The following is a 105909-nucleotide window of genomic DNA, read 5'->3' on the forward strand; positions in this document are numbered from 1 at the left end:
GACGCGGTGGACGACGGCATCCGCGGCAAGGACTACCTGGTGGTCACCGGCGGCACGATCGACGTCACCGCGGGCGGTGACGGCCTGAAGTCCGACGAGGACACCGACACCACCGCCGGCTTCGTGCACCTGGCCGGCGGGGACGTGACGATCGTCGCGGACGGCGACGGCGTGCAGGCCGAGACCGACGCCGTGGTCACCGGCGGCACCCTGGACGTCACCGCCGGCGGCGGGTCCGGCGCCACGCTCGCCGACGACACCTCCACCAAGGGCGTCAAGGGGAACGCCGCCGTGGTGGTGGACGACGGCGCGGTCACGATCGACGCCGCCGACGACGCGATCCACTCCAACGGGATCGTCACGCTCACCGACGGCACGATCGACCTCGCCAGCGGGGACGACGGCGTGCACGCGGACGTGGCCCTCGACGTCACCGGCGGCACGATCACGGTCAGCACCTCCTACGAGGGGCTGGAGGCCGAGGCGATCACCCTGGCCGGCGGCACGATCGACGTCACCGCCTCCGACGACGGCGTGAACGCCGCGAGCAGCGCCACCGGATCGACGGAGGATGCGCAGGGTGACTGGGGCGGCCCGCAGGGCGAGACCTCCGGCACCGCCAGCCTGACGATCACCGGCGGCACGATCCACGTGGACGCCGGCGGCGACGGCCTGGACGCCAACGGCACGCTGACCATGAGCGGCGGCGACGTGGTAGTGGACGGGCCGACCGACGACGGGAACGGCGCGCTCGACGTGGACGGGACCTTCGAGGTCACCGGCGGCACCCTGGTCGCGGCCGGCTCCTCCGGCATGGCGATCGCCCCGGGCACCGACGGGCAGGGCTGGGTGTCGGCGACGTTCAGCAGCACGCAGACCGCGGGCACCGTGATCGAGGTGGTCGCGAGCGACGGCACCGTGGTCGCCTCGTACACGGCCGCCAAGCAGATCACCTCGCTGGTGGTCTCCGACGCGGCGATCGTGGCGGGGGACACCTACACGATCACCGCCGACGGCGCCGAGGTGATGACCGTGACCGCCGGCGAGCACACCGGCGGCACCATGGGCGGCGCCGCGGGCGGCGGTCAGCCCGGCGGCGGCCAGGGCGGCCAGCGCCCCTGACGTCCTCCTGCCGCGCGTCGAGGTCACGGCGTCCGCCCCGACTAGGGTGGACGCCGTGACCGTGCGCCGCGTGATGGGGATCGAGACCGAGTACGGGGTGCTCCAGCCGGACCGCCCCAACGCCAACCCGATGCTGCTGTCCAGCCACGTCGTCGCGGTGCACGCGGCCGCGCGGCAGGGGGCCCGGGCCAAGGCGCGCTGGGACTACGACGACGAGGACCCGTTGCAGGACGCCCGCGGGTTCCACCTGCAACGTGCCTCCGCGCACCCCTCGCTGCTCACCGACGACCCGGCCCGCCCGGCGCCCTCCGGCGACGGCCCGCAGGACGTCGCGCGCTCGCTGGTCGAGGAGTACGAGGACCCGGGCGCCGCCAACGTGATCCTCACCAACGGTGCCCGCCTCTACGTGGACCACGCGCACCCGGAGTACTCCTCGCCGGAGGTCACCAACCCGCTGGACGCGGTGCGCTGGGACCGCGCGGGGGAGCTGGTGATGCTGGCCTCGGTGCGGGCGCTGGCCTCGACGAGCGCGCTGCCGGACGTCGCCCTCTACAAGAACAACGTGGACGGCAAGGGCGCCACCTACGGCACCCACGAGAACTTCCTGGTCGACCGCGCGGTGCCGTTCACCGACCTGGCCTCCCGGATCACCCCGTTCCTGGTCACCCGGCAGGTGTTCACCGGTGCGGGGCGGGTGGGGATCGGCCAGCGCGGCGAGACCGCCGGATTCCAGCTGTCCCAGCGCGCCGACTACATGGAGGCGGAGGTCGGCCTGGAGACGACGCTGCGCCGCCCGATCGTCAACACCCGCGACGAGCCGCACGCCGACCCGGACCGCTGGCGACGGCTGCACGTGATCATCGGCGACGCCAACCAGCTCGAGGTCGCCACCTACCTCAAGCTCGGCACGACCTCGCTGGTGCTCTGGCTGATCGAGCGGGCCGCCGCCGGGGAGATCGGCGACCTGGCCGCCGCCGTGGACCGCCTGGCGCTGGCCGATCCCGTCGCCTGCGTGCACACCGTCAGCCACGACCTCGCGCTGACCGCCCGGCTGCCGCTGGCCGACGGCCGCTGGCTCACCGCGCTGGAGATCCAGCGCGAGTACCTGTCCGCCGTGCAGTCCGCCCTGCTGCGGGTGGGGGAGACGGACGCCCAGACGGCCGACGTGATCGCGCGCTGGGGGTCGCTGCTGGACCGGCTGGCGACCGATCCCGCGTCCTGCGCCCGCGAGGTGGAGTGGCTGGCCAAGCTGCGCCTGCTGGAGGGCATGCGCCGCCGCGACCACCTGGACTGGGACCACCCGCGCCTGGCGGCGGTCGACCTCCAGTGGTCCGACGTGCGCCCCGAGCGCGGGCTCTACCACCGGCTCGTCGCCGCCGGCGCCGTCGAGCGCCTGGTGACCGACGAGCAGGTCGCCGCGGCCGTCGGCACGCCGCCGGAGGACACCCGGGCGTACTTCCGCGGGCAGGCGATCGCGCGGTTCGGCGGGCACGTCTCGGCGGCGTCCTGGGACTCGGTGGTCTTCGACGTGCCCGGCGCGCCGAGCCTGCAGCGGGTGCCGATGCGCGACCCGCTGCGCGGCACCCGCGCGCACGTGGCTGAGCTGTTCGAGCGCTCGCCGGACGTCGGCTCGCTGCTGGCCGCGCTGCGCGGCTGAGGACTTGCTGAGACCCGACCCGACAGCGCGCCCACCAGGGCCTAGGGTGGTGGCACGGTCGCACGCAGGTGCGACGGGGCACGAGCCGTGGAGGGTGCACGATGGCTGATCACGCCGGTCAGGAGCGCGCGCGGGAGCGTCGCGAGGACGACGAGCCCACCGACGGACCCGACGTCGAGCAGGTCGCCGCGGCGACCCAGCAGCGCGACGCCGAGGTGGACGCCCTCCTGGAGGAGATCGACGACGTCCTGGAGACGAACGCCGAGCAGTTCGTGCGCGGCTTCGTGCAGAAGGGCGGTCAGTGATCCCCGGCGACGCCGCGACCGGGCGGTTGCCGGCCGCGTTCACCACACCGGGCTCGTCGTCCTTCGTCGACTTCCTCGCCGGCCACGCCCCGGAGCTGCTGCCCGGGCGTCGCCCGCTGCCCGCCGGTGAGGTGCCGGTGGCCCCGCACGCCACCACGATCGTCGCGCTGACCTTCGAGGGCGGCGTGGTGATGGCCGGTGACCGCCGCGCCACCATGGGTTCGCAGATCGCCTCGCGGGACATCGAGAAGGTGTTCCCCGCCGACGACCACTCCGCGGTCGGCATCGCCGGCACCGCCGGGCTGGCCGTCGAGCTGGTGCGGCTGTTCCAGCTCGAGCTCGAGCACTACGAGAAGATCGAGGGCACGCTGCTCTCGCTGGACGGCAAGGCCAACCGGCTCGCCACGATGATCCGCGGGAACCTCGGGCTGGCCATGCAGGGCCTGGCCGTCGTGCCGCTGTTCGCCGGCTTCGACCTGGACCGGGGCACCGGGCGGATCTTCTCCTACGACGTCACCGGCGGCCGCTACGAGGAGCACGAGCACCACAGCGTCGGCTCCGGCTCCGTGTTCGCCCGTGGCTCGCTGAAGAAGCTCTGGCGGCCCGGTCTCGACGTGGACGACGCCGTGCGGGTGGCCGTCGAGGCCCTGGTGGACGCCGCCGACGACGACTCCGCCACCGGCGGTCCCGACGAGTCCCGGCGGATCTGGCCGGTGGTCGCCGTCGTGACCGGCGCCGGCTACCAGCGCGTCGGGCAGGAGGCCCTGGGCGAGGTCGTCGCGCAGGTGGTCGCCGGTCGCCGCGAGCAGCACGCCCGCTCCCGTCGCGAGGAGATCTGACGATGCCCTCACCCCACGACATCGCTCGCTGCGCTCCCGATCCTGCGGGGGCCCCGAGATGAGCATGCCGTTCTACGTCTCGCCCGAGCAGCTGATGAAGGACCGGGCGGACTACGCACGCAAGGGCATCGCCCGCGGGCGCTCGGTGGTCGTGCTGGCCTACGCCGACGGGATCGCCTTCGCCACCGAGAACCCCTCGCGCGCGCTGCACAAGGTCTCCGAGATCTACGACCGGATCGCGTTCGCCGCCGTCGGCAAGTACAACGAGTTCGAGAACCTGCGCGTCGCGGGCGTGCGCTACGCCGACCTGCGCGGGTACTCCTACGACCGGCGCGACGTGAACGCCCGCGGCCTGGCCAACGCCTACGCGCAGACCCTCGGCACCGTGTTCACCACCGAGTCGAAGCCGCTGGAGGTGGAGCTGGTGGTGGCCGAGGTCGGCGAGACCGCCGCCGCCGACCAGATCTACCGGCTGTCCTACGACGGCTCGGTGGCCGACGAGCGCGGCTTCGTGGTGATGGGCGGGCAGTCCGAGCGCCTCCGCGAGGAGATCGCCGGTGCGTGGGTGCCCGACATGCCGCTGGCCGACGTGCTCGGGCTCGCGGTGCGGGTGCTCGGCACCCCGCCGGACGGCGGCGACGAGGACGACCGACGGGTGATCCCGGCCGCACAGCTCGAGGTCGCGGTGCTGGACCGCACCCGGCCCCGGCGCGCGTTCCGGCGGCTGTCCGGGGTCGTGCTGGAGGACCTGCTCGGCCAGGGCGCCCAGGCCTGACGGGCCCGGCGGTCGGCCGGGCGAAGGGCGACGGAGAGCAGAGCGGAGCGGGACCGAGACGGGCCCGAGGACGAACGAGGAGGCACCCGTGGACCGACGCATCTTCGGCCTGGAGACCGAGTACGGCGTGACCTGCGCCGCCCCCGACGGGCGCGGCCTGTCCGCCGACGAGGTCGCGCGCTACCTGTTCCGCAAGGTGGTCGCGTGGGGCCGCTCCTCGAACGTCTTCCTGCGCAACGGCTCGCGGCTGTACCTCGACGTCGGCTCGCACCCGGAGTACGCCACCGCCGAGTGCGACGACTGGCGCCAGCTGGTCACCCACGACCGCGCCGGCGAGCGGATCCTCGAGGGCCTGGTCGCCGACGCCCAGCAGCGCCTCGAGCACGAGGGGCTGTCCGGGCGGATCCACCTGTTCAAGAACAACACCGACTCCGCCGGCAACTCCTACGGCTGCCACGAGAACTACCTGGTACGCCGGCAGGGCGACTTCTCCCGGCTGTCGGACATCCTCGTGCCGTTCCTGATCACCCGGCAGGTGCTCACCGGCGCCGGCAAGGTGCTGACCACCCCGCGCGGCGCCGTGTTCTGCCTCTCGCAGCGCGCCGACCACATCTGGGAGGCGGTCTCCTCGGCCACCACCCGCTCGCGACCGATCATCAACACCCGCGACGAGCCGCACGCCGACGCCGAGCACTACCGCCGGCTGCACGTGATCGTCGGCGACTCCTCGATGTCCGAGACCACCACCATGCTCAAGGTCGGCTCGACGGACCTGGTGCTCCGGCTGATCGAGGCCGGCCTGCCGATGCGTGACCTCACGCTGGAGAACCCGATCCGGGCGATCCGGGAGATCTCGCACGACGTCACCGGCCTGCACCCGGTCACCCTGGCGACCGGCCGCACGGTCACCGCCGTGGACCTCCAGGAGGAGTACCTGGCCCGCGTGCAGGACTTCGTCACGGCGGAGGCCGACGTCACCCCCGAGGTCAAGCAGGTGCTCGACCTGTGGGAGCGCGGGCTGCGCGCCCTGCGCACCGGGGACCTGTCGCTGGTGGAGCGCGAGCTGGACTGGGTGATCAAGTACCGGCTGATCGAGCGCTACCGCGCCAAGCACGGCCTCGACCTCGGGGACGTGCGGATCGCACGGATGGACCTGGCGTACCACGACATCTCCCGCACCGAGGGCCTGTACAACCTGCTGGCCCAGCGCGGTCTGGTCGAGCGGGTCACCAGAGACGTCGAGGTGTTCGAGGCGACGTCGGTGCCGCCGCAGACCACCCGCGCCCGGCTGCGCGGCGAGTTCGTGCGCGCCGCCCAGGAGGCCCGCCGCGACTACACGGTCGACTGGGTGCACCTCAAGCTCAACGACCAGGCGCAGCGGACCGTGCTGTGCAAGGACCCGTTCCGCAGCGTGGACGAGCGCGTCGAGCGGCTGATCGAGTCCATGTGACCGGTGGCCGGAGCACCCGGCCAGGGCCCGTACAGTGGGCGCCGGACCTGCTGACCGGCTCGGAAGGAACGACGTGCGACGTCTTGTGGCCCTGTGCGCCGCTGCCGCCCTCGCGCTGGGGGTGACCGCCTGCACCGGCGCCGACCCCGCGCCGCCCGAGGTCGTGGTGACCGGGGATGCCGGCACCGCCCCGACGATCACCTACCGGACGCCGCTGAACGTCGCCGAGACGATCCACCAGAACATCTGGGAGGGCACCGGCCCCGAGCTCGTCGACGGACGCCCGGTGCTGCTCGACTTCTGGCTGGAGGACGCCTCCGACGCCACCCTGGTCAAGGAGAGCTACAGCACGTCGCCGACGCCGCGCCTGCTCACCGAGGAGGACCTGGGCAAGGACCTCTACGCCACGCTCTCCGGCCAGCGGGTCGGCGCGCGCCTGCTCCAGATCAGCCCGGCCGCCAGCGGCAGCGCCTCCGCCTACCCGACGGTCACCGTGCTCGACGTGCTGCCCACCCGCGCCGACGGCGAGCCCGTCACCCCGCGCGAGGGCCTGCCCGCGGTGAGCCTGGACGCCGACGGCGTGCCCTCGCTCACCCCGACCGGCACCGAGCCGCCGTCCGACCTCGTCGTGCAGCCGCTGCTGCGCAGCCCCTCGACCACGCAGGTGGCCGCGAACGACGTGATCACCGTGCAGTACACCGGCTTCGTCTGGGCCACCGGCGAGGCCTTCGACTCGACCTGGACCACCGGCAGCCCTGCGACGTTCAGCCTGGACGACGTGCCTGCCTGGTCCGAGGCGCTGGTCGAGCAGACCGTCGGCAGCCAGGTGATGGTGGTCGTCCCGCCGTCCTACGCGCTGGGCGCCACCCAGAGCGAGGAGCTCGCCGGGCAGACGATCGTCTTCGTGATCGACATCCTCGCCACCCGCACGCCGGCCTCCACCGACGCCGCCACCGAGCCCGCGGGGGAGTGACATGTCCGTCGCGCTGCGCGTGATCCCGTGCCTGGACGTCGACGCCGGACGCGTCGTCAAGGGCGTGAACTTCGAGAACCTGCGCGACGCCGGCGACCCGGTCGAGCTCGCCCGCCGCTACGACGCCGAGGGCGCCGACGAGGTCACCTTCCTCGACGTCTCCGCCTCCTCCGGCGACCGCGAGACCACCTACGACGTGGTGCGCCGCACCGCCGAGCAGGTGTTCGTGCCGCTGACGGTCGGCGGTGGCGTGCGCTCCGCCGACGACGTGGACCGGCTGCTGCGGGCCGGCGCGGACAAGGTCGGCGTGAACACCGCCGCCATCGCCCGGCCCGAGCTGATCGCAGAGATCGCCCAGCGCTTCGGCTCGCAGGTGCTCGTGCTGTCCGTCGACGCCCGGCGGGTCACCGGCGACACCCGGACCGGCTCCGGCTACGAGGTGACCACCCACGGCGGGCGGCAGGGCACCGGCATCGACGCCGTCGAGTGGGCGGCGCGCGCCGCCGGGCTCGGCGCCGGGGAGATCCTGCTCAACTCGATGGACGCCGACGGCACCACCAGCGGCTTCGACCTGGAGATGCTGCGCGACGTCCGCCGCGAGGTGCGGGTGCCGCTGATCGCCTCCGGCGGCGCCGGGACCGTCGAGCACTTCGCCGAGGCCGCGGCCGCCGGGGCGGACGCGGTGCTGGCCGCGAGCGTGTTCCACTTCGGCGCGCTCACCGTCGGGCAGGTCAAGGACCACCTGCGTACGCGGGGCTTCGTCGTCCGCTGAGCGTCGCCCGTCGGACGCGGGCGCGCAGGTGTCGGGCGCGGGCGCGGCGTCGGGCGGGCCGTGCGATGCCCGCGGCGGCCCGCGCACGTGACGTGGGCGAGCGGGCGGGGCAGGATGGACCGATGCAGCGCATCGGACTGACAGGCGGGATCGCGGCAGGCAAGTCGGTGGCGGCGGACCGCCTCGAGGAACGCGGAGCCGTGCTGATCGACCACGACGTGCTGGCCCGCGAGGCCGTCGCCGTGGGGTCGCCCGGCCTCGCCGCGATCGTGGAGGACTTCGGCCCGGCGGTGCTCGCCGCCGACGGCAGCCTGGACCGGCCCGCGCTGGGCACCGTCGTCTTCGGCGACCCCGACGCCCGCGCGCGGCTGAACGCGATCGTGCACCCGGTGATCCACCGGCTGGCCGCCGAGCGGGAGGCCGCCGCCGCGGCGGTCGACCCGGACGTCGTGGTGGTGCATGACATCCCGCTGCTGGTGGAGACCGGCGGGCGCGACCGGTTCCACCTGGTCGTCCTCGTGCACACCCCCGCGGTGCTGCGCGTCGAGCGGCTGGTCCGCACCCGCGGCATGTCCCGGCGCGACGCCGAGGCCCGGATCGCCGCGCAGGCCACCGACGAGGAGCGCCTGGCCGCCGCCGACATCGTGCTCGACGGCGCCGGCGACCCCGATGGGCTGCGCGAGCAGGTCGACACCCTGTGGGAGCGCCTGGCCGCCGAGCGCACCGCCGAGAGCGAGGTCGACGTCCCGTGACCACCATCCTGATCACCGGGTTCGAGCCCTTCGAGCAGCAGGAGATCAACGCCTCCTGGGCCGCCGTCCGCCTGGTCGAGGACGGCTGGGCCGAGCCGGGCACCACCCTGGTCGCGCGGCTGCTGCCGGTGTCCTTCGCGCGGGCGCCCGAGGCGCTGGCCGCGCTGGTCGCCGAGGTGCAGCCCGACCTGGTGCTGTGCGTGGGCGAGGCCGGCGGGCGGTCCGCGGTGGGCGTCGAGCGGGTCGCGGTGAACGTGCAGGACGCGCGGATCCCGGACGAGGACGGCGCGCAGCCGGTCGACGTGCCGGTGCGCGCGGGCGGTCCGGCGGCGTACTTCTCCGGGCTGCCGGTCAAGGCGTGCCTGACCGCGATGCTCGACGCGGGCGTGCCCGGGGAGGTGTCGAACACCGCCGGCACGTACGTGTGCAACACGATCGCCTACGCCCTGGCGGACCTGCTGGCGCCGGGCGGCGCGGTGGGTGTCGCCGCGGGTGCTCGCGAGGGGAGCGCGGGGGTGCGCGGCGGGTTCGTGCACGTGCCCCGGCTGCCGGAGCAGGTGGCGCCCGGTGGCGCCTCGCTGCCGGCGGAGCGGTCGGCGGCGGGGTTGACCGCGGTGCTGCGGGCGGCGCTGGCGACGACGGTGGACCTGCGGGTGGCGGCAGGCACGCTCGCCTGAGCCGCCGCGGCTGCGGCGTGCGCGGCGCGCCACCGGGTGGCCCTGTGAGCCGGAGTCCGGCGCGCTCCGACGAGGAGCAGACGACGGGGTGGCCGACCGGCGCGTCCGCGCCGGTCACCGTGTCGGTGGTCGGCGCTACGGTCGTGCCGGAAGCCGAGCCCAGGGCGAGGGCGCGGGACGACGCGCTGCGCTCAGGAGGCGATGTAGACGAGGAGTACACCCGGTCGACCGTCGAGGTGGTCACGGCGATCCCGCCCGGCCGCGTGATGACCTACGGGTCGGTCGCCGCCGAGGTGGCCGACCGGCTCGAGGCTGAGGGCAGCACGCGGCGCGGAGGACCCCGGCAGACCGCCCGGGTGCTCAGCCTGCTCGGCCCCACGCTGCCGTGGTGGCGGGTGGTCGCCGTGGACGGCCGGGTGGCGTGCCGCGACCCCGAGGAGGCACGCCGGCTGCTGGTCGCCGAGGGCGTCCCGTTGCGGCCGGACGGCGAGCGGGTGGCGGTGGACGCGGCGCGGTGGGCGCCGGACGGCGAGCAAGCATCCGCGGCGGGCGTGGGGCGGACGGCCGAGGGCGTGCCGGGGCCGGTCGACACGTCGGACGGCAGCACGACCAGCGCGGCGACGCCCACCCCCGCCGTCGCCGGGCGGGGCTGATCCCGATGCATCTGGCGGAGGTCCAGGCGCGGGTCGAGCGGGTGTCGGCGCTGTACGCGCGCACTGCCGGGATCGAGCGCGACCCCGACTGGTACGTGATGAAGATGCAGGAGGAGGTCGGCGAGCTCGTCGCGGCGCACCTGGCGGCGAGCGGCCGCTCGCGGGACCGCGGTCGTGGCCCCGAGGCCCTGCGCGCCGACCTGGAACGCGAGTGCGCCGACGTCATCGCGCACGCGCTGCTGCTCGCCGGGGCGCTCGGTGTGGACGTGGAACGGGCGCTGGCCGAGAAGTGGTGGCCCTGGCTCGCGGGAGCAGGAGGCCTGCTCCGGACGGGTGGATCCGTCGGACGCCGACGGCGCGCGTCCCCCGGTCGGCGGGGCCGGTCCGGTAGTTGGTTGAGATGGAACCCCTGATCACCCCCAGTCCGTCCGCTCTGCTCTCCGCCGCGGCCCGTGCCGCACACCTGCACGTCGACCCGGCACCGCACGTCCTGGTGGACGAGCAGGCCGAGGCGCTGTGCCGCACCGACCCCGCCGCCGGGCCGTCCCCGCTCGGCTACCAGACCGGCGCTCCGGAGGAACCCGTGCTCGCGGCGGCCCGGGTGGCGACGCTCGCCCGCAGCCGGTTCGCCGAGGACGTGCTGCACGCGGCGGACGTCGACCAGCACGTCGTGCTCGGGGCCGGCCTCGACACCTCCGCGCACCGCGCGCCCGCCGGGGTGCGGACCTGGCTGGTGGACCTGCCCGGCGTGCTGGCCTGGCGGGCCGAGCGCTTCGCCGCCGCCGGTCTGGCGGATGTCGGCACGCCGGTGCCGGTCGACCTGACCGGCGGTGCCGCGCCCGGCGGTGAGCTGCCTGGCGGTGAGCTGCCTGGCGGTGATCTGCTCGGCGCGCTGGTGGACACCGGGCTCGATCCGGACCGACCGGTGGTCGTGGTCTGGCTCGGCACCACCATGTACCTGGCGCCGTCCGAGGTCGAGGCCGTGCTGCGCGCGCTGGCGGACCTGTCGGCGGGGTCGTGGCTGGTGCTCGACCACGTGCTGCCGCAGGAGCACCGCGACGACGCCGGGCGCGCCTATGCCCACGCGGTCGCCGCGATGGTCGGCGCCACCGGGGAGCCGTGGCGGTCGGCATTCGCACCGGAGCAGGTCGACGGGCTTCTGGGTGCGGCGGGCTGGCAGGTGCGGCGCGCGGTGGAGGAGCACGCCGCCCTCCCTCCGGGGACGGGTTGCCGGGGCGCGCGGCCGCAGCGTCTGGTCCGGCTGGTGGCGGCGCAGCGATGACCGACGACCCGCACCGGGCACAGACCCGGTCCGGCTACGACCGGGTGGCGGCGGACTACGCGTGACTGCTGCCCGGCCTGGGTGCGGAGACCGTGCTCGACGTCGCGATGATCAGGCGCCCGGCACCACCAGGCCCGCCTCGTAGGCGACCACGACGAGCTGGCTCCGTGCGGTGCACCCGAGCTTGGTGAGCAGGTCGTGCACGTAGGCCTTGATCGTGGCCGGGCTGAGCCCGAGCTCGGCGGCGGCGTCGGCGTTGCTGGCGCCCCGGGCCACGACGCGCAGCACCTCGCGCTCGCGCGGGGTGAGGCCGGACAGCGCGTCGCCGATGCCCGCCGCACCACCGCCGCCGCCGATCGGGGACGCGGGCCGTCCGGCGCCCCACGCGCGCCACTGGTCCAGCACCAGCGCCGTGATCATCGGGTCGATCAGGCTGCCGCCGCCGTGCACCCGCCGGACCGCGCTGACCAGCGTGCCGGGGTCGGTGTCCTTGAGCAGGAAGGCGTCGGCCCCGGCGCGCAGGGCACCGGTGACGTACTCCTCGTCGTCGAAGGTGGTGAGCACCACCACCCGCAGCGCGGCGAGGGCGGGATCGGAGCGGACGTGCCGGGTGGCCTCGATCCCGTCGGTGCCGGGCATGCGGATGTCCAGCAGCAGCACGTCGGCGGCGGTCCGGCGCGCCACCGCGACCGCCTCGGCGCCGTCGCCCGCCTCGCCGACGTTCACCAGGTCCGGCTCCTCGTCCAGGATCATCCGCAGGCCGAGCCGGATCATCGGCTGGTCGTCGGCGATCACCACCCGGATCGGGGCGTCGTGCTCGTCGGTCATGGGAGCGGCACCTCCATCCGGACCAGCCAGCGGCCGTCGGCGGTCGGCCCGGCGGCGAGGGTGCCCCCGCAGGAGGCAGCCCGCTCGCGCATGTGGATCAGCCCGTTGCCGCCGCGATCGGCCGGAACGCTGCGATCGGCCGGATCGACGGGGTCGGGGGACCGGCGGGGAGGGCCGGGATCGCTGACCTCGAGCACCAGGACGTCCCCGGTGCGGCGGAGCGCCAGGTCGGCGCGGGTGGCGAGGGAGTGGGTGAGCGCGTTGGTCAGCGCCTCCTGGGCGATCCGGACGACGGCGAGGCCGATCGCGGGCGAGGTCACGTCCACGGTGGAGGGCAGGGTGGTCGTGACGTCGAGCCCGGCACCGCGCACCCGGTCGACCACCGGTCCGAGCGCGTCCAGGCCGGGCAGCGGGGCGCGCGGGGCCGCACCGGTGTCCCGCAGCACCCGCACCACGGCGCGCATCGATCCCAGCGCCTCCTTGCCCTCGGGCACGATCCACCGGATCGCCTCCCGGTACGCCTCGGGATCACGGGCTCCCACCCGGTCGGCGGCCTGGGCGCGGACCACGATCGCGCTGACGTGGTGCGCGAGCACGTCGTGCAGCTCGCGGGCGATCCGGGTGCGTTCGGCGCGCACCGCCTGCTGGGCGCGGACCTCCTGGAGCGCACGCAGCGCGGCGTTGCTGCTCTCCAGCGACCGCGCGGTCGCGTCGAGCCGGTGGAAGGCCGCGCCGAGCACCCCGGCGCCGGCCGTCAGCGCGACGACGAGCGCGGCCGAGGACAGGTCGGGGACCCCGGAGCCCTCGACCAGCATCTGCACGCCGAGGATGCCCTGGTCGAGCAGCAGCGCCGCGAGCACCGAGGTCGCGACGGTGGGCACCGGCCCGAGGCGCCCGGCGCGGGCGACCGCGAACGCCGCGACGAGCAGCGGCAGCACGTGGAAGTCGGACTGCATGCCCTCGTGGCCGACCGCGAGGGTGTAACCGACCGGGTACGCGGTGCAGGCGAGCACCAGCGCCGTGCGCGGCGCGATCCGGCGCAGCACGAGCACCCCCGCCAGCCACAGCCCCGCCCAGGTGTAGGACACCGGCCAGCGCGGGTACCAGGCGGTGCCCGCCTCGACGGCCCGGCCGATCGCCCACCACAGGAGCAGCGCGATCCCGGCCACGATCACGTCGGTACGGGCGAGGTCGCCGAGGCGGGCGCGGGTGGACGGCTCGGGCACATCGTCACGCTAGGTCGCCGCCGCCACCCGCCGGGACCGCCCGGGGGATGACGCCCGCCGTGCCGGGATCCCCCTGGAGGATGCCCCGCGCACGGTCGGACGGCCGGGTGACGACGCGCGGAGACCCGGCCCTCGCCGGACGCGGCACCCAGCCGCCCACCGGGACCGTGGACGGCATGACCTCACTCCGCATCACCGAGCCCGCCGATCGACGGCAGCCCGCAGGCCCCCGTCCGGACCAGCGGCGTCCCGACCGGCCACGCCCCGACCGATCGCCGTGCGGCAACGGCCGCCGCACCGTCCTGCTGGTGCTCGTCGTGCTCCTCACCCTCGGGGTGGCGGCGGCGGTGCTCCGACCGGGCGGTCTCGGTCGGACGTCGGGCACGGGCTCCGCCCTCGACCCGACAGCCGGCCCCGCAGCCCCCGACGCGGCCGACCCCGCAGCGGGCTCGGCCGCCGCCGCGACAGGCCTGGACCCCGAGCTCGCCGCACGCTTCGCCGCCGCGCAGGAGGCCGCCGCCGACGACGGCGTGACGCTGACCCTGACCTCGGGCTGGCGCACGCCGGAGCAGCAGCAGGACCTGGTGGACGACGCGCTGGCCCGGTACGGCGACCCGGCCGAGGCGCACCGGCGGGTGCTGCCGCCGGAGACCTCCGCGCACGTGCAGGGTCTCGCGATCGACGTCGGGCCCACCGAGGGCGCGTACTGGTTGCAGGAGCACGGCCTGGAGCACGGCCTGTGCCCGACCTACGCGAACGAGGTGTGGCACTTCGAGATGCTGCCGGCGGGCGCGGCAGAATGTCCTGCGCCGCACCGGGACTCATCCTGGGGGTGGTGAGTGTTGTACCGGGCGACTGACCGATCGATCGGAGGAACTGCCGTGGTGGACCTGGACGACCCGCGCACGATGATCGAGGTGGGCGTGCTGCTCGCCAACGGACGGCTGGCGGGGCGGACGTTCACCGACCGCGCCGCCGCGGAGGCCTGGGCTCGCCCCGAGGAGGGCGAGCAGGTGGTCGAGTACAACCTCGTCTGCGAGTGCGCGGTCTGATGCCCGTGCCGCCGGGGGAAGAGCGGGCGGTCGAGCCGGTGGCCCTCGTCGCCGACCCCGTGGCCGTCGCGGACCTGCGGTCGCGGCTGCGCGCCACCCGGTGGCCGGACGCGCCGGAGGGGTCCGGCTGGTCGCTGGGCACCGACGTCGGCTACCTCCGCGATCTGGTGCGGACCTGGGCGGAGGACTTCGACTGGGAAGCGCAGGTGGCCGCGCTGGCCCGGCACCCGCGCTTCCGCGCCGAGGTCGGGCCCGACCGGCTCGGCGTCCACCTGGTGCACGTGCGCGCCACGCCCGCGCCGGACGGCACCCCGGCGCTGCCGCTGCTGCTGTGCCACGGCTGGCCGGACTCGTCCTGGCGGTACACGAAGGTGATCGACCTGCTCACCGATCCCGGCGCGCACGGCGCGGACCCGGCGGACGCCTTCGACGTGGTGGTGCCGGAGATGCCGGGCTTCGGCTGGTCCGACGCCCCGCGCGGGGCCCCGCTGGACTCGATCGCGGTGGCCGGGCTGTGGGCGGAGCTGATGACGACGCTCGGCTACCCGCGCTTCGGCGCGGCCGGCGGTGACGTCGGCAGCCACGTCAGCCGGTACCTGGCGCTCGACCACCCGGAGCGGCTGGTCGGCGTGCACCGCACCGACGCCGGGCTGCCCTCGCCGAGCACCGACCTGAGCACGCTGACCCCCGAGGAGCGGGACTGGTTCGCCGAGGTGGCGCGCTGGGGCGCGGTCGAGGGCGCCTATGCGGCGATCCACCGCACCCGCCCGCAGACCGCCGCCGTCGGCCTGACCGACTCCCCGGCGGGACTGGCGGCGTGGATCGTGGAGAAGCTGCGCGCGTGGAGCGACTGCGGCCCGGACGGCGACCTGGACGCGGCCTACACCCGGGACGAGATCCTCACCCTGATCAGCCAGTACTGGTTCACCGGCACGATCGGGTCGTCCATGCGGATGTACGCGGCGAACGCGGCGATCGACCCGGCTCAGCTCGGCCGCCGGGTGGAGGTGCCGTCCGGCTTCGCGATCTTCGGCGGCGACGTGGTGCGCCCGCCGCGCGCGTGGCTGGAGCGGATGGCGAACACGGTGCGGATCACCGAGCCGGAGCACGGCGGGCACTTCGCGGCGTTCGAGCAGCCGGAGGTCTACGCCGCCGAGCTGCGCGCGTTCTTCCGACCGCTGCGGGCGGCGACGAGCGCCGCGCCCACCAGCCCGACCACGCACACCAGCACGAGCCAGCGGTAGTCGACCAGGTCCACCACCGCGGCGGCGGCCACGGCGAGGCCGAGCTGCGGCACGTTGAGCACCATCGCCCCGGCGGACTGCACCCGGCCCTGCATGGTCGCGGGCGTGCGCACCTGCCTCTCGGTGACGAAGCCGACCACCGCCCAGGTGATCCCGGCGCCGAGCAGCCCCATGCCGACCACCACGCCGACCAGGCTGCCGCCGAGCAGCGGGACGACACCGGCCCCGGCCAGCAGCATGGCCACGGCGACCAGACGCGGGGCGCCCCAGCGTGCGATCAGCCGCGCGGAGGTCAGCCCGGCGACGACGGCGGTCACCGCCTGCGCGCTGGTGATCGGGCCGAGCATCTGCGCCGGCAGGCCGAGCCCGCGGTCGATGATCGCGAAGGAGACCCCGTTGATCAGGCCGGTGACGCCGAAGCCGAGCCCGAGGGCCAGCGTGAGCGCGCCGAGCGGCGGCGTGCGGCGCAGGTGGCGGAAACCGGCGAGCACCGAGCGGCGGAACGGCTCGGGGTGCTCCTCGGGCGGGGTCTCCTGGACGTCGAGACGGGCGGCGAGCAGCGCGGCCACCGCGAAGGCGAGCGCGGCGGCGATCACCAGCGGCAGCGGTCCGACCAGCGCGTACACCCCGGCGCCGACGATCGGCATGGCCAGCCGGAACGCCTGGTCGATCGTGGTCAGCCGGCCGTTGGCGGCGGCCAGCGCCTCGTCCGGCAGCATGTCCCGCAGCAGGCCGGACTGCGCCGAGCCGGTGGTGAAGCCGACCGTCGCGTAGACCACCGTCACGGCGAGCACCAGCCACGCCCCGCCGGGCCCGCGCACGGCGAGCAGGCTGAGCAGCGCGGCCGCGCCGATCGCGTACGCCCAGACGATCACCAGCCGGCGGGAGACCCGGTCGACCAGGTGGCCGATCAGCGGGGTCGCCAGCGCGGGCAGCCCGAGCGCGGCGAGCGTCAGACCGGCGGCGGCGTCCGACCCGGTGAGGTCCTTGACCCACACCGCCAGGATCAGTGCGAGCAGCGAGTCGGCGACGTTCGTGGCCAGCCAGACGGCGGTCAGCCGCCGGAACGGACGGCTGCGGAGGGCGGCGCGCGGATCGGGGGAGGTGGCGGTCGCGGCGGGGTCGACGGCGGTCATGCGTCGCCGTCCGCGGTGACCGCGCCGAACAGCCGGGCGTGCCGGGCCCCGGCGGGTCGCAGCGTCGGGTCCTCGGACCGGCCGGCGAACCGGTCGGTCAGCCGCTGCACCTGCTGCGAGAGCTCCAGCAGCTCCTCGGCGGTGGCCCAGAACGTCGACACGGTGAGGTTGGAGGCGAGCAGCCACTCGTCGGGCTGGTCCTGCGCGGTGTCGATCCACCGGTGCAGCCGGTCGGCCTCGCGATCGACGGTCAGCCGGGCCATCTCGGAGACCGCGCGCAGCGATCCGGGGACGGCGGGGTCGTAGCGGCTGTCCCGGGTGCGCACCGATCGCCAGGGCTTCTCCCGGCCCCGGCGCGGGGCGGCCTCGACGTAGCCGTACTTCGCCAGCGTGTGCAGATGGAAGGAGCAGCCGGCCACCGACTCGCCGGTGCGGGCGGCGCACTCGGTGGCGGTGAGGTCGCCCTCGGCATCGAGCAGGTCGAGCAGCCGCAGCCGCAGCGGGTGGGCCAGCGCGCGGATCCGCTCCGGGTCGCTGTCGGCGTGGCGCGCGGGGAGGTCGCTCGGGCTCATGCCGCCGAGCGTACGACTATCAAGATGTCTTGATCAAGAGTTCTTGATGATCACGTTCGCGGGGTGCGGACGGGGGAGCCCAGCACCAGCCGGGTCTGGGTCGCCGCCACGCCGCCGTCCCGCTTGAGCCCGCGCAGCACCGCGTCCAGGTGGGCGACCGTCGGTACCCGCAGCCGCACCTGGTAGTCCCAGTCGCCGGTCACGTGCAGCACCTCGGTCACCGCGGGGAGTGCGGCGAGGTGCCGCTCGACCACTCCGGGATCGGCCTCCGGGCGCACGCGCGCGTCGATCAGCAGGTCCAGACGGGCGTCCGGGTCGGCTGCCTCGTCCACCAGGGCGACGAAGCCGGTGATCACGCCCGTCGCGCGCAGCCGTCGCACCCGGTCGGCGGCGGCGTTGGCCGACAGCCCGACCTCCGCGCCGATCTGCCGGTAGGCCATCCGCGCATCCGCACGCAGCAGACCGAGGATCTCGCTGTCGATGGCGTCCATGCCGCGATCATCGCAGCGTCAGCCGGTCGGTGGGCTGGATCACGCGGTCCGACCCGGCACGCTCGCCCGCATGGAGACCACCTCAGCGTTCCTCACCGGGATCGTCGCCGGCCTCGGCGTCGCTGTCCCGCCCGGCGCCGTCGCCGTGCTGCTGCTCCGCGAGGCGCTGACCCGCGGGCGCCGTGCCGGGCTGGCCGCCGGCCTCGGGATCGCGAGCACCGACACCGGCTACGCCCTGCTCGCGGTGCTCGGCGGGGCAGCGGTCGCCGGGCCGATCGCCGCGCACGCCGGGACGGTCCGGGTGGTGGCCGGTGCGGTGCTGGCCGCGATCGCGGTGCTCGGCCTGGTGCGAGCGTGGCGCGGGCGATCGGCCGGCGCGGCGTCGTCCCTGGGCGCGGCTGCGGCCCCGACGTGGACGCCCGCGCACCGCACCTGGGGACGGTTCGCCGCGATCACCCTGGTCAACCCGACGACCGCGCTGGCGTTCGCGGTGGTGGTGGCCGCCCTCGGCGGGCGCTGGGACGGTGCGGCGCCGCGGGCGGTGTTCGTGCTCGGCGTCGCGCTCGCCTCGGCCGGGTGGCACGTGCTGCTGGCGTTGGCCGCCGCGCGGGCGGGCAGGCTGATCGGGGACCGGGGGCGCGCCCGGGTCGGGATCGCCGGGCACCTGCTGGTGCTCGCGCTGGCCGCGTGGCTGATGCACGGGTGGCGCTGAACGGGCGCTAGAGGCGTGGCACGATCGCCCCATGACCGCACCCGCCACCACCGCCGAGCGCCTGGAGGACCTGGCGCGGCTGCGGCGCGTGCGCGACCGGATCGACCGCGAGTACGCGCTGCCGCTGGACGTGGAGGCGCTGGCGCGCGGGGTGCACTGGTCGGCGGGGCACCTGAGCCGGCAGTTCCGCGCCGCGTACGGGGAGTCGCCCTACGCGTACCTGATGACCCGGCGGATCGAGCGGGCGATGGCGCTGCTGCGGCGGGGCGACCTCAGCGTGACCGAGGTGTGCTTCGCGGTCGGCTTCGGCTCGCTCGGCACGTTCAGCACGCGGTTCACCGAGCTGGTCGGGGAGCCGCCGAGCGCCTACCGGGCACGGGCGGCGACGGGGGAGCAGGGGCTGCCCGCCTGCGTGGCGAAGCAGGTGACGCGACCGGTCAGGAATCGAGAAGCGACCGGCACGGGCCCGCGCCTAGCGTCGTCGTCATGAGCATCAGCATCCACTCCAGCTTCCTGCCGCACGAGGACCCCGAGACCTCGCTGGCGTTCTACCGCGACGTGCTCGGCTTCGAGGTGCGCCTCGACGTCGGTTACCAGGGCCTGCGGTGGATCACCGTCGGGCCGCAGGGCCAGCCGGACACCTCGATCGTGCTGTACCCGCCGTCGGCCACCCCCGGCATCACCGAGGAGGAGTCGCGCACCGTCGCCGAGATGATGGCCAAGGGCACCTTCGCGAGCCTGCTGCTGGCCACGGACGACGTCGACGCGGACTTCGACCGGATCCAGGCGCAGGAGGTCGAGGTCGTGCAGGAGCCGACCGACCAGCCCTACGGCGTGCGGGACTGCGCGTTCCGCGACCCGGCGGGCAACCTGGTGCGGATCCAGCAGCGCGGCTGAGCGGCGTCCGGCCTGGGGCACCACGCAGATCGTGCGCGACGTGCCCGCGGATGAGGGACCATCGTCATCCCGTCACGCGTCGACCCACCGCAGGAGCAGCCCCCGATGACCCAGGCCCCGGCCGACCGCCCCGCCGACTCCCACGACCAGATCCGGGTGCGCGGCGCCCGTGAGAACAACCTCAAGGACGTCGACGTCGACCTGCCCAAGCGCCGGCTGACCGTGTTCACCGGGGTCTCCGGCTCCGGCAAGAGCTCGCTGGTGTTCGGCACGATCGCCGCCGAGTCGCAGCGGATGATCAACGAGACCTACAGCGCCTTCGTGCAGGGCTTCATGCCGAACCTGGCCCGCCCGGACGTGGACGTGCTCAGCGGTCTGACCACCGCGATCATCGTGGACCAGGAGCGGATGGGTGCGAACTCGCGCTCGACCGTCGGCACCGCCACCGACGCCAACGCGGTGCTGCGGATCGTGTTCAGCCGGCTCGCGCAGCCCTACCTCGGCTCCCCGCAGGCGTACTCCTTCAACGTGCCCTCGGTGTCCGGCGCCGGGGCGGTGACGCTGGAGAAGGGCGGGCAGAAGGTCAAGGAGCGGCGGTCGTTCAACATCACCGGTGGCATGTGCCCGCGCTGCGAGGGCATGGGCACGGTCAACGACATCGACCTGGCGCAGCTCTTCGACGACAGCAAGTCCCTCAACGAGGGCGCGCTGACCATCCCCGGGTACACCGCCGACGGCTGGGGCGTGAAGATCTACACCGGGTCCGGGTTCCTCGACGGGGACAAGCCGATCCGCGACTACACCACGCGCGAGCGGCACGACTTCCTCTACAAGGAGCCGACCAAGGTCAAGGTCGGCGACATCAACATGACCTACGAGGGCCTGGTGCCCAAGCTGCAGAAGGCGATGTTCGCCAAGGACCGCGAGGCGATGCAGCCGCACATCCGCGCGTTCGTCGAGCGCGCCGCGACCTTCACCACCTGCCCGGAGTGCGACGGGACCCGGCTCAGCGCGGGCGCCCGCTCCTCGACCATCGACGGGGTGAGCATCGCCGACGCGTGCGCGATGCAGATCAGCGACCTGGCGCAGTGGGTCGCCGGCCTGGACGAGCCCTCGCTGGCCCCGCTGCTCGGCACCCTGAAGGACCTGCTGGACTCCTTCGTCGCGATCGGGCTCGGGTACCTGTCGCTGGACCGCCCGGCGGGCACGCTCTCCGGCGGCGAGGCGCAGCGGACCAAGATGATCCGGCACCTCGGCTCCTCGCTGACCGACGTCACCTACGTCTTCGACGAGCCCACCGTGGGCCTGCACCCGCACGACATCCAGAAGATGAACGAGCTGCTGCTCCAGCTCCGCGACAAGGGCAACACCGTCCTGGTGGTCGAGCACAAGCCCGAGGCCATCGTGATCGCGGACCACGTCGTCGACCTCGGACCCCGCGCCGGCACCGGCGGCGGCGAGATCGTCTTCGAGGGCACCGTCGACGAGCTGCGCGCCTCCGGCACGCTCACCGGTCGGCACCTGGACGACCGCGCGCGGCTCAAGCCGGAGGTCCGCACCCCCAGCGGGGCGATCGAGGTGCGCGGCGCCGACTCGCACAACCTGCGCGGGGTCGACGTGGACGTGCCGCTCGGCGTGCTCACCGTCGTCACCGGCGTGGCCGGATCCGGCAAGTCCTCGCTGATCCACGGGTCGGTGGCCGGGCGCGAGGGCGTGGTCGTGGTCGACCAGTCCGCGATCCGCGGGTCCCGCCGGTCGAACCCCGCCACCTACACCGGCCTGCTCGAACCGATCCGCAAGGCCTTCGCCAAGGCCAACGGGGTCAAGCCGGCGCTGTTCTCCGCGAACTCCGAGGGCGCCTGCCCGGCGTGCAACGGCGCGGGCGTGATCTTCACCGATCTCGGCTTCATGGCGACGGTGTCCACGGTCTGCGAGGTGTGCGAGGGCCGGCGCTTCGACGCCTCGGTGCTCGACTACCACCTGGGCGGCAAGGACATCGCCGAGGTGCTGGCGATGTCGGTCGCGGAGGCCGAGGAGTTCTTCGGCTCCGGCGACGCCCGCACCCCCGCCGCGCACGCCGTGCTCGCGCGGATGGTGGACGTCGGCCTCGGGTATATCAGCCTGGGTCAGCCGCTGACCACGCTGTCCGGCGGGGAGCGCCAGCGGCTCAAGCTCGCCGTGCACATGGGGGAGAAGGGCGGCGTCTTCGTGCTGGACGAGCCCACCACCGGCCTGCACCTGGCGGATGTCGAGCAGCTGCTCGGCCTGCTGGACCGGATGGTCGACGCCGGGCGGTCCGTGATCGTGATCGAGCACCACCAGGCCGTGATGGCGCACGCCGACTGGATCATCGATCTCGGCCCCGGCGCTGGGCACGACGGCGGCACGATCGTGTTCGAGGGCACCCCGGCGGCGCTGGTCGCGGACCGCTCGACGCTGACCGGGGAGCACCTGGCGCAGTACGTCGGCGCCTGAGCGCGCGGGCGGCGCACGGGCGGGTGACGTCGCGCGGGCGGCGCGGGCGGGTCGATCAGGCCTGCGCGCGCCGCACCCGCTCGCGCCGTTCCCCGCCGCCCCGCTCCCGCCACTCCCGGTCGAGGACCGCGTACTGGTACGTGTCGTGCCACACCGGCGCGCCGTCGGCGTCCACGGTGAAGGACGCCCCCTCGAGCACGTGCGCCTCCCGCCGCATGCCGACCCGCTCCAGCAGGCGCCAGGATCGCTCGTTGCGCGGGTCGCACCGGGCCAGCACGCGGTGCGCGCCCCGGTCGGTCATCAGGTGGTCGATCAGCCGGATCACCGCCTCGGTCGCGTACCCGTGGCCCCAGCGGTCCGGGTGCTGCACGTAGCCGACCATCCAGGCGCGCCAGTGCGGCGGCCCTTCCGGGGCGAGGTACAGGTTGCCGATCAGCGGACTACCGGCGTCGCCCAGGCAGATCGCGAGGAAGCGGTCGTCCTGCGCGCGCTCGGCGGCCAGCCGCACGCAGTCCTGCGCGCTCTGCACCCCGTAGGGCTCGAAGCGCACCGCCTCCGGGCGGCTCAGGTACCCGTGCAGGGCGTCGGCGTCGGCCGGGGTGAACGGGCGCAGGACGAGGCGATCAGCGGTGAGCTCCACGGATCGTGACCGTACGCGCAGGTCGCAGGCGTGGGCGACGGGATTTCCACGCCTCGACGCCGGGCGTGGGGGCACCACGCAGATCGCATCTCGTGCACGCTACGTATAGGTAGCGTGGACTCGTCGGGCCGTCCGAGCCCGCGAGGAGGCGAGCATGGGCGACGACGGCCCGGCCCCGGTGTTCCTGACGGCCGACACCGAGGACCTGCGTGCGACCGGGAACGACTGGCTGCGCTCCGCCGACCGGGTCGAGCTCGCCCGGCACCACGTGCTGATGGCCTCGGCGTCGCGGTACGGCGGCACCGGGGCGCTCGCCGGTGCGGCACGCCGGTTCGAGGAGCGCACGTCGTACGCGGTGGAGGCGCTGGCGACTGAGGTCGAGCAGGTCGGTCACCACCTGCGCGGCACCGCGGAGTCCTACGAGTTCATGGACACCAGTGCCGCCGACGACCTGACCCGCCTCGGCACCCGCCTGGACGGTGCGTCGTGAGCGTGGCGGTGCTGTCGGCGGGGGCTGATCCGGTCGATCTGATCCCGGGTGATGTGGAGGCGGTGCGTCGGGACGCGGAGGACCTGATCGCCCAGGCGGGGGATCTGGAGGACGTGGGGGCGTGCGCGGCGCGTCGGACGATCCCGTCCTGGCAGGGGACTGCCGCTGACGGGTATGCGGCGCGGCGGGTGGTCGAGGTCGAGCGCCTGGGTGCGGTGGGGCAGGTCTACCGGTGGGCGGCCGAGACCCTGCACGCCTACGCCGACGTGCTGGCCTGGGCCCAGCGTCGGGCCGCCGCCGCGATCACCCTGTATGCCACGGCGAGCGCCACCCCCGCGGGGCGTCGACCGAATCTCGTCGGGCAGATCGACGTCGCCCCGCCCAAGCAGCTCGACCCCTTCGGGCGCCCGATCGGTGGTCCGCTGCGTCCCGGTGGGGTCGAGGCAGCGAAGGTGCGGGCGCAGGCGACCGCGGATCTCGAGGCCGCCCGGGCGGTGGTGGCGCAGGCCGAGCGGGCCGCCGCCGAGGCGATCGATCGTCTGGTCGAGGGGATGCCGGACGGGCGCTGGCACTGGGACTCCTTCGCCGCGGGTGCGTGGGACTGGCTGACCGACACGGTGCGGTTCGTCGCCTGGGACACCAACCTGATCCGCGGGGTCATCGACCCGGACGGGTTCGCCCGGGACGCGGTCGCGATCTGGGACTCCGCGACGGGGACGTACCGGTTGCTGACCACCGATCCGCTGGGTGCGCCGGACGTGCTGCTGAACGGCCAGCAGCGTCGTGACGACCCCGGGCGGTGGTGGGGCGGGCTCGCGCCGGACATCGCCCTGAGCGTCGTCGCAGGTGCGGGGACGCTGTCGCGTGCGGTGTCGGCGGCGCGGGCCGGGTCACGTGCGGCCGAGGTGGCGGCGGCCGGGGCGCGGGTCGGCGAGCGCGTGACGATCGGACCGACACCCTGGACCGCGGAGGAACTCATGGCACCCACCCCGGGGGACGGGCCGGTGACGTTCCGGTTTCGCGCCGACTGGGACGACGACCGGGTGCTGAACGCGGTCGAGCACCTCGATCTGGCGAACGCGACTCGGCTCGAAGGCGGCCTGTCAGGGACGGGTCGCGTCGCGACCGACGGAGCCCTGCGCACGGCGTCGGATCTGGCGGCCAAGGCCGAGAGGGCGCGCGCGGAGGCCGCGGGGGACACCCGCTATCGAGGAATGGAGGTGGGGCACGGTCCAGACGGAACCTGGACGGACAGTTCAGAGGCGCTCTACTGGCAGGCTCAGTACAAGACCGTGAACGCATCGTTCGGGCGGCAGTCGCTCGACTACCCGATCGGATTCCGGCCGACCGTGTTCCAGGGACGGCTGGCGGACGGTTCGATCGTGCGAGGGAGTTTTGATTGGAGTCCCGAATGAACGCGACAGAGTCGTGGGGCGCCCTGGTCGGCGAGATGCTGCGCCGCCGCATCGCCCTGGAGCAGGCAGCGCCCGCCCTGTACCCGATGGCACCGTTCGGTCTGCGCGGCACCGACGCGGACATCGCCGCCGCCGAAGCGCGCCTGGGTCACCCGCTCGACGCCCAGCACGCCGCCGTCCTACGCGAGGTGGACGGCTGGCCCGATGCCTTCGCGCACGGTGATCTGCTCGGCACCGGCGATCTCGGCGCGGGCGCACGGTGGGACGACGCGATGGACACGCTGTCGATCTACTACGAGGACGGCCCGATCTCCGGCTGGCCGCCGCGAAGCGCGATCTACCCGATCCACCTCGGCGGGACCTCGATGTTCGTGATCGACCTGTCTGGCCCGGTGACCGACGGCGGGCACCCGGTCTACTGGCTCTCGAACGACCTGCTGGACCGGTGGCCGAACGTCCGCGAGTACTGGTCGGCCGGGTTCACGATCCTGGCGCAGACCCAGCGGCTCGCTGAGGAGCGGGCGCGTGAACAGAACGGGCTCTGAGGGGCCGAGCACCCCGTGGGAGGCGCTGGCCGGCGAGATGCTGCGACGCCGCATCATCCTGGAAGAGGTCGCCCCCACTGTTCACCCGCTCCAGCCCTTCGGATACCGGGCCTCCGCGGCTGACATCGCCGCCGCCGAGGCCCGCCTGGAACACCCGCTCGATGCGCAACAGGTCGAGCTGCTGAAGCGGGTCAACGGCTGGCCCGACCTGTTCGCGGGCGGCGACCTGCTCGGCACGAGCGACCTGGGCCAGGGCGCCCGGTGGAGCCAGGCGCAGCAGGCGCTGACCATCTTCTACGAGGAGGGAAACACCGCGGGCTTCCCTCCGCGAGAGTCGATCTACCCGATCCACGTCGTCGAGGACAGCGTGTTCGTCATCGACCGTTCGGGGCCATTGACCGACGGCGGGCATCCGGTGTTCTGGTTGGCCGGTGACCTGGTGGACCGGTGGCCGAACGTGCGCGAGTTCTGGCTCGCGGGGCTGACGCTCTTGGAACAGTCGCGGGTATTCCTGATCTCCTACCTGCGCGAGCGCGCGGAGCGCGGCCGGTCGTCGTGATGGTGACCGAGGACGTGCCGTGGGACGCGATGGCCGGCGAGATGCTGCGCCGCCGGATCATCCTGGAGCAGGCCGCGCTGCCCCGCGAGTACCCCGTTCGGCCCGTCGGCGTGCGCGGGACTGACAGCGACATCGCGGCCGCCGAGGCCCGGCTGGGTCACCCGCTCGACGCCCAGCATGCCGCGATCCTCCGCGAGTTCAACGGGTGGGAGGACGCCTTCGCCCACGCCGACCTGCTCAGCACGGACGAGCTCGGCCAGGGGCCGCTTTGGCAGCGAGCCCTGACGATGCTGCGCGGGTACTACGAGGACGGGCCCGCGATCGGGTTCCCCCGCGGGAGTCGATCTACCCGTTCCATGTCGGGGACACTGCGCTCTTCGTCGTCGACCTGGCCGGGCCGGTCACGGATGGTGGGCACCCGATCCACTGGCTCGACGGCTCGTTGCTCGACACGTGGCCGAATGCTCACCACTTCTGGCTGGCCGGGTTCACCATGCTCGACCGGACGACCGAGCGCGCCGCGAAGCGACGGGCCGAGCGCGATCGGGCCGGGCGCGCCTGACCCGCCTCGCCCCGCTCACCACCCCGCCACCGCCGCCCGCTCCCGCGCCGCCGCACCGACCACCTCCACCAGCCGCGCCACCGGCTCGACGCCCCGGTGATCCACCGCCGGGTCGGTCACCTGCACCGCGCCCGCCTCCTGCTCCCGCGGACCGACCACGGCGATCACCGCGTCGCGCCGGCGGCGGCTCGCACGGATGCGCAGGCCGAGCGAGCCCTCGCGGTCCACCCGGTGCCGCAGGCCGGCCGCGCCCAGGGCCTCGGCGACGGCGGAGGCGGCCTCGTCCTGCCCGGGGCCCACCGGCAGCACGCACACCTGCACCGGCGCGAGCCAGATCGGCAGTCGGCCCTGGTAGCGCTCCAGCAGGGCGGCGACCACGCGTTCCATGGATCCGACGGTGCCGCGGTGGACCATGACGGGGCGGTGGCGGGCGTTGTCGGCACCGGTGTAGCCGAGGTCGAAGCGCTCGGGCTGGTTGAAGTCGAGCTGCACGGTGGCGATGGTCTCCTCGTGACCGCGTCCGTCGCGCACCTGGAGGTCGAGCTTGGGGCCGTAGAACGCCGCCTCGCCGGGCGCCTCGACGACCGGCAGGCCGAACCCGGGGGCGATCTCGTGCGCGGCCGCCCGCAGCGCAGCCTCCCCGCGCTCCCAGGACGCGTCGTCGCCGAGGTAGCGAGCGTCGCCGGGCACCCGGCGGGACAGCCGGACGGCGTCGACCCGCATCCCGAGGATCTGCTGGGCGTCGAGCGCGGAGCGCAGCGCGCGGGCCACCTCGGCGGCGACCTGGTCCGGCCGGCAGAACACGTGGGTGTCGTCCAGGCTGATCTGCCGCACCCGGCTCAGCCCGGACAGCACGCCGGAGCGCTCGGCGCGGAACATCGGCGCGAGCTCGTGCAGGCGGACGGGCAGGTCGCGGTAGGAGCGGGGCTGCGCGGCGTAGATCGCGGCGTGGTGCGGGCAGTTCGCCGGGCGGAGCACCAGCTCGTCGCCGCCGACCTTCATCGGCGGGAACATGTCGGCGCTGAACTTCGCCCAGTGGCCGGAGCGCTCGAACAGGGCGCGCCGCGCGAGCACGGGGGAGTAGACCGGCTGGCAGCCGTCACGCAGGGCGATCTCCTCGGCGAGCCGTTCCAGCTCGCGGCGGATCACGGCGCCCGCGGGCAGCCAGAGCGGCAGGCCGGAGCCGACCAGCGGGTCGGTGGCGAAGACGTCGAGGTCCGCGTTGAGGTCGCGGTGGTCCAGGCGCGGGGCGGGGCTGTCGATCATCGGTGGGTCCTTCGGTCGGTCCGGGAGACCGCCTGCCGGAGACCGGCCGAGAACGAGTCGACCTCCGGGGCGGGATGCTCCGGAGGTCGGGTGTGCGTCGTGCTGCGCGCTACCGCCGGAACGGGTCCGGCGTGGTCGTGACGAGGCGCAGCGATGACATGGGCGGCAGAGTACGCCTCCTGGCGGCCGTTGGACAGGGCCGGGTTGCGGCAGGACCGCGGCGATGCGGAGATCTCGTGCACGCCTGGCCGATCCCGGTACCTGCGCGGCGCGGGTGTGATCGGCTGGCTGGCATGCCCGTCGATCTGCGCCATGTCCGATGCCTCGGCGGTCTGCCCGCCACGCTGCCCGACGGCACCCGGGCAACCACGGTGCCCGATCGGGTGCTGCGGACCTCGGCGTTCGCGCTGCGCGCCCCCGACGCCACGGCGGTCCTGGCGCCGGTGCGCACCGTGGTCGACCTGCGCAACCCCGGCGAGGGGGAGGTCTGCCCGCTGCCGGAGCGCGCGGTGCGGCACCTCCGACCGGTCGAGGACCCGACGGACGCGGAGTTCCGGGCCGCGTGGGGGCGGCGGCTCGGCAGCCCGGCGTACTACCCGGAGATCCTGCGGCGCTGGCCCGATCTGCTGGTGGCGGCGGTGCGGACGATCGCGGAGGCGCCCGCGGGCCCGGTGCTGGTGCACTGCGCGGCGGGCCGGGACCGCACCGGGCAGGTGACCGCGCTGCTGCTCACGCTGGCCGGGGTCGCGCCCGAGGTGGTGGCCGACGCCGACGAGGTGGCACGCCGGGACGCCGACGAGCAGCTGCGGGACGCCCCGCGCGGAGCCGAGCGCGCGCTGGACCCGCACGCCCTCGACGCCTACCTCGCGAGCAGCCGGGCCGAGCTGCTGGCGTTCCTCACCGATCCCGGGCTGATCGACGCGCTGCGGGTCGCCGGGCTGACCCGGGCCGACGTGACGGGTGTGCGGCGGCGGCTGCTGGTGGCCTGACTCAGGCCGGTGCGGCGTCGGCCCGCCGGACCAGGGCGACCAGCCGGGGCAGGTGCACGACTCCGGTGGCGAGCTGGGTGAGCAGCACCGCGGTCGACCAGACCAGGCTGAACGCGAGTGCGTCGGCGGCCGGCAGCAGCCCCCACGTGTCGGCGAGCAGGGCGACCGCGATGCCCTGCGGTCCGCCGTACCCGCCGAGGGAGATCGGCAGGGTGCCGCTGACCAGGAACAGCGGGCCGAAGGTGAGCACCTGCGCCAGCGTCGGGGTCGCGCCCCAGCCGTGCAGCAGCACCGTGACGCAGACCAGCGCGACCACCTGGTGCACCAGCCGCAGGCCGATCTGCGCCAGCAGGTCGCGGGTGCGGGCGGTGCGCAACGCGTGCAGCAGACCCGGGCCCTGCTCGGCCCCGCCCGGTCGGGATCGACGGACCCACAGCGCGCCGCCGACCAGCAGCACCCAGAGCGCCAGCAGCACCGCGGTCAGCACCGGGTCGAGGTCCACCGGTCCGAGCAGCGCGGTCAGCGAGGCGATCCCGAGCACCACGACCAGCTCGGCGGCGCTGACCAGCTCGGACGCGCCGATCACCCGGGCCAGCGGCAGCCCGCGCCGCCGCCAGAAGTACGCCGGCGGGACGGTCTTGGTCAGCAGGGGGACCGTGGTGAACAGCAGCTGCTTGCCGAGCACCAGCGCCTGCACGTCGCGCCACGGCACGGTCGGGTCCAGGTGCGCCCGCCACACCCGGCCGAAGGCCAGGACGTCGACGGTGCCGAAGGACGCCGCGAACACCAGCACGCACGCCGCCGTGAGCGGCAGGTCGGCGCCGCGCAGGCTGCGTCCGACCTCGGACCAGTCGACCCCGCGCACCGACCAGGCGATGATCGCGGCGGCGAGCGTCGCGGTGACCAGGGTGCGGAGCAGCACCCGCCGGGCCGACGGCGACCCCTGCTCGCGCGTCATCGCGCGCTCCCTCCGATCCGTGAAACCGACCACCTGGTCGTCATCGTGACCGTAGCAGCAGGTGACGGCGTCGCGCGGATGCTTGCACCTTCCCCTGGGGCAGGCCCTAGCGTCGCCGGCATGACGACGACAGGGGAGGTCGCGCGAGCGGCCGGCATCAGCGACAAGGCAGTCAGGCTGTACGCGGCGCGCGGGCTGCTGGACGTGCGGCAGGACGCGACCGGGGACCGGCGGGAGTTCGGGCCGGAGGCGGGGCGCCAGGCGCGGACGATCGCGCTGCTGCGCGGCCTGGACCTCTCGCTGGAGCAGATCGGCGCGGTGCTGGCCGCCGAGGACCGTGCGGAGGCGTTCGACACGGTGTGGGACGAGCGGCGTGGCCGGCTGGGTGCGATCCCCGCCGCCGCGGTCTACGCGCGCTCCGTGCTGGCGGGCTCGCCGCGGATCGACCAGGAGGTGCGGGTGCGCGAGGTCCCGGAGCGGATGACCCTCGACCTGCCGCTGCGGGCCACCCTGCCCGAGATGGCGGCGGTCATCACCGCGGGGACGGCCCGGGTGTTCGACCTGCTCGGCGCCGCGGGCGTGGACCTGGCGGGCAGCCCCTTCGTGGAGCACCACGAGCGCGCCACCGAGGGCTGGCCGGCACGGCTGACCCTGCGCGTGCCGATCGCGGCACCGGTGCGTCCGGCGGTCGGCACGGCGGTGACGATCGACCCGGCGCGCACCGAGGCGTGGGTGGCGCTCGACCAGGACGCCGCCGCGGACCAGGGCCGGGTCGTGGCGGTGCACGACCATCTCGCCTCCGGCGCGTTCTCCACCGACCTCGTCCCCGCCGGCGACGACCGCGAGGTGTACCTGCCGTCCTGGGGCACCGGGGAGCCCGGACCGGTGATGGAGATCGCCGTGCCGGTGGCTCCGGCCCGCTGACCGAGCGCCCGGGACGCCGAGACTGCACGACATGCCGTGCGTCCGGGCCGTGGCGTCAGGTGGGTCGTGCAGTCTCGGCGGGGAGCGCGGTCAGGTGCGCGTGCTCACTCGTACCGGAGCGAGGGGATCGGGTCCTGCCGGGCAGCGCGCAGCGCGGGCAAGGTCCGGCCAGGAACGCCACCGTCTTCACGCCCATCACGACGACCGCGTGCCCGGCGCGATCTGCACCAGCGACATCGGGAACCGGGCTGGTCGGGCGCGGGCCCGCGCGGAGCGCGCGGGTGCGGGCGGGACCGAAGGTCCTGGTCGCGCGTCTGCGGCGGGCCTAGGTTGCCGAGCACCGGGGGCGATCGGACGTGCCCCGCGACGCAGGAGGCGGCGTGGCCGAGCAGACGATCCCGACCGAGCAGACGATCCCCGCCGACGAGCTGACCGGCGTGCCCGGTCTGGAGGACTGGTCCGTGCTCGTGGACGCCGCGTACGCGCGCTACCGCACGACCTCGCTGACCCAGGCGCTCACGCTGGCCGCCGCCGCAGGGGAGCGGGCGGTCGCCGCCGACGTGCCCCTGCGGCTCGACCTGCGCCCGGACGGCGTGACCTGCGCGATCCCGGTGACCGGCCTGGCCGAGTTCCTGCCGCGCGACCGCGTGCTCGCCCGGGAGATCGGGGAGATCGCGCGCAGCCTCGGCACCGAGCCGGACCCGCACGGGCCGCAGCAGATCGAGATCGCGGTCGACGCCCTGGACGGGCCTGCGGTGCAGGCGTTCTGGCGGGCTCTGCTCGGGCACGAGCCGCTGGACCTCGGCTGGGGCGACCGTGAGCGCTTCGAGGGCGGCCCGGCCGCCGACCCGCTGCGCGACCCGCACCGGCGCCTGCCGGCGGTGTGGTTCCAGCAGACGACGGAGGTCCGCCCGCAGCGCAACCGGCTGCATGTCGACGTGCACCTGCCGCTGGCGGTGGCGGCCGAGCGGGTCGCCACGGCGGTGGCCGCAGGAGGGCGGGTGCTGCACGACGAGGACGCCCCGATGTTCTGGGTGCTCGCCGATCCGGAGGGCAACGAGGCGTGCGTCTGCGGTGCGCCGGGGGCGCTGCCGGCGGCCTGACCGGACCTCAGCCGGGCAGCCCGACGAGCCGCCGCACCGCGGTCAGGCCGTCGGGCGTGCCCGGCCAGTGCCGGTCCAGGGCGTCGCCGCCCGCGCGCCGCGCCACCGAGCGCAGCACCAGCGCCACCACCACGGCGTCGTCGGCCCACCCGATCACCGGCAGCACGTCCGGCACCAGGTCGATCGGCGAGAGCAGGTACGCCAGCAGCAGCCACAGCCGCACCCGGACTCCGCGGGGCAGCAGCGGATCGGCGGCGAGCCGGCGCACCAGGCGCACCACGTCGGGCAGCAGCCGCAGCACCCCGCGCAGGTCGCGCTCCTGCGGGCGGGCGGTGAGCCAGAGGACGACCACCAGGGCCGCCCAGAGCAGCAGCACGCCGCCGAGCACGCCGACGACGGTCCAGGTCCAGCCCGGCACGGCGGTCAGACCCCGCCGACCGGCGGGCGGCGCATCGCCCACACGGGCGGCCCGTCCGGCGCGACCTGCACCTCACCGGTCACCACGAAGCCGAGGGCGGCGTAGAACAGCAGGTTCTCCTCCACGGAGGTCTCCAGCACGGCGGGCACCTCGAGCCGGTCGGCCTCGTCCAGCGCCGGGCGCAGCACCGCGTGCCCGGCTCCGGTGCGCCGGTGGTCCGGGTGCACGCCCACCGTGGCCAGCGTGAACGCCGGTCCGGCGGTGCGCAGCGGGAGGCAGGCGGCCTCGGCGGCCAGGGAGGCGGCCCAGCGGTCGCCGGCCAGCGCCTCCTCCTGCCACTCCAGACCGGCCCACACCTCGCCGGGCACGACCCGGTCCGGGCGCAGCCACACCGCGACCGCTTCGATCCCCTCGTCCCCGACGGCCACGTGCACGTCGCCGTAGGGTAGGCCGATCTCGGCGAGGGTGATCCGGAACAGCCCGGTCAGCCGGTCGAGGTGGTCGTCGGCGGCCACCGTCCACGTCGTCCAGGCGTAGCCGTCGAAGGCGAGGGCGAGGACGTCGGCGGCCTGCGCCACCTCCGCGGGGTCGAGGGCGCGCACGGTCCGGGTCACGCCGTCGATGCTGGCACGGACGCACGCCAGCGGACGAGACGCCGGGGTCGCACGCGGCGCAGATGACCGCCCGACGGCGGCCACCCGGGACCTCGGGCCGAGGCCGCGTACGGCGCTGACGTGCCACGATGCCCGGATGGAGCCCTCGATCACCCCCGCGCTGCGCGCCGCGGCCCGGCGCGCGCTGGACGTCGTCCCCACCAACGTCGGCTTCGTGCGGGCGGTGATCGACAGCCCCGGCCTCACCGGCACCCCGCTGGGCGAGCCCGCCGAGCTGTGGGCCGACCGGACGGACGATCCGCGGGCGTTCCACGCCGTGCACCCCTACGGGATGTCGCAGGTGTGGGGTCCTGCGGTGGACGAGGCCTTCGACGTGGTGGTCGAGCGGCTGCGGGCGCGGGCGGCGACCGGCCGGCACGAGTGGGTGCAGGTGGAGCCGCGCTGGCACGGCCTGGACTGGGACGGCGCGCTGGGCGCGGTGCCGATCGACGCAGCGGCCGACCACCCGGGCGCAGCCGCGGTGCGGCACGTGCGGATCACCTTCCGCTTCGACGAGGACGCGTTCCGGGCGGGGATCGCCGCACGCCCGGTGCCGGACGACGGCTGGACCGTGCGGGACGCGACCGAGGCCGACTTCGCGATCCCCGGATCGGTGGTGCCGGCGGGGTTCTGGCCGGACGCGGCGACCTGGCTGGCGCACGGCGGGGGAGCCGTGGTCGAGCGGGACGGCGAGGTCGGCGCGCTCGCGCTGGCGTCGTACCGCTGGGACGGCTTCGTCGAGATCGGCATCGAGACCAGCGCGGCGCACCGCCGACAGGGGCTCGCGAGCCGGGCGGCGGCCGCGCTGATCGATCGGGTGCTCGCCGCGGGGCTCACGCCGGTGTGGTCGTGCCGCGAGGACAACACCGGGTCCGTCCGGCTGGCCGAGCGCCTGGGCTTCGTCGCCGAGGGGCGCTGGCTGTACCTGCACGTCGTCGGCGCCCCGGCCTGAGCCCGGGCCGCGCGGGGCGCGCTACTCAGGAGCGCCGGTGCGTGCCTGCTCCCACAGCCGCCGCAGCAGGTTCTCGTCCACGCGCCCGGGCAGCACCGGCGCCGCGTCCGGGTCCTCGGCGCCGTGCACCTCGCCGTGCAGCTGCTCCATCCGCCGGTCGAGCTGCGCCGCCACCTCGGCCGCCTCGGCCAGGCTCGCCGCCAGGTGCTCGGGCACCTCGCCGTCGTACTTGTAGTGGATCTTGTGCTCCAGGCTGGCCCAGAAGTCCATCGCGATCGTGCGGATCTGCACCTCGACCTTGACCGGTACCGGGCCGGTCGACAGGAACACCGGGATCTCCACGATCGCGTGCAGGCTCTTGTACCCGTTGCCCTTGGGCTCGGCGATGTAGTCCTTCACCCGGATCACCCGCACGTCGTCCTGCGCGGTCAGCGTGTCGAGGATCCGGTAGGTGTCGGCGATGAACGAGCAGGTGATCCGGACGCCCGCGATGTCCGACAGGCCCTCGCGGATCGCCTCCGGCGTCAGGGCGATCCCGCGGCGCAGCACCTTGTCCACGATGCTCGCCGGGGACTTGACCCGGGAGCCGACGTGCTCGATCGGGTTGTACCGGTGCAGGTGCAGGAACTCCGTGCGCAGGATCTGCACCTTGGTGAGGATCTCGTCCACCGCGAACTGGTGCTCCATCTGCAGCCGGGCGAAGCCCTCCTGCATCCGGCGCGCGAAACCGATCATCTCCGGGTCGGGCGCCCCGTCGGGGGTGAGCAGCGGCAGCGGGGGCTGGTCGGGCACGGCGCGGGCTCCTGGCGTCGGGATCAGGTGGCGGGTCCATCATGGTCGATCTTTGCTAGTACAGTCGTGCTCGCAAAAGATCCGACCGAGGAGGTCCACGATGGTGCTGGCCGCGATCGTCGCGTGCGAGATCGGGTTCTGGGTGGCGATCCTCGCCGGCCTGTCCGCCCGCTACCTGGCCCGCCGGCCCCGGCTCGGCGCCGCGCTGCTGGTGGCGGCGCCGCTGATCGACGTGCTGCTGCTGGTGCTGGTGGCGATCGACCTGGTCGGTGGTGGCACGGCGTCGTGGCACCACGGGCTCGCGGCGCTCTACATCGGCATCTCGGTCGCGTACGGGCACCGGATGATCGCCTGGGCCGACGCGCAGTTCGCGCACCGGGTCGACGGCGCGCCCCGCCGGCTCCGGCTGCACGGCGCCGCGTACACGGTCGCGTGCTGGAAGGACGTCGGGCGTACGCTGCTCGCGGTGCTGCTGGCGGCGGCGATCCTCGGCGGGCTGGTGCTCGTGGTGGACGCCCCCGAGCGCACCGCGGCGCTGACCGAGTTCTCCGGCGTGCTCACGCTGGTGCTGACGATCGACCTGCTGTGGGCGGTGTCGTACTCGATCTGGCCCCGGAAGGCCCCCGCGGCTGAGGCACGATGAGCCCGTGCCCCGACTGATCGACCACGACGCCCGCGACCAGGAGATCGCCGCCGCCGCGCTGCGGGTGCTCGGTCGCGACGGGCTGACCAGCCTGTCCGTGCGCAAGGTCGCCGAGGAGGCCGGGCTCGCCACCGCCTCGCTGCGGCGCGCCTTCCCGACGCAGGACGCGCTGCGACGGTTCTGCCTCCAGGCGGTCGCCGAGCGGGCGGCACGGCGGATCCGGGCGCTGGACGGTGAGGGGATCGCGCGGGTGGAGGCGATGCTGGCCGAGCTGCTGCCGCTGGACGAGGAGCGGCGGGTCGAGCTCGGCGCGCAGGTGCAGCTCGGGGCGCTCGCCCTGACCGACGACGCCCTGCACACGGAGGTGGTGACGCTGAACCTGGCCGTGCGCGGCGCGTGCACCGCCGGGATCGCCGAGCTCGACCGCACCGGCGCCCTGCACGCCTCGCGCGACGCGGAGGCCGAGGCGGAGTCCCTGCACGCATTGCTCGACGGCACGGCGCTGCACCTGCTCTGGCACCCGGAGTCCCTGCCGGGGGACGCGGCGCGGGTGCTGCTGCGCCGGCACCTGCGGTCGCTGGCCGGGCCGATCAGCGACGGCCGGGGCGCCTGAGCGCGGCGACCAGGTCAGCCAGCGAGTCGATCCGCAGGTCGGCGGCCTGCGCGCCGGGGGACGCGTGGTGCAGGTAGCCCCACGGCCCGCGCCGCAGCAGTGCCGTGCGCATGCCCGCCGCCCGCGCCGGGAGCACGTCGTTGTCCAGCCGGTCGCCGACGTAGAGGATGCGTCCGGCGGGCACCCGGGCGTGCTCGACCACCCGGTCGAAGAACTCGGCGGAGGGCTTCGCCGCGCCCCATGCTGCCGAGGAGGCCACGAAGTCCGCGCGCAGCCCGGCCGCCAGCAGCTCGCGCTCGACCCCGGCGGGCTGGTTGCCGGCGATCCCCACCCGGAGCCCGGCGTCCCGGCAGGCCACCAGGCAGCTCACCGCGTCGGGGTAGAGGTCGACGCCCTCCACCGGCAGGCGCTCGGGGCGTGGCACGCCGAGCACGTCCCACACGGTGCCGACCGGCTCGCCGCGCTCGATCAGGGCACCGAGCACGCCGACCAGCGCGAAGGGGGTCACCCCGGCATGCTCGGCGGCGTCGGCCCAGGCCCGGGACTCGTCCACCAGCGTCTCGCCGACGTCGAACACCACCGCGTCGACGTCGGGCAGCGGCTGGCCGGTCATGGGGCCAGTCTGCCCCGGCGGCCCGGGCCCGGCACCGGGTGGCACCGGGCGGCTGGGTGCGCAGCGATCGGCCCGCATCACGACGCGAGCGCCGCCCGTCCCGTCAAGCGAGCGCCGCCCAGCTCGTCAGGCGAGCGTCGCCCACCTCAGGACAGGAGTGCCACCCCCACCAGCAGCAGGGTCGCCGCCGGGACCATGAGGTGCGGCAGGACGGTCAGCACCCGCCTCGGTCCACCGGGCGCGCGGGTGCCCGGAACCGGCGAGGTGACGAGATCGGGCTCCTCCCGGAGCGCCGACCGCAGCGCCACCCCGGTCGCCCCGAGCAGCAGGACGGCCCCGAGCAGCAGCACCGGGACGGGAGGCAGCGTCAGCAGGGCCCCGCGGAAGAGCGCCCCGGGGAGCGTCACCATCACGAACGTCGCGAAGACGACCCCGAAGGCGACCGCCGCCGAGCGCAGCAGCAGGCGCATCACCACGGTGGGTGCCAGCGCCAGCGTGAGCAGCGCGCCCGTGAGCAGCAGCGCCGACGCCAGGCCGCCGCCGGTCACGGAGAACTCGGTGCCCGCGGCGAGCGCGAACGCCCCACCGATCGTCAGGGACATGCCCGCCACCTGGACCGCGACGGGGAGCACGGTCGCCACCGCTGCCGAGCGGCTGCTGGGCGTACCGGGGGCGAGGCCGAGCGACCGGGCGTAGCGCGCGGGGTCCCCGAATGCCTCCTCGGCGGTCTCGCCGCTGTCCACGACGTGCGCCTCGACCTCGGCGAGCACCGCGCCGATCCTGGGGCCGGGCACGTCGAGCATCCGCAGCTCCAGCAGCAGGCCCTCCGCCCAGGCCGGGTCCACGTGCGGCGCCAGCGCCTGCTCGATCGACAGGTCCTTGCTCATCGGTCCTCCTCGTCGTGACCGCCGTCCGCGCCGACGATCGCCGCCCGCACCCGGTCGGAGAACGCCAGCCAGCCGGTCGCCCGCCGGTCACGCTCCGCCCGTCCGGCCGCCGTGAGCCGGTAGTACTTCCGCCCGGGGCCGCTGTCGCCCGGACGCCACTCGACCTCGACCAGCCCGGCCTGCTCGCACCGGGTGAGCAGCGGGTAGAGCGTGCCGCCCTTCACGGTGCCCAGACCCATCGCCTCGAGATCCTGCGCGATGGCGTACCCATAGGTCGGGCCGCGCCCGATCACGTGCAGCACGCAGACCTCGAGCACGCCGCGCAGCCACTCCGCGGGCCAGGTCGTCTCCTCCATGGCTCGACAGTACGGCTATCTAGATCGGCTGTCTATCTAGCGCCAGCTCCGGGTCGATCGACGGGGCCGATCGAGGGATCCGCCCCGCGAGCGGACCGCCGGTCGGTAGCGTCACCGGCATGCCTGCCAGCCGCCGCCCCGCGCGCCACGCGACCCCGGTGCGCCGCGCGACCCCGGTGCTCGGGGCGATCCTGCTGACCGGCTGCCTCGCGCTGACCGGCTGCGCCGTGCTCTCCGACGGCCCCGCCGGCCCGACGCTGCCACCACGACCCGCCGACGAGACGTGGACGCCCCCGCAGATCCCCGGCGTGACCCCGCCGCCGACGGAGGACGTCACCTTCACGCCCTGCCCGCGCGAGGCGCCGGCGCCGGGACGGTCCGACCTGGTCGCGCTGCCGACGCTCCCGGAGGAGAGCGGCCCAAACGACCCGTCATACGGCGGCATCCCCTTCGACGGGCCGCTGCTGGTCGAGGACGCCGGCGACCTGCACCTCCCGGACGGACGGCTCGCCGTCGGCAACGGCGGGGAGGCGCTGATCGGCGGCGGGTCGGAGGTGGTGTCGGTCGCGGACGGGCCGGTGACGGCCGCGATCTCGGTGGCGGTGCTGGACAGCGCCTACTCCGGGCGGCGGGTCGCGTTCCTGGCGGCACAGCTGCCGGGAGGGCCGGCGGTGCGCTGGGAGGAGCACGGGGGGATGGTCACCGACGGCGGCGACGCCGCGCTGATCGCCGCGGGCGCGCTCCTCGCCCCGACCGACCTGGACGCGGCCACGATGCAGATGAGCCCGGCGATCTTCGACGACGACGGCGTGTGCGCGCAGCGACAGGGCGGCGACGCGACGGACGCGGTGGTGACGACGATCGGCGGCGGCGACGGCTGGTACCCGGTGCTGGTCGGGCACGCGGCGGACGGCACCGTGGTCGGCGTGGTGGTCTGGGGGCTGATCACCCCGTGGGAGTGGAGCGGGCTGCCCGGCGATCCGCCGCCGGATCGCTGAATCAGGTCGCCCGCGCCCACCCGCCCGGCCTACCGTCGTGGCCATGACCGATCCGCAGACCCTCGGCCCCCGCCTGCACGACAGCGCCCTGACCAGCGGGTTCAGCGGCGTGGTGCACGTCGCGCGCGGGGGCGAGGTGCTGCACGCGCAGGGCTACGGCCTCGCCGACCGCGCCCACGGCGTGCCGTGCACGCCCGAGCACCGCTTCGGCCTGGCCAGCATCTCCAAGGGTTTCACCGCCCTCGCCGTGGCGAGCCTGGTGGAGGAGGGGCGGCTGCGCTGGACGACCCCGGTGCGCGACGTGCTCGGCACGGACCTGCCGCTGGTGGACGACCGCGTGACGATCGAGCACCTCATCGGCCACACCTCGGGGATCGGCGACTACCTGGACGAGTCCGCGACGGGCGACATCACCGACCACGTGCTCACCCTGCCGCCGCACGTGCTGGACGACAGCGAGGCGTTCCTGCCGGTGCTGGACGGGCACCCGCAGGTGACCGAGCCCGGCGCCGTCTTCGCCTACAACAACGGCGGCTTCGTGCTGCTGGCGCTGGTGGCGCAGCGCGTGGCCGGTCGACCGTTCGCGGAGCTGGTGGCCGAGCGGGTGTTCGCCCCGGCCGGCATGACCGCCACCGGCTTCCCGCGCGGCGACGAGCCGGCCGCCGACCTCGCCACCGGCTACCTCGACGCCACCGGTCCCCGCACCAACGTGCTGCACCTGCCGGTGCGGGGTTCCGGCGACGGGGGAGCGGCGGCGACCGCGGGCGACCTGGCCGCGTTCTGGCGGGCGCTGCTCGGGCACCGCATCGTGTCCGCCGCGACCCTGGCCACGATGGTCGAGCCGCGGCACGTGGTCGAGGACGAGGGCATGCGCTACGGCCGGGGCTTCTGGCTCGGGCTCGACGACGCGACGATCGTGCTGGAGGGCTACGACGCCGGTGTCTCCGGGCGCAGCTGGGTCGACCCGGCGACCGACGTCACGGTCTCGGTGCTCTCGAACAGCTCGGACGGCGCCTGGCCGGTGCTCCGCGCGCTCCGCGACGCCTGACGCCGCGGCGCAGCAGGCGATCCGCGACCCGCGACCCTCGATCGCCCCCGCCCGCCCCGCCCGCGCTGGCACGATCGGTGCCATGCCGTTGACCAACCCCTGGCTCGTCGGGCCCGCCCCCACGGCGACGCTGCCGCGCGAGCAGCTCGAGGACCGGATCCTGCACCTGCTCTCCGCGCAGAGCACCGCCGTGATCGCCACCGTGAGCGCCGACGGGTCCCCGGTCGCCACGCCGGTGCGCTACACCAGCCTCGGCTTCGAGATCGTCTACACGTCGTGGAACGCCTCGCTGAAGTCGCGCAACCTGCGCCGTGACCCGCGGGTGTCCGTCGGGATCGTCGCCCCGCTGGTCGGCCTGGCGAGCAGCCGGGGCGCGCAGGTCTTCGGCACCGCGCGCACGCTGGAGCGCGACGACCCGGCGGCGGAGGCGTACTGGGAGGCGTTCCGCTGGCAGTCGGACCACGTCGAGCGGAGTCGGTCGCTGGACGATCCGCCGACCGACCCGATCACGGTGATCACCCCGGACCGGATCCTCTACACCGAGCACTGGCTGCGCCGATCGGGCTACGCGCCGCGTCAGACGTGGCGACCCCTGGACGCCGTTCACTCTGCCTGACAGAGCAAGTGCCATGGACGACGACGTGGTGCTGCGGGTGCAGGAGCGCGAGCGGGCGGCACGGCACGCCCGGTCGGTGCCGTTGATCGCCGTGACCGTCGCGCTGGCGGTGCTCACCGGGCTCCACCAGGGCTACGGGCCGCGCGTCTGGCCGGTCGAGGTCGTGGCGCCGACCGTGACCTTCGTGATCGTCTGGCTGGTGATGGCCGTGCAGCGGCAGGTCTCCGGTGCGGGCTGGGGGAGGGACGGTTACGACGGGCGTCGGCAGCGCACCTGGGCGCGGATCACCCCGGCGGGCCGGCAGTCGCTGCTCGCGGAGGTGGAGCTGCTGCGATCGATCGCCGCGCTGGCTGCGGTGACGGGTGAGGACGGCCGCCCCGACGCGGACGCCTGATCTCGGAGCGCCGGCACCCCGCCGGACGGAACGGGTCGAGAGGACGACATCGGCCACGCTCACCGGCCCGGGGCGACCTCCCGCCACAGCAGAGCGCGCCCGGCGAGGACCCAGACGACGGCGAGCAGCACCGTCGCCCCGGCCGCGATCCCCGCCACCGTCTCGGCCCCGGTGCCGACCGCCCGGGCGGCCACCCCGGTGAGCAGCGTGGCGCCGACGACGGTGCCGACGTCCTCGCCGAGCGACAGCACCGCACCGCCGTGCGCGCGGGTGGTGCCCTCCTCCTCGAGGAACCCCTCGAAAGTCAGCACCATGACCTTGGGGTAGACCGTGCCCATGGCGGCGCCGATCAGCACCGAGGCGCCGCCGAGCACGAGCACCGCGATCGTCCCCGAGGCGCCGGGCCGGTCCGGGCCGGTCAGCGCCCACGCCGCCACCGCGCCGGCGGCCGTCGGGAACGCGACCGCCGCGAGCCGGTACCCGTCCCGGGCGGAGAGCCGCGCCGTGATCCCGGAGCCGGAGAGCAGCGCCCAGGTGAGCGGCCCGATCGACACCAGCACCGTGCCGACCACGCCGGCGGGGTCGACGTAGCGGGCTGCCAGCAACGGGACCAGGGCGACCACGCCGAAGTAGCTGGCGCAGACCAGCAGCAGCACCCAGCCGCCGGACCGTGCCCGCGGGGCGTTCGGGACGGTGCGGCGCAGGGCGCGACGGAACGGCCCGGCGAGCAGCGCACCGGCGGCCAGCACCGCGCCGAGCACTCCCACCGCCGATCCCGCGACCACGCCGACCTGCACGAGCACCAGCCCGGCCGCCACGGCCAGGAACGCCCCGGCACCACGCACCCGCGCCGGGGAGGCGTCGCGCTGCCACGGGACGATCCGCAGGTTCCGTGCCACCAGCGCCCGGCCGACGAGCAGCAGCACCGCGGGCCACGCCAGCGACACCCGCCAGCCCACGGTCGCGAGCAGCACCCCGTTGACCGCGGGCCCCGCCAGCGAGGGCACCACCCACATCAGCGCGTAGAGGCCGAGCGCGCGCTCCCGTTCCCTCGGGTCCGGGTAGAGCCCGCTGATCACGGCCATCCCGGCCCCCGCCATCAGGCCCGCACCGGCCCCGCGCAGCGCCATGCCGGCGACCACGAACGCCATCGCCGGCGCCAGCGCCGTCGCCGCGGCACCGGCCAGCCACACCGCCGTCGCGATCCCGAGCTGCACCCGCGGCCCGACCCGCCCGTACAGCGCCGCGCCCACCGCCATGAACGCCACGCTCACCACGCCGGTCGCCGTCAGCGCGGGCGCGTACAGGGCCATCCCGTCCAGGTCGACCGCAGCCACCGGCAGCACCGCCGCGTAGCTCAGCCCGTCGACGCCCGCGGCGAACTCGGTGAGCAGGTAGGCACCGAGCAGCGCACCGCGCGGACCACGGAGCACCGACCGCAGCGGGACGCGCATGCGATCGGTCATGCCCCGCACGCTAGCGAGCGGTCGGGGCCGGTGCGCGAGGTCCGGCGGTCAGGGCCCGTCGACGAGCTGCTGCGTCCCCAGCACGGCGAGCAGCCGCAGCCGGCTCTCCGCCTCCGAGCGCGGGGGAGCGGTCAGCACCAGCAGCGCCTGCTGCTCGTCCTCGGTGAACAGCGCCTGGCAGTCCACCTCGATCGGCCCGATCTCCGGGTGGATCAGCGTCTTGTGGTCCTCGAAGCGGCGACCCACCTGGTGCTCCGCCCACAGCGCGACGAACTCCTCGCTGCGCGTGGACAGCTCGCGCACCAGGTCGCCCGCCGGCGAGCGCGAGCCCATCGATCCGTGCGCGGCGCGCAGCGAGGCGACCTGCGCGCGGGACTGCCGGTCGCGGTCCTCCTCGGGGTAGCGCCACCGCTCGGTGGTCGGGTGCACGAACCAGCGGTAGATCGCGCTGCGCTCCCAGCCGACCAGGTCGTTGACGTCGCCGAACAGCGCGCGGGCGGGGTCGTTCTGCACCAGCGTGCGGCCCAGCGAGTCGAGGATCAGCGCCGGGGTGTCGGTCAGCCGGTCCAGCACGCGCAGCAGCGCCGGGGCGACGTAGTCCGTGGTGGTCGTGCGGTCCGGGGCGCTGTGCCCGGCCACCCGGAACAGGTAGTCGCGCTCCTCGGGGGACAGCCGCAGCGCCCGAGCCAGCGAGCCGAGCATCTGCGTGCTCGGCTGCGGCCCGCGCCGCTGCTCCAGGCGGGTGTAGTAGTCGGTGGACATCACCGCGAGCTGGGCCACCTCCTCGCGGCGCAGCCCCGGCGCACGCCGACGGGCCCCCGGGCTCAGCCCCACGTCGGCAGGGCGCAGCGCCTCCCGGTGCCGGAGCAGGAAGTCGGCCAACGCATCACGATCCACCCGAGCAGTATCGGTCGAGGTCGCGGGCGCAACCAGGGATCGGCGATCCCCCGACAACCGCTCTCTGGTCCGCCCCGCGGCGTCGGCGCACGCTCGATCCATGCGAATCTCCGGACACACCGTCTTCATCCCCGGCGCGACCAGCGGCATCGGCCTGGCCCTCGCGCTCGCCCTCCATGCCCAGGGCAACGTCGTGATCATCGGCGGGCGTCGCACCGCCCTGCTCGACGAGATCACCGCCGCGCACCCCGGCCTGCACGCCTACCGCATCGACACCGCCGACCCCGCGAGCATCGCCGAGGTGAGCGCGCGGGTGATCGCCGATCACCCCGGGGTCGACGTGCTGATCCCGATGGCCGGCATCATGCAGGCCGAGGACTGGACCCGCCCCGAGGGCTTCCTCGCCTCCGCCGAGCAGGTCGTCACCACCAACCTGCTCGGGCCGATCCGGCTGATCGCCGCCTTCGTCGAGCACCTGCGCACCCGCCCCGAGGCCGCGATCGTCACCGTCTCGTCCGGGCTGGCGCACGTGCCGCTCGCCGCGACGCCGACCTACAACGCCACCAAGGCCGCGATCCACCTGCTCAGCGAGTCGATCCGGCTCCAGCTGTCCGACGCCGGGGTGCAGGTGCTGGAGATCGTGCCGCCGTCGGTGGCCACCGACCTGATGCCCGGGCACCGCGACGACCCGGTCGCCATGCCGCTGGACGACTTCGTCACCGAGACCGTCAAGCGCATGGCGCAGCCGGACGCCACCGAGATCCTGGTCGACCGGGTGCGTTTCCTCCGCGACGCCGAGATCCGCGGCGACTACCCGCAGGTGGTGGCCACGCTCAACGCGAGCGAGCGGCACTGAGCGCGGTCGCCGAACCGGCCCCCGGCGCGGGTCGGCCGTGCCACACTCGGCGCGACCGACCCGCGCGGAGGGGGAGCGATGGCCGAGACCGATCTCACCGGCGCACCGCGTCCCGCCCGACCTGCGCGTCCTGACGAGGGGCGGATCCCGCCACGGGTGGCCCGGTGGATCGAGACCGTCGGGATCGTCGCCGGGGTGGTGCTGATCCTCCGGCTGGTCTCGATCTGGTGGGACGTCTACTTCGTGCTGCTCGGCGAGCTGCCCGACCCGACGCCGGCCGACGAGCGCCGCCACGTGATCACCGTCGCGCTGTGCCTCGGCGTGCTCGCGGTGACCACCGTGGTCGCGTTCCTCGCCGATCACGTGCGGATGGTCGTCACCGGGGTCGTGCTGGTCGGCGTCGCGCTGGTCGCCGCGGTGGTGTTCGCGGTGCCGCAGGGGCGGTGGACCCCGCAGGAGCCCGCCGTCGAGGAGCCCGCCGCGGACTACCACCCCTGCTACACCGGGTCGGGGGACTGCCTCGGCGGGTGATCGCTCGTCACTCCGCGTAGGTCGGTCGGCCCGCGGGACGGTACCTGGCGATCAGCGTGCCGCCGGAGGTCGTCTGCGACTGCACCAGGTCCAGCGCGAGGTCCGGGCCGTCGGCGGGGAACAGGCGGGTGCCCTGACCGATCACCACCGGGTAGACCAGCAGCTCGACCTCGTCCACCAGGTCGTGCGCGAGCAGCCAGCGCACCAGCGTCCCGCTGCCCGGCACCAGCAGCACCCCGTCGTCGCCGTCGTCCTTCAGCGCCCGGATCGCGGCGGCGACGTCGCCGGTGAGCACGGTGGTGGGGGACCAGCGCCCCGCGGTCACGGTGCTCGACACCAGGTACTTCGGCCGGCTGTTCAGCGGGGCGGCGATCGGGTCCCGGTCGGCGTCCGGCACGGTCGGCCAGTAGCCGGCGAACAGGTCGTAGGTCCACCGGCCGAACAGGAACGCCCGCGCCCCGCCGTACGCAGCCACGATCCGGGCGCCGACCTCCGGATCGCCCAGCGGCAGCGACCAGCCGCCCCGGGCGAAGCCGCCGCGGGTGTCCTCCGTGGCGCCGCCGAGGCCCTGCATGACGCCGTCCAGGCTGACCTGCGTGGTGGTGACCAGTCGCACGAGGTCAGCGAAGCACGTCCGGGGCCGCGGCGCGCGGGCGATCGTCTCCGCGCCGGGCCCGGCGATCGGCGGACAGGGCGACCGCGACCAGCGCCACCTGCTGCGCCAGCCACCCCCCGCCGACCATCGACACCGGCAGCACCACGGGCACCAGCCGTGCACCCACGAGCATCGCGGCCCCGCCGACGCCGACCAGCAGCCACCACACCCCGACGCGACGGCCTGCCGGGAACAGCGCGCCGACGACCACCCCGAGCCCGATCAGCCACACCAGCGCCCCGGCGCCGCCGCCGATCACGAGGGTGCTCACCAGCGGGCCGAGGTCGATCACCCCGGACGGCGCCGGCTCGTCGGCGGCGTCCAGCGCACGGCCGACGAGCAGCATCACCGCGAGGGCCGGCCCCGAGACGAGCACCGGGGCGAGCGCGACCAGTGCGGTGCGCACGGGGGTGGCCCGCGGCTCCGGACGGTGTGCTGCCTCGGGCTGCGACATGCCAGGCACGGTAGCCGGGGGAGCGGGCCGCGGGTGGGGGCTTCGACGACCGGATCGCCGACGGCCTGCGACGCCGCCGGTCCGTGTGCCACCCTGGCGGCATGCGTGGAACCCGACTGGCGCTCACGGTCCTCGCCGTGGTGATCGGCGTGGCCTCGGCCGTCCTGGGCAACTGGTGGACCGTCACCGCGATGGTGCTCGTCCTGGTGAGCCAGGTGCTCGCGGCCCGCCGGGCGGCTGTTGCCACCGGGTCGGGGGAGCCGCCGCGACGGTGAGGCGGCTCCGTGCTGCTCGGTCCGCTCAGCCGCGGTCGGCGCGGTCGTGCAGCGTGATCAGGTAGCCGTCCGGGTCGGCGAAGGTGAACGTCCGCCCGAAGGGCCCGTCGATCGGCTCCTGCACGATCGTGCGGCCGTCGGCGACCAGCGCGTCGTGGATCTCCTGCACGCCGGTCGCGTGCAGCCAGATCGCGGTGCCGATCCCGGGCTGGGGGACCGTCGAGAGATCGGTGCCGGGCAGCACGTCGCGCAGGGCGAAGGCGATCGGCGTCGTGGTGAAGACGACGGCGTGCGGCGGGCCCGCGGGGGAGCGGACGAGGCCGAGGTAGTGCTCGTAGAACGCCTGCGAGGCGTCGAGGTCGCTCACCTGGAGCGAGAGGAAGTCGGGTCCGGTGACGGGCATGTCGTGCTCCTTCGATCGTGTCAGTATTACTGACATACTCGACGCTATGTCAGGATGTTGACATGAGTCAAGACGGAGCCGGGGTGGACCTCGAGACGTCGGTGGGGTACCTGCTCAAGGAGGCGTCCAGCGCGCTGCGCGCCGCCATGGAGGACGCGCTGCGACCGCTCGGCCTGACGGTGACGCACTACTCGTGCCTCGAGCTGCTGGCGCAGCGACCCGGCCTGTCGGCGTCCGACCTGGCACGCGGCACCTTCGTCACCCGCCAGTCCATGAACGTCGTCCTGCAGACCCTGGAGCGCGCCGGCCACGTCACGCGCTCCGCCGACGAGGCCGTCGGCAAGGTGCTGCCGGCGCGGCTGACCCCGCACGGGCGCGAGACGCTGGCGCAGGCCACCGTCGCGGTGCGGTCCGTCGAGGTCGCGATGCTCGGCGGGCTCAGCGGTGACGAGCAGACGGAGGCGTTCCGGCTGCTGCGGAGCATGGTGGCAGCGCTGCGGGACGGTGGCGGGACGGCCTGAGGGCCCCGCTCAGTGGCTCCTGCGGCAGATCCAGCGTGAGCCGATAATGGATGTTATGTCATCCGTTAGTCTGCGTATCGCCCTGACCTGCAATTCTGCTCCCGAGCCTGGGCACGGGATGCTGGCCAGACGAGCTCGTCAGACGTCCCGGCGGCGGACCACGGCGCACGTCAGCAGCAGCGTGGCGCCGGTCCAGGCGATCACGGCGATGAGCGCGGTGGTGAACGTGAGCTCGCCCGACGGGTGCCCGGGCAGCTCCGGCGGGGTGGACACGGGGCGCGCCGGCCAAGGCGGGTATTCGGTGGGGTGGTTGGTTCCCCACGTCCGGGACTGGGCGACCGCGGTCCAGCAGGACCGCGGTCGCCGCGCGCACGGGGTGGGTGTCAGCTGTCGAGTGTGGCGTTCTCACTGCTGACGGCCTCGTGCCACTGCTCGGCAGCATCCCTCGGCAGGTGCTGCAGATCTCCGGCCTGCCGACCGGAAGGCCCCTGCACTATGCGATGCCACCGGTCAGAGCACGACCAGACTTGATACGCAGAGGTGCCCGTAGAGGTCGAGGGGTGCGTCGTGATGTAGCACTCCAGCGGCGCCGTCGCTTCCCGCACCCTGACGGTCCTCGTGCGGAGCAGCGCGGGCAGCTGCGATCCGCGCTGCTACCGGTGGGCAAGCAGCCCCAGGGCGAGCACCACGACTGCGATCACCGCCTCGGCCGTGAGGGCGAGGATGCGGTAGCGACGAGGCATCTCGAGCTTGCGGACGGCCAAGACGCCGATAACCGTCAGGGTCGCAACTGTTGTTGCCATCGCGGCCAGCAGACCCGTCGCTGTTTTGTACACGCCGGTCCACGACAGAGCGATGCACCCGAGGGGCGGTGCAGCCACCGCGCCGGCACCCAGGGTGCTCGAGGCCATGCGCCGATGCTCACGGCGTGCCGGCAGGTGCGCGTGCACGACCATGTGGCTGAGGAGGTCAGCGACGTAGACGGCGAAGACGGTTGAGGCGACGGCGACGGCGAGGGTCCCGAGCGCCCCGCCGGTCGTCGGGTGCGCGTCATGGATCCGCACGGTGATGATGACGGCCAGAGCTGTGAACGCTACGTAGATGCGCTCCTTGAGCGCGGCTGCTCGGTGTGTACGAACGTCGGCGCCGGTTGCCGTCGGCGCGCTGGTCACACGCCTGCGCCTCGCGCGCCGTAGGCCCGCATGAACGCGTGCGCGCCGTCGGTCATGATCTGCTGGACGTGCGCGGCCTCGGCGCGACGGCGCGAGGGCTCGTTCAGCACACGCAGCACGGTCATGGCGTGGAAGTGTGCGGCGGCCAGCCCCGGTTCCTCGGTGTCGAGCAGGCCCGTGCGGGCGTAGTGACCGACCCGCTCGGCGAGGACCTGTGCGTGGGCTGCGTCGAGCGGGTGGTCGTCCAGCTCAGGCAGCAGCGACTCGTTCTCGTTGATGAGCCTGACCGCGGCGATGTAGCCCGACGACAGCAGCAGAGATCGGCCGAGGTCCGCCGCGAGGTCGGTGAAGGCCTGCTCGAGCTCATCGACGCGCGTGATGCCCGGGTCGTCCAGGTGCTGCTCGACCAGCGCCCGCAGGGTGGCCAACGCCTTCTGTCCCGCGTCCTCGACGACACCCAGGAGGAGACGCCGCTTGTCTCCGTAGTAGTCGTAGACCGTCCGCTTCGACACCCCGGCATGCGCGGCGACCGCGTCCATGCTCGTGCGCTCGACACCCGGCTGCACGAACAGGTCTCGCGCTGCGGTCAAGATCGCCGCGCGCTTGTGCGCCTGCCCCTCGCGCACGGGCCTGTCGCTCACCGTCGTCATCTCTCCTCCTGAGTCTCCTGAGAATGACACTACACCGTACGGTGTAGCACTACACCACACGGTGTAGTGTGCCGATGTGAACTCGACGAACCCGGTGTCTCTGCAGGCACACTCCCTGGTCAAGCGATACAGGCACCTCACTGCTGTGGACGGCTTGTCGTTCGCGGTCGGACCGGGGGTCGTGACCGGCTTCCTCGGCCCGAACGGTGCGGGTAAGTCCACGACGCTGCGGATGTTCCTGGGCCTGGACAAACCGACCAGCGGTGCTGCAACTGTCGGTGGGCTGCGGCTCGCGGAGACACCGCACCCGATGCGCGTGGTCGGCGCGATGCTCGACGCGCGGGCGGTGCACCCGCGCCGCACGGCCGCGGACCACCTCGCAGCGGTGGCCCGTGCCGGAGGCATGCCGAGGAACCGGGTGCCTCAGACCTTGGAACTCGTCGGACTGGACGGCGCCGGGAGCCGGCCAGCTGGCGACTTCTCCCTGGGGATGAAGCAACGACTGGGGATCGCCACCGCGCTGATCGGCGACCCGGCCGTCGTGATCTTCGACGAGCCCCTCAACGGCCTCGACCCTGAGGGCATCCGATGGGCGCGCTCGCTCATGCGCGACTTGGCCGCCGAGGGACGCACGGTGCTGTTCTCCAGCCACCTCATGGGTGAGATGGAGCTGACGGCGGATCACCTCGTCGTCATCCACCACGGGCAGCTTCTCGCCGACCAGCCCCTGGCCGCCTTCATCGCCGACCACACCACCGAGCACGTCCGGGCCCGCACACCCGACCGACGCGGGCTCCTCGAGGCGCTCGGCCGCGCCGGCGTGCAAGCGACACCCGACGCAGCGAGCACGGACGGGCTGGATGTCCCTGATGCCACGACGGACCACGTCGGTCGCGTCGCCGCCTCCGCCGCTATCGAAATGTCCGAGCTGAGCGCGGTCCGGGACTCCCTCGAGGACGTCTTCCTCTCCATGACCTCGACCCAGAAGAGAGCCGCCTGACATGGACCTTCTCGCCTCGGAGTGGATCAAGGCCCGCAGCATCCGCACCACGTGGATCCTGGCGGCCGGAACCGTCCTGGTCACCGCCGTGGTCAGCCTGCTGGGCATCAGCGGTCTCCTGACCGACTGGCAGGCCGACCTGCCAGTCGACTTCGACCCGACCGGGACCAGCTTCAAGGGCATCCTCGTCGGGCAGATCCTCATCGCCACACTCGGCACCCAGACGTTCACCGGCGAGTACGCCACCGGTCAGATCATCACCAGCCTGACGATCGCACCCCGTCGCCTCCTCCTGCTCACCACGAAACTCGCCGTCACCGCCCTCATCGCCCTCGGAACCGCCGTGCTCACCGTGGCGTGCAGCTTCGGCGCGAGCCAAGCGGCCCTGGCCGCCGCCGGACTGCCGACGGCCGATCTGGCCGACGCCCACACCGTCCGGGCGATCCTGTGCGCGACCGGGTACCTGGTGCTCACCGCCATCCTCGGCGTGGGGCTCGGGGCCATCACCCGCTCCTCCTCGGGCGCGCTGGCCGTCGTGGTCACCGTGGCGCTGCTCGTCCCCGCTCTCGCACCCGGGCTACCCGGAGCCGTCGGGGACCTCGCGAGGACCTACTGGCCCACCACCGCCGGGCAGGCCTCCTACATGACCTCCAGCACCGGTCCTCTGACCCCGACGGCCGGGCTCGCCGTGATGGCGGTGTTCACCCTCTGGACGACACTCGCCGCTCACCTCACGCTCAGGACCCGAGACGCATGACACTCGAGGTGTCGATCCCGTGTGTCGGGCCCCTCCGAGTGCGGTGCGATCGCCAACCACAGGCCGTCTGGCACTACCCTCGCGTCCACCCTCACGATCACCGCGGTCCCGCTCCCCCGCTCCAGAGGGTCCGCGCGCCTGGGGGGCCGCCTGGGCTGCGGGTTCAGGTACCGGTACACCGAAGCCGCGGCCGAGGGCCGCGCGCCGTTAGGCTGACGCCATGGGCTTGTTCTCCCGCCGATCCCCCGAAGTCCCGCCACCCGGCCCCTTCGTGTTCGTTGTCGACGACGTCTTCGCCGTCAGCGGCGTGGGCCCGATCCTGACCGGCGTGGTGGTCAGCGGATGGATGTCGAAGGGCCAGGAGGCGTCGCTCCTGCTTCCGGATGGCGCGCGGCTCGTGACCATCCGGCGGATCGAGTCATCGCGTCGTCGGCCGCAGCAGGTGGCCGCCGGCGCGGAAGTCGGCGTCGTGCTCGACGGGCTCGGTCCGGACGACATCCCGACCAGACCGCGCGGCGACCACCCCGTGATCGACTCCCCGCGACTGCGCGGCGTCGAACTCGTCAACCGCTGAGGACGCCGCTGCGGCGGACCGTGACGACCGGGATGCCACGACTTCGACTCGCGGGTCGGATGCGGCAGCTCCGGTCTCGCAGCCGCACGCCCCGCACACCGCGTTCACAACCTCACGGGGGAAGAACAACCTAGCGTGCGGGCGGCGGCGCGCACCTGCACGTCACCCCTCGGTTTCGACCCGGAACCACCCGGCCGCGGACTACGTTGCGGGGCATGAGCAAGCGCGCCGGGCAATACGTCGAGGCCCGCACGTGAGAGGTCGGCGCCGTCCGCCGGCGGAGACCAGCAGCAGGAAGGCCGGTCGGCTCATCCGTGTCTGGGTCGGCCCAGCGATCTCGGGTGCGGGCCGCACCGGGCCAGATCGCACCTGGGACGTGCGCGTGCCCGCCTCGGGTCGACGCCGCACGAGGGTGCGCTTCCCCCCCCCCGCCCGAGTGGGTAGCGCGATCGAGGCGCTGCGCTGGGAGCGACTCGCGCGCCTGGTGGCCGCGGAGTACGAGGAGCAGGGCAACCTGGGGCTCTGGTTCGGCAGCTCGCTCGCCGGCGCCGTCGCCGGGCTCGTGGTGGGCGTCCCGGTCGGATGGGACCTGGGAAGCCCGTGGCCGGTGATCGTGGCCCGCGTCATTCTCGGGCTGATCGTTGGCGGGATCTGCGGGCTCCTGATGATCGCCGCCGGTCGGACCGACCTGCGGGCCACTTCACCGACGCCGGCCTGCGCGCCGCCCTGGCCGTGGGTGTTGCAGTGTCGGCTGAGAATCACCTGTGACCGTACGGGACCCGGCGCGATCAGCTGTCGTGAGACAGAGAATGAGGTAGACCACGCGGGAATCTAGGTAGTCGAGGAGGACTAGGTGATCACCGGGTCTAGGTGTATTGACTCGCGTCGAGCACCCGGTTCACGGCACCGATGTCGTCGTCCGGGATCCGCGGTCTCGACCCCGGCGCCCGGACCAGGCGTCGCCGTCGCGTCATCGGTCGGTGACGCGTCATGTCCGGCGCAGTCGCCTCGGGAGGCGGGCGGGGCGGGTCGCGGTTAGCGTCGACCGCGTCCCACCGGCTCCGGCGGGGCAGCAGCCTCCAGCACCGGGGCGCCATGCCTTCTCCCTGAACGGAGGCCCTTGTGCGAGCACCGATCCCCCGCGGTCCGCTGAGCACCGACGTGCTCGCCGCGCTGACCGCAGGCGACATCGACGCGAGTCTGCCCGACCATGCCGCCCGCGCGGCCGAGAGCAGCACCGACCTGTGGACGGACGAGGACGTGCAGATCACGCTGACGGTCCTCTACGAGCTGCACCACCACGGGATCGACGGTGTCGACGACCGGTTCGAGTGGGACACCACGATCCTGCGCACCCGTGCGGTCCTCGAGCAGCGGTTCGAGGACCGGCTGCGGGCCGAGGTCACCGTCCCGGCGGACCTCCTCGAGGCGGTCGATCGGGACATCGCGACCGACGGGGTGGCGGTCGGCGTGGCTCGCGCGCTGTTCGACCTGACCAGCCGCGACGCCGGACCGAGCCTGTCGGGATACGTGGCCAGGAAGGCCACCGACGACCAGCTGCACGAGCTGCTGATCCATCGCTCGGTCTACCAGCTCAAGGAGGCCGACCCGCACACCTGGGCGATCCCGAGGCTGTCCGGCCCGCCGAAGGCGGCGCTCGTCGAGATCCAGGCCGACGAGTACGGCGGAGGACGTCCGGAGCGCATGCACTCCGCCCTGTTCGCCCGCACCATGCGCGGTCTCGGGCTGGACGACACCTACGGGTGCTACGTCGACGACGTGCCCGCGCTCACGTTGGCGTCGGTGAACATGATGTCGATGTTCGGGCTGCAACGCCGGCTGCGCGGCTGCATCGTCGGGCACCTCGCCGCGTTCGAGATGACGTCCTCGCAGCCCAACCGGCTCTACGGGAACGGCTTCCGCCGCCACGGGTACGGCACCGACACCACCTGGTACTTCGACGAGCACGTGGAGGCCGACGCCGTCCACGAGCAGATCGCCGGACGTGACCTCGCCGGCGAGCTCGTCGCCCAGCAACCGGGTCTGCGTGACGACGTGCTGTTCGGGGCCGCGGCCTGCCTGGCGGCCGACGCCCGGGTCGGCACGTTCCTGATCGACCGGTGGTCCGCAGGGGAGAGCTCGCTGCGCCGGCCCGCACGGGCGGAGGTGGGCGTGTGAGCACCCGGCCGGCTCCGGTCGTGCTGACCGCGTGTCCCGACGGGCCGATCCTGGTGCGCGGTGACGTCGAGATCCGTGACGCGGCGGGTGCGCTCGTGCCACGCAGGCGCGCGACCGTCGCGCTGTGCCGGTGCGGGGTCTCGGCGATCAAGCCGTTCTGCGACGGCTCGCACAAGGCGATCGGCTTCCGCACCGACGACGAGGCGCCGAGGCCGCCAGAACCGGGTCAGCGACCGGTCTGACGACGCTCGGCGCTGTCCGGCCGGCGGACCTCCCGCGCCTACTGCGCTGCGGGCAGCGCGGGGTCGAGCACGACCTTCACGCAGCCGTCCTCCTTGCGCTGGAAGGTCCGGTACGCCGCCGGGGCGTCCTCCAGCGGCACCCGGTGCGTGCGCAGGTCCAGCACGCCGAGCGGGTCGGCGGGGTCCTGCACCAGCGGCAGCAGGTCGTCCACCCAGCGCCGCACGTTGGCCTGGCCCATCCGCAGCGTGATCTGCTTGTCGAAGATCTGCATCATCGGCAGCGGGTCCTTCGCGCCGCCGTACACGCCGGAGATCGACAGGGTGCCGCCGCGCCGCACGGCGTCGATCGCGATCAGGAACGCCGCCAGCCTGTCTCCGCCGACCTTCTCGGTCACCGCGGCCGCCAGCGCACCGGGCAGGTGGCCGACGGCCTTCTGCGCCGCCTCCGCCAGGGGTGAGCCGTGCGCCTCCATCCCCACCGCGTCGACCACCGCGTCCGGCCCGCGGCCGTCCGTGACGTCCCGCAGCACGGCTGCCACATCACCCTCGCCGGTCCGCGAGGCGTCCAGCACCTCCACGCCGTGCCGTGCCGCCATCGCCAGCCGCTCCGGCACCGTGTCGACGCCGATCACCCGCGCCGCGCCGCGGTGCAGGGCCACCCGGGTCGCCATCTGCCCGATCGGCCCCAGCCCGAGCACCGCGACCGTCGACCCCGCCTGCACCCCCGCGTACTCCACCGCCTGCCAGGCCGTCGGCAGCACGTCCGACAGGTACAGGTAGCGCTCGTCCGGCTCGCCGTCGTCCGGCACGACCACCGGCCCGTACTGCGCCTGCGGCACCCGCAGGTACTGCGCCTGCCCCCCGGGCACGCTGCCGTAGAGGCGGGTGTAGCCGAACAAGGCCGCGCCCTTGTCCTGGGCGTGCACCTGCGTCGTCTCGCACTGCGACTGCAACCCGCGGCGGCACATGAAGCAGGTCCCGCAGGCGATCCCGAAGGGCACCACCACCCGGTCGCCGACGCTGAGCCGTTCGCCGGCCACCGCGCCGACCTCCTCGACGACACCCATCGCCTCGTGGCCGAGCACGTCGCCCGGGTCGAGGTACATGCCGAGCACCGCGTACAGGTGCAGGTCCGATCCGCAGATCGCGGTGGACGTGATCCGCACCACCGCGTCGGTCGGCTGCTCGATCCGTGGGTCCGGCACCGTCTCGACGCTCACGTGCTCGCGTCCCTGCCAGGTCAGTGCGCGCATCGCGCTCCCCTTCGAGTCGCCGCGTCGGCGGCGGTCTGGGCCGCCGTCGGTGGCGGATGGTGGCGGTGCGCTGGCTCCACACCGGCCTCGCCAGTCTCGCACCGGGTCCCCGGAGCGGCGACCGGCCGCTGCGGATGCGCGCCGCCGCCAGCAGGACCACCATGCCGACATGTCCCCCGCCCGTCGTCCCGTCGGCCCGTCGTCCGCAGCGGTCGCTGCCGTCGTGCTGCTGCTCGCCGGGTGCACGGGCCCGTCGTCCGCCGACCGCGACGCGGCGGACACCGTCAGTCAGGCGGTGGACCAGGCGACCTCCGCCGTGGCGATCGGCACCCTCGTCGTCGAGCTGGTGCGCGACGACCGGACCACCGCCGCCACCGCCGACACCACGCTGAACGACGCGCTGCTCGACGTCTGGGACGCCCAGGGCGTGCTCACCCGCGACGTGCCGGCCGACCCGGAGGCCACCGCCGCCCGGGACCGTGCCACCGCAGCGGCCGACGCCGGTGCCACCGCCCTCGCCGACGCGCGGGCGTGGGTGAACGACACCTCCGGCTCGGACGTCGACCATGTCGCCGCCGCGCTCTCCGCGGCGGCCGACGCGCTGGACGCCGCGGGGGCAGAGGTGGCGGGATGAAGCGGCTCCTGGGTGTCGCGCTCGGCATCCTGACCGCGATCGGCGGCTTCGTCGACATCGGTGACCTGGTCACCAACGCCGTGGTCGGCGCACGCTTCGGCACCTCCCTGGTGTGGGTGGTGGTGGTCGGCGTGGTCGGGATCTGCCTGTTCGCGCAGATGTCCGGACGCGTCGCCGCGGTCAGCGGGCGCGCGACCTTCGAGATCATCCGGGAACGCCTCGGACCCCGGGCGGGCGGCGCCAACCTGGTCGCGTCCTTCGCGGTGACCCTGATGACGCTCACCGCCGAGATCGGCGGCATCGCGCTCGCCCTGGAGCTCGCCACCAGCGTCGAGTCACGGCTGCTGATCCCCGTCGCCGGGCTCGCGGTCTGGCTGGTGCTGTGGCGGGTCAAGTTCCAGGTGCTGGAGAACGTCACCGGCATGCTCGGCCTGCTGCTGGTGGTCTTCGCGGTCGCGCTCGTCCAGCTCGGCCCGGACTGGGGCGCGCTGATCGACTCCGCGCTGCACCCCGTCACGCCGGCCGACGAGCCCGCGCCGGTGTACTGGTACTACGCGGTCGCGCTGTTCGGCGCGGCGATGACCCCGTACGAGGTGTTCTTCTTCTCCTCCGGCGCACGCGAGGAGGGGTGGACCGCGAAGGACCTGTCGCAGTCCCGGAGCAACGTGCTGATCGGCTTCCCCCTCGGCGGGCTGCTCTCGGTGGCCATCGCCGGCTGCGCGGCCGTGGTGCTGCTGCCGCGCGGGATCGAGGTGACCTCGCTGTCCGAGATCACGTTGCCGGTGGCGCTGGCCGGCGGCAAGCTCGCGCTGGCCGTGGTGATCCTCGGCATCGTCGCGGCGACCTTCGGCGCCGCCCTGGAGACCGCGCTGTCCACCGGCTACACCCTGGCGCAGTTCTTCGGCTGGTCCTGGGGCAAGAGCCACCGGCCCGCGCGGGCCGCGCGCTTCCACACCGCCATGCTGCTCGCGGTGCTGCTCGGCACGCTGGTGCTGCTGTCGGGCATCGACCCGATCGCGGTCACCGAGTACTCCGTGGTGTTCTCCGCCGTGGCGCTGCCGCTGACCTACCTGCCGATCCTGGTCGTCGCCAACGACCGGCAGTACATGGGCGAGCACGTCAACGGCCGGCTCACCAACGCCCTCGGGCTCGTCTACCTGGTGGTCATCGTGGTGGCGTCGCTCGCCGCGATCCCGCTGATGATCGCCACGGGGGCCGGACGATGAGCCCCCGCCTGCGGCGCCGGGACCGACCGGTCGACCGGCACGAGACCCTGCCGGCTCCCCCGGCACCCGCCGGGCTGGTGCTCGACGCCCGTCTGCACCTGCTGGACCGGCAGGTGATCGACCGCGGCGGGGACGCCGTCGCGGTGCTGGACGACCTGGAGCTCGCACCGCTGCCCGGAGACCCGGCTGTGCTGGTCGGCACCCACCTGCTCAGCGGTCCGGTGCTCGTCACCCGGATCTTCGGCGGCCGACCGCCGCGCGGGCGGCTGCACCGGATCCGGTGGGCCCACGTCACCGACGTCGGCGCGGTGGTCCGGCTGGGCGTGCCCGGCGAGGAGCTCGACGTGCTCTGGGTGGAGCGCTGGCTGCGCGAGCACGTGATCGGCCGGATCCCCGGAGGTCGCCATGATCCTCAGTGACCTGCTCGACCTGCCGGTGCGCGACGCCGACGGCCGGCCGCTCGGGTTCGTCGTGGACGTCCGGCTCGTCCTGGACGGTCCGCTCGACGGGACGCTGGCGGCCCCGCGCCTGCACGGTCTGCTCGTGAGCCCGCGCACCGGCACCTCGTTCCTCGGCTACGAGCGCACCGACGCGAACGCGCCCGCCCTGATCGCCCGCTGGCTGCGTCACCGGCACCGCGGCACGTTCCTGGTCCTGCACGAGGACGTCGAACCGTGGGGTGACGCGCCGGAGGGCGTCGTGCTGCGGGCGGGCCATCGGCGGTGGGACCCCGCGCTCCCCCGCGGCTGACGGCCGGGCTCCCCGACCAGCGGGGCGGTCGCCGGGCTCTGGCTCCCCCGTGTCGACATCCATTTAGACAGATGTCAATATAGATGCATGTCGAATCAGCTCGGCTGCGTCCCCGCGGCCTCCCCCGCCGATCACGCCATGGGCATGGACGCGGCCACGCACGTGGCCGGCACCCTGAAGGCGCTCGGCGATCCGCTGCGGCTGCGGATGCTGTCGCTGATCGCCGCCTCCCCGACCGGTGAGCTGTGCGTGTGCGACCTGGCCACCGTCGCCGAGGTGTCCCAGCCGACGGTCTCGCACCATCTCAAGCTGCTCAAGGACGTCGGGCTGCTGACGTCCGAGCGGCGCGGCACCTGGGTCCACTACCGTGTCCGGCCTGCGCTGCGCGGCGCGGTGACGACCTTGCTCGACTCGTTCGCGCCGATCGCCGCCGAGGCCGCCCACCTGGTCCCGCTGGCCGGGCTGACCGACGCCGAGCAGGCCCTGGACCGCATCACCGACCGGCTGGCCGGCGAGTTCCCCGACCGGGACCGCGCTGCGGTGCTGAGCGTGGTCCGCGAGTCCTACACCGGCCTGGCGCGCTCCTCGGCGGTCCGCGCGCACCTGCTGGTCAACACGGAGCGGTTCGCCCGCCAGCGGCTCGCCGACGTCGCCCGGTCCCTCGCCGCCGCGACCGACGCCCGGCACCGCCCGCAGGTGCTGTTCGTGTGCGTGGCCAACGCCGGACGCTCCCAGCTCGCCGCCGCGCTGCTGCACCACTACGCGGGCGACGCCGTCACGGTCCGCTCGGCCGGGTCGACCCCCGCAGGCGAGGTCCACCCCGGGGTCCGACCGCTGCTGGCCGAGCTGGCCGCCGACGCCGACGCGTTCCCCAAGCCGCTGACCGACGACGCGATCCGCGCGGCGGACGTCGTGATCACGATGGGCTGCGGGGACATCTGCCCGATCCTGCCCGGCACGCGCTACGAGGACTGGGCGGTCGGCGACCCGGCCCTGGCCTCCGAGACCGGCGTGCGCGCGATCCGCGACGAGATCGACCGCCGGGTGCGCGCCCTGCTCGCCGATCTGCTGCCCGACCTGCCCCTGTCGACCCGCTGGCACCAGGAGACCTGATGACCGAGACCACCGCGAAGCCGTCCGCCCTGTTCGTCTGCGTGCACAACGCCGGACGCTCCCAGATGGCCGCCGGCTACCTGCGCGCACTGTCCGGCGGCGCCGTCGAGGTCCGCTCCGCCGGGTCGATGCCCGCCGAGCAGATCAACCCCGTCGCCGTGGCGGCCATGCTCGAGGAGGGCATCGACCTCCGCGACGAGCGCCCGAAGATCCTGACCACCGACGCGGTCAAGGCCTCCGACGTGGTGATCACGATGGGCTGCGGTGACGCGTGCCCGATCTTCCCCGGCAAGCGCTACGAGGACTGGGCCCTGGACGACCCGGCCGGGCAGGGCATCGAGGCCGTGCGCCCGATCCGCGACGAGATCCGCGCCCGCGTCCTGATCCTGCTGGCCGAGCTCGGCGTCGACCCCGTGACCGCCTGAGCGGCCGGGACGGTCAGGCAGGCTTGCGGGCCCGGACGATCGCGCCGTGCATGCCGTCGGCGACCGGGTGGGTGAACGTGACCTCGGCGTCGACGAACCCCGCCGCCGCCAGGCCCTCCAGGTACTCGGCGCGGGACAGCGCCCCGGCGATGCACCCCACGTACGAGCCGCGCTCGGCCCGCTGCTCAGGGGTCAGGTGGTCCTCGGCGACCACGTCGGAGATCCCGAACCGGCCACCGGGCACCAGCACCCGGAACGCCTCGGCCAGCACCGCCGACTTGTCCGGGGACAGGTTGACCACGCAGTTGGAGATCACCACGTCCACCGAGGCGTCCTCCAGCGGCAGGTCCTCGATCGTGCCCTGGCGGAACTCCACGTTCGACGCACCCGCCCGCTCGGCGTTCGCCCGCGCCAGGTCCAGCATCTCCGCGGTCATGTCGACCCCGAAGGCGAACCCGGTCGCACCGACCCGACGCGCGGACAGCAGCACGTCGATCCCGCCGCCGGAGCCCAGGTCCAGCACCCGCTCCCCCTCGCGCAGCTCGGCGACCATCAGCGGGTTCCCGCACCCCAGCGACGAGGCCAGCGCCTCGGCCGGCACCGATGCGGCGTCGTCCGCCCCGTACAGGCCGGCACCGAACCGCTCGTCGATCACCAGATCCGTCGGCCCGCACCCTCCGCCCGACCCGCCGCAGCAGCCCGCGTCCCCGCTGCCCTGCACCGCCGCCAGCGCGTACCGCGCACGCACCTGCTCCCGCACGTCCTGCACCATCACGACCACCTCCACATCGACGCTCATCAATACCTGCTGACCGGAAGCCTGGACCAGGGATCGACAACTGTCAATGTCTGGGTCATCATGGGCGCATGGCACTCGACCTGCTCCCGCTGGCACCGGCCACGTCGACCGGCTGCTGCTCCCCGGCCGCCGGCCCGACGATGAGCGCTCAGGACGCCGAGGCCACCGCGCGGACGCTCAAGGCGCTGGCCGACCCGACCCGGCTGCGGCTGCTGTCGATCATCGCCGCGCACGAGGGCGGCGAGGCCTGCGTCTGCGACCTGACCGAGCCGGTCGGGCTGTCGCAGCCCACCGTCTCCCACCACCTCAAGGTGCTCACCGAGGCCGGGTTCGTCACCCGGGACAAGCGCGGCGTCTGGGCCTACTACACCCTGGTCCCCGGCGCGGTGCGCGCACTGAGCACCCACCTCGGCGAGCACCTGCTCGGCCAGGTCGACGCATGAGCGCCCCCACGGCCACCGGCGTGCAGATCGCCGCGATGGGCCCCGAGCACGCCGTCGCCGTGCTCGACATCTACACCGCCGGCATCGCCACCGGCACCGCGACCTTCCAGTCCCAGGCGCCGACGTGGCAGGAGTTCGACACCGGCCACCTGCCCGCGCACCGCTTCGTCGCCCTCGACGGCGACCAGGTGATCGGCTGGATCGCGGTCTCCCCCGTCTCCGGCCGGTGCGTCTACGCGGGCGTCGTCGAGCACTCCGTCTACGTCGCACCGTCCGCCCGCGGCCGCGGGGTCGGCGCGCTCCTGCTCGACCACCTGCTCGCCGACGCCGCAGCCGGTGGGATCTGGACCGTGCAGTCCGGGGTGTTCCCGCAGAACACCGCCAGCCTCGCCCTGCACGCCGCCGCCGGCTTCCGTGTCGTCGGCACGCGCGAACGCCTCGGGCTGATGGAGCACGGGCCCCATGCCGGCGCCTGGCTCGACGTCGTGCTGCTGGAGAAGCGCCTGTAGCGACCGCGCACCGGCGTCGAGGCGGTCATCCGGTTCACCTGAGCCGGGCTCGGTGGCGCGGCCGGCCGTGGTGGTCGTGATCGCTGATCCAGCCTCCGTCGACCTGCCGGCCGATCACGTCGAGGTGCGGCCGGACGAGGTCGTCGAACGGCACCGGGGCGATCTCGTGGACGTCGATCCGGGCGACGACGCGACCGGCGAGATCGACCAGGCTCAGCCGCCACGTCGTCGCCTCCCCCTGCTCGCTGGGGTCGTGGAGCACCACGATCCGGCTGCGCCCGCGCTCCTCGACGCTCAGGTCGGCGAAGCGGTCCCCCTCGGGCTCCTCCGGCGCGGGCGCGGTCGTCACGTGCGGCTCGTCCCACCGCAGCGGGCCCGCGCACACCCCGGGTTCACGATGCACCCACCGGCAGGGTCGTCTCGATCGGCAGCACGTCCGTGAGCCCGAGGAGCGTCAGCACGTGCGCGACGGGCGACGGCACCCGGCGGAGCGTGCACCGGGTGCCGGACTCCTGGCAGGCACGCCGGCACTGGAGGAGGAAGGTGACGCCCGAGGAGTCCAGGAACGTGACCTCGCCGAGGTCCACCACCACGGGCCGATCGGCCGCAGCGATCCAGTGCAACGCCTGGCGGGCCTGTTCTCGCAGCGCGAGGCCGATCTCGCCACGCAGGTGCAGCACGGCGACGTCGCCGTCGCGCTCGGTCGTGATCTCGTGCGTCTTCATGATCGCGCCGCCTCCGGCGTGGGGTCGCCGGCACCGGTCGGCGCCGTCGTGCACGGCAAGGTCGATCTGAGATCGGTGCGACGACGCCCCGCACTGCCACCACTGTCGCACGGATCGCGAGATCCGCGCGGGCCCGGCCGCGCCGGACCGGCCAGCCGGGTCAGAACACCGGCTTGCCCCCGGTGACCCCGAGCACCGTGCCCGAGACGTACGAGGCGGTGGTGGACGAGGCGAGGAAGACGAAGGCGTGCGCGACCTCCGCCGGCTGCCCGGGGCGGCCGAGCGGGGTGTCCAGGCCGAACTTCTCCACCTTCTCCGGCGGCTGGGTCGCGGGCTGCAACGGCGTCCAGATCGGCCCCGGCGCCACCGCGTTCACCCGGATCCCGCGCTCCCCCAGCTCCGAGGCCAGGTTCACGGTGATGTTGTTGATCGCGGCCTTGGTCGAGGCGTAGTCCACCAGCGACTCCGAGGGCTGGTAGGCCTGGATCGAGGAGCAGTTCACGATCGCGGAGCCCTCGCCCAGGTGCGTCAGCGCCTCCTGCGTCACCCAGACCAGCGCGTAGAGGTTGGTCTTCATCACGCGATCCAGGTCGTCGGTGCGCACGTCCTCGAAGGACTCCCGCCGGGCCATCTGGTAGCCGGCGTTGTTCACCAGGAGGTCCAGCCCGCCCAACCCCTCCACGGCGGTGCTCACCGCCCCGCGCGCGGCGTCCTCGCTGCGCAGGTCGGCCGGCACCAGCACGCAGGTCCGGCCGGCCTCGCGCACCCAGCGGGCCGTCTCCTGGGCGTCCACGTCCTCCTCGGGCAGGTAGCCGATCGCCACGTCGGCGCCCTCCCGGGCGTAGGCGATGGCGACCGCCCGGCCGATCCCGGAGTCACCGCCGGTGATGAACGCCCGGCGACCGGTCAGCCTGCCGGAGCCGACGTACGAGGTCTCCCCGTGGTCGGGGGCGGGATCCATCGGGCCGGTCAGACCGGGCGGGTCCTGCTGCTGCCGCGGCAGCGACGTGTCGTTCATGTCGACTCCCTCCGAGAGTTGCGGTTCTCCACGCTAGGCAGACCGGACCGGGTGCCGCATCTGCACCGGATGCGGGTGCCGGGGCCGCGGAGCACGATCGAGGGATCAGGAGCCGCCGGCGAAGGAGGACGCCATGCCGAAGCGAGACCCGGGTCCGAGCGTGAAGGACCCCGAGCTGTACGAGGAGCTTCGCGACGAGGGCAACAGCAAGGAGAAGTCCGCGCGCATCGCGAACGCCGCCGCGGCGCGCGGCCGCTCCGCGGTGGGCCGCAAGGGCGGCACGTCCGGCTCCTACGAGGACTGGACCGTCGCCGACCTGCGCAAGCGTGCCGCCGAGATCGGGATCGAGGGTAGGTCCTCGATGAACAAGAGCGATCTCGTGCAGGCGCTGCGCTCGCACTGAGGGGATCAGGGCCGGGGCCGTCTCACCGCCGCCCGAGCCGACGGGCCAGTACGTTCACCGCGAACGTCGCCAGCAGGGAGGCGGGACCCGCCGCCCAGACCAGGAAGACGGCGGAGCAGAGCGCGCCGGCGCGGTCGTGCTCACGGGGCGCGCACCTCGGCCGCCGCCATCTGCCGCTCGAAGAACTCCAGGGCGTGCGGCAGCGCGACCATCGCGGCGGCCCAGGTGTGCCCGACCCCGGGCTCGACCCGCAGCTCGACGGGCTGACCCCGCGCCTCCAGCGCCGCGGCCAGCTCCGTGGCGGACCGCACCACCTCGGGGTCGCCCTCGTCGCCGCCGCGGTCGAGGAACACCGCCGTGGGCGTGGTGAGCGCGATCGTCCGGACGTAGTCGGCGGGCTGTGCGCGGCGATCTCCTGCGGGGTGGACAGCTCGGTCTCCGCGCCGGCGCCGGGGCGGTCGTACGGCATGATCGCCAGGATCGTGCCGATGTCCTCCGAGTGGCGCAGGCCCTGGTCGAGGGCGCAGTACGCCCCCGAGGACATGCCGCCGACCGCCTGGTACGTGCGGTCGGTCGCGATCGGGTAGCGCTGCTCGACCCAGGGCACGATCGCCCTCGCCCCGCGCGGTGGCGGTCGCCCGGGTGAGCAGCCGGGTGCTCCAGGCGCTCGCGATCTGGCAGCTGGTCGGTCTGGCGCTGCTGCCGTTCGCGCCGCACGCCGTGCACACGGTCGCGGGCTGGCTCGCGGTCCTCAACGTCCCGAGCCATCCCGGGTTCTTCGCGGCGGTGCTGGTCGGGGTGATCGCCTCCGGCATGCTGCGTCGGCTGCGCGCCGCGATGTGGTTCGTCGTGCTGGTCTGGCAGGTGCCGACGGCGGTGCTCGGGGGCGTGCTGCTGGTCCTGGGCGGCACCGGCGTGCTGTCGGTCGAGGACGCCGGCCTGCGCCGCTCCGACCTCGCCTCCCTGGCGGTGTCGGTCGTGGTCGCGGTGGTGGCGACCGTACTGCTGGTGGGATCTCGGCGCGCCTTCCCGGCCCGGTTGCGCCGACGCGCCTGGCGCAGCGCGGTGCTGGTGACGCTCGCCGGCGTCGCCCTCGGCGCGCTGCTGGCGATCGTGCTGCTGCGGGTGCAGCCCTCGCACGGCGCCTCGATCGGCGAGCAGGTCCGGTGGAGCGTGGCGCACGCGATCGGCGTCCACACCCCGGCGCTGCACGGCGAGGCGCACGGGCCGCTCTGGATCGGCGCCCTCGCCAGCCTGGTGTCCGCCACCGGTCTGCTGCTCGGGCTGGCGGTCTTCCTGCGCTCGACCTCCGACGACCGGGCGCGGCACGCCGAGGACGACCTGACCGTGCGGCGGCTGCTGCTCACCTCCGGCGAGGGCGACTCGCTCGGCTACTTCGCCACCCGGGCCGACCGGTCGACCGTGCTGTCCGCCGACGGTCGGGCCGCGGTGTCCTACCGGGTCGTGTCCGGGGTGAGCCTGGCGGCCGGCGAGCCGCTGGGCGCGCCGGAGGCCTGGCCGGACGCGATCGACCGCTGGCTGGCGCACACCCGGGAGCACGGGTGGGTCCCCGCGGTCACCTCGACCACCGAGGCCGGTGCGCGCGCCTACCAGGACGCGGGGCTGCACCCGGTGCCGATGGGCGACGAGGCGGTCGTGGTCCCCCGGCGGTTCGACCTGGCGGCACCGGCCATGCGCGCGGTGCGGCGCAGCGTCGAGCGGGGCCGGTCGGCGGGGTACCAGGTGAAGGTCCGTCGTCAGTCCGCGATCCCCGAGCCGGAGCTCGCCGCGCTGGTGCCCGACGCCGACCGGTGGCGGCACGGCGAGGAGCGGGGCTACTCGATGGCGCTGGAGCGCATCGGCTCCCCGGTGGACCCGCGGCTGGTCGTTGTCAGCGCCCACGACGCCGAGGGGCGGTGCCAGGGGCTGCTCTCCTTCGCGCCGTGGGGTCGGCGCGGGCTGTCGCTGGACGTCATGCGGCGATCCCCCGACGCGATCACCGGGGTCACCGAGATCATGGTGCACGGCCTGGTCGGTGCCGCCGGCGACCTGGGCGTCGACCGGATCTCGATGAACTTCGCGATGTTCCGGGGGACCTTCGAGCTCGGCGAGCGTGTCGGTGCCACCCCGGTGCAGCGGTTCAACCGGCGGGTGCTGCTGCTGGCCTCCCGGTTCTGGCAGCTGGAGCAGCTGTACCGCTCGAACGAGAAGTACCAGCCGGACTGGGTGCCGCGGCTGCTCTGCTACGAGGCCGGCAGCCAGCTCACCCGCGTGATCCTCGCGCTCGGTCAGGCGGAGGGCTTCGTGCCCCGGGGGCCGGCCTGGCTCGGCGGCACGGAGGCGGCCGCGGGTGCCGCGTCGCTGCAGGACCCGGCGCACGTGGCCGCGGTGCGGGACCAGGAGTCCGAGGCGCTGGCCGTGACCGCCCCGGACCGGCACCTCACCGAGCAGCAGCGGGCCCGGCACGCCAAGCTGCGGATCCTGCGCGAGGCCGGCACCGAGCCCTACCCGGTCGCGGTGCCCCGCACGGTCACGGTGGCGCGGGCCGCCGAGGTGCTCGCCGCCGGTCCGGGCGCCGCCGACGTCCCGGAGATCTCGGCCGTCGGGCGGGTGACCCGGCTGCGTGACCTGGGCGGCGTCGTGTTCGCCGTGCTGCGCGAGGGCACCGCCGAGGTGCAGGTGCTGCTCTCCGCCGACCGCACGGCGAACCTCGACCTGTGGCGCCGCGCCGTCGACCTCGGCGACCAGGTGTCGGTCACCGGGTCGCCGGTCACCAGCCGCAGCGGCGAGCCCTCGCTGGCGGTCACCGCCTGGACGATGGCCGCCAAGGCGCTCACCCCGCCGCCGGACAAGCACCGCGGCCTCGCCGACCCCGAGGCCCGCGTGCGGCTGCGGCACATGGACCTGGCCCTGGACGACCACGCCCAGCACCTGCTGCGCGCGCGGTCCACCGCCGTGTGGTCGCTGCGCTCCTCCCTGGTGGCCGCCGGGTTCCTGGAGGTCGAGACCCCGATCCTGCAACGCATCCACGGCGGCGCGAACGCCCGCCCGTTCCGCACCCACATCAACGCCTACGACCTGGACCTGTACCTGCGGATCGCCCCCGAGCTGTTCCTCAAGCGGCTGATGGTCGGCGGCGCGGGCCGCGTGTTCGAGCTGGGCCGGAACTTCCGCAACGAGGGCGTCGACGCGACCCACAACCCGGAGTTCACCTCGCTGGAGGCCTACGCCGCCCACGGTGACTACCTGACCATGCGCGACCTGACCCGGGAGCTGATCGTGGCCGCCGCCGTCGCGGTGCACGGCGAACCCGTCGCCCACCGGCCCGACGGCACGGTGGTCCGCCTCGACGGCCCGTGGCCGACGGTGACCGTGCACGACGCCGTGTCCCGGGCGCTGGACGCCGACGTCACCCCCGACCTGCCGCTGGCCGACCTGCGTGCGCTGTGCGACGCCCACGACGTCGCCTGGGACCCTGACGAGACGCACGGCGCGCTGGTGAACGAGCTCTACGACCGGTTCGTCGAGGGGCAGACCGTCGAGCCCACGTTCTACCTGGACTTCCCGGTGGAGACCTCCCCGCTCACCCGCGCGCACCGCCGCGACCCCCGCCTGGCCGAGCGCTGGGACCTGGTCCCCTTCGGGGCGGAGCTCGGCACGGCGTACTCCGAGCTGGTGGACCCGGTGGAGCAGCGCCGGCGGCTGACCGAGCAGTCCCTCCTCGCGGCGGCCGGCGACCCCGAGGCCATGGAGATCGACGAGGAGTTCCTCAGCGCACTGGAGTTCGCGATGCCGCCCACCGGCGGTGTCGGCATCGGCGTGGACCGGGTGGTGATGATGCTGGTCGGCGGGTCGATCCGGGACACCCTGACGTTCCCGTTCGTGCGCCCCTCCGGGCGGGGCGCCCGATGACCCTCGCCCTGGTCGCCGCGGTCGTGGCCGCGCTCGGGTACGGCGCCTCCACGATCATGCAGGCCGTCGCGACCCGACGCGCGCACGGGCTGTCCGCCCTGCGTCAGCCCCTGGTGATCGGTGCGCTGGTGATCGACGGCCTGGCATGGTTGCTGTCCCTGCTCGCGCTGGACCGGCTGCCGCTGTTCGTGGTGCAGGCCGTGCTCGCGTCCTCGGTGGTCGTGGTGGTGCTGCTGTCCCGGGCGGTGCTCGGGAGCGTCGTGCGACCCGTCGACCTCGCCGCGGTCGCCGTGGTCGTGCTGGCGCTGGGCGTGCTCGCCGGTGGGTCCGGCGAGCAGCCGGCCACGGCACCGCCGACCGGGTTCGTCACCGCGATGCTGATCACGTCCGGCGCGCTGGTGCTCGCGACCGTCGCCGCCTACCGGTCCGCACCCGCCTGGCTGCTGGCCCTGCTCGGCGGCCTGGGCTACTCCGGCACCGCCGTCGCCGCCCGGGGGGCGCACGCCGCCGAGGGGCTGGTCGGCACGGTGGTGCAGCCGCTCACCCTCGCGATCGTCGCCTGCGGCGCGGTCGGGGTGCTCGCCTACCTGCGAGCCCTGGAGCGCGGGGCGGCCGGTCCGCTCGCCGCGATCCTCTCGGTGACCGAGGTGGTGGTCCCCGGGGCCGTCGGCGTGGTGGTGCTCGGCGACGTGGTGCGCGCCGGGTGGGCGGCACCGGTCGGGCTCGCGCTGGTCGCCGCCGTGGTCGCCTGCGCCGTGCTGGCGACCAGCCCGGCGAGCGCCACCGCGGAGGCGGCCGGCTGAGGCCGACGGTCGTCGCCTCATCCCGGGCGGATGACGCCGCCCGGGCGGTCGCGCCGCGAGCATGGGTCGGTCCCCGTGATCAGGAGGCGCCGTGCCAGCGTCTGGTCGCCCGTGCGGTCGAGATCAGCACCGACGGCGCCCTGCCCGGCACCGGCACCCTGCTCGCCGGCCTGCCCGGCCATGTCCCCGACGGCACCGAGGTGGTGATCGAGGCGGAGTACGGCGTGCGGGTGGACGTGGGGGTGGTCGGCGACTGACCGGCGCGTCGCGGGTCGGTCGTCCGCGGGGGACCCGTCCGGCCGGACCGGTGCTACTGTTTGACACATGTCCAACAGTGCGGCGAGCAAGCGGCTGACCCCGGACGAGCGCCGTGAGCAGATCCTCGAGGTCGCCGCCGCCCACCTCGCCCGGAACGGCCACGACGGCGGGTCGGTCAGCGCGGTCGCGGCCGAGGCCGGCGTCACGCGGGCGCTGGTCTACCACTACTTTCCGGGCAAGGACGCCCTGCTCGACGCCGTGCTGCGTCGGGAGTCGCAGGCGTTGCTCGACGCGACGGCCCCCGACCCCGCGCGCACGGCCCGGCAGAACGTCGAGCGCGCCGTCGGCGCCTACCTCGACCACTTCGCGGCAGCCGGCGGGCTGCGCGAGCTCTACACCCCGCGCCCGACGTCGCCCGCCGTCGTCGCGGAGCTGACCGCCGGGAACCACCGGTCGCAGGTGGCGCGGGTGCGCGAGGTGCTCGCGCTGCCCGACTCGGCCCGCACACGGGTGGCGGTCGGCGCCTGGCTCGCGTTCGTCGAGCAGATCGCCCGGAGCGCCGCGACCGAGGCCGATCTGTCCCGCCGCGAGGCGATCGACCTGTGCACCGAGGCGCTCAGCGCCGCGACGGGCCGCCCGCTCCCCTGACCGGGCACCCGCCCGGACCCACCCGCACACCTGGAGGAGAACGTCATGAAGATCGTCGTCCTGGGCGCCACCGGCCACATCGGCTCGCGCTTCCTGCCCGAGGCCGTCGACGCCGGGCACGAGGTGGTCGCCGTCGCCCGCCGACCCGAGGCCGTCGAGCGACGCCCCGGCGTCAGCGTCGTGCGCGGCGAGGCCACCGACACCGCCGCGCTGACGGCGGCCGCGACCGGTGCCGACGCGCTCCTGGTGTCGATCACGGGGTCCACCAGGGACGCGACGTTCATGCAGCGCACGCTGCCACCGGTGATCGAGGCCGCCCGGCAGGCCGAGGTCGGGCGGGTGGTGCTGGTCTCCGCCTTCGGTGCCGGCGACACCGCGGCGAAGGCCTCCTGGTTCATGCGGCTCGCCTACCGGACCGTCCTGGGCAGGTTCTTCGCCGACAAGGCCGCCGCCGACGCGCTCCTGGCGGGCTCCGGCCTGGACTGGACGATCGTGTACCCGGTCAACCTCACGGACGCGAGGTCGCTCGGCGCGGCGACGATCGAGGACCTCGACGAGGTCGGGTCGGTCCCTGGCATGCCCGCGCTCCCGTTCTCCGACGCCGCCCGCGCGATCCTGCGGGTGGTCACCGACCCGGCCACCGTCGGGCGCCGGCTCCTGGTGAGCACGCCGACGGGATGGCGACCCGCACGGCGGCCCTGACGTCAGCCCGCGCGCCGGGTCAGTTGAGGATCTCGCCCCGCTCGTCGGCCGCGAGCACCGCCAGCCGCTCCCGCCAGCTCGCCAGCGCCTCCGGGGTCAGCCGGGGCCAGTCGGTGACCTCGCGGACCACCCGGAGCGGCGCGGTGCTGCGGTAGGACCGGGTGGGGTTGCCGGGGAACTTCTTGTCGGTCACGTTCGGGTCGTTCTCCCACGCGCCGGTGGGCTCGACCAGGTAGACCCGGGGCTCGGCATCGCCCGCGGCCAGCTCGGCTGCCAGGCCGGCGCCGCCGACCAGAGCGGTGAAGTACACGTGGTTCATCACGATCTCGGGGCGGTAGTTCGACCGGAAGCCCGCGGTCAGCAGGTCCCCCGCCCGCAGGTCGGCCTTGGTGCCGTGGAAGAACGGTCCGTCGTCCAGCGCGTCGCTCACGTCGCCCAGGGTAGGCGCGTGTCGCGCCCCGGGCTCGGCGGCCCGCGCCGGGTCGCCGCGTAGGACCGCGGCCCGCCTCTCGCGCCGCTCCGCGCCCGATCTGTCCGGTTTCGGCCCGCTCGATACCGGCAATTCGGACGCGTTCTCCCGGGTGCCGTGCGGTTTCCTCACTTCTGTCCAGGGCGGGGTCCCGGAGCGGCCTACCGTCGCGGGACGTGCGGCTCGTCCGGGGCCGCCCGCGGCGAGGAGGTGCCGGGTGTCGGTGAGCATGACCGAGGAGACGGTCACGGAGGCGAGAACCGTCCTGGACGGTGTCGGCGAGGCGGTCGGGCTGGACCTGCGGTGGTGGGTGCCGGACTGCGGGGACCGGGCGTGCACCACCGCGGTCGAGGACTGGGTGGAGCACCTCGCGGCCACGTCCCTGGCGACCGCTCAGGGCGCCCAGGGTCTGGGCCTGGACGTCGCCCGCATCGCGGGAACGCTCGCCGAGGCGGACACGGCGCTGGCGGGCCGGATCCCGCAGCAACGCTCCGGATCGGCCCGGCCCGCATGAGCCAGTGGGACGAGCGGCATCCCGGGCGGATCGACCGCGACGGGGTGCAGGGCCTGGTCTACCGGTGCGCGGAGCACCTGGTTGGCGTGGCCGAGCAAGCGGACCGGGTCGACCGGCTGGTCGCGACCACCAGCGAGGGCTGGACCGGACAGGCCGCCGACGCCTGGCGGGAGAGCGCCGCCGGGCTCGCCACCCGGATCCGCGACCTGGACCCCGCCCTGCGCGCCGGTGCGCAGGCCCTGGACGACTACGCGATGACCGTCGCCTCGATCGCCACCCGTGCGCAGGTCGTGAGCGAGGACCTCGACGCCGCTCGTCTCGGCGCCGCGCGCGCCCGGACCGACCTGGATCGGCTGCGCACCGGCTCCGATCCCGACGACGGCGATCTGCGGTACGCCCGGTACGCCCTGCGCGCCCGTGAGGACGAGCAGGACCACGCCGCGCACCTGCTGACCCGCCTCGCCGAGGAGCGCCGGTGCGCCGACCAGATGCTCACCGCACGGCTGCGCGCCGCCCTGCCCGCGACCTGGACCGACTCCGGCGGGCTCGCCGGCACCCTCGACCCCGGGGTGTTCCGCGGCGAGGCGACCGACCTGTCCGCGATCGGCCTGTGGGCTCTCGCCCTGGAGGCCGGCCCCCGGGGCGACGCCGCGCTGCGCTGGCTCGCCGGGCAGCTCACGGGGGCCGACCTCGACGCGCTGCTCGCGCGCTGCCCCGACCTGGCCACCCGCCTGGCGCGCGAGGACCGCGCCGCCCTGGCCCGCTCCCACCCCGACCTCGCCACCGCGCTCGCCGTCGGTGAGCCCGACGCCCGGATCGCAGCCATCGCGGCCGCGTTCGCGACCATGACCCCCGCGCAGGCGACCCGGGCCGCGCGGACGTTCCCGGGCCTGGTCGGCAACCTCGACGGGGCACCGCTGGCGGTGCGCGCGGCCGCGAACCGGGTCGTGATCCGCGCGGCGATCCCGGACGCGCAGCGACGGATCGCGGACCTCGACGTCCGGATCGTTGAGCTCGAAGCCCTCCGCGCGGCCGGGTCGCGGCGGTGGGACGACGAGCTGCTCCGGTGCCGGCTCGAACGCCAGGTACTGGTCGACCGCATCCCCTGGTGCGAGGGGCTGCTCGCCGAACCGGTCGGAGAGATCAACTTCAAGGGGGAGCATCCACCGGCCTGGCACCAGGTGGTGCTCTTCGACCCCGACGCCGGACGCTTCGGCGAGGTGATCGGCCCACTCGACGCGGACAACCTGGCCGTCCTGGTCGGTGGCACCGGCACCAACCTCGGGACCATGGACGACCAGGCCCAGCGCGCCTGGGATCTCGTCGCCACCGACGCCGAGAAGCTTGCGGTGATCACCTACCTCGGCGGGCCGATGCCGCAGGACCCGGTCGTCAACTCCCCGCTGCGCACCTACGCCGACGCCATAGGCCCGCACCTGGCCGGATTCGCCAACGGGATCCGCGCCACGATCAGCGTGCCGCTGACCGTGGCTGGGCACTCCTACGGCGGACTCGTCGTCGGCCAGGCCGAAGCCAACGGCATGGTCGTCGACCGTGTCATCTACGTCGAGGCCTCCGGGTCCGGTGTCCGCGACGCCCACGAGTACGCCGCCCCCGACACCCCCCGCTACTCCATGACCGCACCCGGCGACTTCATCGAACCCGTCCAGGCCAGCGGCGCCCACGGCTCCGACCCTGACGAGATCACCGGCACCATCCGCCTGGAGACCGGACGCTTCCATCCGACCGGCCCCGAGGACGGGCCGGAACGCCTGGTCAGCGGCTGGTCCTCGCACAGCGAGGTCTTCGACCCCCGGACCGACGCGTTCGGCAACATCCACGCGGTGATGACTGGCGGCCAGATCACGCTGTGGACCGCGCCGACCGACCGGTGGGTGCAGCACACCGCTCAGCTGCCGACCCGCGAACGCCACTACCCGATGGACGACCCCACTTTCGTCCCCCCGACCCAGGACGTGCCATGACACGCATCCTCGCTGCCGCCCTCACCCTGACGCTACTGCTCGCCGGCTGCGCACGCGGGCCCAGCCAGGCCGAACGGGTCGCCGCCGCCCAGGAGGCCTGGGACGCCACCCGGGTCTACGCCCGCGACGCCGACCAGCGCATCCAGGACCTCGTGATCGCGACCCACCCCGAGCTCACCTTCACCAACGGCGAGATGGAACCCGAGCACGGCGGCTGGCACTCGTGCAGCGACGCGCCCTACAACGACCACTGGGACAGCCCCGAGCGTTCCATGTGGGCCTTCAACCTCGGCTACGACGTCGCACCCCGCCAGCCCACGGTCGATTTGCTCGAACCCCTCCTGCAGTCCTACGTCGACGAGGGTTGGGCCATCTGGCGCGACCGTCGCCACCTCGAGCCCTCCGTGGTCGACGTGACCCAGCACGGCTTCATCCTGCGCCTCCAGGGCACCTCGCAGGAGCACCTCGACACCGTCAAGGAGTCCTCCCCCGCCACCGTCCGGGTCCGGGTCTGGTCCTACTGCCTCCTCTCCCCGGCAAACCTCACCGAGTGGGACCCGCAGCACCCCGACGACTTCTCCTTCGCCACGCAGCAACCCCCGGAGCCTGCCGGATGAGCCTGCGCCGACCCCCGCAGGCGGCCACCTCCGCCCTCGCATCTGTGCTGCTGCTCGCTGGGTGCGCCACCGGCCCCGGCCAGGCCGAACGCATCGCCGACGCCCGCGCGACCTGGGAGGTCGTCACCACCTCCGCCCGCGACGCCGACCGTCGCGTCCACGACCTGTTGATCGCGGCCCACCCCGAGCTCACCTTCACCGGCGGCGAGATGGGGCCCGATCAGGGTGGCTGGCACTCGTGCCACGCGGAGCCGTACAACGACCACTGGGACGGCCCCTCCGAGGTCTTCTGGGCCTTTACCGTCGACTACTCCGTCGAGCCCCGCCGATCCACCGTCGACCTGATCGAACCGCTCATGCAGTCCTACCTCACCGAGGGCTGGAGCATCTGGCGCGACCGCCGCGAGCAGAGCTCCACACTGGTCGACCTGACCAGGGACGGCTACACCCTGCGCATCCAAGGCGCGTCCCAGGAATACCTCGACACGATCACGAGCGGCTACCCCGCCTACCTCCGCGTCGAGATCATGTCCCCCTGCGCCCCGGCGCCCGCCCACCTCACCGAGTGGGATCAGCACGACCCCGACGACTTCTCCTTCGCCACGCAGGAACCCCCGGACCCCGCCGGATGAACCCGCGCCGACCCCCATGCGCCACCGCCCTCGCTGCCGTGCTGCTGCTGGCCGGCTGCGCCACCGGCCCTAGCCAGGCCGAACGCGTCACCGCAGTCCGTCAGACCTGGGACACCAGCCTCGCCCTCGCCCACGACGCCGAGACCCGCGTCCAGGATCTGCTGATCGCGACCCACCCCGACCTCACGTTCACCGCCGCCGAGATCAACTCCCACAACGGCAATTGGCGCCCGTGCGACGACAGTCCCTACACCGACCACTGGGACGGCCCCGACGAGTCCTTCTGGCTCTACACCGTCGGCTACCAGGTCGAGCCCCGCCAGCCCACGGTCGATCTGCTCGAACCCCTCGTGCAGTCCTACCTCGCCGAGGGCTGGAGCGTCTGGCGCGACCACCGCGACCGCCAGCCGACCATCGTCGACGTGACCAAGGACGGCTACATGCTGCGCATCCAGGGCGTCTCGCAGGAGTACCTCGACACCGTCGACTACTACGCCTACCTCCAGATCAAGATTCATGTCCCCCTGCACCCCGGCCCCCGACAACTTCACCGAGTGGGATCACGACGACCCCGACGACTTCTCCTTCGCCACCCAGGCACCCCCGGAGCCCGCCGGATGAGCCCGCGCTGAGGCCCGCGCGCGCCGCCCTCAGCCGAGCAGCCGGGCCTTGGCGGCGGCGAACTCCTGGTCGTCCAGCACCCCCGAGGCGTGCAGGCCGCCCAGCCGTTCGAGTTGGTCGAGCAGGTCGGTCCCCGCGCCGCCGGGCGCACCTGTCGCGGGAGAAGGAGCCGCCGGCGCCGCGTACTGCGCCGCCGCCCGCTGCGCGGCGGCCTGCACGCGGGCCTCCTCCTCGGCGGCGGCACGCTGCTGCTCCTGCCAGCCCTGCTCAGCGCGGGCGGCCTGGCGGCGCTGCACGGCCCCGGCGGTGGCCTGGGCGGTGCCGGCGATGACGGCGGTGCGGGCGGCGGTCCCGATCAGTCCGGGGCGGCCGAAGCGGCGTCCGAGCGGCATGTCTGCTCCTGCGGGTTCGGTTCGGGTTCGGTTCGAGTTCAGTCGACGGCGAGGGCGAGGTCGGCGACCTCGTTCACCACGTGGGCGGGGACCTGCTCGCGCGCGAGCACCACCCCGCCGGTGGCGGCGGTCCGGGCGACGACGTCCCGGGCCCAGGTGTGCTCGATGACGAGCACGACGGCGCAGGTGCCGGGGCGATCGAGCCGGCGACCTCGTGCAGGTCGTCCTCCCCCGCCAGCCCGGCGCCGGACAGCTCGACGCGGGTCAGCCGGACGTCCGGCCCCAGCTCGTCCACCTCGAGCAGCACGACGGTGCCGTCCTGGTCGCGACGAACGACCGCGAGGTCGAGCAGGGTCACCACCCCGTCGGCCAGCACCTCCAGCACGGCCTCCTGCACGGTGTCGGGCACCCGGTCGCCCGGGAAGCCGAGCGCGACGATCTCCACCGGTCCATAGGTCGACGTCGCCATGAGCCCTCCTCCGCCGTGGTGCTGCCGGACCTCCACGATGGCGCGGTCCGGGCCGCTCGGCCTCGCCCGTCGCGGATGAGACGCGCCGCCCGGCGCCCGCTCCCGCGCCCGACCCGGCGCCCAGCCGGCCCGGCGCTCACTCGGCGCGGGTGACGCGGAACCGCCCGATCTCGGGTGGTCTGGTCCCGGAGCGCGGGGCGCGCACCGACGGACCCGGGCCCCGTGCGCACGCCGTCGACCGAGGAGCGCGCCGTGGCCCGCATCCGGCTCTACCCGACCCTGGCGGGGTACCGCCGCGCCTGGTTCGGCACCGACGCCCTCGCCGGGCTGACCGTCTGGGCGGTGCTCGTCCCGGAGTCGTTGGCCTACGCGACGATCGCAGCGGTGCCCCCGGTGGTCGGCCTGTACGCGGCGGTGCCCTCGCTGCTGCTGTACGCCGCCGCCGGCAGCTCCCGGCACCTGATCGTCGGGCCGATGTCGGCGACGGCGGCGCTGTCCGCGGGGGTCGTCGCGACCCTGCACCCGGGCGACGACGCGGCGTTCTGGGCGCTGACGACGGCGACCGCGTTGGTGACAGGGGTGCTCTGCCTGCTCGCGGGGGTGCTGCGCGCCGGGTTCCTGGCGGCGTTCATCTCCGAACCGGTGCTCAAGGGATTCGTCGTGGGGCTGGCGCTGGTGATCATCGTCGGCCAGGTGCCCGCGCTGCTCGGGCTGCCGAAGGGCGAGGGCAGCTTCGTGACCAAGACGGTGGACCTGATCGGGGACCTGCCCGACACCGATCCGACGACGGCGGTGCTCGGCGGGCGTGCCTGGCGGTGCTCCTGCTGCTGCGCCGGTTCGCCGAGCGGGTGCCCGGCGCGCTGGTCCTGGTGGTCGTCGGGATCGTCGCGTCGCTGGCGCTGGGCCTGGCGGACGGCGGGGTGGCGGTGGTGGGGCCGATCGACGCCGGGCTGCCGACGCTGGGGCTGCCGGACGTCGACCTGGCCGGCTACGGGGACCTGGTCGGCCCGGCGGCGGGGGTGATGCTGGTCGGCTTCGCGGAGGCGCTGGGCGCGGCGAAGGCCTACGCGGCGCGGGCCGGGTACGACGTCGACCCGAACCGCGAGCTGATCGGCATGGGGCTGGCGAACGTCGGGGCCGGGCTGGCCTCCGGCATGGTGGTCAACGGCAGCCTGTCGAAGACGGCGGTGAACGGCGGGGCGGGTGCGCGCAGCCAGCTGTCCGGGATGACCGCGGCGGCGCTGACCCTGGCGACCCTGCTGTTCCTCGCACCGGTGTTCGAGTCCCTGCCGGAGGCGACGCTGGCCGCGGTGGTGATCGCCGCGGTGGTCGAGCTGGTGGACGTCCGGGCGCTGCGCCGACTGTGATCGCTCGCCGACGCCGCGGGCCGCCGGATCTACGGCAACGCCGCGCGGTACGACGCCTACGCCGCGCTGGCTGCGCTGGTGGGCGTGCTGGTGCTCGACACCCTGCCCGGGCTGCTGATCGGCGTGGTGATCTCGGTGCTGCTGCTGATCGCCCGAGCATCCCGCCCGCACGTCGCGATCCTGGTCACCGACCGGAACGGGACCTGGGTGGACGCCGAACGGCGCACGGAGCGGGGCAAGACGCCGGGCGGCTCGGTGCCGGGGGTCCTGGTCGTGCGGGTGGAGGCGGGCTTGTTCTTCGCCAACGCCGACACCGTCCGGGCCGACGTGCGCCGGCTGGCGGCGGCGCAGCACGCCGACCTGGTGGTGCTGGACGCCCGCACGACGCCCTTCGTCGACAGCGCGGCCGCCGGGATGCTCGTGCTGCTGCGGCGCGAGCTCGAGCGCACCGGCGCGCGGCTGGTGGTCGCCGAGGACGTGGGCCAGTCGCAGGGCCCACGGGTCCGCGCCCCGGGATGCCAGGATGTGCCCGTGACCTCCCGCACCGCGCTCCTCGTCATCGACCTCCAGGTCGGCGTGCTCCCCGGCTGCCTCGACGCCGAGGGGGTCGTCGCCCGCACCGCGGCCCTCGTGGAGCGGGCGCGCGCCGAAGAGGTGCCGGTGGTCTGGGTGCAGGACCACGGCTACTTCACGGTCGGCTCGGACGAGTGGGCGCTCCAGCCGCCGCTCCGGCGCCGGGAGGACGAGGCCCTGGTCGGCAAGCGGTACCGCGACTCCTTCGCCGAGACCGACCTCGCCGCCGTGCTGGACGCCCTGGGTGCCACCCGGCTCGTGGTCGCGGGCGCGCAGAGCGACTACTGCATCCGCACGACGACGCAGGCCGCTGCCGCCCGCGGGCTCGACGTGACGCTGGTCAGCGACGCGCACACCACCACCGACGCGCACGAGGGCGACGTCACGATCGCCGCGGAGCAGATCGTCGCGCACACGACGATGTACTTCCGCGGGCTGCGCTACCCCGGGCAGCAGATCGGCGTCGCGACCCACGACGAGGTCGTGCTCACCGCCTGAGGTCAGGCGGGCACCATCGCCGACCGCACCTGCGCGACCAGCTCGGCGGGGACCTCGGCGAGCCCGTGGTCGGCGCGGGCGTGCTGACCGACCTGCGCCAGGATCTCGTCCTCGGTCCCGGTGAACGCCCGGGTGCAGCCCGGGACGACGTCGCCGCAGCGGAATGCCTTCATGTCGATGCCCTCTTCCGTCGTTCCGACCCGACCGGGCCGACCTGGTCCCATCGGCACCGTACGAGTAGTTGATGAGTCAACCAGCGGGTGAGACCGCGTCGGACATCGCCAGCACCAGCGCGTCGATCGCGAGCGTGCCGACCACCGCACCGGTCGCATCGGTGCACACCAGCGGGTCCCAGCGGTGCGCGTCGTCGCGGACCATGGCGCGGCGCACCACGTCGACCACGCTCGCGCTGGGCGCCACGGTCATGGCGGGGACCCAGCGCCCAGCGGCGTCGACCACCTCGGTGACCAGCCCGTTCTCCGCGAGCAGCACGTCGCACACGGCACGGTCCCGACCCGCGCGGGCGGGACGGACCAGGCTGACCACCGCGTCGGCGAAGGACGCGCGGGACGTCGCGGCGCGGATCAGCGCGGCGACCTCGGCGGGCAGCGCCTCCAGCATCCGGGGCTGCGGGCGACCCAGCGCCCAGCCCTGCGCCAGCGGCACGCCGAGACCGATCACGGTGTCCAGCTCGGCCCGCGTCTCGATCCCCTCGGCCAGCACCCAGCCGTCCATCCGCCCGACCAGGTCGCCGAACACCTGGACCAGCGTGCGCTTGACCGGGTCCGCGTCGATCCCGCTGACCAGGGCACGGTCGAGCTTGACCATGTCCGGCCGCAGCTCCAGCAGCAGCTCCAGACCGGCGTAGCCCGTCCCGGCGTCGTCCATCGCGACCAGGGCACCGGCGGCGCGGACGGCGTCGAGCACCGCACCCGCGCGCCCCGCCCCGTCGAGCCGCGTGCGCTCGGTCAGCTCCAGCACCACCCGGCTCAGCTCCTCGTGCCGCAGCAGCGCCTCGGCGACCAGGTCCTCGGCCAGCAGGTGCGGGTCCACGTTCACGGTGAGGAAGGTGTTCGGCGGCAGATCGGCCCGCGCCGCGACCGCCCGCTCCAGCACGCGCGCCTGGAGCCGGGGGTTCAGCCCCCAGTGGTGGGCGGCGGCGAACCAGCGGTCCGGGGTGGTGCGCCACGGCCCGTCGAACCGGGACAGCAGCTCGTAGCCGGCGATCGACCCGCCGCTCAGCTCGACGATCGGCTGCGCGTGCAGCACGTGCCGCGACGGGTCCTCCAGGATCGCGTGCAGCGCCTCGCGCCAGCGCGCGTCGTCGACCGGCGGTGCGGCCTGCTCGGTGTCGATCGCGACTCTCCCCTGCGCGGCGCGGCGCGGACCCGGACGGACCCGCGTCGTCCCATCGTCGGACACGCCCCGGTGCTGAGGCGAACGGAGCCGCGACCGCGTGCCCGCCGCGTGCCCCGGTGCTTCGATGGGCTCGACCCGCACCGACCCCGCACGGCCCCGGAGGCGACGATGCCGCAGTACCTGCTGGTGAAGCACTACCACGGCGGACCGGCGCAGCACGTGCCGGTCCCGCCGATGGACCGCTGGGAGCCGCAGGACGTGGCCGCGCACATGGCGTTCCTCGGTCACGTGAGCGACGTGCTCGAGGCGAGCGGCGAGCACGTCGAGGCCTCGGCGCTCACGCCGGAGAGCACCTGGGTCCGGTTCGACGGCCCGGACGCGCCGCCGGTCGCGATCCCGAGCCCCGACGAGGGGGACCTGGTGGCCGGGTGGTACCGGATCGACGTGGCGTCCTACGAGCGCGCGGTGGAGATCGCCGCCTTCGTCTCCTCCGAGCCGGGGCCGGGCGGCGCTCCGATGCACGAGTGGATCGAGATCCGCGAGGTCATGGCCGACTGACGACCGCTCAGGCGGGCTGCCAGAGCTCGATCCGGTTGCCCTCCGGGTCCGTCACCCAGCCGAACCGGCCCACGCCGTCCATCTCCTGAGTCTCCTCGTCGACCGCTCCCCCAGCGGCGCGCACCTGCGTGAGCATGGCGTCCAGGTCGCGCACCCGGAAGTTGAGCATGGTGCGCTGATCGGGCGCACCGAGGTAGTCGGTGCCCGCCTCGAAGGTCGCGAACACCGTCGGCCCGGGGGCGGGTGCCCACAGGCCGTGCTCGTCGGCGTCCAGGCCGAGCACCTCGCGGTACCAGGCGCCGAGCGCCACCGGGTCGGCGGCCCGCAGGAAGTAGCCGCCGATGCCCTGCACGCGTTCCATCCGGCCAGTGTGCCGCGCGGGGCGGATCGGCGCGCGGGCGTCGTGCGCGGGCGGCCGGTCAGCCGGCCGGCGGACCGGGCGGCGGGGCGATCATGGTGTCCGCGCAGCCCTCGCCGGAGGTGAGGTAGGTGATGTCGGTCGGCGCCGGGGTCTGCAGCGGCTGGTCGTCGCTGCCCGCGGTGCCGACGTGCTCCCCGTCGACGTACACCTCCACCTCGCCGAGCGGCACCCGCATCGCCGCACCCCCGAGGACGGGGACGGACGCCGTGCCCACCACCTCGCCGTGCTGGCGGAGCTCGATCTCGACCCGCGTGCGGTCCGGGTGGGCGGCGTCCCGCCCCTGGCAGAACCCCACGGCCTGCGACGGCGGCTCCGGGTCGTCCCCGCACGCCGCGAGCGCCGGCACGAGCAGCACCAGCGCGCCGACGACCGCCGCGCGACGGTGCCGGACCGGTCGGGTGGATCGTGCGGACCGTGCTGCGGAGCGCCCCATGGCGGACAGCGTAGGAGCAGGCCACCGCCGCGCGGGCGGCTTCTGCCCGGCAGATCGCCCCGCCGGCACCCCGGACCGCGCTGCCACCAAAGTCGCACCCGGGCGCGGCCGACGGGCCGACGCCGGTCCCGGCACCGCGCCGACAGGCTCGTCCCGACGCCGGCGGACCGTGCCGGCCTGACGAGACGAGACCCACCGTGCCCATCCCCGCCGCACGCGCCGCCGCGACCGCCGCCGCCACCGCGCTCACCCTGGCCCTCGCCCTGTCGGCCTGCGCGACCCACCCGGCCTCGGCGCCGTCCAGCCCGCCCGCCGGGGCGTTCCAGCTCGACGACGTGGCCGAGGGGCTGCACTTCGCGGGCACCGCCGACGTCTGCGTGGTCCCGGACGAGGGCTCCGTGATCACCTCGATCACCGGTGAGGGCGGCCGGCTGGACGTCGAGGCGGCGGCCGGCGGCGGTTCGATCGGGCTGGTCGGCGACGCGGTGTTCACCGGGACGATCGACCAGGTGCAGGTCGGCGACGCGGGCGACGTGGTGATCCGGGGGACGGACGCCAGCCCGCTCGCCGAGGGCTACGGCTCGACGTTCACGATCACCGGCCGCTGCCCCGCCGCCTGATCTTCCCGGCCTGCCCCCGGCCGCTCCCCTGCACCACCACCAGCGGCTCCTCCACCGCGGCGATCCCGGAGTTGCGCGCGGCCGAGACCCCGCCGTTCACCCGGTGCAGCACCGAGCAGCGCTCGGTCCCGGCGATCCGGTCCAGCACGGTCAGCGACCGGGGATCGGTGGAGCCGTCGTCCACGACCACCACCCGGGCCGGCGGCCGGCTCTGCGCGAGGGCGGAGGCGACGGCCTCGGCGACCAGATCCCCCTGGTCGTGGGCGGTGACGACGACGCTGACGGCGGCCATGCCCGCCAGGCTAGGGCCTGCGCGGCGGTCGCACGCTCAGCGCGTCGTGGCGAAGGCCACCACGGCGAGCAGCACCAGGAACGGCAGCGCGGAGGTCAGGATCGAGCCGACGGACACCGGCCTGCGGCGCGGGCCGTCCCGGAAGGTCGGCGCGAGCGGGTCGCCGTTGATCCCGGGGCGTCCGCCGGGTCGCTCGTCGTGGGGCGTCGGGCGGTCGTCCTCGGTCATGGGGCCCCCTCGATCGCCGTGTCGTCCTCCGGCACCCAGCGAAGCACGTCGCCGGGCTGGCAGTCGAGCACCCGGCAGATCGCGTCCAGCGTGGAGAACCGCACCGCGCGCGCCCGGCCGTTCTTCAGCACGGCGACGTTGGCGGTGCTGATCCCGATCGCGGCGGCGAAGTCGCCCACGGACATCTTGCGCCGGGCGAGCATCACGTCGAGGTCGACCACCACCGGCATCAGATCACCTCGGCGAGCTCGGTGCGGTACGAGGTCGCCGTGGTGAGCAGGCCGCGCATCACGACCATCAGCAGCACGAGCGCGACGCCCAGCGCCGACCCGGCGGCGAGCACCAGGCCGATCCCCGGACCGCCGAGCCGGACCACCAGGCCCAGGTGCAGCATCACCCCGATCGTGAGCAGGGTGGCCGCCGCGCCGCAGCCGATGATCACGTCCACCGGGCGCAGCGCGTCGCGGGTGAAGATCGTGCCGCCCTCGACCAGGACGAGCAGCCGCCACACCGCCACCAGCGCGACCTGCACGCAGACCACCGCGAGGATCGCCAGCACCGCGTAGGGCACGGCGAGGTGCGTGACCTCCTCGTACTCGTCGCCGATCTCGCGGGCGACGCCGGGCAGCAGCGCCTGCACCAGCAGCGACCCGGTCACGAGCAGGAGGATCACGCCGCGCAGCACCAGGGGGACGATCGATCTCATCGATCGATCATCGAGCGATTTCTCTCGATCGTCAAGAGGCGCCGTGCGAGGGCTCCCCCGTCCCGGTGACCGTGGTGAGCAGGAACGCCGCGTCGCTCAGCGCCTCCACGCCGTGCCGGTCGTGGGTCAGCTCGGCCAGGTGGTGCGCGGGCAGGGTGTCGACGCGCTCGGCGGTGGTGACGGCGACGGTGCCGCGCAGCACCAGGATGCTCGCCGCCGGTGGCGAGTTGTGCTCGGCGAGCACGCTGCCCTTGGTGAGCGCGATGATGCTCTGCCGCAGCGGGCCGTCGTGCACCAGCACCTGCGCGCTGCGCCCGTGCTCGTCCTGGTGCGCGCGGTCGATCTGGTCCTGCGCGAGCTGCTGCACGTCCATCGGTCGTCCTCCCGGCGTCGTCGGCGGTCCGGTGCCCAACCTACCCAGACGGTGGTCGCCCGGCGCTCCGACCGGGTCATATGATGGATCCATCAATTCATCACGCCATCAGGAGATCGTCGTGCCCGCCGAGCAGCCGCTCAACGAGATCAAGGCCAACCTGTTCAAGGGCCTCGCCCACCCGGTCCGGATCCGCGTCCTGGAGATCCTGGCCGCCGCCGACGAGGTGCCCGTGCAGGACCTGATCGCCGGCACCGGCCTGGAGGCCTCCCACCTGTCGCAGCACCTGTCCGTGCTGCGCCGCTACCTGCTCGTCGAGTCCACCCGCACCGGCAGCCAGGTCCGCTACCGCCTGGCGTCCCCGCTGGTCGCCGATCTGCTGCGGGTCGCTCGCGAGCTGCTCGCCGAGAACCTGCGCACCACCGAGCGCCACCTCAGCACCCTGGACGACGCCCCGCCGCCCCCGCGCCCCGGGTCCCACGACACCGACCGCGCGGCCGACGCGGTGCGGCGGTGAGCGCCGGGGCGCACCTGCGCGCGCTGCTGCCCTCCCGCCGCGACTACGCCGACCTGCCGCGCACCTGGCGCGCCGACCTGCTCGCCGGGGTCACCGTCGGCATCGTCGCGCTGCCGCTCGCCCTCGCCTTCGGCGTCTCCTCCGGCGCCGGCGCCGAGGCCGGGCTGGTCACCGCCGTGGTCGCCGGCATCGTCGCGGCGGTGTTCGGCGGCTCGCCGGTGCAGGTCTCCGGGCCGACCGGCGCGATGGTCGTCGTGCTCGCCCCCATCGTCGCCGAGCGCGGCGTCGGGGCGCTCGGCGCGGTCTGCCTGATCTCCGGGGCGCTCGTGGTGCTCGCCGGGGTCCTGCGCCTCGGGCGGGCGGTCGGCGCGATCCCGTGGCCGGTGATCGAGGGGTTCACCCTCGGGATCGCCGTGATCATCTTCCTCCAGCAGGTGCCCGCGGCCGTCGGCGTCGGCACCGGCGGGCACGACGCCAACGCCGCCGTCGCCGCCGTGCAGTCCGTCGCCGAGGCCGATCCCGCGCACGCCCTGCTCGCCCTCGCGCTGGTGGCCGCCGTCGCCGCGATCATGCTGCTCGCCCCGCGCCTGCACCCCGCCGTCCCCGGCTCGATCGTGGCGATCGTGCTGGTCACCCTGGCCTCCGTGCTGCTCGACCTGCCGGTGGCGACGATCGGCGCCCTGCCCGCCGGTCTCCCGCTGCCCGGGCTGCCCGACCTCGACCCGTCGCTGCTGTCCTCGCTGCTCGTGCCCTCGGCCACCGTCGCCGCCCTCGCCGCGATCGAGTCGCTGCTGTCCGCGCGGGTCGCCGCCGGGCAGGTCGGCGTGCTCGAGTCCGAGGCCGCGCGGGACGTCGGGCCGGCACGGACGACCCGCACCGAGGCCACCCGCTACGACGCCGACCGCGAGCTCGTCGGCCAGGGCCTCGCCTCGATCGCCGCCGGGCTGTTCGGTGGCATGCCCGCCACCGGCGCCATCGCCCGCACCGCCGTCAACGTCCGCTCCGGCGGCCGAACCCGCGCTTCCGCCGTCGTGCACGCCCTGCTGCTGCTCCTGGTGGTCGGCGTCGCCGGGCCGGTGGTCTCCCGGATCCCGCTGGCCGCCCTCGCCGGGGTGCTGGTGGTCACCGCCGTCCGCATGGTGCAGGTACGGACCGTGCGCGCCGTGCTCGGCTCCTCCCGCTCCGCCGCCCTGGTGTTCGTCGTGACCGCCGTGGTGACCGTCGCGGTCGACCTGGTCTACGCCGTCGGGATCGGGATCGCGGTGGCCGCCGTCACCGCCCTGCGCACCCTGGCCCGCTCGGCCGGCGTGCACCGCGAGGAGATCGCCGGACCCGCCCGGCCCGGCGACGAGCGGATCGCGGTGATCCGGGTGGACGGCGCGCTGTTCTTCGCCGTCGCCGAGCGCGTGCTGGAACGGGTCGGCGCGATCGAGGGCGTCAGCGTGGTCGTGCTCCGGCTGTCGCAGGTGCAGCTGCTCGACTCCACCGGCGCGCAGGTGCTCGCCGAGCTGGTCGCGGGGCTGGAGCGCCGCGGGGTGACCGTGCTGGTCAAGGGGATCCAGGACCGGCACCTCACCCTGGCTCGTCGGGTCGGCGTGATCGACGCCCTGCGCGACGAGCGGCACCTGTTCGACGACCTCGACGCGGCCGTCGAGCACGCCCGCAGCCACGTGGCGCGCGAGCGGGCCGGGACCGGCCCGTCGGCAGGGACAGCCACGCTCGCCGATGTGCCCGAGCGGAGCCGGCCGTGACCGGGCGCAGCGACGCACCGGCGATCCCGGCTGCGGACCGCCCGGAGATCGTCTGCCTGTGCGGCTCCGCCCGGTTCGTGGCCGAGATGCGCGCCGCGAACCGCGACCTCACCCTGGCCGGCTGCATCGTGCTCGCGCCGGGCGAGGTGGACGGCCCGGTGACCGCCGCGCAGAAGGTGGTGCTGGACGCCCTGCACCTGCGCAAGATCGACCTGGCCGACCGGGTGCTCGTGGTGGATCCCGGCGGGTACGTCGGCGAGTCCACCCGCCGCGAGATCGCCTACGCCCGCGCCACCGGCACCCCGGTCTCGTTCACCCACCCGGTCTGAGCCGAGCGCCCCCGGTCGCCGGAGCGCTCAGTCCCCCGCGCGCCCGATCAACGCCCCCTCGCCGATCGCCAGCCGGCGGTACTCCCCCGCGCCGCCCAGCCCGCCGACCAGCCGGTCCACCAGGCCGAGCCCGGCCGGCGCCATGATCGCGTCGTGGATCGGCACCGCCAGGCGCGGGTGCACCGCGCGCACGTACTCGACCGCCTCCGCCACCTTCATCCACGGCCCGGCCACCGGGACCAGCAGCACGTCGACGGTCCCCTCCGGCGGGGTGACGAAGGAGTCGCCCGGGTGCAGCAGCGTCCCGTCGACCAGGTAGCCGACGTTCTGCGGCACCGGCGCGTCCGGGTGGATCACGGCGTGCGCGTGCCCGACGCCGCGGATCGTGAAGCCGGCGACCTCCCACTCGTCGCCCTCGTGCGCGACGTGCAGCCGGTCGGTCGGCGCACCGGCCTCGCGGAGCAGCCGCACCGCACCCTCCGGCGCCCACACGTCCAGCGCGGGACGCTCGGCGAGCACCCCGGCGAGCGCGGCCGGGTCGACGTGGTCCGGGTGCTCGTGGGTGATCAGCACCGCGTCGGCGCCGTCCAGCGCCGCGGGGTCGCTGAACGCGCCGGGGTCCAGGACCAGCCGCCGCCCGTCACGCTCGATCCGGACGCAGGCATGTCCCCAGGTGGAGAGGGTGAAGGTCATGGCGCCAGCATCTCTCCGCATCCGCCCCGCGTCGAACCGAGCCGCGCCTCAGCCGATCACCATCACCAGGTCCCCGCCCTGGAGCTGCTGCACCGCGCCCACCGCGAGCCGCTGCACCATCCCGGACACCGGCGTGGTGATGGCCGCCTCCATCTTCATCGCCTCGACGGTGGCCACGGTCTGGCCGGCCTTGACCTTCTGCCCCTCCTGCACCACCGGGGTCACCGCGCCGGAGAACGGCGCCGCGATGTGCCCCGGGGTGTGCGGGTCGGCCCGCTCCGCCGCGGCGGCGTCCACCTCGACCGAGCGGTCGCGGGCACGCACCGGCCGGAGCTGACCGTTCAGGGTGAACATGAGCGTGCGCATGCCCTGCTCGTCGGGCTCGCCGATCGCCTCCAGGCCGATCAGCAGCCGGACGCCGCGCTCCAGCATGACCTCGATCTCCTGCTTGCCGCCGGGGGTGAGCCCGTACAGGTAGGAGGAGGTGTCCAGCACGCGCAGGTTGCCGTAGGCGGCGCGGGCGGTCTCGAAGTCCTTGGTGGGCCCGGGGAACAGCAGGTGGTTGAGCCGCGCGCGCCGCCGCTCGCCGTCGGCGCCGAGCTCGACCAGGTCGTCGGCGGACAGGTCGGCGGGCGCGGGCGGGGCGCCGCGGCCCTTGAGGGCGCGCGTGCGGAACGGCTCCGGCCAGCCGCCGGGCGGGTCGCCGAGCTCGCCGCGCAGGAACCCGACCACCGAGTCCGGCACGTCGTAGCGCTGCGGGTGCTTCGCGAAGTCGTCCGGGTCGGCGTCGACGGCCACCAGGTGCAGGGCGAGGTCGCCGACCACCTTGGAGGACGGGGTGACCTTGACCGGCCGGCCGAGGATGCGGTCGGCGGCGGCGTACATCCGCTCGATCGCCTCGAAGCGGTCGCCGAGGCCGAGCGCGATGGCCTGCTGGCGCAGGTTGGACAGCTGGCCGCCGGGGATCTCGTGCTCGTACACCCGGCCGGTGGGGCCGGGCAGCCCGGACTCGAACGGCCGGTAGAGCCGACGCACCGCCTCCCAGTACGGCTCGAGGTCGGTGACCGCGTCCAGCGAGAGGCCGGTGTCCCGGTCGGTGTGCTCCAGCGCCGCGACCAGCGCGGACATCGACGGCTGGCTGGTGGTGCCGGACATCGGCGCGCTCGCCACGTCCACCGCGTCCACCCCGGCGTCCACGGCGGCGAGCAGCGTGGCGAGCTGGCCACCGGCGGTGTCGTGGGTGTGCAGGTGCACCGGCAGATCGAAGCGTTCCCGCAGCGCGGCGACCAGGGTGGCGGCGGCGCGCGGGCGCAGCAAGCCGGCCATGTCCTTGATCGCGATCACGTGCGCACCCGCCGCCACGACCTGCTCGGCGAGCCGGAGGTAGTAGTCGAGGGTGTAGAGCGTCTCGCCGGGGTCGGCGAGGTTGCCGGTGTAGCAGAGCGCGACCTCGGCCACCGAGCGGTTGGTGGCGCGCACGGCGTCGATCGCCGGCCGCATCTGCTCGACGTCGTTCAGCGCGTCGAAGATCCGGAACACGTCCATGCCGGAGTCCGAGGCCTCCTGCACGAACGCCTCGGTCACCCGGGTCGGGTAGGGCGTGTAGCCGACGGTGTTGCGCCCGCGCAGCAGCATCTGGAGCGCGATCGTCGGGTACAGCTCGCGCAGCCGGTCCAGGCGCACCCACGGGTTCTCGGCGAGGAAGCGCAGCGCGACGTCGTAGGTGGCGCCGCCCCAGGCCTCCAGGCTCCACAGCCCGGGCAGCGTGCGGTTGACCACCGGCGCGGGCGTCAGCAGGTCGTGGCTGCGCACCCGGGTGGCGAGCAGCGACTGGTGCGCGTCGCGGTAGGTGGTGTCGGTGACGGCCACCGAGGTCCGGGCGCGCAGCGCGGCGGCGAAGCCCTCGGGGCCGAGCGCGAGCAGCTGCTGGCGGGTGCCGTCCGGCGCGGGGACGCGCAGGTCGACGGCGGGCAGCTTGTCGGCCGGCTCGACCACCTGGATCGGCGGGCCGTAGGGCCGGTTCACCGTCACGTCGGCGAGGTACTGCAGGATCTTGGTGCCCCGGTCGGCGCTGCTGGTGCTGACCAGCAGCTCGGGGCGCTCGTCGATGAACGAGGTCGCCAGGTCGCCGGCGGCGAACTGCGGGTCCGCCACCACGGCGCGCAGGAACGGGATGTTGGTCCGCACGCCGCGCACCCGGAACTCCGCCAGCGCGCGCCGCGCCCGGTTGACCGCCGTCGGGAAGTCCCTCCCGCGGCAGGTGAGCTTGACCAGCATCGAGTCGAAGTGCCCGCTGATCTCCGAGCCGACGGTGGCCGTGGCGCCGTCCAGCCGCACGCCGGCGCCGCCCGGGGAGCGGTAGGCGAGGATGCGCCCGGTGTCGGGGCGGAAGTGGTCGCCGGGGTCCTCGGTGGTGATCCGGCTCTGCATGGCGAAGCCGTTGACCCGCACGGTGTCCTGGCTGATGCCGAGGTCGGCCAGGGTCTCCCCCGCCGCGATCCGCATCTGCGCCTGCACCAGGTCGACGTCGGTGACCTCCTCGGTCACGGTGTGCTCGACCTGGATCCGGGGGTTCATCTCGATGAACACGTGCTGGCCGGCCCGCTCGCCGACGGTGTCGACCAGGAACTCGACGGTGCCGGCGTTGACGTAGCCGATCGACCGCGCGAAGGCCACGGCGTCCCGGCACAGCGCGTCACGGATCGCCGGATCCAGGTTCGGCGCCGGGGCGATCTCGATCACCTTCTGGTGCCGGCGCTGCACCGAGCAGTCCCGCTCGAACAGGTGCACCACCTCGCCGGTGGCGTCCGCGAGGATCTGCACCTCGATGTGCCGCGGGCGCAGCACCGCCTGCTCCAGGAAGACCGTCGCGTCGCCGAAGGCCGCCTGCGCCTCGCGCATCGCCGCCGCCAGCGCGTCCGGCAGCGCCGCCGGGTCGTCCACCCGACGCATCCCGCGCCCGCCGCCGCCGGCCACCGCCTTGACGAAGATCGGGAAGCCGATCGCCTCGGCCGCCGCCAGCAGCGCGTCCGCGTCGGCCGAGGGCGCCGAGGAGCGCAGCACCGGGATCCCGGCGGCACGCGCCGCCTCGATGGCGTGCACCTTGTGCCCGGCGAGCTCCAGCACCTCCGGCGGCGGGCCGACGAAGGTCAGCCCCGCGGAGGCGGTCGCGCGGGCCAGCTCGGGGTTCTCGGACAGGAAGCCGTAGCCGGGGTAGATCGCGTCGGCGCCGGACTCGACCGCGACCCGCACGATCTCGTCCACGTCGAGGTAGGCCCGCACCGGGTGCCCGACCTCGCCGATCCGGTACGCCTCGTCCGCCTTGAGGCGGTGCTCGGAGGAGCGGTCCTCGTAGGGGAACACCGCGACCGTCCGTGCCCCGAGCTCGTAGGCGGCACGGAACGCCCGCACCGCGATCTCGGCCCTGTTCGCCACCAGCACCTTGTCGAACACCGCTCACCTCTTCCAGGTCGCTCAGCACCGTAGCGCCGCGACGGCACCCGGCGTCGCGGTGTCCGCAGGTTGTCCACAGGGGTTTCGGCCCGGCGGCCCTGTGGACGGCTCGGCGCGGCGTGATTCCGCAACCACGCAGGTCCCGGATACCGTGGCGGGATGCTGGTGCTGGGAGTGTGCTCGCTCAAGGGCGGCGTGGGGAAGACATCCGTGACGCTCGGGCTGGCCTCGGCCGCGCTGGAGCGCGGGCTGCGCACGCTGGTGATCGACCTCGACCCGCAGGCCGACAGCACCCTGGCCCTGGCCACCGGCGAGTCCACCGGCGACGTCGCCGGGCTGCTGGACTCCCCCAGCGTGGAGACCCTGGAGGCGGCGCTCGCGCCGAGCTACTGGGCCGAGGACGGCCTGGACGTGCTGGTGGGCTCCGCAGCCTCCGCGAGGCACGACGCCTACGACGGCTCCTCCGCGGAGGTGGACCGGCTGCGCTACGCCCTGGCCTGGCTGCACGACTACGACCTGGTGCTGGTGGACTGCCCGCCCTCGCTCGGCGGGCTGACCCGCACCGGCCTGACCGCCTGCGACCGCGCGGTGGTCGTCACCGAGCCCGGCCTGTTCTCCGTCACCGCCGTCGGACGCGCGATGCGCACGATCGACGAGCTGCGCCGCGGCCCGGCCGGCCAGCTCCAACCGCTGGGCGTGATCGTCAACCGGGTCAAGGCGCGCTCGATCGAGCAGGCCTTCCGCCTGGAGGAGCTGCAGGGGCTGTACGGCCCGCTGGTGCTCACCCCCTTCGTGCCGGAGCGCGCCGCCCTCCAGCAGGCGCAGGGCGCGGCCCAGCCGGTGCACGCCTGGCCGGGGCAGGGTGCCCGCGAGCTCGGCGAGGTCTTCGAGGCGCTGCTCGACCGCGCCCTCCGCGCTCCGCGCGGCTGATCGGACCCAGCGCGCCGCGCGGCTGAGCCGGTACCTCACGCACGACGACGCCCCCCGCTCCCGGATCACCGGGGGCGAGGGGCGTCGGACGTGTGCGTGCGGGTCAGCCGGCGTTGCGCGCCCGGCGGCGGGCGGCGAGCTCGTCGGTGCCGCTCGCGACCGGGGCGTCGTCCTCGGCGCGCTCGGTGGGCAGTTGGGCCAGCGTGCCCTCGACCTCGCGCCACACACGACCGACGGCGATGCCGAACACGCCCTGACCACCCTGCACCAGGTCGATCACTTCGTCCGCGGAGGTGCACTCGTAGACCGAGGCGCCGTCGGACATCAGGGTGATCTGCGCCAGGTCGTCCACGCCGCGCTCGCGCAGGTGGCCGACGGCGGTGCGGATCTGCTGCAGGGAGACCCCGGTGTCGAGCAGGCGCTTGACGACCTTGAGCACGAGGATGTCGCGGAAGGAGTAGAGCCGCTGGGTGCCGGAGCCGGTGGCCGGGCGGATCGACGCCTCGACCAGGCCGGTGCGAGCCCAGTAGTCCAACTGGCGGTAGGTGATCCCGGCCGCGCGGCAGGCGGTGGGCCCGCGGTAGCCGGTGGTCTGGTCGAGGTCCGGGAGGTCGTCGCCGAACAGGAGGCCCTGCGCGCGCTGCGGGACGCTGCTCGCGTCCGCCGTCTGTTCGGTGCCGCTCACGCCGAGCTCCTCTGTGTCGCGTCCGTGCCGCCGGTGCGGCGTCGGATCGTGCTGATCTGTGAGCAACGCTAGGCCCGCGACCAGGGGTGGTCAACGACCACGCCCACGGCGGTTCTCGGCGTGTCGCGGGCGGCGTGTCTCACCTTCGACCTGAAGTTGAGACCAGGGGCGTCCCCGCAGGTCAGCGCGCCGCCGCTCAGCCGCGCTCGAAGTCGTCCGGCTCCACGCCGTCCAGGAACTCGCGGAACCGCGCCACCTCCTCGTCCGGGTCCCCCACCGGCGCGGCGGGCACGCCGTCCGCCGGTGCCGAGGTCGGTGTCGCCTCCACGCCGACCTCCTCCAGCACCTCGGTCGCGCACATCACCGGGCAGCCCACCCGCACCGCCAGCGCGATGGCGTCCGACGCCCGCGCGTCCACCCGGCGCCCGCCGTCCAGCACCAGCGCCGCGTGGAACACCCCGGCCACCAGCTCGGTGATCTCCACCCGCCCCACGTGCACGTCCAGGGTGCTCAGCACGTCGCGCAGCAGGTCGTGCGTCATCGGGCGCGGCGGCACCACCCCGGCCTGCGCGGTGGCGATCGCCCCGGCCTCCGCGGCACCCACCGCGATCGGCACGATCAGCTCGCCCACCGGCTCGAGCAGCAGCACGACGAGCGCGTCGTCACCGGGGTGGCGACGCACCCCGAGGACCTCGAGCTCCACCAGGTCGTCGTCGTGCATGGCCCCACGCTACGACGGACGTCCCGACCCGTCATCCGGGCCCGCGCGGGGCCCGTGACCAGCACGGTCGTCAGGGCGTGAGATCCGCCACGCCGCCGCGCACCAGCGCCGTGTGCAGGCGGGTGCACAGCTCGCCCACCTCCGCCGCGACCACGCCGGCACGCCCGCGGGCCTCGGGGGTCTGCTGCCCGCGCCACGGCGCGACGACGGCCTCGACCATGTCGATCTGCCGGTCCGCCGCGCTGCGCACGGTGCGCAGGTGCCGGGCGTTGATCCCGTGCTCGGCCAGCGCCGCCGCGGCCAGCACGACGTCCTTCGCCCACGGGTCCAGGTGCCCGGTGGCCGAGGGACGCAGCACGCCCGCCTGCACCAGGTCGGTGACCAGCTGCTCGTCCACGCCGGCGTCCCGGGCCAGCGCCGCGGTGGTGTACCGGGTGGCGCCGTCCTGGTCCGGGACCAGCCGCGCCGCCGGGGCGTCCTCCTGCTCCACGCCGGCGTCCAGCGCGGCCAGGTGCTCGCCGATCACCTTGAGCGGCACGTAGCGGTCCCGCTGCTCGCGCAGCACGTAGCGCAGCCGCTCCAGGTCCGCCGGGCTGTACTGCCGGTAGCCCGAGGGCGTGCGCACCGGCTCGACCAGGCCCTGCTCCTCGAGGAAGCGCAGCTTCGAGGTGGTCACCGCCGGGAACTCCAGGCGCAGCGCGGCCAGCACGTCGGAGATCCGCATGCTCGCGGCACGGGACAGCCCGCGCGGCCACGACCCGGCGACGCCCTCCTCGGCGGTGGCGGCCTGCTGGGGGGCGGACGGCTGGTCCACCCGCGCGGCGGCCGCGCGGGCCGCCGGACGTGCGGCCGTCACGCCTCGGCCGCCGCGGGCCCGTGGTGGGCGGCGGGGCTGGGGTGGAAGGTCATCCGGAACTTGCCGATCTGCACCTCGTCACCGGCACGCAGCACCGCGGAGTCGATCCGCTCGCGGTTCACGTACGTGCCGTTCAGCGAGCCGATGTCCCGCACCAGGAAGTCGTCCAGCTCGCGCACGAACTCGGCGTGCTTGCGGGAGACCGTCACGTCGTCCAGGAAGATGTCGGCGTGCGTCGACCGGCCCGCGACGGTGCGGTCGGCGTCGAGCAGGAACCGCGCGCCCGAGCTCGGCCCGCGCTGCATCACCAGCAGGGCGGAGGTCCGCGGCAGCGCCTGCACGGCGGCGTGCTGCTCCGGCGTGAGCCCGACCGGCGCCTGGGGGTCCGGCTCGATCGCCCCGAGCGAGCCGAAGCTGATCGTCGTGTCCGACGGGTGCGGCGCCGGTACGCCCTCGGGCGCTCCGGACGCCTGCGTGCCCGGCACCTGCTGCTCGTCGTTCATGCCACCTCCTACCGCTCTGACCCGCTCACCCCTGGCCCGACCTGCGCCGGGGGTACCGGACAGCCTATGTGGCCGGAGGCCCTCCGCACACCCCGCTCGGCCCCCGGAACCGCGCCCGACGCGCAGATCGGTCCGGAATGTCCGGATCCCGTCGCGCACGGGCCTGGCCTGCGCGGATGCGGCCGGATCAGCCGGCCTCGGGCACCACGGGGGTGGCGAACTCGGGCTCCGAGGGCGTGCGCGTGGCCGTCACCTGGACCTCGTCGTGCTGCTCGACCGTGGCCGATCCCCCGTCCACCTGCACCTTGGCGATGGCCCCGCCCGGGATGGACAGCGCCGTCGCCATGGTCGACGCGTCGCCGATCGCGATCCACCGGTACGGCGGCGTGAGCACGGTGCCGTCCACCTCGACGCCCTGGTCCGCGGCGATCACGTAGGAGGACGCGGTGAGCCGCAGGTCGCCGAGCTGCACCGCCTCGGCACCGGCGTTGCGCAGCTCCTCCAGCAGGTTGAGCAGGGTCAGCGCGGAGACCTTCCCGGACGGGTCGCTGATCGTCACGGTGATGCCGGGGCCCTCCGCGGGCAGGCGACCGGACAGGATCCCCTGCACGGCGGCGCTGCGGGTGGCGGCCTCCAGCGCCGCCTCGCGGCTGGTCGACCCGGACTGGAGCTCCTGCCGGGTGCGGTCCAGCTGGGCGACCTGCTCCTGCAGCTCGTCGGCCTGCCGGGTGGTCTGGTCGAGCAGGTTCACCAGCTCCGACTCGCGCATGGTCGACAGCGAGTCGGTGCTCGACTGGCTCACCTGCACGGCGATGGCGAAGCCGAGGGCGGCGCACAGCACGCCGGCGAGCACCTGCGCGGGCGTGGCCCGTGGCTGCAGCGTGCGGGCGAGCCGCCGCCAGGGGCCGGTCTCCGGACCGGTGAAGGTCGCCGGCGCCGGGGTCTGCGGGGTGCTCGGCTCCGGCGACCCGCCCGGCTCGACCTCGGTCATGCCTTGAACAGGTGGCGCCGGATCGCCGCCACGTTGGAGAAGATCCGGATGCCGAGCACGACCACCACGCCGGTGGACAGCTGCGAGCCCACGCCGAGCTGGTCGCCGAGGAAGACGATCAGGGCCGCCACCACCACGTTCGACAGGAACGACACCAGGAACACCCGGTCGTCGAAGATCCCGTCCAGCACCGCGCGCAGACCCCCGAACAGGGCGTCCAGCGCGGCCACCACCGCGATCGGCAGGTAGGGCTGCAACCACGCAGGCACGGTCGGGTCGAGGACGAGGCCCCCGACCACGCCCACCAGCAGGCCGATGACGGCGATCACAGCTCCCCCTCGCTCCGAGTGATGTCCGACAGTGTGCCCGACGGCGCGGCGAGACCGGAGGACCCGGACCCGTCGTCGGGCACCGGCTCCACCCCGTCGGGCAGGTGGGCGGAGCGCAGCGTGACGGTCGGCCCGCCCGGCAGCTCCATGTCCTGCTGCGAGGTGATCTGCGTGCGGATCCCGTAGGTGGACTGGAGCACCGCGAGCAGCTGGCCCGCCGTCGTCCGGGCCAGCCGGGTCTGCATGTCCTGCGCGTCGCCGATCGCCTCGACCGTGTACGGGCCGACCAGCGGCACCACGTCCACCAGGATCGCGTCACCGGCGGTGCGGATCGCGGTGGTGCTCGACAGGCGCTCGCCGTTCACGGCCACCGCCTCGGCGCCGGAGGCCCACAGCCCGTTGACGACGATCTGCAGGTCGGAGTCGCGCACCCGCGAGTCCGGGTCGTCCTCGCCCTCCACCGCCGGGGCGTCGGTCAGGGTGATCCGCAGGCCGTCACCGGTGACCGCGGAGGTGCCGGCACGCAGCGAGTCCTCGGCCAGCCGGTCCAGCAGCGGGGAGTCGGCGTCCGACAGCGCCTGCTGCTGGAGCACCGCGATCTGCCCGGTGAGGTCGGTGCTCTCGGTCCGCAGCCGCTCGACCTCGGCGCTGCGCTCGGCGATCTGCTCCGCGAGCACCTGGCGGGCGGCCAGCGCGTCCGGCTGCGGGGCGCGCAGCTCGATCACCGACCAGGTGGTGACCACGCCCAGCGCCACGGCGAGCACGGCGACCGCGACGGTGCTCACCGTCGAGCGTCGCGGCTGCCCGGTGCGCGCACGGCGCTCGGCGGCGGCGCGGTAGCCCGGGTCGAGGGGGTTGCGGATCACCTCGGTCAGCAGCGACATCGAGGCGTCCGGACGACGCGGCGCGGACGTCACGCGACCACCGGTCGCGACTCCTCCGGCTCGTCCGTGCGCCGGTCCTGGCCGCCGAGCAGCACAGCGGCCTGACGCACGTACAGCAGCCCCGCGAACCAGTACAGGGCGATCCCCCACCAGGCGAAGGCCCACCCGAACACGGAGGCGAGGTCACCGGTGATCCCGCCCCAGCGCGCCAGCAGCAGCAGCGGGAAGGCGTAGAGCAGCGCGAAGGTCCCGGCCTTGCCGGCCAGGTGCACCTGCAACGGGCCGTAGCCGTGCCGCGCCAGCACCATGAGCATGACGAGCAGCATGAGCTCGCGGGCCAGCAGCACCCCGACCAGCCACCACGGCACGATGCCGCGGTTCGCGAGCCCGAGCAGCGTCACCAGGATGAACAGGCGGTCCGCGGCGGGGTCGAGCACCTGCCCGAGCCGGGACACCTGGTTGAGGCGTCGCGCGAGCACGCCGTCCAGCCAGTCGCTCGCCCCGGAGCCCGCGAGCACCAGCAGCGCCCACCCGTCGTGCCCCGTCGCGATGAGCCACGCGAACACCGGCACCATCGCGAGCCGCACGATGCTGATCGCGTTGGGCACCGTGACGACGCGGTCGCTGACCACGCCCTGCTCTGCCACCACTGCCCCCGCTTCCGCTCCTGGACCTCGGCACATCCTACGTCCGTGGACCTCGGACCCGGGCGCACCGTCCGCGACGGTGGTTCGCTGGTCCTATGAGCGCGCTGAACGATCCCGCGGCGATCCGTCGACTGCTGGTCGAGCCCGGTACCTGGGCGGTCGTCGGGCTGTCCGCCAACCAGGCCCGCGCGGCCTACGGCGTGGCGGCGGTGGTGCAGGGGCTCGGCCACCGGATCGTGCCGGTGCACCCCCGGGCCGAGACCGTGCACGGCGCCGCGGGCGTGCGCACGATCGCGGAGATCGACGGGCCGGTGGACGTGGTGGACGTCTTCGTGAACGCCGGGCTCGCCGGTGCGGTGGTGGACCAGGCGGTCGCGGCCGGCGCGCGGGCGGTGTGGTTGCAGCTCGGGGTGGTCGACGAGGCCGCGGCGGCGCGGGCGCTGGCGGCGGGGCTGGACGTGGTGATGGACCGGTGCCCGGCGATCGAGGCACGGCGGCTCGGCCTGGGCTGAGGCGGCACCGACCTGCTGTGCGCGACGTCACCCGGGCGGCAGGACCGGTTCCGTGATCGGTGCAGGTAGACTGGTCCTACTCGGAGTCCGTCGCAGAGTCCCGTGTTGTGCGTGCCGGACGCCCCCCTGATGTGAGTGGGCGTCCCGTTGTGTGGGTGTGGGAGTGCGACCGCCGGGTGACCCTCCTGGTCCCCTCACTCCACGACACGAACGGTTCACCATGACCACCCTGCTCGACCCTGCCCTGCCCGAGAACGCCTCCGCGGCGGTCTCGACCCCCGACTCCCCCGCGATCACCTTCGCCGACCTCGACCTGCCGGCCGCCCTGCGCGCCCAGGTCGCCGAGCTCGGCTTCACCACCCCCACCGCGATCCAGGCCGCCGCGATCCCCGCGCTGCTCGGCGGGCGCGACATCACCGGCGTCGCCCAGACCGGCACCGGCAAGACCGCCGCCTTCGGCCTGCCGCTGCTGGCCGCCGTCGACCCCGAGCTGCGCGAGGTGCAGGCGATCGTCCTGGCGCCGACCCGCGAGCTCGCCATGCAGGTCGCCGAGGCGCTGGAGTCCTTCGCCCGCCAGATGCCGGGCCTGACCGTCGTCCCGGTGTACGGCGGCTCGCCGTACCTGCCGCAGCAGCGCGCGCTGCGTGCCGGCGCGCAGGTCGTCGTCGGCACCCCCGGCCGCGTGATCGACCACCTCGACCGCGGCAGCCTGTCGCTCGACTCCGTGCGGTTCCTCGTGCTCGACGAGGCCGACGAGATGCTGCGCATGGGCTTCGTGGACGACGTGGACCGGATCGCCTCGGCCACCCCCGCCGAGAAGCAGGTCGCCCTGTTCTCCGCGACCATGCCCGCCGGCATCCGCCGCGTCGCCGCGCAGCACCTCACCGACCCGGTCGAGATCACCGTCGCCCGGCAGTCGTCCACCGTCTCCAGCGTCCGGCAGACCTACGCCGTGGTGCCGTTCCGGCACAAGGCCGGCGCGCTGGCCCGCGTGCTCGCGATCACCGACGCGGACGCCGCGATCGTGTTCGTGCGCACCCGCAGCGCCGCCGAGGACGTCGCCGTCTCCCTGGTGGAGCGGGGCGTCGCCGCCGCGTACATCTCCGGGGACGTCGCCCAGGCCGACCGCGAGAAGATCGTCGAGCGCGTGCGTTCCGGCGCGATCTCCGTGCTGGTCGCCACCGACGTCGCCGCGCGCGGCCTCGACATCGACCGGATCGGCCTGGTCGTCAACTTCGACGTGCCCGGCGAGCCCGAGGCCTACGTGCACCGCATCGGCCGCACCGGCCGCGCCGGCCGCACCGGCGAGGCGCTGACCTTCGTCACCCCCAACGAGCAGGGCAAGCTGCGCGCGATCGAGCGCACCACCCGCCAGAAGCTCGAGCAGATCCAGATCCCCTCCCCGGTGGACGTCTCCGCGCACCGCGTCCGCACCCTGCTCGGCCGGGTGCCGGAGCGGCACGCGCTGGGCCGCCTGGACCTGTACCGCACCGCGGCCGACGAGTTCCTGGCCGAGCACACCGACCTCGAGGTCGCCGACCTGCTCGCCGTGCTCGCCGCGCTGGCCGTCGGCGACGAGGGCCCCGCGCCCCGCCCGACCACCGGCGACGACCTGGACGACGCGCTGTCCCGCGCGCACCTCGCCCCCGAGCGCGGCGAGCGTCCCGGCTCCGACCGCAACGGCCCCCGCGGCGGTCGCGCCTCCCGCGGCTCCGACTCCGGCGCCCCGCGCTACCGGATCGCCGTCGGCAGCACCCACGGCGTGCAGCCCGGTGCGATCGTCGGCGCGCTGACCAACGAGGGCGGCCTGACCGGCAAGGACCTCGGCAAGATCGACATCTTCGCCACGTTCTCGCTGGTGGAGATCCCGGCCGGCTTGACCCCGGACGCCTTCGACCGGATCGCCCGCGCCCGCGTCGCCGGCCGCCCGCTGCGCATCCGCGTGGACGAGGGCCCGGGCCCGCGCCCCGGCGCCGGCGCCTCCCGCGGTGCCGGCACGCACCACGCCCGCCACGACGGCCCGCGCGACGGGCACCGTGAGGGCGGCTACCGCGGCCAGCGTGACGACCGCCGCGAGGGTGGCTACCGCGGCGGCCAGCGCGACGACCGTCGCGACGGCGGCTACCGCGGCCAGCGCGACGGCGGCTACCGCCCCGCCCGCTGACAGCACCCTCGGCACGCCCCGCGCGCGCGCCGAGTTGTCAAGAATGGTCGCTTCGCGGGCCCGCGAAGCGACGAAAGGTGACAACTCGGCGAGCAGCCGCACCTGCGCGCGCAGCGCGTGCGCGCGGGATCAGGCGCGCGTGTGCTCGTGCAGGGCCTGGACGAACGAGTCGACGTCGGCCTCGGTGGTGTCGAAGGCGCACATCCAGCGCACCTCGCCGGTCGCCCGGTCCCAGTCGTAGAACCTCCGGACCGCGCGCATCCGGTCGGCCACACCCGGGGGCAGCGCGGCGAACACGGCGTTCGCCTCGACCGGCTGGGTGATCCGGACGCCGGGCACCTGCGCGGCACCGGCGGCGAGCCGGGCGGCCATCGCGTTGGCGTGCGCGGCGGAGCGCCGCCACAGGTCGCCCTCGAACAGGGCCACGAGCTGCGCGGAGACGAAGCGCATCTTCGAGGCGAGCTGCATGTCGACCTTGCGCTGGAAGTCGATCCCCGGGGTCGCCTCCGGGTCGAGCACCACGACGGCCTCGCCGAAGAGCGCGCCGTTCTTGGTGCCGCCCAGGCTGACCACGTCCACGCCCACGTCGGTGGTCAGCGCGCGCAGAGGCAGGTCCAGGGCCGCGGCGGCGTTCACCAGGCGGGAGCCGTCCAGGTGCAGGCGCATGCCCAGGGCGTGCGCGTGGTCGGCCAGCGCGCGGATCTGCTCCGGGGCGTAGACCGTGCCGAGCTCGGTGGCCTGGGTGATCGACACGACGCCGGGCTGCGCGCGGTGCTGGTCGCCGAAGCCGTGCGCCTGCCGGTCGACCAGCTCGGGGGTGAGCCGCCCGTCGGGGGTGGGCACGGTGAGCAGCTTGATCCCGCCGACCCGCTCGGGGGCCGCATTCTCGTCGGTGTTGATGTGCGCGGTCTCGGCGCACACCACCGCGCCCCAGCGGGGCAGCATGGTCTGCAGGGCCAGCACGTTGGCGCCGGTGCCGTTGAACACCGGGTAGGCGGTGGCCGTCGGGCCGAAGTGGCCGCGCAGCACCTCCTGCAGGTGCTCGGTGTACACGTCGGCGCCGTAGCCGGGCTGGTGGCCCTCGTTCGCGGCGGCCAGGGCCGCGAGGACCTCGGGGTGCACCCCCGCGTAGTTGTCGGATCCGAGCTCGCGCCTGTCGGGGTCGTGCAGTCTGTCCACCGGTCCAGTCTGCCCCAGCGCGGCGGGTGCGCTGACCAGCGGGCTCAGCCCTGCGCGGCGGCCTCGGCGGCCGCGGCGGCCTCGGCGGCGCGGGCGGCGCGGCACTCCGCGCAGGTGCCGATCAGCTCGACGGTGTGCTCGACCTCGGCGAAGTCGTGCGTGGCGGCCACCTGCGCGGCCCAGGACTCCACGTCCGGCCCGTCGATCTCGACGGCCTTGCCGCAGTACCGGCACACCAGGTGGTGGTGGTGGCTGCGCCGCAGGCACCGCCGGTACACGGACTCGCCCTCCGGCGAGCGCAGCACGTCGACGTCACCGGACTCGGCGAGGGTCTGCACGGCGCGGTAGACGGTCGCCAGACCGGTGGTCGAGCCGCGCCCGCGCAGCAGGTCGTGCAGCTGCTGGGCGCTGCGGAACTCGTCCAGGTCGTCCAGCAGGGTGAGGATCTCCGCCCGCTGCCGGGTGTTCCGCTGCATGACCGCCATCTTCCGTGCCCCTCCTCGTCCGCCCGTCCCGACGGCCCGTCGATCGACGGACCCGCAGAACGGCGACCCATGGTAGGCCACGAGCCAGGGACCTGTCGCAGGTCCCTGGCTCGTGGAGACGACTCTCACCGGGCATCACGCCCGGCGGTGGCTCACTTGGCGACGGCGCGCTTCAGGGCCGAGCCGGCGGTCAGCTTCACGCGGAAGCCGGCCGGGATGTCCAGCTTCTCGCCGGTCTGCGGGTTGATGCCGGTGCGCGCGGCACGCTCGGCGCGGGACACCGCGAGCAGGCCGGGGATGGTGACGCTCTCGCCGGCGGCGAGCTGCTCGACCAGGACCTCCTGGAAGGCCTTGAGGGCCGCGTCGGCAGCGGTGTTGGTGAGCCCGGCCTTGGCGGCGATGGCCTGGACGAGCTCGGTGCGGTTCACGCTCACGGATGTGCTCCTTGTGGATCGGACGGTGCTGCGGGCCGGCCGGAGCCCGGTGGGGCACGTGTCCGGCGGACCGACGCGGACGACCATAACGGGGAACGGCCCGCGAGGTGCAATGCCGCGTGCACTTTCACACCCGGCGTGTCGCGACCCGGCGCCCCTCCAGGTGGTCCAGCAGACGCTCGACCGGCCAGGCGTCCAGCACCTGCTCGGGGCCGATCCCGTGGCTCGCGGCGCGCTCGCAGCCGACCGGCTGCCAGTCGAGCTGACCCGGTGCGTGGGCGTCCGTGTCGATCGTGAACCGGCAGCCGGCGGCCACCGCGAGGTCGAGCAGCGCGTGCGGCGGGTCGAGCCGGTCGGGGCGGCAGTTGATCTCCACGGCGACGCCGTGCTCGGCGCAGTCGGCGAGGACCGCGGCGGCGTCGAAGGTGCTGGCCGGGCGCTGCCGGGGGCCGGTCAGCTGCCGTCCGGTGCAGTGGCCGAGCACGTCCACCCGGGGGTTCGCGACGGCGGCGCGCATCCGCCGGGTCATCGCCGGGGCGTCCATCCGGAGCTTGGAGTGCACCGACGCGACGACCACGTCGAGGCGGTCCAGCAGGTCGGGGTCCTGGTCGAGCGAGCCGTCGTCCAGCACGTCGACCTCGATGCCGGTCAGCACCCGGAACGGCGTGATCGCCCTGTTCAGCGCCTCGATCTGCGTGATCTGCGCCTCCAGCCGGGCCGCGCTGAGGCCGTGCGCGACGGTCAGCCGGGGCGAGTGGTCGGTGACCGCCAGGTAGGCGTGGCCGAGGTCCATCGCGGCGAGCACCATCTCCTGCACGGGCACGCTGCCGTCGCTCTGCTCGGTGTGGCTGTGCAGGTCCCCGCGCAGGGCGGCGCGCAGGTCGGCGGCGGCACCGGTCACCTCGACGGCGGGGTGCTTGCGCTCCAGGTCGTCCAGGTAGGGCACCGGCCGGCCGGCGGCCGCGGCCCCGGCGACCTCGGCGGTGCGGGCGCCGACACCCGGCAGGTCGGTCAGCGTCCCGGCGGCGATCCGGGCGGTCAGGTCGGCGATGTCCAGCGCCTCCAGCGTGCGGACGGCGGTGCGGAACGCCTCGGCGCGGTACGGCGTCGCTCCCCCGCGCTCCAGCAGGAAGGCGGCCCGGCGCAGCGCGGCGACGGCGGCCTGCGCGGGCCCGTCCCCGGCGGCGGCGGGTGTGACGGACGCCACTCAGTCGCCCTTCGCCTTGGAGGCACGTGCGGCGGGCTTCTTCGCCGTGCTCGCGGCCTTCGACCCTCGCGTCGTGGAGCCGCCGCGCTTGGCAGGGGCGCGACCGGTGGTCCCGGTGGCCTTCTCCTCGGCGGGCTCGGCGGTCTCCCCGCGCGCCGACCGGGCCTTCTCCACCGAGCGTTGCAGGGCGGCGAGCAGGTCGACCACCTGGCCCTCGCCGCCACCGCCCTCGCCCTCCGCCGGGGCGGGCACCGGCTGCGTGCCACCGGCGGAGACCTTGGCCTCGATCACCGCCTCCAGCGCGACGCGGTAGCGGTCCTCGAAGCCGGAGGGGTCGAAGTCCCCCGCGAGCTGCTCGACCAGCGAGGACGCCATGGCGAGCTCCTGGTCGCGCACCTGCACCTCGGCGTCCAGCACCGGGAAGTCGGCCGCGCGCACCTCGTCCGGCCAGAGCAGCGTCTGCAGGCAGATCACGTCGCCGCGCACCCGCAGCACCGCCATCGACTCCCGCTGGCGCAGCGCGACCTTGACCACGGCCATCCGGTCGGTGGCGGCCAGCGCCTGCCGCAGCAGCGCGTAGGGCTTGGCGGCGGTCTTGTCCGGCTCCAGGTAGTACGTCTTGGCGAGCAGGATCGGGTCGACCTGGTCGGAGGGGACGAACTCCAGCACCTCGATCTCCCGCTCGGTGGCCAGCGGCAGCGACGCGAGGTCCTCGTCGGTGAGGATCACCAGCCGCCCGTCGTCGGTCTCGTAGCCCTTGGCGATCTCGGCCATCTCGACCGGCTCGTCCTCGATCGAGCACACCCGGCGGTAGCGGATCCGCCCGCCGTCGCTGCGGTGCACCTGGTGCAGCGGCACCTCGTGCTCCCCGGTGGCCGCGTACAGCCGCACCGGGACGTTCACCAGCCCGAAGGCGACGGCGCCCTTCCAGATCGCACGCATGGCGACCACCTCTCGCTGCGACGGCTCCCCGCGACGGATCGCGCTGCTGTCGGCAGGATGGACCCGTGCAGCCCATGCTCGCCACCGCAGCGGCGCGTCCGGGCCTCCTGCCGACCGGCCCCGGGTGGCGGTTCGAGGTCAAGTGGGACGGCGTGCGGATCCTCGCCGACACCACCGGCGACCGGCTGCGCCTGCTCGGCCGTCAGGGGCGGGACGCGGCGCTCGCGTACCCCGAGCTGGCCGGGATCGGTGCGGGCGACCTGCCCGGCACGGTGCTCGACGGCGAGGTGGTGGCGCTGCACGACGGGCGGCCGTCGTTCACGGCGCTGGCCGAGCGGATGCACGTGCGGGACGCGGCACGGGCGGCGGCGCTGGCCCGGCGGGTGCCGGTGTCGTACCTGGTGTTCGACGTGCTCGTGCTCGCCGGCACCGACGTGACGCGGCTGCCCTGGACCGAGCGGCGGGCCCTGCTGGACGCGCTGCCGCTGCCGGAGGCGGTGCACCGCTCCCCCGTGCACGCCGACGGCGCCGCGCTGTGGCAGGTCACCGCCGACCAGGGGCTCGAGGGCGTCGTCGCCAAGCGTGCGGAGGCGACCTACCAGCCCGGTCGGCGCTCGCCGGACTGGGTCAAGGCGGTGCACCGCTCGGCCCGCACGGCGCTGGTCGGCGGGTGGCGGCCCGAGTCGACCGGGACCGGACGCCTGGGGGCGGTGCTGCTCGGCGCCCCGGACGCCGACGGCGGGCTGCGCTACCTCGGGCGGGCGGGCAGCGGGATCTCCGGGACGCTCGCGCGCACGCTGACCGACGTGCTGGCCCCGCTGGGGGTGCCGACCTCGCCCTTCGCGGACACCGTGCCGCCGGAGGACGCGCGCGGCACGGTCTGGGTGCGTCCCGAGGTGCTGGTGCAGACGCGCTACCTGCTGCGCACACCGACCGGCCGACTGCGCCAGCCCGTGGTGCAGGCCGTCCGCGACGACGCCGACCCCGACCCCTGGGAGGTCCCGTGAGCCCGGAGGAGCCCGCGCAGGTGGTCCGGGTGGACGGGCGCGAGGTGCGGCTGACCCACCTGGACAAGGTGCTGTACCCGGCCACCGGCCTGACCAAGGCGGAGGCGATCGACTACGTGGTGCGGGCCGCCCCGGCGCTGCTCCCCCAGCTGCGCGACCGCCCGGTGACCCGCATCCGGTTCCCGCACGGGGTGGGTGCCCCGACCTTCTTCGAGAAGAACGTGCCGCGCGGGGCCCCGTCCTGGCTGCGGCACCAGGAGGTCCCCGCCTCCCCCGGTGCCGAGGAGGAGGACGCGGACGCCACGATCCTCGACCTGCCGTTCCTGGACGACGTCGCGGGGCTGGTGTGGGCGACCAACGCGGGCGCCCTCGAGCTGCACACCCCGCAGTGGCGCGTCGGCCCGCGTGGCGGCGTGCACCCGCCGGACCGGCTGGTGGTGGACCTCGACCCCGGGCCGCCCGCCGGCCTGGCCGCCTGCGCGCGGGTGGCGCACCTGGTGGCGGACGCGCTGGTCGACGGGGGCGCGGACCGGGAGGCGATCGTGCCGGTGACCTCGGGCAGCAAAGGGATGCAGCTGTACCTGCCGCTGGCCGGCCGACGTTCGGCGGTGCAGGTGCGCGAGGACGCCCAGGCGCTCGCCCGCCGGATCGCCACCGCGCACCCGGACCTGGTGGTGGCGGTGATGCGCAAGGACCTGCGGACCGGGCGGGTGCTGATCGACTGGTCGCAGAACCACCCGGCGAAGACCACGATCACCCCGTACTCGCTGCGCGGACGCGAGCGGCCCACGGTGGCGGCGCCGCGCCGGTGGGAGGAGATCGGGCCCGACCTCGCACAGCTCTCCCCCGCCGAGGTGCTGGACCGGCTGGCCGAGGACGGCGACCCGTTCGCCGCCGGCTGACGGGAAACGTTGCGGCATGCCGCCACCTGCGGCAGCGTGGGAGGAGCCGGCGCGCAGCAGCCGCGCCGCACGTCGTCTCCCCGAGGAGGGATCCGTCATGGCCCGCCGTGCCGAACTGCCCAAGTACACCGTCCCCTCGCTCACCGTCGAGGACGGTGCGAAGGTCGCCGCCGTGCTGCAGAAGCGCCTGAACGCGCTGAACGACCTCGCGCTCACCCTCAAGCACATCCACTGGAACGTCACCGGACCGCACTTCATCGCGGTGCACGAGATGATCGACCCGCAGGTCGACGCCGTGCGGGCCATGGTCGACGCCATCGCCGAGCGGATCGCCACCCTCGGCGTCGCCCCGGTCGGCACCCCCGGCGCGCTGGTCGCCGACCGCACCTGGGACGACTACGCGATCGGCCGCGCGTCCGCGATCGAGCACCTGGGTGCGCTGGACGAGGTCTACGTCGGGATCATCAGCGACCACCGTCAGGCCGCCGAGGACACCGAGGACCTGGACACCGTCACGAACGACCTGCTGATCGGCCACCTGCACGAGCTCGAGCTCTTCCACTGGTTCGTGCGGGCGCACCTGGAGTCGGCGGGCGGCGAGCTGAGCACCACCGGTGCGACCTCGGAGAAGACGGCCGCCGCCGCTGCCGAGAAGGCCGCGAAGGGCGCCGCCTGACGCAGCACGTCGCCGTCGGCACGCACGACGAGGCCCCGGTCACCCCTGCGCGGGGCGGCCGGGGCCTCGTCGTGCCGTCGGTACCGGGAAGGCTCACAGCCGCTCGGGCTGGTCCCACTCGTCGGCGGCGGCGATCTGCTCGTCGTCCGGGTCGAGCTCGGTGGAGGTGAGCGAGCGGGGCGCGCGGGTCGGGTCGCCGCCGGAGCGGGCGTCGGCGGCACGCAGCTCGGCCTCGGAGGTCCGGGCGTCGGCCAGGTGCTCGGCGGCGGGGTCGGAGGTGAGGTCGCGGGGGCGCGAGGTGGGGGTCATGCCTCGGTTCTACCCCGATCCAGCCCTCGCCGCCTCACCAGGACGTGACGATGCTGCGCACCCACTGGCCGAGCACGCTGTCCCCGCCGAGCACCAGCGCCCAGAGCAGCGCGACCTGCGCCACGGCCACGCCGACGATCAGCCCGCGCCGGGCGCCGGTGGGCCGCCGGACGGCGAGCAGCAGCACGTAGAGCGCGGTGAGCAGCACGTAGGTCTGGCCGCTGGACTGCCGCAGGCCGAACCACAGGGACAGGAACAGGCCGACGACGGCGATGCCGGGGGCGATCAGCGACGCGGGGTCCCGGGCCACCCGGAAGCCGGCAGCCACCCAGAACAGCGGCACCGAGACGATGCCGAGCAGGATCGACACCGCCGCGGACGCCGCCGAGGAGCCGACCCCGCCGACGAACCAGCCCGCCGACGCGGCGTTCTCCATGCCGCCGAGCGGATCGGCGGAGAACCACCAGGACACGTAGAGCCAGAACGCCACGGCGGCCACGGCCGGGAACAGCAGCACCGCCACGGTGGCGCGGTTGGCGCCACGGCCGGACTGGCCGGCGCGCCCGGCGATGAACGGGGCGACCGCGCCCAGGGTCAGCGCGTACAGCCAGGCTCCGGGATCGACCATGACCGCGACGCCGAGCGCGAGCCCGGCGCGGAAGCCCGCCTCGGTGGAGCGGTCCTCGACGAAGGACGCGACGCCGTCCAGCGCGACGACCAGCAGGGCGATGCCGAGCAGCGCCTCGAGGTCGTTCGCCGCCAGGTAGTAGAGCGGCGGCGTGAGCACGAGGGTGCCGATCACGGCGGTGGTGGCCCACAGCCCGAAGCCGCGCCGCACCAGCACGCCGGCGAGCCGCTGGAGGGTGAAGCCGATCACCGCGGCGGCCAGCAGGTTCATCGCCAGCTCGTTGCCGCGCAGCACCGAGGCGATGGCGGCCGAGATCGGCGGGAAGACCTCCGCGGTCCAGTGCAGCTCCGTGTCGCCCCACCGCACGGCGTCGGCGCGCGCGGACAGCGCGACGTTGGCGTCCGCCACCCACGGCGAGGAGCGGGAGAACAGCGCGACCAGGACGAAGGGCAGCGCCAGGGCGATCCGCAGC

General features: G+C 74.5%; 132 protein-coding genes and 3 pseudogenes (2 of these 135 running past the window's edge). 77 read left to right on the top strand and 58 right to left on the bottom strand.

Translation table 11 applies throughout. The features are described 5' to 3' along the window. The 13 genes from ACZ5HG_RS09455 to ACZ5HG_RS09515 all read left to right on the top strand — a co-directional run. On the top strand, positions 1-1122 hold the 3' portion of the coding sequence (locus ACZ5HG_RS09455; RefSeq protein ID WP_464182038.1) for a carbohydrate-binding domain-containing protein. Its footprint begins 666 nt before the window's first position; 1122 of the gene's 1788 nt are visible here — the last part of the coding sequence; its start codon lies off the left edge, out of view; the stop codon is at positions 1120-1122. Positions 1123-1177: 55 nt separating this feature from the next. Next, the gene (gene dop / locus ACZ5HG_RS09460; protein ID WP_464182039.1) at positions 1178-2779 is read left to right on the top strand and encodes a depupylase/deamidase Dop; all 1602 of its coding nucleotides are present in this window, start codon (positions 1178-1180) and stop codon (positions 2777-2779) included. A gap of 101 nt (positions 2780-2880) precedes the next feature. After that, a complete protein-coding gene (locus ACZ5HG_RS09465; protein ID WP_464182040.1) occupies positions 2881-3084 on the top strand; it encodes a ubiquitin-like protein Pup in 204 nt (67 codons plus the stop codon). Next, entirely contained in the window at positions 3084-3923 is an 840-nt protein-coding gene (gene prcB, locus ACZ5HG_RS09470; protein WP_464182136.1) for a proteasome subunit beta, read from the top strand. Before ACZ5HG_RS09465 ends, prcB begins: the two co-directional genes overlap by 1 nt. Positions 3924-3981: 58 nt before the next feature. Then, entirely contained in the window at positions 3982-4698 is a 717-nt protein-coding gene (gene prcA, locus ACZ5HG_RS09475; RefSeq protein WP_464182041.1) for a proteasome subunit alpha, read from the top strand. A gap of 88 nt (positions 4699-4786) precedes the next feature. Then, the gene (pafA, locus tag ACZ5HG_RS09480) at positions 4787-6148 is read left to right on the top strand and encodes a Pup--protein ligase (RefSeq protein WP_464182042.1); all 1362 of its coding nucleotides are present in this window, start codon (positions 4787-4789) and stop codon (positions 6146-6148) included. 73 nt (positions 6149-6221) lie between these two features. Next, a complete protein-coding gene (locus ACZ5HG_RS09485; RefSeq protein WP_464182044.1) occupies positions 6222-7121 on the top strand; it encodes an FKBP-type peptidyl-prolyl cis-trans isomerase in 900 nt (299 codons plus the stop codon). Between the two features lies 1 nt (position 7122). Beyond that, complete coding sequence (hisF, locus tag ACZ5HG_RS09490) at positions 7123-7893, top strand: imidazole glycerol phosphate synthase subunit HisF (protein WP_464182045.1); 771 nt, start codon at positions 7123-7125, stop codon at positions 7891-7893. A gap of 122 nt (positions 7894-8015) precedes the next feature. Continuing rightward, a complete protein-coding gene (gene coaE, locus ACZ5HG_RS09495; RefSeq protein WP_464182047.1) occupies positions 8016-8645 on the top strand; it encodes a dephospho-CoA kinase in 630 nt (209 codons plus the stop codon). Next, positions 8642-9322, top strand: coding sequence for a pyroglutamyl-peptidase I (pcp, locus tag ACZ5HG_RS09500; protein ID WP_464182048.1), 681 nt, complete (start codon positions 8642-8644; stop codon positions 9320-9322). Before coaE ends, pcp begins: the two co-directional genes overlap by 4 nt. A gap of 44 nt (positions 9323-9366) precedes the next feature. Continuing rightward, complete coding sequence (locus ACZ5HG_RS09505; protein WP_464182049.1) at positions 9367-9975, top strand: MGMT family protein; 609 nt, start codon at positions 9367-9369, stop codon at positions 9973-9975. 5 nt (positions 9976-9980) lie between these two features. Continuing rightward, a complete protein-coding gene (locus tag ACZ5HG_RS09510) occupies positions 9981-10388 on the top strand; it encodes a nucleoside triphosphate pyrophosphohydrolase family protein (protein WP_464182051.1) in 408 nt (135 codons plus the stop codon). Continuing rightward, positions 10376-11257 (top strand): class I SAM-dependent methyltransferase, encoded by an 882-nt coding sequence (locus tag ACZ5HG_RS09515; protein WP_464182053.1) that lies wholly within the window; start codon positions 10376-10378, stop codon positions 11255-11257. Before ACZ5HG_RS09510 ends, ACZ5HG_RS09515 begins: the two co-directional genes overlap by 13 nt. Before the next feature lie 111 nt (positions 11258-11368). Here ACZ5HG_RS09515 and ACZ5HG_RS09520 read toward each other — a convergent pair whose 3' ends face one another. Both ACZ5HG_RS09520 and ACZ5HG_RS09525 read right to left on the bottom strand, forming a co-directional pair. Beyond that, positions 11369-12085 carry a response regulator gene (locus tag ACZ5HG_RS09520; RefSeq protein ID WP_464182055.1) on the bottom strand — a complete coding sequence of 239 codons (717 nt, stop codon included), beginning with the start codon at positions 12083-12085 and terminating at the stop codon, positions 11369-11371. Then, positions 12082-13311, bottom strand: a complete 1230-nt coding sequence (locus ACZ5HG_RS09525) for a sensor histidine kinase (protein WP_464182058.1) — start codon at positions 13309-13311, stop codon at positions 12082-12084. Before ACZ5HG_RS09525 ends, ACZ5HG_RS09520 begins: the two co-directional genes overlap by 4 nt. Before the next feature lie 176 nt (positions 13312-13487). Between ACZ5HG_RS09525 and ACZ5HG_RS09530 the strand changes: the two genes are divergently transcribed. Genes ACZ5HG_RS09530 through ACZ5HG_RS09540 form a run of 3 tightly spaced genes read left to right on the top strand, consistent with a single transcriptional unit; the run spans position 13488 to position 15607 of the window. After that, positions 13488-14150, top strand: a complete 663-nt coding sequence (locus ACZ5HG_RS09530; protein ID WP_464182059.1) for a M15 family metallopeptidase — start codon at positions 13488-13490, stop codon at positions 14148-14150. Between the two features lie 42 nt (positions 14151-14192). Continuing rightward, on the top strand, positions 14193-14363 hold the full coding sequence (locus ACZ5HG_RS09535; RefSeq protein WP_464182061.1) for a hypothetical protein: 171 nt from the start codon (positions 14193-14195) through the stop codon (positions 14361-14363). Beyond that, entirely contained in the window at positions 14363-15607 is a 1245-nt protein-coding gene (locus ACZ5HG_RS09540) for an epoxide hydrolase family protein (RefSeq protein WP_464182062.1), read from the top strand. Before ACZ5HG_RS09535 ends, ACZ5HG_RS09540 begins: the two co-directional genes overlap by 1 nt. Here the strand turns inward: ACZ5HG_RS09540 and ACZ5HG_RS09545 are convergent. The 3 genes from ACZ5HG_RS09545 to ACZ5HG_RS09555 are packed head-to-tail and all read right to left on the bottom strand — an operon-like array spanning position 15508 to position 17806. After that, positions 15508-16743, bottom strand: a complete 1236-nt coding sequence (locus ACZ5HG_RS09545; RefSeq protein ID WP_464182063.1) for an MFS transporter — start codon at positions 16741-16743, stop codon at positions 15508-15510. The two genes, ACZ5HG_RS09540 and ACZ5HG_RS09545, sit on opposite strands and share 100 nt — an antisense overlap. Further along, complete coding sequence (locus ACZ5HG_RS09550; protein WP_464182064.1) at positions 16740-17315, bottom strand: helix-turn-helix domain-containing protein; 576 nt, start codon at positions 17313-17315, stop codon at positions 16740-16742. Before ACZ5HG_RS09550 ends, ACZ5HG_RS09545 begins: the two co-directional genes overlap by 4 nt. Positions 17316-17365: 50 nt before the next feature. Then, complete coding sequence (locus ACZ5HG_RS09555) at positions 17366-17806, bottom strand: Lrp/AsnC family transcriptional regulator (RefSeq protein WP_464182066.1); 441 nt, start codon at positions 17804-17806, stop codon at positions 17366-17368. A 70-nt stretch (positions 17807-17876) separates the two neighbouring features. On the opposite strand from ACZ5HG_RS09555, the gene ACZ5HG_RS09560 reads away from it, so the two are divergent. The 4 genes from ACZ5HG_RS09560 to ACZ5HG_RS09575 all read left to right on the top strand — a co-directional run bounded on the left by ACZ5HG_RS09560 (position 17877) and on the right by ACZ5HG_RS09575 (position 21890). After that, positions 17877-18518, top strand: a complete 642-nt coding sequence (locus tag ACZ5HG_RS09560; RefSeq protein ID WP_464175545.1) for a LysE family transporter — start codon at positions 17877-17879, stop codon at positions 18516-18518. A 31-nt stretch (positions 18519-18549) separates the two neighbouring features. Further along, positions 18550-19008 carry a helix-turn-helix transcriptional regulator gene (locus ACZ5HG_RS09565; protein ID WP_464175547.1) on the top strand — a complete coding sequence of 153 codons (459 nt, stop codon included), beginning with the start codon at positions 18550-18552 and terminating at the stop codon, positions 19006-19008. Next, positions 19005-19415 (top strand): VOC family protein, encoded by a 411-nt coding sequence (locus ACZ5HG_RS09570; RefSeq protein WP_464175549.1) that lies wholly within the window; start codon positions 19005-19007, stop codon positions 19413-19415. Before ACZ5HG_RS09565 ends, ACZ5HG_RS09570 begins: the two co-directional genes overlap by 4 nt. Before the next feature lie 105 nt (positions 19416-19520). Then, entirely contained in the window at positions 19521-21890 is a 2370-nt protein-coding gene (locus tag ACZ5HG_RS09575) for an ATP-binding cassette domain-containing protein (RefSeq protein ID WP_464175551.1), read from the top strand. 55 nt (positions 21891-21945) lie between these two features. On the opposite strand, the gene ACZ5HG_RS09580 is transcribed toward ACZ5HG_RS09575, so the two are convergent. Next, entirely contained in the window at positions 21946-22530 is a 585-nt protein-coding gene (locus tag ACZ5HG_RS09580) for a GNAT family N-acetyltransferase (RefSeq protein ID WP_464175553.1), read from the bottom strand. A gap of 154 nt (positions 22531-22684) precedes the next feature. Between ACZ5HG_RS09580 and ACZ5HG_RS09585 the strand changes: the two genes are divergently transcribed. The 5 genes from ACZ5HG_RS09585 to ACZ5HG_RS09605 are packed head-to-tail and all read left to right on the top strand — an operon-like array spanning position 22685 to position 26201. Next, the gene (locus ACZ5HG_RS09585) at positions 22685-23020 is read left to right on the top strand and encodes a hypothetical protein (RefSeq protein ID WP_464175555.1); all 336 of its coding nucleotides are present in this window, start codon (positions 22685-22687) and stop codon (positions 23018-23020) included. Beyond that, positions 23017-24435, top strand: a complete 1419-nt coding sequence (locus tag ACZ5HG_RS09590; protein ID WP_464175557.1) for a putative T7SS-secreted protein — start codon at positions 23017-23019, stop codon at positions 24433-24435. The genes ACZ5HG_RS09585 and ACZ5HG_RS09590 overlap by 4 nt, the downstream gene beginning before the upstream one ends. Further along, positions 24432-24980: an SMI1/KNR4 family protein gene (locus ACZ5HG_RS09595; RefSeq protein WP_464175559.1), complete on the top strand. Its 549-nt coding sequence runs from the start codon at positions 24432-24434 to the stop codon at positions 24978-24980. The genes ACZ5HG_RS09590 and ACZ5HG_RS09595 overlap by 4 nt, the downstream gene beginning before the upstream one ends. Further along, entirely contained in the window at positions 24961-25539 is a 579-nt protein-coding gene (locus tag ACZ5HG_RS09600) for a hypothetical protein (protein WP_464175561.1), read from the top strand. The genes ACZ5HG_RS09595 and ACZ5HG_RS09600 overlap by 20 nt, the downstream gene beginning before the upstream one ends. After that, positions 25539-26201, top strand: coding sequence for an SMI1/KNR4 family protein (locus ACZ5HG_RS09605; RefSeq protein ID WP_464175563.1), 663 nt, complete (start codon positions 25539-25541; stop codon positions 26199-26201). Before ACZ5HG_RS09600 ends, ACZ5HG_RS09605 begins: the two co-directional genes overlap by 1 nt. On the opposite strand, the gene thrS is transcribed toward ACZ5HG_RS09605, so the two are convergent. After that, positions 26117-27367 (bottom strand): threonine--tRNA ligase, encoded by a 1251-nt coding sequence (gene thrS, locus ACZ5HG_RS09610; RefSeq protein ID WP_464175565.1) that lies wholly within the window; start codon positions 27365-27367, stop codon positions 26117-26119. The two genes, ACZ5HG_RS09605 and thrS, sit on opposite strands and share 85 nt — an antisense overlap. A gap of 293 nt (positions 27368-27660) precedes the next feature. Here thrS and ACZ5HG_RS09615 point away from each other — a divergent pair, with 293 nt between their 5' ends. Continuing rightward, complete coding sequence (locus tag ACZ5HG_RS09615; protein ID WP_464175567.1) at positions 27661-28356, top strand: tyrosine-protein phosphatase; 696 nt, start codon at positions 27661-27663, stop codon at positions 28354-28356. Between the two features lies 1 nt (position 28357). Here the strand turns inward: ACZ5HG_RS09615 and ACZ5HG_RS09620 are convergent, their stop codons facing one another. Then, positions 28358-29314: a lysylphosphatidylglycerol synthase domain-containing protein gene (locus tag ACZ5HG_RS09620; protein ID WP_464175569.1), complete on the bottom strand. Its 957-nt coding sequence runs from the start codon at positions 29312-29314 to the stop codon at positions 28358-28360. A gap of 120 nt (positions 29315-29434) precedes the next feature. Between ACZ5HG_RS09620 and ACZ5HG_RS09625 the strand changes: the two genes are divergently transcribed. Both ACZ5HG_RS09625 and ACZ5HG_RS09630 read left to right on the top strand, forming a co-directional pair. Further along, positions 29435-30238, top strand: coding sequence for a MerR family transcriptional regulator (locus tag ACZ5HG_RS09625; protein WP_464175571.1), 804 nt, complete (start codon positions 29435-29437; stop codon positions 30236-30238). Positions 30239-30618: 380 nt separating this feature from the next. Next, positions 30619-31341 (top strand): VOC family protein, encoded by a 723-nt coding sequence (locus ACZ5HG_RS09630; protein ID WP_464175573.1) that lies wholly within the window; start codon positions 30619-30621, stop codon positions 31339-31341. A 7-nt stretch (positions 31342-31348) separates the two neighbouring features. On the opposite strand, the gene ACZ5HG_RS09635 is transcribed toward ACZ5HG_RS09630, so the two are convergent. Continuing rightward, positions 31349-31759 carry a YkvA family protein gene (locus ACZ5HG_RS09635; protein WP_464175575.1) on the bottom strand — a complete coding sequence of 137 codons (411 nt, stop codon included), beginning with the start codon at positions 31757-31759 and terminating at the stop codon, positions 31349-31351. 5 nt (positions 31760-31764) lie between these two features. Next, positions 31765-32373, bottom strand: a complete 609-nt coding sequence (locus ACZ5HG_RS09640; protein ID WP_464175577.1) for a GNAT family N-acetyltransferase — start codon at positions 32371-32373, stop codon at positions 31765-31767. Between the two features lie 136 nt (positions 32374-32509). On the opposite strand from ACZ5HG_RS09640, the gene ACZ5HG_RS09645 reads away from it, so the two are divergent. Beyond that, positions 32510-33364: a GNAT family N-acetyltransferase gene (locus ACZ5HG_RS09645; RefSeq protein ID WP_464175579.1), complete on the top strand. Its 855-nt coding sequence runs from the start codon at positions 32510-32512 to the stop codon at positions 33362-33364. A gap of 21 nt (positions 33365-33385) precedes the next feature. On the opposite strand, the gene ACZ5HG_RS09650 is transcribed toward ACZ5HG_RS09645, so the two are convergent. Continuing rightward, entirely contained in the window at positions 33386-34099 is a 714-nt protein-coding gene (locus tag ACZ5HG_RS09650; RefSeq protein WP_464182137.1) for a GTP pyrophosphokinase, read from the bottom strand. A 157-nt stretch (positions 34100-34256) separates the two neighbouring features. Here ACZ5HG_RS09650 and ACZ5HG_RS09655 point away from each other — a divergent pair, with 157 nt between their 5' ends. After that, positions 34257-34799: a hypothetical protein gene (locus ACZ5HG_RS09655; RefSeq protein ID WP_464175581.1), complete on the top strand. Its 543-nt coding sequence runs from the start codon at positions 34257-34259 to the stop codon at positions 34797-34799. Positions 34800-34803: 4 nt separating this feature from the next. Next, complete coding sequence (locus ACZ5HG_RS09660; protein WP_464175584.1) at positions 34804-35412, top strand: TetR/AcrR family transcriptional regulator; 609 nt, start codon at positions 34804-34806, stop codon at positions 35410-35412. On the opposite strand, the gene ACZ5HG_RS09665 is transcribed toward ACZ5HG_RS09660, so the two are convergent. The 3 genes from ACZ5HG_RS09665 to ACZ5HG_RS09675 form a co-directional block, all read right to left on the bottom strand. Continuing rightward, a complete protein-coding gene (locus tag ACZ5HG_RS09665) occupies positions 35390-36025 on the bottom strand; it encodes an HAD family hydrolase (protein WP_464175586.1) in 636 nt (211 codons plus the stop codon). The two genes, ACZ5HG_RS09660 and ACZ5HG_RS09665, sit on opposite strands and share 23 nt — an antisense overlap. Positions 36026-36171: 146 nt before the next feature. Next, positions 36172-36912 carry a hypothetical protein gene (locus tag ACZ5HG_RS09670; RefSeq protein WP_464175588.1) on the bottom strand — a complete coding sequence of 247 codons (741 nt, stop codon included), beginning with the start codon at positions 36910-36912 and terminating at the stop codon, positions 36172-36174. Then, on the bottom strand, positions 36909-37268 hold the full coding sequence (locus ACZ5HG_RS09675) for a PadR family transcriptional regulator (RefSeq protein WP_464175590.1): 360 nt from the start codon (positions 37266-37268) through the stop codon (positions 36909-36911). The genes ACZ5HG_RS09670 and ACZ5HG_RS09675 overlap by 4 nt, the downstream gene beginning before the upstream one ends. A gap of 119 nt (positions 37269-37387) precedes the next feature. Here ACZ5HG_RS09675 and ACZ5HG_RS09680 point away from each other — a divergent pair, with 119 nt between their 5' ends. The 4 genes from ACZ5HG_RS09680 to ACZ5HG_RS09695 all read left to right on the top strand — a co-directional run bounded on the left by ACZ5HG_RS09680 (position 37388) and on the right by ACZ5HG_RS09695 (position 40324). After that, on the top strand, positions 37388-38266 hold the full coding sequence (locus tag ACZ5HG_RS09680) for a hypothetical protein (RefSeq protein WP_464175592.1): 879 nt from the start codon (positions 37388-37390) through the stop codon (positions 38264-38266). A 43-nt stretch (positions 38267-38309) separates the two neighbouring features. Further along, positions 38310-39314 carry a serine hydrolase domain-containing protein gene (locus ACZ5HG_RS09685; RefSeq protein WP_464175594.1) on the top strand — a complete coding sequence of 335 codons (1005 nt, stop codon included), beginning with the start codon at positions 38310-38312 and terminating at the stop codon, positions 39312-39314. Between the two features lie 82 nt (positions 39315-39396). Continuing rightward, positions 39397-39930, top strand: coding sequence for a pyridoxamine 5'-phosphate oxidase family protein (locus ACZ5HG_RS09690; protein WP_464175596.1), 534 nt, complete (start codon positions 39397-39399; stop codon positions 39928-39930). Between the two features lie 13 nt (positions 39931-39943). Further along, the gene (locus ACZ5HG_RS09695) at positions 39944-40324 is read left to right on the top strand and encodes a hypothetical protein (protein ID WP_464175598.1); all 381 of its coding nucleotides are present in this window, start codon (positions 39944-39946) and stop codon (positions 40322-40324) included. 59 nt (positions 40325-40383) lie between these two features. Here the strand turns inward: ACZ5HG_RS09695 and ACZ5HG_RS09700 are convergent, their stop codons facing one another. Both ACZ5HG_RS09700 and ACZ5HG_RS09705 read right to left on the bottom strand, forming a co-directional pair. Further along, positions 40384-41790 (bottom strand): MFS transporter, encoded by a 1407-nt coding sequence (locus ACZ5HG_RS09700; protein WP_464175600.1) that lies wholly within the window; start codon positions 41788-41790, stop codon positions 40384-40386. Positions 41791-41838: 48 nt separating this feature from the next. Then, entirely contained in the window at positions 41839-42687 is an 849-nt protein-coding gene (locus tag ACZ5HG_RS09705) for a helix-turn-helix transcriptional regulator (protein WP_464175602.1), read from the bottom strand. 100 nt (positions 42688-42787) lie between these two features. Here ACZ5HG_RS09705 and ACZ5HG_RS09710 point away from each other — a divergent pair, with 100 nt between their 5' ends. Then, a complete protein-coding gene (locus ACZ5HG_RS09710) occupies positions 42788-43543 on the top strand; it encodes an SDR family oxidoreductase (RefSeq protein ID WP_464175604.1) in 756 nt (251 codons plus the stop codon). 78 nt (positions 43544-43621) lie between these two features. Then, positions 43622-44074 carry a hypothetical protein gene (locus ACZ5HG_RS09715; RefSeq protein WP_464175607.1) on the top strand — a complete coding sequence of 151 codons (453 nt, stop codon included), beginning with the start codon at positions 43622-43624 and terminating at the stop codon, positions 44072-44074. 7 nt (positions 44075-44081) lie between these two features. Here the strand turns inward: ACZ5HG_RS09715 and ACZ5HG_RS09720 are convergent, their stop codons facing one another. Then, the gene (locus tag ACZ5HG_RS09720; protein WP_464175609.1) at positions 44082-44690 is read right to left on the bottom strand and encodes a dihydrofolate reductase family protein; all 609 of its coding nucleotides are present in this window, start codon (positions 44688-44690) and stop codon (positions 44082-44084) included. Positions 44691-44694: 4 nt separating this feature from the next. After that, positions 44695-45183 (bottom strand): hypothetical protein, encoded by a 489-nt coding sequence (locus ACZ5HG_RS09725; protein WP_464175611.1) that lies wholly within the window; start codon positions 45181-45183, stop codon positions 44695-44697. A 101-nt stretch (positions 45184-45284) separates the two neighbouring features. Between ACZ5HG_RS09725 and ACZ5HG_RS09730 the strand changes: the two genes are divergently transcribed. Continuing rightward, entirely contained in the window at positions 45285-45458 is a 174-nt protein-coding gene (locus tag ACZ5HG_RS09730) for a hypothetical protein (protein ID WP_464175613.1), read from the top strand. Positions 45459-45483: 25 nt separating this feature from the next. Here ACZ5HG_RS09730 and ACZ5HG_RS09735 read toward each other — a convergent pair whose 3' ends face one another. Then, positions 45484-45861 (bottom strand): VOC family protein, encoded by a 378-nt coding sequence (locus tag ACZ5HG_RS09735; RefSeq protein ID WP_464175615.1) that lies wholly within the window; start codon positions 45859-45861, stop codon positions 45484-45486. Between the two features lie 62 nt (positions 45862-45923). On the opposite strand from ACZ5HG_RS09735, the gene ACZ5HG_RS09740 reads away from it, so the two are divergent. Further along, entirely contained in the window at positions 45924-46382 is a 459-nt protein-coding gene (locus ACZ5HG_RS09740) for a MarR family winged helix-turn-helix transcriptional regulator (RefSeq protein WP_464175617.1), read from the top strand. Between the two features lie 138 nt (positions 46383-46520). Here ACZ5HG_RS09740 and ACZ5HG_RS09745 read toward each other — a convergent pair whose 3' ends face one another. The 3 genes from ACZ5HG_RS09745 to ACZ5HG_RS09755 form a co-directional block, all read right to left on the bottom strand. Beyond that, positions 46521-46655, bottom strand: coding sequence for a hypothetical protein (locus ACZ5HG_RS09745; protein ID WP_464175619.1), 135 nt, complete (start codon positions 46653-46655; stop codon positions 46521-46523). A gap of 380 nt (positions 46656-47035) precedes the next feature. Further along, positions 47036-47554, bottom strand: a complete 519-nt coding sequence (locus ACZ5HG_RS09750; RefSeq protein ID WP_464175621.1) for a hypothetical protein — start codon at positions 47552-47554, stop codon at positions 47036-47038. Then, positions 47551-48204, bottom strand: a complete 654-nt coding sequence (locus tag ACZ5HG_RS09755) for a TetR/AcrR family transcriptional regulator (RefSeq protein WP_464175623.1) — start codon at positions 48202-48204, stop codon at positions 47551-47553. Before ACZ5HG_RS09755 ends, ACZ5HG_RS09750 begins: the two co-directional genes overlap by 4 nt. 76 nt (positions 48205-48280) lie before the next feature. Between ACZ5HG_RS09755 and ACZ5HG_RS09760 the strand changes: the two genes are divergently transcribed. The 6 genes from ACZ5HG_RS09760 to ACZ5HG_RS09785 all read left to right on the top strand — a co-directional run bounded on the left by ACZ5HG_RS09760 (position 48281) and on the right by ACZ5HG_RS09785 (position 52955). Further along, positions 48281-49204, top strand: a complete 924-nt coding sequence (locus ACZ5HG_RS09760; RefSeq protein ID WP_464175625.1) for an ABC transporter ATP-binding protein — start codon at positions 48281-48283, stop codon at positions 49202-49204. Between the two features lies 1 nt (position 49205). After that, complete coding sequence (locus ACZ5HG_RS09765) at positions 49206-49961, top strand: hypothetical protein (RefSeq protein ID WP_464175627.1); 756 nt, start codon at positions 49206-49208, stop codon at positions 49959-49961. 220 nt (positions 49962-50181) lie between these two features. Further along, complete coding sequence (locus ACZ5HG_RS09770; protein ID WP_464175629.1) at positions 50182-50535, top strand: hypothetical protein; 354 nt, start codon at positions 50182-50184, stop codon at positions 50533-50535. Between the two features lie 436 nt (positions 50536-50971). Next, positions 50972-51370 carry a hypothetical protein gene (locus ACZ5HG_RS09775; RefSeq protein WP_464175631.1) on the top strand — a complete coding sequence of 133 codons (399 nt, stop codon included), beginning with the start codon at positions 50972-50974 and terminating at the stop codon, positions 51368-51370. Between the two features lie 287 nt (positions 51371-51657). Further along, the gene (locus ACZ5HG_RS09780) at positions 51658-52713 is read left to right on the top strand and encodes an iron-containing redox enzyme family protein (protein ID WP_464175633.1); all 1056 of its coding nucleotides are present in this window, start codon (positions 51658-51660) and stop codon (positions 52711-52713) included. Further along, positions 52710-52955 (top strand): CDGSH iron-sulfur domain-containing protein, encoded by a 246-nt coding sequence (locus ACZ5HG_RS09785; protein ID WP_464175635.1) that lies wholly within the window; start codon positions 52710-52712, stop codon positions 52953-52955. The genes ACZ5HG_RS09780 and ACZ5HG_RS09785 overlap by 4 nt, the downstream gene beginning before the upstream one ends. Positions 52956-52993: 38 nt before the next feature. On the opposite strand, the gene ACZ5HG_RS09790 is transcribed toward ACZ5HG_RS09785, so the two are convergent. After that, positions 52994-54208 carry a zinc-dependent alcohol dehydrogenase gene (locus ACZ5HG_RS09790; RefSeq protein WP_464175637.1) on the bottom strand — a complete coding sequence of 405 codons (1215 nt, stop codon included), beginning with the start codon at positions 54206-54208 and terminating at the stop codon, positions 52994-52996. A 169-nt stretch (positions 54209-54377) separates the two neighbouring features. Between ACZ5HG_RS09790 and ACZ5HG_RS09795 the strand changes: the two genes are divergently transcribed. From ACZ5HG_RS09795 to ACZ5HG_RS09820, 6 genes are all read left to right on the top strand, one after another. Then, positions 54378-54842 carry a hypothetical protein gene (locus ACZ5HG_RS09795; protein WP_464175639.1) on the top strand — a complete coding sequence of 155 codons (465 nt, stop codon included), beginning with the start codon at positions 54378-54380 and terminating at the stop codon, positions 54840-54842. Next, positions 54839-56068: an Nramp family divalent metal transporter gene (locus ACZ5HG_RS09800; RefSeq protein ID WP_464175641.1), complete on the top strand. Its 1230-nt coding sequence runs from the start codon at positions 54839-54841 to the stop codon at positions 56066-56068. Before ACZ5HG_RS09795 ends, ACZ5HG_RS09800 begins: the two co-directional genes overlap by 4 nt. Next, positions 56065-56487: a hypothetical protein gene (locus ACZ5HG_RS09805; RefSeq protein ID WP_464175643.1), complete on the top strand. Its 423-nt coding sequence runs from the start codon at positions 56065-56067 to the stop codon at positions 56485-56487. The genes ACZ5HG_RS09800 and ACZ5HG_RS09805 overlap by 4 nt, the downstream gene beginning before the upstream one ends. Then, a complete protein-coding gene (locus tag ACZ5HG_RS09810; RefSeq protein WP_464175645.1) occupies positions 56474-56818 on the top strand; it encodes a PRC-barrel domain-containing protein in 345 nt (114 codons plus the stop codon). Before ACZ5HG_RS09805 ends, ACZ5HG_RS09810 begins: the two co-directional genes overlap by 14 nt. Positions 56819-56905: 87 nt before the next feature. Beyond that, positions 56906-57931 (top strand): metalloregulator ArsR/SmtB family transcription factor, encoded by a 1026-nt coding sequence (locus ACZ5HG_RS09815; RefSeq protein ID WP_464175647.1) that lies wholly within the window; start codon positions 56906-56908, stop codon positions 57929-57931. Beyond that, a complete protein-coding gene (locus ACZ5HG_RS09820; protein ID WP_464175649.1) occupies positions 57931-58356 on the top strand; it encodes an arsenate reductase ArsC in 426 nt (141 codons plus the stop codon). The genes ACZ5HG_RS09815 and ACZ5HG_RS09820 overlap by 1 nt, the downstream gene beginning before the upstream one ends. A gap of 13 nt (positions 58357-58369) precedes the next feature. On the opposite strand, the gene arsM is transcribed toward ACZ5HG_RS09820, so the two are convergent. Further along, positions 58370-59155 carry an arsenite methyltransferase gene (arsM, locus tag ACZ5HG_RS09825; RefSeq protein WP_464175651.1) on the bottom strand — a complete coding sequence of 262 codons (786 nt, stop codon included), beginning with the start codon at positions 59153-59155 and terminating at the stop codon, positions 58370-58372. A 68-nt stretch (positions 59156-59223) separates the two neighbouring features. Here arsM and ACZ5HG_RS09830 point away from each other — a divergent pair, with 68 nt between their 5' ends. Together ACZ5HG_RS09830 and ACZ5HG_RS09835 are read left to right on the top strand one after the other, a co-directional pair. Then, positions 59224-59598, top strand: a complete 375-nt coding sequence (locus ACZ5HG_RS09830) for an ArsR/SmtB family transcription factor (RefSeq protein WP_464175653.1) — start codon at positions 59224-59226, stop codon at positions 59596-59598. After that, on the top strand, positions 59595-60107 hold the full coding sequence (locus tag ACZ5HG_RS09835) for an N-acetyltransferase family protein (RefSeq protein ID WP_464175655.1): 513 nt from the start codon (positions 59595-59597) through the stop codon (positions 60105-60107). Before ACZ5HG_RS09830 ends, ACZ5HG_RS09835 begins: the two co-directional genes overlap by 4 nt. Positions 60108-60141: 34 nt before the next feature. On the opposite strand, the gene ACZ5HG_RS09840 is transcribed toward ACZ5HG_RS09835, so the two are convergent. From ACZ5HG_RS09840 to ACZ5HG_RS09850, 3 genes are all read right to left on the bottom strand, one after another. After that, a complete protein-coding gene (locus ACZ5HG_RS09840) occupies positions 60142-60456 on the bottom strand; it encodes a hypothetical protein (RefSeq protein WP_464175658.1) in 315 nt (104 codons plus the stop codon). Between the two features lie 43 nt (positions 60457-60499). Further along, a complete protein-coding gene (locus ACZ5HG_RS09845) occupies positions 60500-60832 on the bottom strand; it encodes an STAS domain-containing protein (protein WP_464175660.1) in 333 nt (110 codons plus the stop codon). A gap of 160 nt (positions 60833-60992) precedes the next feature. Next, positions 60993-61850, bottom strand: a complete 858-nt coding sequence (locus ACZ5HG_RS09850) for an SDR family oxidoreductase (RefSeq protein WP_464175662.1) — start codon at positions 61848-61850, stop codon at positions 60993-60995. A 133-nt stretch (positions 61851-61983) separates the two neighbouring features. On the opposite strand from ACZ5HG_RS09850, the gene ACZ5HG_RS09855 reads away from it, so the two are divergent. Continuing rightward, positions 61984-62253, top strand: coding sequence for a Rho termination factor N-terminal domain-containing protein (locus tag ACZ5HG_RS09855; RefSeq protein ID WP_464175664.1), 270 nt, complete (start codon positions 61984-61986; stop codon positions 62251-62253). 140 nt (positions 62254-62393) lie between these two features. Here the strand turns inward: ACZ5HG_RS09855 and ACZ5HG_RS09860 are convergent, their stop codons facing one another. Beyond that, a complete protein-coding gene (locus tag ACZ5HG_RS09860) occupies positions 62394-62606 on the bottom strand; it encodes a hypothetical protein (RefSeq protein WP_464175666.1) in 213 nt (70 codons plus the stop codon). 259 nt (positions 62607-62865) lie between these two features. Between ACZ5HG_RS09860 and lysX the strand changes: the two are divergent. The 4 genes and pseudogenes from lysX to ACZ5HG_RS09880 form a co-directional block, all read left to right on the top strand. Further along, positions 62866-66165 (top strand): annotated as a pseudogene (gene lysX, locus ACZ5HG_RS09865) (bifunctional lysylphosphatidylglycerol synthetase/lysine--tRNA ligase LysX); the annotation flags it as partial. Beyond that, the gene (locus ACZ5HG_RS09870; protein ID WP_464175668.1) at positions 66162-66968 is read left to right on the top strand and encodes a hypothetical protein; all 807 of its coding nucleotides are present in this window, start codon (positions 66162-66164) and stop codon (positions 66966-66968) included. The pseudogene lysX and the gene ACZ5HG_RS09870, both read left to right, overlap by 4 nt. 324 nt (positions 66969-67292) lie before the next feature. Further along, positions 67293-67874, top strand: a complete 582-nt coding sequence (locus tag ACZ5HG_RS09875; protein WP_464175670.1) for a TetR/AcrR family transcriptional regulator — start codon at positions 67293-67295, stop codon at positions 67872-67874. Positions 67875-67919: 45 nt separating this feature from the next. Further along, entirely contained in the window at positions 67920-68576 is a 657-nt protein-coding gene (locus tag ACZ5HG_RS09880; RefSeq protein WP_464175672.1) for an NAD(P)-dependent oxidoreductase, read from the top strand. Positions 68577-68595: 19 nt separating this feature from the next. On the opposite strand, the gene arr is transcribed toward ACZ5HG_RS09880, so the two are convergent. Continuing rightward, positions 68596-69006 carry an NAD(+)--rifampin ADP-ribosyltransferase gene (gene arr / locus ACZ5HG_RS09885; RefSeq protein WP_464175674.1) on the bottom strand — a complete coding sequence of 137 codons (411 nt, stop codon included), beginning with the start codon at positions 69004-69006 and terminating at the stop codon, positions 68596-68598. 268 nt (positions 69007-69274) lie between these two features. Between arr and ACZ5HG_RS09890 the strand changes: the two genes are divergently transcribed. From ACZ5HG_RS09890 to ACZ5HG_RS09910, 5 genes are read left to right on the top strand one after another with little or no spacing between them, the layout of a single operon-like run. After that, entirely contained in the window at positions 69275-69559 is a 285-nt protein-coding gene (locus ACZ5HG_RS09890; protein WP_464175676.1) for a hypothetical protein, read from the top strand. After that, complete coding sequence (locus ACZ5HG_RS09895; RefSeq protein ID WP_464175678.1) at positions 69556-71544, top strand: alpha/beta hydrolase; 1989 nt, start codon at positions 69556-69558, stop codon at positions 71542-71544. Before ACZ5HG_RS09890 ends, ACZ5HG_RS09895 begins: the two co-directional genes overlap by 4 nt. Further along, entirely contained in the window at positions 71541-72161 is a 621-nt protein-coding gene (locus ACZ5HG_RS09900; RefSeq protein WP_464175680.1) for a hypothetical protein, read from the top strand. Before ACZ5HG_RS09895 ends, ACZ5HG_RS09900 begins: the two co-directional genes overlap by 4 nt. Then, the gene (locus tag ACZ5HG_RS09905) at positions 72158-72793 is read left to right on the top strand and encodes a hypothetical protein (RefSeq protein ID WP_464175682.1); all 636 of its coding nucleotides are present in this window, start codon (positions 72158-72160) and stop codon (positions 72791-72793) included. Before ACZ5HG_RS09900 ends, ACZ5HG_RS09905 begins: the two co-directional genes overlap by 4 nt. 38 nt (positions 72794-72831) lie before the next feature. Further along, the gene (locus tag ACZ5HG_RS09910; RefSeq protein ID WP_464175684.1) at positions 72832-73425 is read left to right on the top strand and encodes a hypothetical protein; all 594 of its coding nucleotides are present in this window, start codon (positions 72832-72834) and stop codon (positions 73423-73425) included. Between the two features lie 18 nt (positions 73426-73443). Here the strand turns inward: ACZ5HG_RS09910 and ACZ5HG_RS09915 are convergent, their stop codons facing one another. From ACZ5HG_RS09915 to ACZ5HG_RS09925, 3 genes and pseudogenes are all read right to left on the bottom strand, one after another. Next, on the bottom strand, positions 73444-73806 hold the full coding sequence (locus ACZ5HG_RS09915) for an SHOCT domain-containing protein (protein WP_464175686.1): 363 nt from the start codon (positions 73804-73806) through the stop codon (positions 73444-73446). 38 nt (positions 73807-73844) lie between these two features. Then, entirely contained in the window at positions 73845-73982 is a 138-nt protein-coding gene (locus ACZ5HG_RS09920) for a DUF6325 family protein (RefSeq protein WP_464175688.1), read from the bottom strand. 29 nt (positions 73983-74011) lie between these two features. Next, positions 74012-74275: pseudogene (locus ACZ5HG_RS09925) on the bottom strand (DUF6325 family protein); the annotation flags it as partial. Between the two features lie 252 nt (positions 74276-74527). Between ACZ5HG_RS09925 and ACZ5HG_RS09930 the strand changes: the two are divergent. The 3 genes and pseudogenes from ACZ5HG_RS09930 to ACZ5HG_RS09940 form a co-directional block, all read left to right on the top strand. Next, positions 74528-75067 (top strand): annotated as a pseudogene (locus ACZ5HG_RS09930) (SulP family inorganic anion transporter); the annotation flags it as partial. A gap of 56 nt (positions 75068-75123) precedes the next feature. Beyond that, a complete protein-coding gene (locus ACZ5HG_RS09935; RefSeq protein ID WP_464175690.1) occupies positions 75124-75642 on the top strand; it encodes a SulP family inorganic anion transporter in 519 nt (172 codons plus the stop codon). Between the two features lie 84 nt (positions 75643-75726). After that, positions 75727-76713, top strand: a complete 987-nt coding sequence (locus tag ACZ5HG_RS09940) for an isochorismatase family protein (protein WP_464175692.1) — start codon at positions 75727-75729, stop codon at positions 76711-76713. Positions 76714-76715: 2 nt separating this feature from the next. Here ACZ5HG_RS09940 and ACZ5HG_RS09945 read toward each other — a convergent pair whose 3' ends face one another. After that, entirely contained in the window at positions 76716-76886 is a 171-nt protein-coding gene (locus tag ACZ5HG_RS09945) for a DUF1059 domain-containing protein (protein ID WP_464175694.1), read from the bottom strand. A 76-nt stretch (positions 76887-76962) separates the two neighbouring features. After that, positions 76963-78135: an EAL domain-containing protein gene (locus ACZ5HG_RS09950; RefSeq protein ID WP_464175696.1), complete on the bottom strand. Its 1173-nt coding sequence runs from the start codon at positions 78133-78135 to the stop codon at positions 76963-76965. A gap of 105 nt (positions 78136-78240) precedes the next feature. Here ACZ5HG_RS09950 and ACZ5HG_RS09955 point away from each other — a divergent pair, with 105 nt between their 5' ends. Beyond that, on the top strand, positions 78241-78630 hold the full coding sequence (locus ACZ5HG_RS09955; RefSeq protein ID WP_464175698.1) for a YciI family protein: 390 nt from the start codon (positions 78241-78243) through the stop codon (positions 78628-78630). Between the two features lie 7 nt (positions 78631-78637). Here the strand turns inward: ACZ5HG_RS09955 and ACZ5HG_RS09960 are convergent, their stop codons facing one another. Together ACZ5HG_RS09960 and ACZ5HG_RS09965 are read right to left on the bottom strand one after the other, a co-directional pair. Beyond that, the gene (locus ACZ5HG_RS09960) at positions 78638-78991 is read right to left on the bottom strand and encodes a VOC family protein (protein WP_464175700.1); all 354 of its coding nucleotides are present in this window, start codon (positions 78989-78991) and stop codon (positions 78638-78640) included. Positions 78992-79049: 58 nt separating this feature from the next. Next, the gene (locus ACZ5HG_RS09965) at positions 79050-79484 is read right to left on the bottom strand and encodes a hypothetical protein (protein WP_464175702.1); all 435 of its coding nucleotides are present in this window, start codon (positions 79482-79484) and stop codon (positions 79050-79052) included. Positions 79485-79681: 197 nt separating this feature from the next. On the opposite strand from ACZ5HG_RS09965, the gene ACZ5HG_RS09970 reads away from it, so the two are divergent. Further along, positions 79682-80104, top strand: coding sequence for a hypothetical protein (locus ACZ5HG_RS09970; RefSeq protein WP_464175704.1), 423 nt, complete (start codon positions 79682-79684; stop codon positions 80102-80104). Here the strand turns inward: ACZ5HG_RS09970 and ACZ5HG_RS09975 are convergent. From ACZ5HG_RS09975 to ACZ5HG_RS09995, 5 genes are read right to left on the bottom strand one after another with little or no spacing between them, the layout of a single operon-like run. Further along, complete coding sequence (locus ACZ5HG_RS09975; RefSeq protein WP_464175706.1) at positions 80079-80396, bottom strand: glycosyltransferase family 2 protein; 318 nt, start codon at positions 80394-80396, stop codon at positions 80079-80081. The two genes, ACZ5HG_RS09970 and ACZ5HG_RS09975, sit on opposite strands and share 26 nt — an antisense overlap. A gap of 36 nt (positions 80397-80432) precedes the next feature. Next, entirely contained in the window at positions 80433-80624 is a 192-nt protein-coding gene (locus ACZ5HG_RS09980) for a hypothetical protein (RefSeq protein WP_464175709.1), read from the bottom strand. After that, the gene (locus ACZ5HG_RS09985; protein ID WP_464175711.1) at positions 80621-80854 is read right to left on the bottom strand and encodes a helix-turn-helix domain-containing protein; all 234 of its coding nucleotides are present in this window, start codon (positions 80852-80854) and stop codon (positions 80621-80623) included. Before ACZ5HG_RS09985 ends, ACZ5HG_RS09980 begins: the two co-directional genes overlap by 4 nt. Further along, positions 80854-81330, bottom strand: a complete 477-nt coding sequence (locus ACZ5HG_RS09990; protein ID WP_464175713.1) for a DUF2975 domain-containing protein — start codon at positions 81328-81330, stop codon at positions 80854-80856. The genes ACZ5HG_RS09985 and ACZ5HG_RS09990 overlap by 1 nt, the downstream gene beginning before the upstream one ends. A 31-nt stretch (positions 81331-81361) precedes the next feature. Continuing rightward, positions 81362-81703, bottom strand: coding sequence for a cupin domain-containing protein (locus ACZ5HG_RS09995; RefSeq protein ID WP_464175715.1), 342 nt, complete (start codon positions 81701-81703; stop codon positions 81362-81364). Positions 81704-81818: 115 nt separating this feature from the next. Here ACZ5HG_RS09995 and ACZ5HG_RS10000 point away from each other — a divergent pair, with 115 nt between their 5' ends. The 3 genes from ACZ5HG_RS10000 to ACZ5HG_RS10010 all read left to right on the top strand — a co-directional run bounded on the left by ACZ5HG_RS10000 (position 81819) and on the right by ACZ5HG_RS10010 (position 84300). Beyond that, entirely contained in the window at positions 81819-82220 is a 402-nt protein-coding gene (locus tag ACZ5HG_RS10000) for an ArsR/SmtB family transcription factor (RefSeq protein ID WP_464182138.1), read from the top strand. Continuing rightward, positions 82217-83971, top strand: a complete 1755-nt coding sequence (locus tag ACZ5HG_RS10005; protein ID WP_464175717.1) for a SulP family inorganic anion transporter — start codon at positions 82217-82219, stop codon at positions 83969-83971. The genes ACZ5HG_RS10000 and ACZ5HG_RS10005 overlap by 4 nt, the downstream gene beginning before the upstream one ends. An 86-nt stretch (positions 83972-84057) precedes the next feature. Continuing rightward, the gene (locus ACZ5HG_RS10010; RefSeq protein WP_464182139.1) at positions 84058-84300 is read left to right on the top strand and encodes a hypothetical protein; all 243 of its coding nucleotides are present in this window, start codon (positions 84058-84060) and stop codon (positions 84298-84300) included. A 27-nt stretch (positions 84301-84327) separates the two neighbouring features. On the opposite strand, the gene ACZ5HG_RS10015 is transcribed toward ACZ5HG_RS10010, so the two are convergent. After that, positions 84328-84993: an MBL fold metallo-hydrolase gene (locus ACZ5HG_RS10015; RefSeq protein ID WP_464175720.1), complete on the bottom strand. Its 666-nt coding sequence runs from the start codon at positions 84991-84993 to the stop codon at positions 84328-84330. A gap of 48 nt (positions 84994-85041) precedes the next feature. Further along, a complete protein-coding gene (locus tag ACZ5HG_RS10020; RefSeq protein WP_464175722.1) occupies positions 85042-88446 on the bottom strand; it encodes a pyruvate carboxylase in 3405 nt (1134 codons plus the stop codon). Between the two features lie 159 nt (positions 88447-88605). On the opposite strand from ACZ5HG_RS10020, the gene ACZ5HG_RS10025 reads away from it, so the two are divergent. Further along, positions 88606-89376: a ParA family protein gene (locus ACZ5HG_RS10025; RefSeq protein ID WP_464175724.1), complete on the top strand. Its 771-nt coding sequence runs from the start codon at positions 88606-88608 to the stop codon at positions 89374-89376. A gap of 103 nt (positions 89377-89479) precedes the next feature. On the opposite strand, the gene ACZ5HG_RS10030 is transcribed toward ACZ5HG_RS10025, so the two are convergent. From ACZ5HG_RS10030 to ACZ5HG_RS10065, 8 genes are all read right to left on the bottom strand, one after another. Next, complete coding sequence (locus ACZ5HG_RS10030) at positions 89480-90061, bottom strand: MerR family transcriptional regulator (RefSeq protein ID WP_464175726.1); 582 nt, start codon at positions 90059-90061, stop codon at positions 89480-89482. Positions 90062-90257: 196 nt separating this feature from the next. Beyond that, positions 90258-90782 carry a bifunctional nuclease family protein gene (locus ACZ5HG_RS10035; RefSeq protein ID WP_464175728.1) on the bottom strand — a complete coding sequence of 175 codons (525 nt, stop codon included), beginning with the start codon at positions 90780-90782 and terminating at the stop codon, positions 90258-90260. A 70-nt stretch (positions 90783-90852) separates the two neighbouring features. Then, complete coding sequence (ftsR, locus tag ACZ5HG_RS10040) at positions 90853-91638, bottom strand: transcriptional regulator FtsR (protein ID WP_464175730.1); 786 nt, start codon at positions 91636-91638, stop codon at positions 90853-90855. Further along, the gene (locus tag ACZ5HG_RS10045) at positions 91635-92141 is read right to left on the bottom strand and encodes an FHA domain-containing protein (RefSeq protein ID WP_464175732.1); all 507 of its coding nucleotides are present in this window, start codon (positions 92139-92141) and stop codon (positions 91635-91637) included. Before ACZ5HG_RS10045 ends, ftsR begins: the two co-directional genes overlap by 4 nt. 187 nt (positions 92142-92328) lie before the next feature. Beyond that, positions 92329-93132: a DUF881 domain-containing protein gene (locus ACZ5HG_RS10050; RefSeq protein WP_464175734.1), complete on the bottom strand. Its 804-nt coding sequence runs from the start codon at positions 93130-93132 to the stop codon at positions 92329-92331. Then, complete coding sequence (locus ACZ5HG_RS10055) at positions 93129-93461, bottom strand: small basic family protein (protein WP_464175736.1); 333 nt, start codon at positions 93459-93461, stop codon at positions 93129-93131. Before ACZ5HG_RS10055 ends, ACZ5HG_RS10050 begins: the two co-directional genes overlap by 4 nt. Beyond that, on the bottom strand, positions 93458-94378 hold the full coding sequence (locus ACZ5HG_RS10060) for a DUF881 domain-containing protein (protein ID WP_464175738.1): 921 nt from the start codon (positions 94376-94378) through the stop codon (positions 93458-93460). Before ACZ5HG_RS10060 ends, ACZ5HG_RS10055 begins: the two co-directional genes overlap by 4 nt. Beyond that, positions 94375-95028 carry a CDP-alcohol phosphatidyltransferase family protein gene (locus ACZ5HG_RS10065; RefSeq protein ID WP_464175740.1) on the bottom strand — a complete coding sequence of 218 codons (654 nt, stop codon included), beginning with the start codon at positions 95026-95028 and terminating at the stop codon, positions 94375-94377. Before ACZ5HG_RS10065 ends, ACZ5HG_RS10060 begins: the two co-directional genes overlap by 4 nt. A 59-nt stretch (positions 95029-95087) precedes the next feature. Between ACZ5HG_RS10065 and ACZ5HG_RS10070 the strand changes: the two genes are divergently transcribed. Together ACZ5HG_RS10070 and ACZ5HG_RS10075 are read left to right on the top strand one after the other, a co-directional pair. Continuing rightward, positions 95088-95504, top strand: coding sequence for a CoA-binding protein (locus ACZ5HG_RS10070; protein ID WP_464175742.1), 417 nt, complete (start codon positions 95088-95090; stop codon positions 95502-95504). A gap of 220 nt (positions 95505-95724) precedes the next feature. Further along, positions 95725-97668, top strand: a complete 1944-nt coding sequence (locus ACZ5HG_RS10075; protein WP_464175744.1) for a DEAD/DEAH box helicase — start codon at positions 95725-95727, stop codon at positions 97666-97668. Positions 97669-97797: 129 nt separating this feature from the next. Here ACZ5HG_RS10075 and ACZ5HG_RS10080 read toward each other — a convergent pair whose 3' ends face one another. The 5 genes from ACZ5HG_RS10080 to ku all read right to left on the bottom strand — a co-directional run bounded on the left by ACZ5HG_RS10080 (position 97798) and on the right by ku (position 101915). After that, a complete protein-coding gene (locus ACZ5HG_RS10080; protein WP_464175746.1) occupies positions 97798-98847 on the bottom strand; it encodes a threonine aldolase family protein in 1050 nt (349 codons plus the stop codon). 44 nt (positions 98848-98891) lie between these two features. Further along, on the bottom strand, positions 98892-99323 hold the full coding sequence (locus ACZ5HG_RS10085) for a Fur family transcriptional regulator (RefSeq protein ID WP_464175748.1): 432 nt from the start codon (positions 99321-99323) through the stop codon (positions 98892-98894). A gap of 161 nt (positions 99324-99484) precedes the next feature. Beyond that, entirely contained in the window at positions 99485-99766 is a 282-nt protein-coding gene (locus ACZ5HG_RS10090) for an HU family DNA-binding protein (RefSeq protein ID WP_464175750.1), read from the bottom strand. Positions 99767-99893: 127 nt separating this feature from the next. Further along, positions 99894-100973 carry a PHP domain-containing protein gene (locus ACZ5HG_RS10095; RefSeq protein ID WP_464175752.1) on the bottom strand — a complete coding sequence of 360 codons (1080 nt, stop codon included), beginning with the start codon at positions 100971-100973 and terminating at the stop codon, positions 99894-99896. Further along, complete coding sequence (gene ku, locus ACZ5HG_RS10100) at positions 100974-101915, bottom strand: non-homologous end joining protein Ku (RefSeq protein WP_464175755.1); 942 nt, start codon at positions 101913-101915, stop codon at positions 100974-100976. It lies immediately after the preceding gene. A 74-nt stretch (positions 101916-101989) separates the two neighbouring features. Here ku and ACZ5HG_RS10105 point away from each other — a divergent pair, with 74 nt between their 5' ends. From ACZ5HG_RS10105 to ACZ5HG_RS10115, 3 genes are all read left to right on the top strand, one after another. Further along, positions 101990-102922, top strand: a complete 933-nt coding sequence (locus ACZ5HG_RS10105) for an ATP-dependent DNA ligase (protein WP_464182140.1) — start codon at positions 101990-101992, stop codon at positions 102920-102922. Next, on the top strand, positions 102919-103824 hold the full coding sequence (ligD, locus tag ACZ5HG_RS10110; protein WP_464175757.1) for a non-homologous end-joining DNA ligase: 906 nt from the start codon (positions 102919-102921) through the stop codon (positions 103822-103824). Before ACZ5HG_RS10105 ends, ligD begins: the two co-directional genes overlap by 4 nt. A gap of 97 nt (positions 103825-103921) precedes the next feature. After that, complete coding sequence (locus ACZ5HG_RS10115) at positions 103922-104500, top strand: Dps family protein (RefSeq protein ID WP_464175759.1); 579 nt, start codon at positions 103922-103924, stop codon at positions 104498-104500. A gap of 93 nt (positions 104501-104593) precedes the next feature. Here ACZ5HG_RS10115 and ACZ5HG_RS10120 read toward each other — a convergent pair whose 3' ends face one another. Then, the gene (locus tag ACZ5HG_RS10120; protein ID WP_464175761.1) at positions 104594-104809 is read right to left on the bottom strand and encodes a hypothetical protein; all 216 of its coding nucleotides are present in this window, start codon (positions 104807-104809) and stop codon (positions 104594-104596) included. A gap of 34 nt (positions 104810-104843) precedes the next feature. After that, positions 104844-105909: the 3' portion of a hypothetical protein gene (locus ACZ5HG_RS10125; protein WP_464175763.1), read on the bottom strand. It continues 89 nt past the right edge of the window; only the last 1066 of its 1155 coding nucleotides appear in the window; the start codon falls outside the window, past its right edge; it ends in the stop codon at positions 104844-104846.

This window comes from Cellulomonas sp. GTC20042 (assembly GCF_055389595.1).

Coding starts and splice junctions, on each gene's coding strand:
- ACZ5HG_RS10050 (WP_464175734.1), bottom strand. CDS start 93,132: ATGACCGAGGTCGAGCCGGGCGGGTCGCCGGAGCCGAGCACCCCGCAG.
- ACZ5HG_RS09990 (WP_464175713.1), bottom strand. CDS start 81,330: ATGAGATCGATCGTCCCCCTGGTGCTGCGCGGCGTGATCCTCCTGCTC.
- ACZ5HG_RS09710 (WP_464175604.1), top strand. CDS start 42,788: ATGCGAATCTCCGGACACACCGTCTTCATCCCCGGCGCGACCAGCGGC.
- ACZ5HG_RS09830 (WP_464175653.1), top strand. CDS start 59,224: ATGGCACTCGACCTGCTCCCGCTGGCACCGGCCACGTCGACCGGCTGC.
- ACZ5HG_RS09895 (WP_464175678.1), top strand. CDS start 69,556: ATGAGCCAGTGGGACGAGCGGCATCCCGGGCGGATCGACCGCGACGGG.
- ku (WP_464175755.1), bottom strand. CDS start 101,915: ATGCGTGCGATCTGGAAGGGCGCCGTCGCCTTCGGGCTGGTGAACGTC.
- ACZ5HG_RS09980 (WP_464175709.1), bottom strand. CDS start 80,624: ATGACCGAGGACGACCGCCCGACGCCCCACGACGAGCGACCCGGCGGA.
- ACZ5HG_RS09900 (WP_464175680.1), top strand. CDS start 71,541: ATGACACGCATCCTCGCTGCCGCCCTCACCCTGACGCTACTGCTCGCC.
- ACZ5HG_RS09570 (WP_464175549.1), top strand. CDS start 19,005: ATGAGCATCAGCATCCACTCCAGCTTCCTGCCGCACGAGGACCCCGAG.
- ACZ5HG_RS09595 (WP_464175559.1), top strand. CDS start 24,432: ATGAACGCGACAGAGTCGTGGGGCGCCCTGGTCGGCGAGATGCTGCGC.
- ACZ5HG_RS09770 (WP_464175629.1), top strand. CDS start 50,182: ATGGGCTTGTTCTCCCGCCGATCCCCCGAAGTCCCGCCACCCGGCCCC.
- ACZ5HG_RS09665 (WP_464175586.1), bottom strand. CDS start 36,025: ATGACCGGCCAGCCGCTGCCCGACGTCGACGCGGTGGTGTTCGACGTC.
- thrS (WP_464175565.1), bottom strand. CDS start 27,367: ATGATCGACAGCCCCGCCCCGCGCCTGGACCACCGCGACCTCAACGCG.
- ACZ5HG_RS09790 (WP_464175637.1), bottom strand. CDS start 54,208: ATGCGCGCACTGACCTGGCAGGGACGCGAGCACGTGAGCGTCGAGACG.
- arsM (WP_464175651.1), bottom strand. CDS start 59,155: ATGAGCGTCGATGTGGAGGTGGTCGTGATGGTGCAGGACGTGCGGGAG.
- ACZ5HG_RS09960 (WP_464175700.1), bottom strand. CDS start 78,991: ATGGAACGCGTGCAGGGCATCGGCGGCTACTTCCTGCGGGCCGCCGAC.
- ACZ5HG_RS09670 (WP_464175588.1), bottom strand. CDS start 36,912: ATGAGCAAGGACCTGTCGATCGAGCAGGCGCTGGCGCCGCACGTGGAC.
- ACZ5HG_RS09725 (WP_464175611.1), bottom strand. CDS start 45,183: ATGTCGCAGCCCGAGGCAGCACACCGTCCGGAGCCGCGGGCCACCCCC.
- coaE (WP_464182047.1), top strand. CDS start 8,016: ATGCAGCGCATCGGACTGACAGGCGGGATCGCGGCAGGCAAGTCGGTG.
- ACZ5HG_RS09870 (WP_464175668.1), top strand. CDS start 66,162: ATGACCCTCGCCCTGGTCGCCGCGGTCGTGGCCGCGCTCGGGTACGGC.
- ACZ5HG_RS09625 (WP_464175571.1), top strand. CDS start 29,435: ATGACGACGACAGGGGAGGTCGCGCGAGCGGCCGGCATCAGCGACAAG.
- ACZ5HG_RS09855 (WP_464175664.1), top strand. CDS start 61,984: ATGCCGAAGCGAGACCCGGGTCCGAGCGTGAAGGACCCCGAGCTGTAC.
- ACZ5HG_RS09880 (WP_464175672.1), top strand. CDS start 67,920: ATGAAGATCGTCGTCCTGGGCGCCACCGGCCACATCGGCTCGCGCTTC.
- ACZ5HG_RS09905 (WP_464175682.1), top strand. CDS start 72,158: ATGAGCCTGCGCCGACCCCCGCAGGCGGCCACCTCCGCCCTCGCATCT.
- ACZ5HG_RS10045 (WP_464175732.1), bottom strand. CDS start 92,141: ATGAACGACGAGCAGCAGGTGCCGGGCACGCAGGCGTCCGGAGCGCCC.
- ACZ5HG_RS09645 (WP_464175579.1), top strand. CDS start 32,510: ATGGAGCCCTCGATCACCCCCGCGCTGCGCGCCGCGGCCCGGCGCGCG.
- ACZ5HG_RS09810 (WP_464175645.1), top strand. CDS start 56,474: ATGATCCTCAGTGACCTGCTCGACCTGCCGGTGCGCGACGCCGACGGC.
- ACZ5HG_RS09740 (WP_464175617.1), top strand. CDS start 45,924: ATGAGTCAAGACGGAGCCGGGGTGGACCTCGAGACGTCGGTGGGGTAC.
- ACZ5HG_RS09565 (WP_464175547.1), top strand. CDS start 18,550: ATGACCGCACCCGCCACCACCGCCGAGCGCCTGGAGGACCTGGCGCGG.
- ACZ5HG_RS09730 (WP_464175613.1), top strand. CDS start 45,285: ATGCGTGGAACCCGACTGGCGCTCACGGTCCTCGCCGTGGTGATCGGC.
- ACZ5HG_RS09530 (WP_464182059.1), top strand. CDS start 13,488: ATGACCTCACTCCGCATCACCGAGCCCGCCGATCGACGGCAGCCCGCA.
- ACZ5HG_RS09820 (WP_464175649.1), top strand. CDS start 57,931: ATGACCGAGACCACCGCGAAGCCGTCCGCCCTGTTCGTCTGCGTGCAC.
- ACZ5HG_RS09765 (WP_464175627.1), top strand. CDS start 49,206: ATGGACCTTCTCGCCTCGGAGTGGATCAAGGCCCGCAGCATCCGCACC.
- ACZ5HG_RS10035 (WP_464175728.1), bottom strand. CDS start 90,782: ATGCACGACGACGACCTGGTGGAGCTCGAGGTCCTCGGGGTGCGTCGC.
- ACZ5HG_RS09955 (WP_464175698.1), top strand. CDS start 78,241: ATGCCGCAGTACCTGCTGGTGAAGCACTACCACGGCGGACCGGCGCAG.
- ACZ5HG_RS09985 (WP_464175711.1), bottom strand. CDS start 80,854: ATGCCGGTGGTGGTCGACCTCGACGTGATGCTCGCCCGGCGCAAGATG.
- ACZ5HG_RS10085 (WP_464175748.1), bottom strand. CDS start 99,323: ATGCAGCGGAACACCCGGCAGCGGGCGGAGATCCTCACCCTGCTGGAC.
- ACZ5HG_RS09835 (WP_464175655.1), top strand. CDS start 59,595: ATGAGCGCCCCCACGGCCACCGGCGTGCAGATCGCCGCGATGGGCCCC.
- ACZ5HG_RS09965 (WP_464175702.1), bottom strand. CDS start 79,484: ATGGGGCGCTCCGCAGCACGGTCCGCACGATCCACCCGACCGGTCCGG.
- ACZ5HG_RS09545 (WP_464182063.1), bottom strand. CDS start 16,743: ATGACCGCCGTCGACCCCGCCGCGACCGCCACCTCCCCCGATCCGCGC.
- ACZ5HG_RS09555 (WP_464182066.1), bottom strand. CDS start 17,806: ATGGACGCCATCGACAGCGAGATCCTCGGTCTGCTGCGTGCGGATGCG.
- ACZ5HG_RS09735 (WP_464175615.1), bottom strand. CDS start 45,861: ATGCCCGTCACCGGACCCGACTTCCTCTCGCTCCAGGTGAGCGACCTC.
- ACZ5HG_RS09845 (WP_464175660.1), bottom strand. CDS start 60,832: ATGAAGACGCACGAGATCACGACCGAGCGCGACGGCGACGTCGCCGTG.
- ACZ5HG_RS09975 (WP_464175706.1), bottom strand. CDS start 80,396: ATGGCCGCCGTCAGCGTCGTCGTCACCGCCCACGACCAGGGGGATCTG.
- ACZ5HG_RS09700 (WP_464175600.1), bottom strand. CDS start 41,790: ATGACCGATCGCATGCGCGTCCCGCTGCGGTCGGTGCTCCGTGGTCCG.
- ACZ5HG_RS09815 (WP_464175647.1), top strand. CDS start 56,906: ATGTCGAATCAGCTCGGCTGCGTCCCCGCGGCCTCCCCCGCCGATCAC.
- ACZ5HG_RS10115 (WP_464175759.1), top strand. CDS start 103,922: ATGGCCCGCCGTGCCGAACTGCCCAAGTACACCGTCCCCTCGCTCACC.
- ACZ5HG_RS09560 (WP_464175545.1), top strand. CDS start 17,877: ATGGAGACCACCTCAGCGTTCCTCACCGGGATCGTCGCCGGCCTCGGC.
- ACZ5HG_RS09995 (WP_464175715.1), bottom strand. CDS start 81,703: ATGGACGTGCAGCAGCTCGCGCAGGACCAGATCGACCGCGCGCACCAG.
- ACZ5HG_RS10065 (WP_464175740.1), bottom strand. CDS start 95,028: ATGTGCCGAGGTCCAGGAGCGGAAGCGGGGGCAGTGGTGGCAGAGCAG.
- ACZ5HG_RS09800 (WP_464175641.1), top strand. CDS start 54,839: ATGAAGCGGCTCCTGGGTGTCGCGCTCGGCATCCTGACCGCGATCGGC.
- ACZ5HG_RS09805 (WP_464175643.1), top strand. CDS start 56,065: ATGAGCCCCCGCCTGCGGCGCCGGGACCGACCGGTCGACCGGCACGAG.
- ACZ5HG_RS09515 (WP_464182053.1), top strand. CDS start 10,376: ATGGAACCCCTGATCACCCCCAGTCCGTCCGCTCTGCTCTCCGCCGCG.
- ACZ5HG_RS10015 (WP_464175720.1), bottom strand. CDS start 84,993: ATGACCTTCACCCTCTCCACCTGGGGACATGCCTGCGTCCGGATCGAG.
- ACZ5HG_RS10105 (WP_464182140.1), top strand. CDS start 101,990: ATGCTCGCCACCGCAGCGGCGCGTCCGGGCCTCCTGCCGACCGGCCCC.
- ACZ5HG_RS09550 (WP_464182064.1), bottom strand. CDS start 17,315: ATGAGCCCGAGCGACCTCCCCGCGCGCCACGCCGACAGCGACCCGGAG.
- ACZ5HG_RS09620 (WP_464175569.1), bottom strand. CDS start 29,314: ATGACGCGCGAGCAGGGGTCGCCGTCGGCCCGGCGGGTGCTGCTCCGC.
- ACZ5HG_RS09695 (WP_464175598.1), top strand. CDS start 39,944: ATGGACGACGACGTGGTGCTGCGGGTGCAGGAGCGCGAGCGGGCGGCA.
- ACZ5HG_RS09585 (WP_464175555.1), top strand. CDS start 22,685: ATGGGCGACGACGGCCCGGCCCCGGTGTTCCTGACGGCCGACACCGAG.
- prcA (WP_464182041.1), top strand. CDS start 3,982: ATGAGCATGCCGTTCTACGTCTCGCCCGAGCAGCTGATGAAGGACCGG.
- ACZ5HG_RS09890 (WP_464175676.1), top strand. CDS start 69,275: ATGACCGAGGAGACGGTCACGGAGGCGAGAACCGTCCTGGACGGTGTC.
- ACZ5HG_RS09465 (WP_464182040.1), top strand. CDS start 2,881: ATGGCTGATCACGCCGGTCAGGAGCGCGCGCGGGAGCGTCGCGAGGAC.
- ACZ5HG_RS09690 (WP_464175596.1), top strand. CDS start 39,397: ATGCCGTTGACCAACCCCTGGCTCGTCGGGCCCGCCCCCACGGCGACG.
- ACZ5HG_RS09520 (WP_464182055.1), bottom strand. CDS start 12,085: ATGACCGACGAGCACGACGCCCCGATCCGGGTGGTGATCGCCGACGAC.
- ACZ5HG_RS09510 (WP_464182051.1), top strand. CDS start 9,981: ATGCATCTGGCGGAGGTCCAGGCGCGGGTCGAGCGGGTGTCGGCGCTG.
- ACZ5HG_RS09850 (WP_464175662.1), bottom strand. CDS start 61,850: ATGAACGACACGTCGCTGCCGCGGCAGCAGCAGGACCCGCCCGGTCTG.
- ACZ5HG_RS09945 (WP_464175694.1), bottom strand. CDS start 76,886: ATGAAGGCATTCCGCTGCGGCGACGTCGTCCCGGGCTGCACCCGGGCG.
- ACZ5HG_RS10120 (WP_464175761.1), bottom strand. CDS start 104,809: ATGACCCCCACCTCGCGCCCCCGCGACCTCACCTCCGACCCCGCCGCC.
- ACZ5HG_RS09755 (WP_464175623.1), bottom strand. CDS start 48,204: ATGACGACGGTGAGCGACAGGCCCGTGCGCGAGGGGCAGGCGCACAAG.
- ACZ5HG_RS09875 (WP_464175670.1), top strand. CDS start 67,293: ATGTCCAACAGTGCGGCGAGCAAGCGGCTGACCCCGGACGAGCGCCGT.
- ACZ5HG_RS09575 (WP_464175551.1), top strand. CDS start 19,521: ATGACCCAGGCCCCGGCCGACCGCCCCGCCGACTCCCACGACCAGATC.
- ACZ5HG_RS10075 (WP_464175744.1), top strand. CDS start 95,725: ATGACCACCCTGCTCGACCCTGCCCTGCCCGAGAACGCCTCCGCGGCG.
- ACZ5HG_RS09715 (WP_464175607.1), top strand. CDS start 43,622: ATGGCCGAGACCGATCTCACCGGCGCACCGCGTCCCGCCCGACCTGCG.
- ACZ5HG_RS09915 (WP_464175686.1), bottom strand. CDS start 73,806: ATGCCGCTCGGACGCCGCTTCGGCCGCCCCGGACTGATCGGGACCGCC.
- ACZ5HG_RS09605 (WP_464175563.1), top strand. CDS start 25,539: ATGGTGACCGAGGACGTGCCGTGGGACGCGATGGCCGGCGAGATGCTG.
- ACZ5HG_RS09650 (WP_464182137.1), bottom strand. CDS start 34,099: ATGATCGGTTTCGCGCGCCGGATGCAGGAGGGCTTCGCCCGGCTGCAG.
- ACZ5HG_RS09795 (WP_464175639.1), top strand. CDS start 54,378: ATGTCCCCCGCCCGTCGTCCCGTCGGCCCGTCGTCCGCAGCGGTCGCT.
- hisF (WP_464182045.1), top strand. CDS start 7,123: ATGTCCGTCGCGCTGCGCGTGATCCCGTGCCTGGACGTCGACGCCGGA.
- ACZ5HG_RS10025 (WP_464175724.1), top strand. CDS start 88,606: ATGCTGGTGCTGGGAGTGTGCTCGCTCAAGGGCGGCGTGGGGAAGACA.
- ACZ5HG_RS09615 (WP_464175567.1), top strand. CDS start 27,661: ATGCCCGTCGATCTGCGCCATGTCCGATGCCTCGGCGGTCTGCCCGCC.
- ACZ5HG_RS10070 (WP_464175742.1), top strand. CDS start 95,088: ATGAGCGCGCTGAACGATCCCGCGGCGATCCGTCGACTGCTGGTCGAG.
- ACZ5HG_RS09685 (WP_464175594.1), top strand. CDS start 38,310: ATGACCGATCCGCAGACCCTCGGCCCCCGCCTGCACGACAGCGCCCTG.
- ACZ5HG_RS09655 (WP_464175581.1), top strand. CDS start 34,257: ATGGTGCTGGCCGCGATCGTCGCGTGCGAGATCGGGTTCTGGGTGGCG.
- ACZ5HG_RS09540 (WP_464182062.1), top strand. CDS start 14,363: ATGCCCGTGCCGCCGGGGGAAGAGCGGGCGGTCGAGCCGGTGGCCCTC.
- ACZ5HG_RS09675 (WP_464175590.1), bottom strand. CDS start 37,268: ATGGAGGAGACGACCTGGCCCGCGGAGTGGCTGCGCGGCGTGCTCGAG.
- ACZ5HG_RS09680 (WP_464175592.1), top strand. CDS start 37,388: ATGCCTGCCAGCCGCCGCCCCGCGCGCCACGCGACCCCGGTGCGCCGC.
- ACZ5HG_RS10010 (WP_464182139.1), top strand. CDS start 84,058: ATGCGCGCCGCGAACCGCGACCTCACCCTGGCCGGCTGCATCGTGCTC.